The sequence below is a fragment of the Streptomyces lacrimifluminis genome (assembly GCF_014646095.1).
Classification (GTDB): Bacteria; Actinomycetota; Actinomycetes; order Streptomycetales; family Streptomycetaceae; genus Streptomyces; species Streptomyces lacrimifluminis.
The window spans coordinates 55,489-170,831 of the sequence record NZ_BMMU01000009.1 but is presented as its reverse complement, the minus strand read 5'-3'; the positions used below and the strand labels follow the sequence as shown (position 1 = coordinate 170,831).

Annotated in this window: 99 protein-coding genes and 3 pseudogenes (2 of these 102 only partly in view); 44 read left to right on the top strand and 58 right to left on the bottom strand. The window is 70.5% G+C overall.

Annotation, left to right across the window (positions count from 1 at the left end; genetic code table 11):
* Positions 1 to 331 carry the 5' portion of an SH3 domain-containing protein gene (locus IEY89_RS16275; protein ID WP_189148104.1) on the bottom strand. It extends 26 nt beyond the left edge of the window, so the window shows 331 of its 357 coding nt (coding positions 1-331); the start codon lies at positions 329 to 331; its stop codon lies beyond the left edge, outside the window.
* A gap of 297 nt (positions 332 to 628) precedes the next feature.
* On the opposite strand from IEY89_RS16275, the gene IEY89_RS16270 reads away from it, so the two are divergent.
* Complete coding sequence (locus tag IEY89_RS16270; RefSeq protein ID WP_189148103.1) at positions 629 to 2,272, top strand: sensor histidine kinase; 1,644 nt, start codon at positions 629 to 631, stop codon at positions 2,270 to 2,272.
* Positions 2,273 to 2,384: 112 nt separating this feature from the next.
* Here IEY89_RS16270 and IEY89_RS16265 read toward each other — a convergent pair whose 3' ends face one another.
* Positions 2,385 to 3,086 (bottom strand): response regulator transcription factor, encoded by a 702-nt coding sequence (locus tag IEY89_RS16265; protein WP_189148102.1) that lies wholly within the window; start codon positions 3,084 to 3,086, stop codon positions 2,385 to 2,387.
* 430 nt (positions 3,087 to 3,516) lie between these two features.
* Between IEY89_RS16265 and IEY89_RS16260 the strand changes: the two genes are divergently transcribed.
* Positions 3,517 to 7,596 (top strand): nSTAND1 domain-containing NTPase, encoded by a 4,080-nt coding sequence (locus tag IEY89_RS16260; RefSeq protein WP_189148101.1) that lies wholly within the window; start codon positions 3,517 to 3,519, stop codon positions 7,594 to 7,596.
* Between the two features lie 278 nt (positions 7,597 to 7,874).
* Here the strand turns inward: IEY89_RS16260 and IEY89_RS16255 are convergent, their stop codons facing one another.
* Positions 7,875 to 8,162, bottom strand: a complete 288-nt coding sequence (locus IEY89_RS16255; protein ID WP_229695255.1) for a benzoate/H(+) symporter BenE family transporter — start codon at positions 8,160 to 8,162, stop codon at positions 7,875 to 7,877.
* Positions 8,163 to 8,860: 698 nt separating this feature from the next.
* Between IEY89_RS16255 and IEY89_RS16245 the strand changes: the two genes are divergently transcribed.
* The 4 genes from IEY89_RS16245 to IEY89_RS16230 all read left to right on the top strand — a co-directional run bounded on the left by IEY89_RS16245 (position 8,861) and on the right by IEY89_RS16230 (position 11,547).
* Positions 8,861 to 9,796 carry a helix-turn-helix domain-containing protein gene (locus tag IEY89_RS16245; RefSeq protein ID WP_189148100.1) on the top strand — a complete coding sequence of 312 codons (936 nt, stop codon included), beginning with the start codon at positions 8,861 to 8,863 and terminating at the stop codon, positions 9,794 to 9,796.
* A gap of 173 nt (positions 9,797 to 9,969) precedes the next feature.
* Positions 9,970 to 10,317: a hypothetical protein gene (locus IEY89_RS16240; RefSeq protein ID WP_189148099.1), complete on the top strand. Its 348-nt coding sequence runs from the start codon at positions 9,970 to 9,972 to the stop codon at positions 10,315 to 10,317.
* Positions 10,314 to 10,571, top strand: coding sequence for a hypothetical protein (locus IEY89_RS16235; protein WP_189148098.1), 258 nt, complete (start codon positions 10,314 to 10,316; stop codon positions 10,569 to 10,571). Before IEY89_RS16240 ends, IEY89_RS16235 begins: the two co-directional genes overlap by 4 nt.
* A 385-nt stretch (positions 10,572 to 10,956) precedes the next feature.
* Positions 10,957 to 11,547 carry a hypothetical protein gene (locus IEY89_RS16230; protein WP_189148097.1) on the top strand — a complete coding sequence of 197 codons (591 nt, stop codon included), beginning with the start codon at positions 10,957 to 10,959 and terminating at the stop codon, positions 11,545 to 11,547.
* Between the two features lie 25 nt (positions 11,548 to 11,572).
* On the opposite strand, the gene IEY89_RS16225 is transcribed toward IEY89_RS16230, so the two are convergent.
* Positions 11,573 to 12,205, bottom strand: coding sequence for a DinB family protein (locus tag IEY89_RS16225; protein ID WP_189148208.1), 633 nt, complete (start codon positions 12,203 to 12,205; stop codon positions 11,573 to 11,575).
* Between the two features lie 314 nt (positions 12,206 to 12,519).
* Here IEY89_RS16225 and IEY89_RS16220 point away from each other — a divergent pair, with 314 nt between their 5' ends.
* Entirely contained in the window at positions 12,520 to 13,161 is a 642-nt protein-coding gene (locus IEY89_RS16220) for a precorrin-8X methylmutase (RefSeq protein WP_189148096.1), read from the top strand.
* A gap of 34 nt (positions 13,162 to 13,195) precedes the next feature.
* On the opposite strand, the pseudogene IEY89_RS16215 reads toward IEY89_RS16220, so the two are convergent.
* A pseudogene (locus tag IEY89_RS16215) lies at positions 13,196 to 13,516 on the bottom strand (HoxN/HupN/NixA family nickel/cobalt transporter); the annotation flags it as partial.
* Between the two features lie 7 nt (positions 13,517 to 13,523).
* Positions 13,524 to 14,312: a cobalt-precorrin-6A reductase gene (locus tag IEY89_RS16210; protein ID WP_189148094.1), complete on the bottom strand. Its 789-nt coding sequence runs from the start codon at positions 14,310 to 14,312 to the stop codon at positions 13,524 to 13,526.
* A gap of 35 nt (positions 14,313 to 14,347) precedes the next feature.
* Here IEY89_RS16210 and IEY89_RS16205 point away from each other — a divergent pair, with 35 nt between their 5' ends.
* Positions 14,348 to 15,478, top strand: coding sequence for a cobalt-precorrin-5B (C(1))-methyltransferase (locus IEY89_RS16205; RefSeq protein WP_189148093.1), 1,131 nt, complete (start codon positions 14,348 to 14,350; stop codon positions 15,476 to 15,478).
* Positions 15,479 to 15,634: 156 nt separating this feature from the next.
* The gene (locus IEY89_RS16200; RefSeq protein ID WP_189148207.1) at positions 15,635 to 17,584 is read left to right on the top strand and encodes a potassium channel family protein; all 1,950 of its coding nucleotides are present in this window, start codon (positions 15,635 to 15,637) and stop codon (positions 17,582 to 17,584) included.
* Positions 17,585 to 17,686: 102 nt separating this feature from the next.
* Here the strand turns inward: IEY89_RS16200 and IEY89_RS16195 are convergent, their stop codons facing one another.
* Complete coding sequence (locus IEY89_RS16195) at positions 17,687 to 18,004, bottom strand: DUF6415 family natural product biosynthesis protein (protein WP_189148092.1); 318 nt, start codon at positions 18,002 to 18,004, stop codon at positions 17,687 to 17,689.
* A gap of 147 nt (positions 18,005 to 18,151) precedes the next feature.
* Positions 18,152 to 20,002: a S9 family peptidase gene (locus IEY89_RS16190; RefSeq protein WP_189148091.1), complete on the bottom strand. Its 1,851-nt coding sequence runs from the start codon at positions 20,000 to 20,002 to the stop codon at positions 18,152 to 18,154.
* A gap of 129 nt (positions 20,003 to 20,131) precedes the next feature.
* Here IEY89_RS16190 and IEY89_RS16185 point away from each other — a divergent pair, with 129 nt between their 5' ends.
* Positions 20,132 to 20,542 carry a nuclear transport factor 2 family protein gene (locus IEY89_RS16185; protein WP_189148090.1) on the top strand — a complete coding sequence of 137 codons (411 nt, stop codon included), beginning with the start codon at positions 20,132 to 20,134 and terminating at the stop codon, positions 20,540 to 20,542.
* Between the two features lie 57 nt (positions 20,543 to 20,599).
* A complete protein-coding gene (locus IEY89_RS16180; RefSeq protein ID WP_189148089.1) occupies positions 20,600 to 21,406 on the top strand; it encodes an SURF1 family protein in 807 nt (268 codons plus the stop codon).
* A 79-nt stretch (positions 21,407 to 21,485) separates the two neighbouring features.
* Here the strand turns inward: IEY89_RS16180 and IEY89_RS16175 are convergent, their stop codons facing one another.
* The 4 genes from IEY89_RS16175 to IEY89_RS16160 form a co-directional block, all read right to left on the bottom strand.
* Positions 21,486 to 22,544, bottom strand: coding sequence for a hypothetical protein (locus IEY89_RS16175; protein ID WP_189148088.1), 1,059 nt, complete (start codon positions 22,542 to 22,544; stop codon positions 21,486 to 21,488).
* Between the two features lie 311 nt (positions 22,545 to 22,855).
* Positions 22,856 to 23,521 (bottom strand): SigE family RNA polymerase sigma factor, encoded by a 666-nt coding sequence (locus IEY89_RS16170; protein ID WP_189148087.1) that lies wholly within the window; start codon positions 23,519 to 23,521, stop codon positions 22,856 to 22,858.
* A 390-nt stretch (positions 23,522 to 23,911) separates the two neighbouring features.
* Positions 23,912 to 25,000, bottom strand: a complete 1,089-nt coding sequence (locus tag IEY89_RS16165; RefSeq protein ID WP_189148206.1) for an aspartate-semialdehyde dehydrogenase — start codon at positions 24,998 to 25,000, stop codon at positions 23,912 to 23,914.
* A gap of 155 nt (positions 25,001 to 25,155) precedes the next feature.
* A complete protein-coding gene (locus tag IEY89_RS16160) occupies positions 25,156 to 26,436 on the bottom strand; it encodes an aspartate kinase (protein ID WP_189148086.1) in 1,281 nt (426 codons plus the stop codon).
* Between the two features lie 192 nt (positions 26,437 to 26,628).
* On the opposite strand from IEY89_RS16160, the gene IEY89_RS16155 reads away from it, so the two are divergent.
* Positions 26,629 to 27,381 carry a response regulator transcription factor gene (locus tag IEY89_RS16155; RefSeq protein WP_189148085.1) on the top strand — a complete coding sequence of 251 codons (753 nt, stop codon included), beginning with the start codon at positions 26,629 to 26,631 and terminating at the stop codon, positions 27,379 to 27,381.
* Positions 27,378 to 28,739, top strand: coding sequence for a sensor histidine kinase (locus IEY89_RS16150; RefSeq protein WP_189148084.1), 1,362 nt, complete (start codon positions 27,378 to 27,380; stop codon positions 28,737 to 28,739). Before IEY89_RS16155 ends, IEY89_RS16150 begins: the two co-directional genes overlap by 4 nt.
* Positions 28,740 to 28,778: 39 nt before the next feature.
* Here IEY89_RS16150 and IEY89_RS16145 read toward each other — a convergent pair whose 3' ends face one another.
* The gene (locus tag IEY89_RS16145) at positions 28,779 to 29,276 is read right to left on the bottom strand and encodes an SgcJ/EcaC family oxidoreductase (RefSeq protein WP_189148083.1); all 498 of its coding nucleotides are present in this window, start codon (positions 29,274 to 29,276) and stop codon (positions 28,779 to 28,781) included.
* A gap of 274 nt (positions 29,277 to 29,550) precedes the next feature.
* Between IEY89_RS16145 and IEY89_RS16140 the strand changes: the two genes are divergently transcribed.
* Entirely contained in the window at positions 29,551 to 30,540 is a 990-nt protein-coding gene (locus tag IEY89_RS16140) for a DUF8094 domain-containing protein (protein ID WP_189148082.1), read from the top strand.
* A gap of 414 nt (positions 30,541 to 30,954) precedes the next feature.
* Positions 30,955 to 31,110 (top strand): hypothetical protein, encoded by a 156-nt coding sequence (locus tag IEY89_RS41665; protein ID WP_308437440.1) that lies wholly within the window; start codon positions 30,955 to 30,957, stop codon positions 31,108 to 31,110.
* 9 nt (positions 31,111 to 31,119) lie between these two features.
* Here IEY89_RS41665 and IEY89_RS16130 read toward each other — a convergent pair whose 3' ends face one another.
* The 3 genes from IEY89_RS16130 to IEY89_RS16120 form a co-directional block, all read right to left on the bottom strand.
* A complete protein-coding gene (locus tag IEY89_RS16130; protein WP_189148081.1) occupies positions 31,120 to 31,779 on the bottom strand; it encodes a DUF5063 domain-containing protein in 660 nt (219 codons plus the stop codon).
* The gene (gene recR, locus IEY89_RS16125; protein WP_189148080.1) at positions 31,772 to 32,371 is read right to left on the bottom strand and encodes a recombination mediator RecR; all 600 of its coding nucleotides are present in this window, start codon (positions 32,369 to 32,371) and stop codon (positions 31,772 to 31,774) included. The genes IEY89_RS16130 and recR overlap by 8 nt, the downstream gene beginning before the upstream one ends.
* A 138-nt stretch (positions 32,372 to 32,509) precedes the next feature.
* Entirely contained in the window at positions 32,510 to 32,875 is a 366-nt protein-coding gene (locus IEY89_RS16120) for a YbaB/EbfC family nucleoid-associated protein (protein WP_189148079.1), read from the bottom strand.
* 342 nt (positions 32,876 to 33,217) lie between these two features.
* Here IEY89_RS16120 and IEY89_RS16115 point away from each other — a divergent pair, with 342 nt between their 5' ends.
* A complete protein-coding gene (locus IEY89_RS16115) occupies positions 33,218 to 33,991 on the top strand; it encodes an SLATT domain-containing protein (RefSeq protein ID WP_189148078.1) in 774 nt (257 codons plus the stop codon).
* Between the two features lie 101 nt (positions 33,992 to 34,092).
* Here the strand turns inward: IEY89_RS16115 and IEY89_RS16110 are convergent.
* Together IEY89_RS16110 and IEY89_RS16105 are read right to left on the bottom strand one after the other, a co-directional pair.
* Positions 34,093 to 35,653, bottom strand: a pseudogene (locus tag IEY89_RS16110) (PstS family phosphate ABC transporter substrate-binding protein).
* 98 nt (positions 35,654 to 35,751) lie between these two features.
* Complete coding sequence (locus IEY89_RS16105; protein ID WP_189148077.1) at positions 35,752 to 37,485, bottom strand: serine/threonine-protein kinase; 1,734 nt, start codon at positions 37,483 to 37,485, stop codon at positions 35,752 to 35,754.
* 142 nt (positions 37,486 to 37,627) lie between these two features.
* On the opposite strand from IEY89_RS16105, the gene IEY89_RS16100 reads away from it, so the two are divergent.
* The 4 genes from IEY89_RS16100 (at position 37,628) to IEY89_RS16085 (ending at position 43,359) form a co-directional block, all read left to right on the top strand.
* Positions 37,628 to 38,983: an aspartate aminotransferase family protein gene (locus IEY89_RS16100; RefSeq protein ID WP_189148076.1), complete on the top strand. Its 1,356-nt coding sequence runs from the start codon at positions 37,628 to 37,630 to the stop codon at positions 38,981 to 38,983.
* Positions 38,984 to 39,133: 150 nt separating this feature from the next.
* Positions 39,134 to 40,039, top strand: a complete 906-nt coding sequence (locus IEY89_RS16095; RefSeq protein WP_189148075.1) for a GntR family transcriptional regulator — start codon at positions 39,134 to 39,136, stop codon at positions 40,037 to 40,039.
* The gene (locus IEY89_RS16090; protein WP_189148074.1) at positions 40,036 to 42,471 is read left to right on the top strand and encodes a dolichyl-phosphate beta-glucosyltransferase; all 2,436 of its coding nucleotides are present in this window, start codon (positions 40,036 to 40,038) and stop codon (positions 42,469 to 42,471) included. Before IEY89_RS16095 ends, IEY89_RS16090 begins: the two co-directional genes overlap by 4 nt.
* A 237-nt stretch (positions 42,472 to 42,708) precedes the next feature.
* Positions 42,709 to 43,359 (top strand): putative DNA-mimic protein, encoded by a 651-nt coding sequence (locus IEY89_RS16085; protein WP_189148073.1) that lies wholly within the window; start codon positions 42,709 to 42,711, stop codon positions 43,357 to 43,359.
* A 30-nt stretch (positions 43,360 to 43,389) separates the two neighbouring features.
* On the opposite strand, the gene IEY89_RS16080 is transcribed toward IEY89_RS16085, so the two are convergent.
* The 3 genes from IEY89_RS16080 to IEY89_RS16070 all read right to left on the bottom strand — a co-directional run bounded on the left by IEY89_RS16080 (position 43,390) and on the right by IEY89_RS16070 (position 44,581).
* Positions 43,390 to 43,680, bottom strand: a complete 291-nt coding sequence (locus tag IEY89_RS16080; protein WP_189148072.1) for a hypothetical protein — start codon at positions 43,678 to 43,680, stop codon at positions 43,390 to 43,392.
* 149 nt (positions 43,681 to 43,829) lie between these two features.
* Positions 43,830 to 44,273 (bottom strand): PIN domain-containing protein, encoded by a 444-nt coding sequence (locus IEY89_RS16075; RefSeq protein WP_189148071.1) that lies wholly within the window; start codon positions 44,271 to 44,273, stop codon positions 43,830 to 43,832.
* Positions 44,270 to 44,581 carry a hypothetical protein gene (locus IEY89_RS16070; RefSeq protein WP_189148070.1) on the bottom strand — a complete coding sequence of 104 codons (312 nt, stop codon included), beginning with the start codon at positions 44,579 to 44,581 and terminating at the stop codon, positions 44,270 to 44,272. Before IEY89_RS16070 ends, IEY89_RS16075 begins: the two co-directional genes overlap by 4 nt.
* 33 nt (positions 44,582 to 44,614) lie before the next feature.
* On the opposite strand from IEY89_RS16070, the gene IEY89_RS16065 reads away from it, so the two are divergent.
* Positions 44,615 to 44,869, top strand: a complete 255-nt coding sequence (locus IEY89_RS16065; RefSeq protein ID WP_189148069.1) for a DUF397 domain-containing protein — start codon at positions 44,615 to 44,617, stop codon at positions 44,867 to 44,869.
* Between the two features lie 28 nt (positions 44,870 to 44,897).
* Here the strand turns inward: IEY89_RS16065 and IEY89_RS16060 are convergent, their stop codons facing one another.
* Positions 44,898 to 45,587 (bottom strand): hypothetical protein, encoded by a 690-nt coding sequence (locus IEY89_RS16060; protein WP_189148068.1) that lies wholly within the window; start codon positions 45,585 to 45,587, stop codon positions 44,898 to 44,900.
* 258 nt (positions 45,588 to 45,845) lie between these two features.
* On the opposite strand from IEY89_RS16060, the gene IEY89_RS16055 reads away from it, so the two are divergent.
* From IEY89_RS16055 to IEY89_RS16040, 4 genes are all read left to right on the top strand, one after another.
* Complete coding sequence (locus IEY89_RS16055; protein WP_189148067.1) at positions 45,846 to 46,487, top strand: RNA polymerase sigma factor; 642 nt, start codon at positions 45,846 to 45,848, stop codon at positions 46,485 to 46,487.
* Positions 46,484 to 47,416 (top strand): CU044_5270 family protein, encoded by a 933-nt coding sequence (locus IEY89_RS16050; RefSeq protein WP_189148066.1) that lies wholly within the window; start codon positions 46,484 to 46,486, stop codon positions 47,414 to 47,416. The genes IEY89_RS16055 and IEY89_RS16050 overlap by 4 nt, the downstream gene beginning before the upstream one ends.
* Positions 47,417 to 47,633: 217 nt before the next feature.
* Entirely contained in the window at positions 47,634 to 48,437 is an 804-nt protein-coding gene (locus IEY89_RS16045) for a hypothetical protein (RefSeq protein WP_229695254.1), read from the top strand.
* Positions 48,430 to 48,918 carry a GntR family transcriptional regulator gene (locus IEY89_RS16040; protein WP_189148064.1) on the top strand — a complete coding sequence of 163 codons (489 nt, stop codon included), beginning with the start codon at positions 48,430 to 48,432 and terminating at the stop codon, positions 48,916 to 48,918. Before IEY89_RS16045 ends, IEY89_RS16040 begins: the two co-directional genes overlap by 8 nt.
* On the opposite strand, the gene IEY89_RS16035 is transcribed toward IEY89_RS16040, so the two are convergent.
* Positions 48,899 to 49,570: a DUF4097 family beta strand repeat-containing protein gene (locus IEY89_RS16035; RefSeq protein ID WP_189148205.1), complete on the bottom strand. Its 672-nt coding sequence runs from the start codon at positions 49,568 to 49,570 to the stop codon at positions 48,899 to 48,901. The two genes, IEY89_RS16040 and IEY89_RS16035, sit on opposite strands and share 20 nt — an antisense overlap.
* Before the next feature lie 247 nt (positions 49,571 to 49,817).
* Here IEY89_RS16035 and IEY89_RS16030 point away from each other — a divergent pair, with 247 nt between their 5' ends.
* Positions 49,818 to 50,573: a GbsR/MarR family transcriptional regulator gene (locus IEY89_RS16030; protein ID WP_189148063.1), complete on the top strand. Its 756-nt coding sequence runs from the start codon at positions 49,818 to 49,820 to the stop codon at positions 50,571 to 50,573.
* A 10-nt stretch (positions 50,574 to 50,583) separates the two neighbouring features.
* On the opposite strand, the gene IEY89_RS16025 is transcribed toward IEY89_RS16030, so the two are convergent.
* The 3 genes from IEY89_RS16025 to IEY89_RS16015 form a co-directional block, all read right to left on the bottom strand.
* Positions 50,584 to 51,252 (bottom strand): hypothetical protein, encoded by a 669-nt coding sequence (locus tag IEY89_RS16025; RefSeq protein ID WP_189148062.1) that lies wholly within the window; start codon positions 51,250 to 51,252, stop codon positions 50,584 to 50,586.
* Between the two features lie 15 nt (positions 51,253 to 51,267).
* Positions 51,268 to 52,227, bottom strand: a complete 960-nt coding sequence (locus IEY89_RS16020; RefSeq protein WP_189148061.1) for a DMT family protein — start codon at positions 52,225 to 52,227, stop codon at positions 51,268 to 51,270.
* Positions 52,228 to 52,396: 169 nt separating this feature from the next.
* A complete protein-coding gene (locus IEY89_RS16015) occupies positions 52,397 to 54,262 on the bottom strand; it encodes a bifunctional metallophosphatase/5'-nucleotidase (RefSeq protein ID WP_189148060.1) in 1,866 nt (621 codons plus the stop codon).
* 265 nt (positions 54,263 to 54,527) lie between these two features.
* On the opposite strand from IEY89_RS16015, the gene IEY89_RS16010 reads away from it, so the two are divergent.
* Positions 54,528 to 56,519: a WD40 repeat domain-containing protein gene (locus IEY89_RS16010; RefSeq protein WP_189148059.1), complete on the top strand. Its 1,992-nt coding sequence runs from the start codon at positions 54,528 to 54,530 to the stop codon at positions 56,517 to 56,519.
* 70 nt (positions 56,520 to 56,589) lie between these two features.
* On the opposite strand, the gene IEY89_RS16005 is transcribed toward IEY89_RS16010, so the two are convergent.
* Complete coding sequence (locus tag IEY89_RS16005) at positions 56,590 to 57,873, bottom strand: adenylosuccinate synthase (RefSeq protein ID WP_189148058.1); 1,284 nt, start codon at positions 57,871 to 57,873, stop codon at positions 56,590 to 56,592.
* Between the two features lie 195 nt (positions 57,874 to 58,068).
* On the opposite strand from IEY89_RS16005, the gene IEY89_RS16000 reads away from it, so the two are divergent.
* Positions 58,069 to 58,959: a diacylglycerol kinase catalytic domain-containing protein gene (locus tag IEY89_RS16000; protein ID WP_189148057.1), complete on the top strand. Its 891-nt coding sequence runs from the start codon at positions 58,069 to 58,071 to the stop codon at positions 58,957 to 58,959.
* Positions 58,960 to 59,046: 87 nt separating this feature from the next.
* Here the strand turns inward: IEY89_RS16000 and eutC are convergent, their stop codons facing one another.
* Together eutC and IEY89_RS15990 are read right to left on the bottom strand one after the other, a co-directional pair.
* On the bottom strand, positions 59,047 to 59,895 hold the full coding sequence (gene eutC, locus IEY89_RS15995; RefSeq protein ID WP_189148056.1) for an ethanolamine ammonia-lyase subunit EutC: 849 nt from the start codon (positions 59,893 to 59,895) through the stop codon (positions 59,047 to 59,049).
* On the bottom strand, positions 59,892 to 61,286 hold the full coding sequence (locus tag IEY89_RS15990) for an ethanolamine ammonia-lyase subunit EutB (RefSeq protein ID WP_189148055.1): 1,395 nt from the start codon (positions 61,284 to 61,286) through the stop codon (positions 59,892 to 59,894). Before IEY89_RS15990 ends, eutC begins: the two co-directional genes overlap by 4 nt.
* A gap of 144 nt (positions 61,287 to 61,430) precedes the next feature.
* On the opposite strand from IEY89_RS15990, the gene IEY89_RS15985 reads away from it, so the two are divergent.
* Complete coding sequence (locus IEY89_RS15985; protein ID WP_189148054.1) at positions 61,431 to 62,960, top strand: APC family permease; 1,530 nt, start codon at positions 61,431 to 61,433, stop codon at positions 62,958 to 62,960.
* 78 nt (positions 62,961 to 63,038) lie between these two features.
* Here the strand turns inward: IEY89_RS15985 and IEY89_RS15980 are convergent, their stop codons facing one another.
* From IEY89_RS15980 to IEY89_RS15965, 4 genes are all read right to left on the bottom strand, one after another.
* A complete protein-coding gene (locus tag IEY89_RS15980) occupies positions 63,039 to 63,713 on the bottom strand; it encodes a class I SAM-dependent DNA methyltransferase (RefSeq protein ID WP_189148053.1) in 675 nt (224 codons plus the stop codon).
* Positions 63,714 to 63,819: 106 nt separating this feature from the next.
* Positions 63,820 to 64,251, bottom strand: coding sequence for a UCP032817 domain-containing protein (locus IEY89_RS15975; RefSeq protein ID WP_189148052.1), 432 nt, complete (start codon positions 64,249 to 64,251; stop codon positions 63,820 to 63,822).
* Between the two features lie 147 nt (positions 64,252 to 64,398).
* Positions 64,399 to 64,800, bottom strand: coding sequence for an HAD-IA family hydrolase (locus IEY89_RS15970; protein ID WP_229695253.1), 402 nt, complete (start codon positions 64,798 to 64,800; stop codon positions 64,399 to 64,401).
* Between the two features lie 312 nt (positions 64,801 to 65,112).
* Positions 65,113 to 66,330, bottom strand: a complete 1,218-nt coding sequence (locus IEY89_RS15965; protein WP_189148051.1) for a cytochrome P450 — start codon at positions 66,328 to 66,330, stop codon at positions 65,113 to 65,115.
* 242 nt (positions 66,331 to 66,572) lie between these two features.
* On the opposite strand from IEY89_RS15965, the gene IEY89_RS15960 reads away from it, so the two are divergent.
* Entirely contained in the window at positions 66,573 to 67,724 is a 1,152-nt protein-coding gene (locus tag IEY89_RS15960; RefSeq protein ID WP_189148050.1) for a lipid II:glycine glycyltransferase FemX, read from the top strand.
* Positions 67,725 to 67,792: 68 nt separating this feature from the next.
* Here IEY89_RS15960 and IEY89_RS15955 read toward each other — a convergent pair whose 3' ends face one another.
* The 13 genes from IEY89_RS15955 to IEY89_RS15895 all read right to left on the bottom strand — a co-directional run bounded on the left by IEY89_RS15955 (position 67,793) and on the right by IEY89_RS15895 (position 81,765).
* A complete protein-coding gene (locus IEY89_RS15955) occupies positions 67,793 to 68,467 on the bottom strand; it encodes a response regulator (RefSeq protein WP_189148049.1) in 675 nt (224 codons plus the stop codon).
* Positions 68,464 to 69,840: a sensor histidine kinase gene (locus tag IEY89_RS15950; protein ID WP_189148048.1), complete on the bottom strand. Its 1,377-nt coding sequence runs from the start codon at positions 69,838 to 69,840 to the stop codon at positions 68,464 to 68,466. Before IEY89_RS15950 ends, IEY89_RS15955 begins: the two co-directional genes overlap by 4 nt.
* Positions 69,841 to 70,010: 170 nt before the next feature.
* A complete protein-coding gene (locus IEY89_RS15945; RefSeq protein ID WP_189148047.1) occupies positions 70,011 to 70,907 on the bottom strand; it encodes an alpha/beta hydrolase family protein in 897 nt (298 codons plus the stop codon).
* Between the two features lie 298 nt (positions 70,908 to 71,205).
* Positions 71,206 to 72,447, bottom strand: a complete 1,242-nt coding sequence (gene kynU, locus IEY89_RS15940) for a kynureninase (protein WP_189148046.1) — start codon at positions 72,445 to 72,447, stop codon at positions 71,206 to 71,208.
* Positions 72,440 to 73,285: a tryptophan 2,3-dioxygenase family protein gene (locus IEY89_RS15935; protein WP_189148045.1), complete on the bottom strand. Its 846-nt coding sequence runs from the start codon at positions 73,283 to 73,285 to the stop codon at positions 72,440 to 72,442. The genes kynU and IEY89_RS15935 overlap by 8 nt, the downstream gene beginning before the upstream one ends.
* Positions 73,286 to 73,432: 147 nt before the next feature.
* Entirely contained in the window at positions 73,433 to 73,849 is a 417-nt protein-coding gene (locus IEY89_RS15930) for a DUF3151 domain-containing protein (RefSeq protein WP_189148044.1), read from the bottom strand.
* Between the two features lie 205 nt (positions 73,850 to 74,054).
* On the bottom strand, positions 74,055 to 75,530 hold the full coding sequence (locus IEY89_RS15925; RefSeq protein ID WP_189148043.1) for an MFS transporter: 1,476 nt from the start codon (positions 75,528 to 75,530) through the stop codon (positions 74,055 to 74,057).
* A 65-nt stretch (positions 75,531 to 75,595) separates the two neighbouring features.
* The gene (gene fbaA / locus IEY89_RS15920) at positions 75,596 to 76,627 is read right to left on the bottom strand and encodes a class II fructose-bisphosphate aldolase (RefSeq protein WP_189148042.1); all 1,032 of its coding nucleotides are present in this window, start codon (positions 76,625 to 76,627) and stop codon (positions 75,596 to 75,598) included.
* A gap of 206 nt (positions 76,628 to 76,833) precedes the next feature.
* Positions 76,834 to 77,406, bottom strand: a complete 573-nt coding sequence (gene pyrE, locus IEY89_RS15915; protein ID WP_189148041.1) for an orotate phosphoribosyltransferase — start codon at positions 77,404 to 77,406, stop codon at positions 76,834 to 76,836.
* A 23-nt stretch (positions 77,407 to 77,429) separates the two neighbouring features.
* Positions 77,430 to 78,230 (bottom strand): aldose epimerase family protein, encoded by an 801-nt coding sequence (locus tag IEY89_RS15910; protein WP_189148040.1) that lies wholly within the window; start codon positions 78,228 to 78,230, stop codon positions 77,430 to 77,432.
* Between the two features lie 141 nt (positions 78,231 to 78,371).
* A complete protein-coding gene (locus tag IEY89_RS15905) occupies positions 78,372 to 79,265 on the bottom strand; it encodes an SRPBCC family protein (RefSeq protein WP_189148039.1) in 894 nt (297 codons plus the stop codon).
* Positions 79,266 to 79,446: 181 nt separating this feature from the next.
* Positions 79,447 to 81,072, bottom strand: coding sequence for a polyamine aminopropyltransferase (locus IEY89_RS15900; RefSeq protein ID WP_189148038.1), 1,626 nt, complete (start codon positions 81,070 to 81,072; stop codon positions 79,447 to 79,449).
* 174 nt (positions 81,073 to 81,246) lie between these two features.
* On the bottom strand, positions 81,247 to 81,765 hold the full coding sequence (locus IEY89_RS15895; RefSeq protein WP_189148037.1) for a DUF2617 family protein: 519 nt from the start codon (positions 81,763 to 81,765) through the stop codon (positions 81,247 to 81,249).
* An 824-nt stretch (positions 81,766 to 82,589) separates the two neighbouring features.
* Here IEY89_RS15895 and IEY89_RS15890 point away from each other — a divergent pair.
* Positions 82,590 to 83,825, top strand: coding sequence for a pyridoxal phosphate-dependent aminotransferase (locus tag IEY89_RS15890; protein ID WP_189148036.1), 1,236 nt, complete (start codon positions 82,590 to 82,592; stop codon positions 83,823 to 83,825).
* Positions 83,826 to 83,944: 119 nt separating this feature from the next.
* Here IEY89_RS15890 and IEY89_RS15885 read toward each other — a convergent pair whose 3' ends face one another.
* From IEY89_RS15885 to IEY89_RS15875, 3 genes are all read right to left on the bottom strand, one after another.
* The gene (locus IEY89_RS15885; protein ID WP_189148035.1) at positions 83,945 to 84,475 is read right to left on the bottom strand and encodes a YbjN domain-containing protein; all 531 of its coding nucleotides are present in this window, start codon (positions 84,473 to 84,475) and stop codon (positions 83,945 to 83,947) included.
* Positions 84,476 to 84,577: 102 nt separating this feature from the next.
* The gene (gene clpB / locus IEY89_RS15880) at positions 84,578 to 87,199 is read right to left on the bottom strand and encodes an ATP-dependent chaperone ClpB (protein ID WP_189148034.1); all 2,622 of its coding nucleotides are present in this window, start codon (positions 87,197 to 87,199) and stop codon (positions 84,578 to 84,580) included.
* A 320-nt stretch (positions 87,200 to 87,519) separates the two neighbouring features.
* Positions 87,520 to 87,873: a Rieske (2Fe-2S) protein gene (locus IEY89_RS15875; protein WP_189148033.1), complete on the bottom strand. Its 354-nt coding sequence runs from the start codon at positions 87,871 to 87,873 to the stop codon at positions 87,520 to 87,522.
* 325 nt (positions 87,874 to 88,198) lie between these two features.
* Between IEY89_RS15875 and IEY89_RS15870 the strand changes: the two genes are divergently transcribed.
* Together IEY89_RS15870 and IEY89_RS15865 are read left to right on the top strand one after the other, a co-directional pair.
* Positions 88,199 to 89,182, top strand: coding sequence for a helix-turn-helix transcriptional regulator (locus IEY89_RS15870; RefSeq protein ID WP_189148032.1), 984 nt, complete (start codon positions 88,199 to 88,201; stop codon positions 89,180 to 89,182).
* A gap of 65 nt (positions 89,183 to 89,247) precedes the next feature.
* A pseudogene (locus tag IEY89_RS15865) lies at positions 89,248 to 90,188 on the top strand (helix-turn-helix transcriptional regulator).
* Here IEY89_RS15865 and IEY89_RS15860 read toward each other — a convergent pair.
* The gene (locus tag IEY89_RS15860) at positions 90,124 to 91,242 is read right to left on the bottom strand and encodes a helix-turn-helix transcriptional regulator (RefSeq protein ID WP_189148031.1); all 1,119 of its coding nucleotides are present in this window, start codon (positions 91,240 to 91,242) and stop codon (positions 90,124 to 90,126) included. The pseudogene IEY89_RS15865 and the gene IEY89_RS15860 overlap by 65 nt on opposite strands.
* A gap of 405 nt (positions 91,243 to 91,647) precedes the next feature.
* On the opposite strand from IEY89_RS15860, the gene IEY89_RS15855 reads away from it, so the two are divergent.
* The 3 genes from IEY89_RS15855 to IEY89_RS15845 all read left to right on the top strand — a co-directional run bounded on the left by IEY89_RS15855 (position 91,648) and on the right by IEY89_RS15845 (position 95,053).
* Entirely contained in the window at positions 91,648 to 93,192 is a 1,545-nt protein-coding gene (locus tag IEY89_RS15855) for a circularly permuted type 2 ATP-grasp protein (protein WP_189148030.1), read from the top strand.
* Positions 93,189 to 94,130, top strand: a complete 942-nt coding sequence (locus tag IEY89_RS15850) for an alpha-E domain-containing protein (protein ID WP_189148029.1) — start codon at positions 93,189 to 93,191, stop codon at positions 94,128 to 94,130. Before IEY89_RS15855 ends, IEY89_RS15850 begins: the two co-directional genes overlap by 4 nt.
* A gap of 80 nt (positions 94,131 to 94,210) precedes the next feature.
* Positions 94,211 to 95,053, top strand: a complete 843-nt coding sequence (locus tag IEY89_RS15845; RefSeq protein WP_189148203.1) for a transglutaminase family protein — start codon at positions 94,211 to 94,213, stop codon at positions 95,051 to 95,053.
* A gap of 80 nt (positions 95,054 to 95,133) precedes the next feature.
* Here the strand turns inward: IEY89_RS15845 and IEY89_RS15840 are convergent, their stop codons facing one another.
* On the bottom strand, positions 95,134 to 96,252 hold the full coding sequence (locus tag IEY89_RS15840) for a sugar ABC transporter substrate-binding protein (protein ID WP_373287247.1): 1,119 nt from the start codon (positions 96,250 to 96,252) through the stop codon (positions 95,134 to 95,136).
* 412 nt (positions 96,253 to 96,664) lie between these two features.
* Here IEY89_RS15840 and IEY89_RS15835 point away from each other — a divergent pair, with 412 nt between their 5' ends.
* Positions 96,665 to 98,659 carry a fibronectin type III domain-containing protein gene (locus IEY89_RS15835; RefSeq protein ID WP_229695252.1) on the top strand — a complete coding sequence of 665 codons (1,995 nt, stop codon included), beginning with the start codon at positions 96,665 to 96,667 and terminating at the stop codon, positions 98,657 to 98,659.
* Positions 98,660 to 98,840: 181 nt separating this feature from the next.
* Here IEY89_RS15835 and IEY89_RS15830 read toward each other — a convergent pair whose 3' ends face one another.
* Positions 98,841 to 99,029, bottom strand: coding sequence for a hypothetical protein (locus IEY89_RS15830; RefSeq protein WP_229695251.1), 189 nt, complete (start codon positions 99,027 to 99,029; stop codon positions 98,841 to 98,843).
* On the opposite strand from IEY89_RS15830, the gene IEY89_RS15825 reads away from it, so the two are divergent.
* On the top strand, positions 98,992 to 99,360 hold the full coding sequence (locus tag IEY89_RS15825; protein WP_373287249.1) for a DUF5753 domain-containing protein: 369 nt from the start codon (positions 98,992 to 98,994) through the stop codon (positions 99,358 to 99,360). The genes IEY89_RS15830 and IEY89_RS15825 overlap by 38 nt on opposite strands.
* Positions 99,361 to 99,555: 195 nt before the next feature.
* Here the strand turns inward: IEY89_RS15825 and IEY89_RS15820 are convergent, their stop codons facing one another.
* The 5 genes from IEY89_RS15820 to IEY89_RS15800 all read right to left on the bottom strand — a co-directional run bounded on the left by IEY89_RS15820 (position 99,556) and on the right by IEY89_RS15800 (position 104,859).
* Positions 99,556 to 100,002: a heat shock protein transcriptional repressor HspR gene (locus tag IEY89_RS15820; RefSeq protein WP_059072898.1), complete on the bottom strand. Its 447-nt coding sequence runs from the start codon at positions 100,000 to 100,002 to the stop codon at positions 99,556 to 99,558.
* 5 nt (positions 100,003 to 100,007) lie between these two features.
* Positions 100,008 to 101,195: a molecular chaperone DnaJ gene (gene dnaJ / locus IEY89_RS15815; protein WP_189148026.1), complete on the bottom strand. Its 1,188-nt coding sequence runs from the start codon at positions 101,193 to 101,195 to the stop codon at positions 100,008 to 100,010.
* Between the two features lie 36 nt (positions 101,196 to 101,231).
* Positions 101,232 to 101,882 (bottom strand): nucleotide exchange factor GrpE, encoded by a 651-nt coding sequence (gene grpE / locus IEY89_RS15810; protein WP_189148025.1) that lies wholly within the window; start codon positions 101,880 to 101,882, stop codon positions 101,232 to 101,234.
* Complete coding sequence (dnaK, locus tag IEY89_RS15805) at positions 101,879 to 103,732, bottom strand: molecular chaperone DnaK (RefSeq protein ID WP_189148024.1); 1,854 nt, start codon at positions 103,730 to 103,732, stop codon at positions 101,879 to 101,881. The genes grpE and dnaK overlap by 4 nt, the downstream gene beginning before the upstream one ends.
* A gap of 98 nt (positions 103,733 to 103,830) precedes the next feature.
* A complete protein-coding gene (locus IEY89_RS15800) occupies positions 103,831 to 104,859 on the bottom strand; it encodes an MraY family glycosyltransferase (RefSeq protein ID WP_189148023.1) in 1,029 nt (342 codons plus the stop codon).
* Positions 104,860 to 105,115: 256 nt separating this feature from the next.
* Between IEY89_RS15800 and IEY89_RS15795 the strand changes: the two genes are divergently transcribed.
* The 6 genes from IEY89_RS15795 to IEY89_RS15770 all read left to right on the top strand — a co-directional run bounded on the left by IEY89_RS15795 (position 105,116) and on the right by IEY89_RS15770 (position 114,886).
* Positions 105,116 to 107,434 carry a heterodisulfide reductase-related iron-sulfur binding cluster gene (locus IEY89_RS15795; protein ID WP_189148022.1) on the top strand — a complete coding sequence of 773 codons (2,319 nt, stop codon included), beginning with the start codon at positions 105,116 to 105,118 and terminating at the stop codon, positions 107,432 to 107,434.
* A gap of 146 nt (positions 107,435 to 107,580) precedes the next feature.
* Complete coding sequence (locus tag IEY89_RS15790; RefSeq protein WP_189148021.1) at positions 107,581 to 108,993, top strand: FG-GAP and VCBS repeat-containing protein; 1,413 nt, start codon at positions 107,581 to 107,583, stop codon at positions 108,991 to 108,993.
* A 145-nt stretch (positions 108,994 to 109,138) separates the two neighbouring features.
* On the top strand, positions 109,139 to 110,449 hold the full coding sequence (locus IEY89_RS15785; protein ID WP_189148020.1) for an FG-GAP repeat domain-containing protein: 1,311 nt from the start codon (positions 109,139 to 109,141) through the stop codon (positions 110,447 to 110,449).
* A gap of 147 nt (positions 110,450 to 110,596) precedes the next feature.
* Positions 110,597 to 111,985, top strand: a complete 1,389-nt coding sequence (locus IEY89_RS15780; RefSeq protein ID WP_189148019.1) for an FG-GAP and VCBS repeat-containing protein — start codon at positions 110,597 to 110,599, stop codon at positions 111,983 to 111,985.
* 144 nt (positions 111,986 to 112,129) lie between these two features.
* Entirely contained in the window at positions 112,130 to 113,089 is a 960-nt protein-coding gene (locus tag IEY89_RS15775) for a Yip1 family protein (RefSeq protein WP_189148018.1), read from the top strand.
* Between the two features lie 150 nt (positions 113,090 to 113,239).
* A complete protein-coding gene (locus tag IEY89_RS15770; protein ID WP_189148017.1) occupies positions 113,240 to 114,886 on the top strand; it encodes a peptide-N4-asparagine amidase in 1,647 nt (548 codons plus the stop codon).
* 70 nt (positions 114,887 to 114,956) lie between these two features.
* Here IEY89_RS15770 and IEY89_RS15765 read toward each other — a convergent pair whose 3' ends face one another.
* A protein-coding gene (locus IEY89_RS15765; protein WP_189148016.1) for a phosphoribosyltransferase crosses the window boundary here: on the bottom strand, positions 114,957 to 115,343 show its 3' portion. The gene runs 123 nt beyond the window's last position; 387 of the gene's 510 nt are visible here — the last part of the coding sequence; its start codon lies off the right edge, out of view — the gene reads right to left on this strand; it ends in the stop codon at positions 114,957 to 114,959.

Genomic DNA, 115,343 nt, shown 5'->3' with positions numbered 1-115,343 from the left:
CACCGTCACTCAGCAGGTCGTCCCGGACCCAGCCGGTGATACCCGTGGAGTCGTTCCTGAGGTACGTCCAGGTGTAGTCGTCGTTGCCCACGGTCCAGCAGTGGTAGTCGAGCGTCTGGGTGTTGTAGGCGATGCCCTTGACGGTACAGCTGGTGCTGGATCCGCTGCGCTCGTTGGCCCCGTTGGCCCTCTTCCCCCACGAGCCGCTGTCCTTGTCCGAGACCGTGGTGCCGCACGAGGCGTGCGCGGCGGCCGGCGTGGCGATGGACAGCGGAACGGCGATGGCCACGGCCGCGAGTGCCGGAACGAGTGCCGCGATTCGACGCTTCATTTCATACCCCCTGTATGTGATTCGTCGGCGCTGCGAAATGCGAGAGCAGCGGCCCCTGCAACCCCCTGTGACAACTGGGGGCCAGCGACCTAAGCACAATCACCTCGTATGACGACTGAAGAAATGATTCCGCCCACGGCTGTCCATTTCTGATACTCAGGGGGCCGAAAGCGATCAGGGGGGAATCCGCCACTCCTGAGGTTCTTTTGGCCGACACCTCTCTCTCGATCCACAGAGATCAAAAAAGAGCAAGAGAGAACAAGAGATCCAGGGAATCCGCACCGAAAGGGTCACGCGATGAGTTTCCGGCTCCGGGTCCTCGGCCTGCTCATGCTGGTCGCCATGGCCGCGACAGCCGCCACCGGCTGGCTGACCCTGCGCCAGGCGAACCGCCAGGTCCAGGAGACCGTCACGGCCGGGCGGCAGGAGGTCTCCCGGATCACCGGCGAGCTCCGGACGTACGGATTCGTCCATGGCACCTGGGACGGGCTCTCCCCGACGGTCGCCGGACTCGCCCGGGACACCGGCCAGCGCATCCGGGTCACCACGGAGTCCGACGTGCTCCTCACCGACTCCGACGCCCTGGCCGGCCGGACACCCCGCGCGCTGAGCGGCCAGCCCCCGGTGGTGGTGGACCCGCGCCCCGCGCTCAGGGTCCCGGCGGGCCAGGTGCGCCGGATCTCGGTCAAACAGGTCTCCGCGGCGGTCGCCCGCTACCGCACCGAGATCACCTACGCGGCCTGTCTGACCCGGGCCGGAGCCGAGGTGACCGCCCGGCCGGACAAGCTCGGCGTGCCCCGGATCAGCGCCGACCGGCGGCCCGCGCAGTGCGCCGCGCCGACCGGCTCGGCCGATCCGCTGAACCCGGCGGATCTGAGCGCCCTCCGGTCCTGTGAGGCCGAACAGCGCTTCGCCGCCTGTCTACAACGGGTGTTCGACGAGCGGATCGGCTCCGTCGCCCCGCCCCGCCTGGAGGTCCGGCTCGGTGTGCGGAACGAGTCGGCGCCCACCCTGGCCGCCGCGCCCACCATGGCCGTCGCGGCGGGCGTCGCCCTCGCGGTCATCGCCGGCGCACTGCTGCTGAGCAGGGCGGTCCTCCGTCCCGTACGGGCCATGACGGTCGCCGCGAAAGGGCTCGGCGAGGGTGACCTCGGGCGCCGGGTGCCCGTCTCCGGGCGGGACGAGATAGCGCAGCTCGGCGGCGCCTTCAACCGGATGGCCGACTCCATCCAGGCCGGTGAGGAACGGCAGCGCCGGCTCACCGGGGACATCGCGCACGAGCTGCGCACCCCGCTGGCCAATCTGCGCGGCTATCTGGAGGCGCTGCGGGACGGGGTCGTCGAGCCGACCCCCGAATTGCTCGACTCCCTCCACCGGGAGGCGCTGCTCCAACAGCGGATCGTGGACGACCTGCAGGATCTCGCCCTCGCGGAGGCGGGGGCGCTCACATACCACCCCGCCGACGTCGATCTGCGTGACGTTCTGGAGGCCGGCCGCCGGGCCCATCACGCCCAGGCCGAGGCGGCGGGTGTCGCGCTACGGGTGGAGGCGCCCGCTCCGGTCCATGTCACCGCGGACGCGGACCGGCTGCGCCAGGTCGTCGGCAACCTGGTCGGCAACGCGCTGCGGGCCACTCCGGCGGGCGGCTCGGTCACCCTGACCGTGGTTCCCCGGGGTGAGCTGGCCGTCGTGGAGGTCCGGGACACCGGCAAGGGGATAGCGGCGGCGGACCTGCCCCACCTGTTCGACCGCTTCTGGCGCGCGGACGCGTCCCGCGGGCGGGCGACGGGGGGCAGCGGGCTGGGGCTGTCGATCGCCCGCCAGATCGTGACGGATCACCGGGGGACGATCGACGTACGCAGTGCGGTGGGGGTGGGGACGACGTTCACGATCGTGCTGCCGAGGGCGCCCGAGGGGGCGGTGGGGGTGCGGCCCCTTTGACCTCGCCCCCCCGCCGCCCCTACCCGTCCCGTCCTCGGGGGCTGCGCCCCCGAACCCCCCTTCGCGCTGAACGCGCTCGTCCTCAAACGCCGGACGGGCTGGAAATCCGGGCCTAGGTGTCGCTCCCGTCCGCCAGTCGGTACCCCCGGCCGTACACCGTTTCCAGGAGGCGGGGTTTTCCCGGACTCTGCGCCTCCAGTTTCCGGCGTAAGTTCATGACGTGGGCGTCTACCGTGCGCTCCAGTACGTCCCGGTCGTAGCCGAAGACACGTTCGATTATCTGGGCCCGGGTGAAGACGCGGCCGGGTTCGCGCGCCAGGGTCTCCAGGATGTTGAACTCCTTGGAGGTCAGCGCCACCGGCCGGCCGGCCATCCGTACCTCGAAGCGCGCCGTGTCCAGCTCCACCTCGCCGACCCGCAGCACCGACGGCTGCGCGGCCGCGCCCGCCTGCCGGGAGCGGCGCACCAACGCCCGCACCCGTGCGGTCAGCTCGCGGGGGCTGTACGGCTTGGTGAGGTAGTCGTCGGCGCCGAGGTCGAGGCCGAGGAGCATGTCCTCCTCGGTGGTGCGGGCGGTGAGGAGGAGGATCGGTACGTCCGACTCGGCGCGCAGGATGCGGCACACGTCGAGTCCGTCGACCAGGGGCAGCATCACGTCGAGGACGATGAGGTCGGGCCGGGTCGAGCGGGCCCGCTCCAGGGCCGCGCGGCCGTCGGCCACCACCTGCACCGCGTTTCCCTCCCGTTCCAGATAGATCCGGATCAGGCGGGACTGCATCTCGTCGTCTTCGGCGACCAGAATCCGAGCGCTCAACGGTTCTCCCCCAACAACCCCGACAAGGCCCCTGCGCGTACCGGCACCGTACTGCGCCCACCACGACGTTCGGCACCGGTCCCTCCCCACGTGGGGACCGGTGCCGAACGATGGACGGGGACCCGGGAGGCTCCGGACGGTGCCGGTTCCACGGATCTCGGGTCCGCGTGGTGCGACCGACACCCCGGCCGGCGACAACCCACAGAAGCTGGCCGAGAACGTTCGGTTCCCTGGCTGCCCTGGGGATCGCCGCGCTGGTGGTCCGGGTGGACGCCACGTGGCTGGTTCCTTGTTGCGTCATGATCCTGCCATCCAGGGCCTCAGGAGAGGAGGTTCCGGTACAGGACGGACGACTTAACCGCAGGTCAGCCATATAGAATGGGTTTTCCGGTCCGGATGACACCGGATGACCACGCGGGGGAAGTAAGGGGTGGAGACCTTGAGTTCCGACTCAGGGGCACGCACGGCCTTCGCGGAACGGCTCGCGCTGTTGTACAAGGAGGCCGGTAATCCTCCCCTCAAACGGGTGGCCGAAGCCGTCGCCCAGTTGCAGCGGGTCGACGAACGCGGACGCCCCGTGCGGGTCTCCGTCCAGCGGATCAGCGACTGGCGGCGGGCCAGGAACGTGCCCGCGCAGTTCGCCGCCCTCGCCGCCGTACTGAGCGTCCTCGTCCCGCCGGCCCGGCGCGACCGGCCCGTGCCCGTCTCTCCGGGGCTGTACGACATGGTCCAGTGGCAGCGCCTGTGGGAGCGTGCCGTCGCCGACCCGGTGGGCGACCGGATCGCCGGGTCCCTGGACGAGGAGGAACCGCCCGCCGCCGAGATCGCGGCCGTGCCGGGCGGGGTGTGCCCCTACCGGGGCCTCGCCGCGTACCGGCTGGAGGACACCCGGTGGTTCTTCGGCCGGGAGCGGAGCACCGACGCCCTCGTCGCCCAGCTCCACGCCGCGGAGACCCCGGAACCGGGCGCGGGGGGTCTGGTCATGCTCGTGGGCGCCTCCGGGGCCGGCAAGTCCTCCCTGCTGAGCGCCGGGCTGGTGCCCGCGCTGCAGGAGGGGGCGCTGGGCGGCCCGGGGGAGCCGGCCCGCGAGGTCCTCCAGCTCGTGCCGGGCAGTGATCCCCTCGCCGAACTGACCCGCCGTATACCCGGGCTCGCGGAGATCCTGTCCCCCGCCGGGGAGCCGGCGACCGAGCCAGGTACGCCCGGATTCGCCCGTGCGGTACGGGAGACGGTCGCCGCCTGGGCCCGCCGCGACGCCCCGGACTCCCCCGACTCCGCGACCGCCGCTCCCGCCCGCCCTGTCGTCATCGTCGACCAGTTCGAGGAAACGTTCACCCTCTGCGCCGACGAGACGGTCCGCAACACGTTCATCCAGCTCCTGCACGCCGCTTCCTCGCCCCCCGGACCAGGTGAGCGGGCCGGTCCCGGCGAGGCGGCCGGGTCCGGCGAGCCGGCGCCCGCGCTCGTCGTCCTCGGCATCCGCGCCGACTTCTACGACCAGTGCCTGCGCCACCCCGAACTCGCCGACGCGCTCCAGCACCGGCACATGGTCCTCGGGCCGCTGACCACCGCCGAGCTGCGGGATGCGGTGAGCGGCCCCGCCAAGGCCGTCGGCCTGGAGCTCGAACCGGGACTCGCCGAGCTGATCGTGCGGGAGGTGAGCGCCGACGGCCCGCGCGGAACACACGACGCGGGCGTCCTGCCGCTCCTCTCGCACGCCCTTCTCGCCACCTGGCAGCGCCGCAAGGCGGGCCGGCTGACGCTGTCCGGCTACCGTGCGGCCGGCGGTATCCAGGGAGCGGTCGCGGCGACCGCCGAGCACGCCTGGACCGGCCTCGACCCGGCGGCACGCACCGCCGCGAGGCTGTTGCTGCTGCGGCTGGTGCGGCTGGGCGAGGACACCCAGGCCACCCGCAGGCGCGGTACGCGGCGGCAGTTGGCCGCCGAGTCGACGGACCCGGGCAAGACGGAGGAGTCCCTCGAAGCGCTGGTACGCGCCCGGCTGGTGACGCTCGACGCGGAGAGCGTGGAGATCACCCACGAGGCGCTGCTGCACGCCTGGCCGCGCCTGCGCGACTGGATCGACGAGGACCGGGGCGGCAACCTGCTGCGCCAGCGCCTTGAGGACGACAGCAGAGCCTGGGAGGAGTCGAAGCGCGACTCCTCCCTCCTCTACCGGGGCTCACGGCTGGAGCAGGCGCACAGCTGGGCGAAGTCCGCCGGTGACACCAGCCTGACCCGCAGCGCGGTGCAGTTCCTGGCCGCCTCGGTCAGGCTGCGCCGGCGCACCGTCCTGGTCAGCCGCGCCGCCGTCGCCGTGGTGGTCGTACTGGCCCTGCTGGCGGGCGGTGCGGCGCTGATCGCCCGGCAGCAGCGCGACGACGCGGTGTTCGAGAACGTGCTCGCCGAGGCCGACCGCGTCCAGTACACCGACCCGTCGCTGTCGGCGCAGCTCAGTCTGGTCGCCCACGAGCTTCGCCCGGACGACGCGAGCACCCGCAGCCGGCTGATCTCGATCGTGAACACACCGCTGTCCACCCCGCTGATCGGCCACACCGGCGCCGTCTACCTCACCACGTTCAGCCCGGACGGGCGGCTCCTGGCCACCGCCAGCTACGACAGGACCGTACGCCTGTGGAACGTGGCGGACCCGTCGAACCCCAGGCCGCTCGGCAAACCCCTCGCCGGGAACGCGAGTTGGGTGAGCAGCGCGGTCTTCAGCCCCGACGGCCGCACCCTCGTCAGCGCGGGCGACGACGGCACGATCCGCCGGTGGGACCTGTCCGACCCCGCGCGTCCGCGCTCCCTCGGCGCCCCCCTGACCGGCCACGACGGCACGATCTATCTGATCGCCTTCAGCCCGGACGGCCGTACGCTCGCCTCCGCCGGCGAGGACCGCACGGTCCGTCTGTGGAACATGGCCGACCCGGCCCGCCCCAAGTCGATCGGCACCCTCACCGGCGCGGGCGCCGCGGTGCGCGCGATCGCGTTCAGCCCTGACGGACGGAAACTGGCGGCGGGCGGCGACGACCACGCGATCCGGCTGTACGACGTGTCGGAGCCGGGCGACCCGAAGCCGTACGGCACGAGACTGACCGGCCATACGGCCCTGGTGCACTCCGTGGCCTTCAGCCCCGACGGCCGCACCCTGGCCAGCGGCGCCGCCGACGACACGATCCGGCTGTGGGACGTGTCCGACCCCGCGCACGCCGCCCAGCTCGGCGCGCCGCTCACCGGCCACACCGACGCGATCTGGTCGGTGGCCTTCAGCCCGGACGGGTCCACGCTGGCCGCCGCCAGCGCGGACAGCACGGCGAGTCTGTGGAACGTCAGCGATCCGCAGTACCCCTCACAGGTCGGCGAACCCCTCGCGGGCAGCAGCGGCGAGATGTACGCGCTGGGCTTCAGCCCCGACGGCCGTACGCTCGCCACGGGAAGCGGCGACAGCCGGGTCCGGCTGTGGTCGCTGCCGACGTCGGACATGATCGGCCGCCTCGGGGTGTTCCGCCCGGACGGCAAGCTGCTCGCCACGGGTTCGCGCGACGGACGCGTCCGGCTGTGGAACGTGGAACGGCCCGATCATCCCGTGGCGCAGGGCGAGCCGTTCACGCCCGGGGAGGGCGAGGTGCGGACGCCGGTGTTCTCCCCGGACGGCCGCACGCTCGCGATGGCGGCCGGGAACAGCACGGTGCAGCTGTGGAACGTCGGCGACCCGGAGCATCCCGTCGCCTGGGCGGCCCCCGTCAGACTGAAGACCCGGTTCGCGGCCTCGGTGGTGTTCAGCCCGGACGGACGCACGCTGGCCACGGCCTACGAGGACTTCACCATCCAGTTGTGGGACGCGAGCGACCCGGCTCAGCTGCGCCCCCTGGGCCCCCAGCTCACCGGATACAAGGGTTACGTCAGCTCCCTCGTCTTCAGCCGGGACGGGCGCACCCTGGCCGGCGCGAGCGCGGACGGCACGATCCGGCTCTGGAACGTCACCGACCCGGCCAGGGCCACCCTTCTCGGCAAGGTGCTCAAGGGCCACCTCGGCCCGGTCAACGAACTCGCCTACAGTCCGGACGGCCGTACGCTCGCCAGCGGGAGCGACGACGGCACGGTCCGCCTCTGGGACGTCACCGACCCGGCCAGGACGCACGGCCTGGGCTCTCCCCTCACCGGGCACACGGAGGCGGTCGAGTCACTGTCGTTCAGCCCGGGCGGAGAGATCCTGGCGAGCGGCGGCAACGACAACGGGGTCCGGCTCTGGGACGTCGCCGATCCGTCGAGGGCCACGTCCATCGGCCAGTCGATGAGCCCCAACGCCAAGACGGGCAACTTCCTGGCGTTCAGCCCCCGCGGCGGCATCGTCGGAGTGTCGAGCGGCGCGGACACGGTCCGCCTGTGGAACCTCGACGTCGACGCGGCGGTCACCCACATCTGCTCGACGACCCGGGGCGTCCTGACAGCGGAGAGATGGCACGAGTATCTGCCGCGACTGTCGTACGAGCCGCCGTGTGACGCGTAGACGTAGGCGCGTGGGGGACAGGGGGACCGGGCGGGTCCCGACCGCGCCGCCCGCTCGCCGCTTCCCGGAAGCGGTCAGCGTGTCGGTGTGTGGTCCACGGAAACGGTTGTACTGGAACAGGGGTGAATGAGAGTGATCCCAGTCACAACTGGGAGTCAGAGGGGAACACTCGACTCCCACTGAGCATGCAGTCTTGTTACCCTTGGCCAGAGCCCGATCGCTGGTGCATCCCCCGTCGCCAGCGGTCGGGTTCTTTTGTGCCCGAAGGGGCGGAACGGTCATGTCCTTCGACGACGTGGACGAAGTGGCCGGCAGGTGAGCAGTCCGTGTGTCGCCAGGCCCAGGACGAGACCCCAGCAGGCCGAACCGATCCCACCCAGCGTGGTGCCCGACGCCGTGGCCAGGAACGTCACCACGGCCGCGTCTCTGCCGGGCTCGTCGGCGAGGGTCTGCGCGAGGCTCGTGGAGAACGTGCCCAGGAGCGCCACCCCGGCGACGACGGCGACCAGGTCCGTCGGCAGGGTGGTGAACAGCCCTACGAGGGTGGCCCCGCAGACCCCGGTCAACGAACTCGGCGGAGAGCCGCACCAGTTCGCGGCACTTCTCCTCGCTCGTGGTCACCCCGCCGGGGTTCTGGAAGTCCGGGATGACGTAGACGAAGGCGGGCACCTCGGTGCGCAGGCGCTCCTTGAGGATGTCCACGTCGATGCCGTCGTGCCGCAGGGGCACTCCGGACGCCCGGACGGACAAGCTCCGGACAGTCACCGTACGCAACGGCGGAGTCACTGCTCACGGTAGGCGTGTGCGGCCCCTCTGAGTGACGTGAATCAACAAATGGCCGCCCCCGAGGCCCAACCCGCACACGACTTCCGCAACTTCAGCGTGGTGGGGGGCCGGGGCTGCGGCCTCGCAAAACGGTGCCGGCGGAACTCGATGTCGCACCGGAACCCCGCTCTCCGTGTTCCGGTGGGACCAGCGGTCTTCCAAAGGAACTCAGGGAGAAAGAAACCAACCAAACCCCACCCCTCCCGCCCGCCGGAGACGGCGGCCACGGCCGCAGACAGCCGCTCCCGCGCAAACTCACTCGCCCGAGTGAACATCAGCAACTCAGCTGCATTTGTGCCCGGTTGCCTGCCTTACGCTCAGCGCAGCAGCACGACCACGGACAACCACAGACAACCGCCTACAGCGGACATACGACGGCCCTCGCCGGGACTGGCATCCCAATGCGAGGGCCTGACCAACAAGGAAGCACACCTTCCCGATGGATACGAAAAACCCTAGCGCGCCCCCGTGCGCCCAGTCCCGCCCGGCGGGCAAAAATCACCCCCAACGGCGCCCCAAATCCGGCATCTCCGGCGTCATCCACGACAACGCCCGCCACGCCAACCGCTTCACGGTGATCGGCAACCACCTCGCCCAGCACCCCGAGCTGTCGCTGCTCGCCATCGGGCTGAGCGTCCACATCCAGTCGCTGCCCCCCGGTGCCCCCGTCGACATCAAGAGCCTCGCCAAGAGGTTCCCCGAGGGCACGACCCGTATCGCCGCAGCCCTGCGCGAACTCGAAGCCCACGGCTACCTGCGCCGAACCCGCGAACGCACCACCACCGGCCACATCGTCACCCGCACGATCTCCTGCAACCAGCCCGGGCATCACGCGGAGCGCCCTGCCGACGCCGACGCCGACACCGACGCCAACAGCGGGTCCGCCCGGCCGCCCCGACCCGCGCACCCCACCACCGCTGCCCCCGGCCCGCCGAAGAAGCGCACCCCACGCAAGCCCCTCCCCGCCGTACCGCAGCCCGCGTACTCCGGACCGGGCCTCCTCCAGCAGGCCACCGACCTCCTCGCCGGCCTCCGTCGCCTCGACCCCGACCTGCTCCTGTCCGCCTGCGACACAGCCCACCTCGCCCCCGGCGTCGCCACCTGGCTGGAACGCGACGCGAGCCCCACCGCCGTACGGCACGCGCTGATCAGCGACCTCCCACCGGAGGGCATGCGGCGCCCGGCCGCTTTCCTGGCCCACCGACTCATCGCCCGACTGCCACCCCCGGCGCCATTCGGGGGCCTTCCCCCGCCACCGGAGACCGTCCCCGTCCGTCACCCACTCCGGAACTGCGACGGCTGTGACCGGGGTTTCCGTGGGCCAGAAGCCGGTCGCTGCCGCGATTGCCGGGTTGCCGTTCCCATGGCCGCCTGATGCACGCCTGCGCACGTCAGCGGCTCCACCGCACGAAAGCCTCAGGTCCCGCCATGGTCAGCTCGTCACCCCTGGCCAGATTCTCCGCCGACGCGTTTCCCGCTTCCTCCCGAGGCTCGCTCGGCCGCCGACCCGGCTCGGTACCCTGGCGACGGCATCCCCAGGAGGACACGATGAGCACCCAGTCTGACCACGGACGCGAGCTGATCCCCCGTCCCGAACACACCCCTGACGCCCTGCGCGCGGCCCTCGCCGTCGTCGATCCGGGGCGCCTGGAGGAGATGCAGGCCCAGAAGGACGAGGCCTTCGCCCTGGCGGTCGAGTGGCAGTCACTCAGCCCTGTGCAGAGCTGGGTCCTGGCCTGGGCCAGGAACATCGAAATCGCGCGCCGCCCCGATCTGTCCGCCCGTTACGCCGTCGCGCTGAGCCAACTGGAGCACGAAAATCCGGTCATCGCTCAGGAGGCCCTTCGGGAAGTGACCTCTGTCCTGGACGAGGCGATGAAGACAGTCCGCGAGTGAGCTGGAAGTGGGAGTACGCGTTCGGTGCGGAGGAAACTGCTCGAACCGCTCCAGCTCCCTTCCTCGCCGTGGTTGCCCGGAAGGCGGACGAGCTGGTCAGGGCGGCCGAAGCCCTCCACGTCCACGGCCGAGCCCACGAAGGGCTGGACCCGAAGGGCGGCGACATCCTCGTCCCCGGCGGCATGTTCACGTACCAGGTCGTCGTGCGGAGCGAGCGCGTGTACGTCGTCCAGATCACGTACTTGGGTTTCTGAACTGTCGGGTCGGACTGTGGCCTGGAGGTGCGACTGCGACCGGCGACCGCTGGCGTGAGCGCAGGCGCGCGCTCCTGAGGGACGCCACGGGCGCGGCCGAGAATACGGCGCGGCTCCTCAATGAGATGGGTATCGAGGACAGGGACGACGAGGAGATCGAGGCGGACCACCGTGCCGGCCGCCTCGCAGCGGCGCGCGAGTACGCACCGGATGCCCGGCTCGACGAAGAGCTTCGGCTTCGTCTGACCGGTCCGGACACGGAAGGCGGAGCTCTCCGGTTTCCGTGGGGGATGCCCTGCTCAACCCTGTGGAACATGCCATCTCCGTTGCCGCGGGCACCCCGGTACAGCTGGAACTCACGGGAGTCTCGGCAGGTAGCACTGTCGTGCACGCCCGACCGGTGTACCCGTCCGTCTCCCTCGGGCCAGCCGCCCTGAACGCCCAGGATGCTCCGGCCACATCCGCCGCGAGCACGGGCCTGAGCACGCTCACCGAACTGCTGGCCGCCCTGGAGTCGGAGGTTGACATCCGCGAATGGGCGAGGCTCTTCGACGCGGTCGAGGCACTGTCCCGCGCGCTGGGAAAGTACGGGCTCGACCTGGGCGTGACCTGGTACGGCGCCGACGGCAGCATGCGCCGGGCCCGGCCGACGGAACGAGGCCGGGGCTATGTCGAACGGCTCCGCGAGACCAGGAACCGCGATCAGGAGATCACCATCTCCGGCCGTATCACCGAGCTGCGAGAGAGCGGCTGGGTGAAGGTGAAGACCGGCACCGCCAAGAACTCGCCGGCCTACGACGTCCGCTTCGAGGAGCCCGACGATCTGCTGCGTATGCGCCCCGGCCTCGGGGACAACGTCCACTTCCGGGTCCGCTTCCGGCAGGGACTGGACGCCGTGGGCATCGCGAGGTCCACGGAGTACACATACCTGGGACCGGCCGCGGAACAGACGTCGCTTCCGCTCGAACTGCGGTAGGGCCGGCCGCCAGTTGCCGGCTTGGTCAGGGCGTAGTCCCCATTGAGTCGTGTGCGTTGGCGGAGCCAACGTGATCGGCCCTTGCCGCGGCTGCTTTGGCGGCCTGCTCGATCGTCGTGCGCCGGGTCTCCCAGTACGTCGCGTCGGGCTGCGGATCTGCGTACTTGGCCGCTGTTCCTGTGGAGCCGTCGAGCTGTTCGCGCAGGATGTCGGCGTGTCCGGCGTGACGACTCGTCTCGGTGAGCATGTGGACCAGGATGTTGAACAGCTTCACGTCAGGGCGTGGCCACCAGGGCACGTGACCAGGGGAGTTGATGGCGAGGGCGCTGATCGTCGCGTCCGAGTGCTCCCATACGCGACGGTATCGGCCGATGATGTCCTCGCGCGTCTCGTGCTCGGTCACCCATGTGTCGGCGTCTCGCTCGGCAGGGTCGTCCCATCTCGGCAGGAGCTCGGGGAACGGCCGCCCGAAGACCTCGCCGAAGTACCTGGACTCACAGATCGACAGGTGCTTGACCAGGCCGAGAAGATTGGTTCCGGTCGAGGTCAGGGGGCGGCGGATGTCGTATTCGGACAACCCGTCGAGCTTCCACACCATCGTCTCGCGGATCTCACGCAGATCACCGTGGAGGTACTCTTTCGCGAATTCGTCGACCATGGACCATGAGCCTGCCATGCGTCGACGCTGGGGCTCAACCGGGTCCGGCCTCCGCTCAGGCCCTCCGCTGCTTGCGGGGTTTGGTCCAACTGCCGTGCGGTCGGGTTCGCTTACAGCCCGGCACCGCCGTGTCGAACTCCGCATACGCCCCTTGGACTCGATCGTTCAGAAGGGGCCGTCAGCCACGGCCAGTCGACCCGGTGCCTGACTGACGCCATCGGCTCCGGCTACGAAGCAACCGTCCGGGCGTGGCGAGAAAAGGGCTCCTCCATTCGTAGAATCACCGGGCCCGGTCCGCAGCACGAACGTCGACGATGAGTGAGAACCCAGTGTTCGAGTACGAGAAGGACGGCGCCGCGATCTACCGCCAGTCCTTCGCCACCATCCGCGCCGAGGCCGACCTCGCCGACCTGCCCGCCGACGTCGCCCAGGTCGCCGTACGGATGATCCACGCCTGCGGGATGGTCGACCTCGCCGGCGACCTCGGCTACACACCCGACGTCGTCACCCGCGCCCGCGAGGCCCTGCGCGCGGGCGCCCCCGTCCTCTGCGACGTCTCGATGGTGGCCAGCGGCATCACCCGCAAGCGGCTCCCCGCCGGCAACGAGGTCGTCTGCACGCTCACCGACCCGGCGGTACCGGACCTGGCGGCGAGGCTCGGCACCACGCGCAGCGCCGCCGCGCTGGAGCTGTGGCGCGACCGGCTGGAGGGTGCCGTGGTGGCCGTGGGCAACGCGCCCACCGCGCTCTTCCGGCTGCTGGAGATGATCGAGGAGGGCGCTCCCCGCCCCGCCGCCGTGATCGGCGTGCCGGTGGGCTTCGTCGGCGCGGTCGAGTCGAAGGACGCGCTGGCCGGGCACCCGTCCCGGCTGGAGCATCTGGTCGTACGGGGACGCCGGGGCGGGAGCGCCATCGCGGCGGCGGCGGTGAACGCGATCGCCAGCGACGTTGAATGAGCGGAGGTGAGTGACGGGGAGTCCGTGCAGCGGTTTACGCCTTCGACTCCGCCAGTTCCGGCTTCGCCAGCCCCGACGTCCACCTCTCCTCGATCCGGCCGACCTTCCACACCACCGGGGCGACGGCCCAGGTCGCGAGGAACAGCCCGCCGATGACGTAGCCGACGAGGTTGAGGTCCAGGCCGGAGACCCGGTCCCAGAACGGGCCGTGGAGATCCGCCTGGTCGGCGATCAGGCCCAGCAGCTCGACCGTGCCGATGATGAGCGCGACGGCGACCGACAGTCCGGTGATCGTGAGGTTGTCGGCCGCGGAGAGGACGGGCAGGCGGAGGATCGCGTACCAGGGCAGCCCCGACAAGGATTCAGGAGTGCAGGCGCGTTGGGTGGGACATCAGCCACTGCAGGGCCTGCTCCGGGCTGTCGGCCACCGGCACGCCCTCCGGTACCGCCGGGCGCCGTACGACGACCACCGGCAGCCCCGCCTCCCTCGCCGCCGTCAGCTTCGGGGCGGTGGCCGGGCCGCCGCTGTCCTTCGTGACGACGACGTCGATGCGGTGGCGGCGCAGCAGCTCGCGTTCGCCAGGTTTGCCGTCTTCGCCGTCGAGGGTGAAGGGGCCGCGGTCGAGCAGCACCTCCATGCGGGCCGGGTGCGGGGGCTCGGGCGCGTCAACGGAACGGACGAGGAACCACAGCTCGTCCAGCGCGGCGACGGCGAAGGCGGCCAGTCCCAGGCGCCCGGTGGTGAGGAACACCCGTCGGCCCAGCGCGGGCAGCAGCGCGGCGGCCTCCGCGAGGGAGCCGGCCCAGTGCCAGTCATCACCCTCGACCGGCACCCAGCCGGGGCGCCGGAGCGCGAGCAGGGGAACATGGGCTGCGGCGGCGGCCCGTGCCGCGTGGAAACTGATCGTCTCGGCGAAGGGGTGGGTGGCGTCGATGAGCACGTCCACCCGGTGTGCGCGCAGCCACTCGGCGAGCCCCTCGGCCCCGCCGAAACCGCCGACACGCACCTCGCCGGGCGGCAGCCGGGGCGCGGAGACCCGTCCGGCCAGGGAGTTCGTCACCCGGAGCGAGGGCAACCGCGTACCGGCCGCCAGGAGCTCGGCGAGGCTGCGGGCCTCGGCGGTTCCGCCCAGGATCAGTACGTGCGGCACGAGGACCGGATTCCCTTCATGAGCGGCAAGTGGCGATGAGCGGCAGCGAGGCGAGCGGGGCCAGGGGTGGACGCGGCGCCCAACTCAAGCACACCGGCCTGCGCCCCGGCTGGACCACCGGCGCCTGTGCGACCGCCGCCACGACAGCGGCGTACACCGCCCTGCTGACCGGGGACTTCCCCGACCCGGTGACGATCACGCTGCCCAGGGGCCAGACACCGGCGTTCGCGCTGGCCACCGAGGAGCTGACCGGCTCGTACGCCATGGCGGGCATCGTGAAGGACGCGGGTGACGATCCGGACGTCACCCACGGCGCACTGGTCCGGGCGACCGTACGTCTGCTGCCCGCCGGGTCGGGCGTCGTCTTCCGGGCCGGTCCGGGCGTCGGCACGGTCACCCGCCCGGGGCTTCCGCTGGCGGTCGGCGAACCGGCGGTCAACCCGGTCCCCCGGCAGCTGATGCGCGACCATGTCGCCCGGGTCGCGGCCGAACACAGGGGCGGGGGTGATGTCGAGATCACCGTCTCCATCGACGACGGCGAGGAGATCGCCCGGTCCACCTGGAACCCCCGGCTCGGCATTCTCGGCGGGCTCTCCGTCCTCGGGACCACCGGGATCGTGGTCCCCTACTCCTGCTCGGCGTGGATCGACTCGATCCGGCGGGGCGTGGACGTGGCCCGGGCGGCGGGACACACCCACGTCGCCGGGTGCACCGGTTCGACCTCGGAGAGGACGGTCGTGGCCACGTACGGGCTCCCCGAGGAAGCCCTGCTCGACATGGGCGACTTCGCGGGGGCGGTACTGAAGTACGTACGACGGCATCCCGTCGAACGGCTCACGATCTGCGGCGGGTTCGCGAAACTGTCGAAGCTGGCGTCCGGTCATCTGGACCTGCACTCCGCCCGTTCCCAGGTCGACAAGGGCCTCCTCGCCGAGCTGGCCCGGCGCGGCGGCGCGAGCGAGGCACTGGCCACCGAGGTCGCGGACGCCAACACCGGCCTCGCGGCACTCCAGTTGTGCGCAGCGGCCGGCGTTCCGCTCGGAGACCTGGTGGCGGTGGCCGCACGCGACGAGGCCCTCGCGGTACTGCGCGGGGCGCCCGTCGCGGTCGACGTGATCTGTATCGACCGGGCGGGGCTGGTGGTGGGGCGCAGCGGCGTGGTCTGACGGTTTGTCGGTCTGACGGTCTATCGGTGGCCCCGGCCTGCAACCACGCGTCCCGGTGAGGCAGTCTTTCCCCTCGTGGCGATCCTGGGGAACCTTCCGAGTCAGAGCGGGCCGAACGGTCCGAACGGTCCGAGTACGGGTGATCCGGCCGCGCACATGATCGTGTGCGGCGACGACGGGCTCGCGCACCGGCTGGCCCACGAACTCCGCAACGTGTACGGCGAGGAGGTCACCCTCGTCGTCCCGCCCTCGGAGCGCAACGTCCGGCCCCCGGTGGTCGTCCGGGCCGCCGGAACCGCTTCGGCGCTGCTCGACCGGATGACCGCGGCCGTCAACCGGGCAGCGGGAAACGGGACCACCGGCGGGAGCAGTGGCGGTGAACCCGGGCCGCACGAAGGGGTGTTAGAGGCTGTCGAGCTGACCGAGGCCGTGCTCGCCGCGGCGGGTGCGGAGCGGGCCGCCGCCCTGGCGCTCGTGTACGACGACGACGAGACCAACATCCGCGCCGCACTCACCGCCCGCCGCCTCAACCCACGACTGCAGCTCGTACTCCGGCTCTACAACCGGCGGTTGGGCCAGCACATCGGGGAACTCCTCGACCAGGCCTCGGCGTTGGCGGCAGCGGCCGACAGCACTGGTGACGGCAGCGACGGCAGCGACGGCGGCAGCGGCTATCCGGACAGCCGCTCCGACGCGTCCACCACCGTCCTGTCCGACACTGACACGGCCGCCCCGGCACTCGCCGCCACCGCGATCACCGGTACCAGCAAGGTCGTTCAGACCGCCGGGCTGCTGCTGCGCGCGGTGGAACGACTGCCACCGGCGCCGGGTGAGGTCGCCGACCCCGGCCTGTACACCCTCGCCCTGCTCTCCGCCACGAGCAGCGACCCGGCCGGCGCGGACGGCTCCGACAGCAGCGGCGACCAGGGCCCCCGGCTGCTCCCCGACGAGGCGGCGGTGGCGGCGGCGACCGGGCGCGCGACGGTCGTGCTCCAGCAGGTGTCGTACGCGTACTCCGGGACGTCGATGTCGGGCGGGCGGGGGTGGGGCGTGGTGTCGCCGTTCGCCTCGCTCTTCTCGCGGCGACTGCGGTGGTCGCTGGCCGGGATGCTCGGCTGCGTGATCGCCCTCGCCGTCGCGCTGTCGATCGCGACGGGCGACCACCCCCTCCGCGCGACCTACGTGACCCTGCTCGACCTCTTCGCGATCAACGATCCGGCACGGGGGGACTCCGTGGCCCGCCAGATCCTCCAACTCCTGTCCGGGCTGGTCGGGTTGCTGCTGCTGCCGGTGCTGCTGGCCGCCGTCCTTGAGGCGCTCGGTACGTTCCGCAGCGGATCCGCGGTACGGAAGCCGCCGCGTGGGCTGAGCGGGCATGTGGTGCTGCTCGGGCTCGGCAAGATCGGTACCCGGGTGCTGACCCGGCTGCGCGAACTGAACATCCCGGTGGTGTGCGTCGAGGCGGATCCGGAGGCACGCGGGCTCGCCACGGCGCGGCGGCTGCGGGTGCCTGTGGTGCTGGGCGATGTGACCCAGGAGGGCGTCCTGGAGGCGGCGAAGATCAACAGGGCGGAGGCCCTCCTCGCCCTCACCAGCGCCGACACGACGAACCTGGAGGCGGTGCTGTACGGGCGTTCCGTACGGCCCGACCTGCGTGTCGTCCTGCGTCTGTACGACGACGACTTCGCCACCGCCGTGTACCGCACCCTGCGGGCGGCGCACCCCGGCGCGACCACCCGCAGCCGGAGCGTGTCGCACCTGGCGGCGCCCGCGTTCGCCGGGGCGATGATGGGGCGTCAGACGCAGATCCTGGGCACGATTCCCGTCGAGCGGCGGGTGCTGCTGTTCGCGGCGATGCGGGTGAGCGGGCATGCGCAGTTGGAAGGGCGGACGGTCGGGGAGGCGTTTCGGGCGGGGGCCTGGCGGGTGCTGGCGCTGGACACGGGGGCAGGTGCCGTCGGTGCGGACGGACGTCCGTCGGGGCTGGTGTGGGACCTGCCGGCGACGTACGTTCTGCGGGCGGAGGACCGGGTGGTCCTGGCCGCGACCCGGCGGGGGCTGGCGGAGCTGCTGGGGAGGCGACGGGGGGAACGGGCGGGGGTGTAGGTTCCTCGGGCCTGGCGGCGCCTGCCGTGCCTGTCGATGGGGTCCGGATGTTTCGCGACCGGGCACTCGGCGGACAGCTCGGATCGTCTGCGAATCTTGCGCTCATCGGCCGGACTCCGGATGGGTGCCGCACAGCTTCTCGTAGTGATCGCACAACGCGTTCAGAGAACGGGACAGACGGCGCGCGTACGCGAGGTGCGCACTCAGGCCAGCGCTCGGCTCGATACGCAGCTTCCTGCACGTCTCGGAGATGGCCATCCGAGCGTCCGCGCGGGTGAGGGTGTCGTCACGGCGCCGTGCTGAGGCAGCCCGCCCTACCTCGGGGATGACGAGCGCCAGGTGCCCCTTCAGCATGAGCGTCAGCGTCTGAAGTTCCTCCACGGAGGGCACCCACCGCTTCGTCAAGGTCGTCGTCAGCACAGAGCGGGACCTGCTCGACTTCTTCGACTCGCCGCAGCCCCGCCTCGCGGAAAGCAGTTGGAAAGCAGTTGGAAAGCAGTTTTCGAGGGCTCCAGGCAAACGGACGGAGACGGGGGGCGGGCGGGCAGCACCCGCCCCAGACCGCTCTCACACCCCCAAATGCCGCTCCACGAACTCCAGTTCCAGCCGCACCTGCTTGATCCGCTCGTCCACCACCAGGGATCCGTGGCCCGCGTCGTAGCGGTACACCTCGTGCACCGCGCCCCGCGCCTCCAGCCGCTTCACGTAGTTGTCGATCTGGCGGATCGGACAGCGCGGGTCGTTCACCCCGGCCGAGATGTACACCGGCGCTCTCACCGCGTCGACGTACGTCAGCGGCGACGACGCCTCGAACCGTTCCGGAACCTCCTCCGGCGTACCGCCCAGCAGTGTGCGGTCCATCGCCTTCAGCGCTTCCATCTCGTCGTGGTACGCCGTGACGTAGTCCGCGACCGGCACCGCCGCGAGGCCCAGTGCCCACGCGTCGGGCTGGACGCCGAGGCCGAGAAGCGTCAGGTAGCCGCCCCAGGAACCGCCGGTCAGGATCAGCCGGTCGGGGTCCGCGAGGCCCGAACCCACCGCCCATTCCCGTACCGCCGCGATGTCCTCCAGCTCGATCAGACCCACCCGGTGCTTGAGGGCGTCCGTCCACTCACGCCCGTACCCGGTGGAACCCCGGTAGTTGACCCGCACCACCGCGTACCCGTGGTCGACCCAGGCCGCCGGTCCCGCAGCGAACGCGTCGCTGTCGTGCCAGGTGGGCCCACCGTGGATGTCGAAGACCGTCGGGAGCGGGCCCTCCACCCCCGCCGGCCGCTGGACCAGGGCGTGGATACGGCCCCCCGGCCCCTCCACCCACACGTCCTCCACCGGTACCGAACCCGGTGACCTCAGCCCGGGCGGGTCCAGGACCACCGCTCCCGTCGTCGAGCGCACCGACGACGGCTGCGCCGACGACGACCACAGGTACTCCACGCTGCCGTCGGGCCGGGCCGTCGCGCCCGAGACCGTACCGGCGGGCGTGGGCACCTTCACCAGCTCGCGCGACCCCAGGTCGTAGCGGAACAGCTCACTGCGCGCCTCGAAGCCGTGGGCGATCAGGAGTCCCGAACCGTCCGGATACCACTCCGCGCTCACGTCACCCGGCAGGCCGAGGCCGAGGTCCGACTCCTCCCCGCTCACCACGTCCCACACCAGCGGCTCCCACCGGCCCCGGCGCTGATGCCCGACAAGCAGCCGCGTGTCCCCCGCGACGGGCGCGAAGCCCAGCACCTCCAGACCGAGTTCCTGCGCGCCGCCCTTGGTGTCGTCGAGTTCGGCGACCGTCGTACCGTCCGGGCGCAGGACGCGCAGCGCCGAGTGCATCGCGTCGCCGTGCTCCGTGTGCTCGATCGCGATCAGCGAACCGTCGTGCGAGAGGTCACCGACGCCCGCCGACTCGCGGTGCCGGTAGATCACCACCGGGGGCCCGCCGGCCACCGCCAGGTGGATCGTCGTACCCTCCTCGTCCGTCGAACGCCCCACGACCGCCGTACGACCGTCCCGGCCCAGCGCCAGCCCCGCCGGGTAGGAGGCCTCCAGACCAGGAGTCGCGAACTCGTCCTCGGTCCCGTCCTCCCCGCCCGCGAACGGCTGCCGGCGCCACACGCCGAACTCGTCGCCGTCCTTGTCGTCGAACCACCAGATCCACTCGCCGTCGGGCGACAGCACGCCGTCCGTCGTGCCGTTCGGCCGGTTCGTCACCTGGCGCTGCTCGCCCGAGGCACGGTCCCAGGCGTACAGCTCGTACGTCCCCGTCGCGTTGGACACGAACAGGGACCGGTCGGGGGCGTCCTCCGCCCAGTCGGGGAGGGAGACGCGCGGCGCCCGGAAGCGCTTCTCCCAGTCCGGCGTGGTCGTGTCCGCCGTGGTCGTGTCCGGCGTATTCGTGTTCGGCGTGGACCCGTTGCTCTCAGTCATGGCCCCATACTGCCCGCCCACGACGACAATGCGCCGCCGAGGTCCCCAGCCTGTGGAAAACTTCGCGAGAGATCGGGCGTATCCACAGGTCAGAGCCGATTGTCAGTGGCCGGGTGGAGACTCTGCCCCATGACCGACACCACCCGTACGACCGATCTGCGCGAGACCGTCGAGCGGTTCTGGGCCACCGCCGAGGCCCGGGACTGGGACGCGTTCGCCGACACCCTCGCCGACGACGTCGTCTACACGCTGCCCCAGACCCGGGAGCGGATCAGCGGCAAGGAGCGGTTCGTCCGGTTCAACCGGGAGTATCCGAGCGACTGGCATCTGCGCATGGAGCGCGTGGTCGCCGAACCGGGGCAGGTCGTCACCTGGCTCCGCTTCAGCGTGGGGTTCGAGGGGGCGGAGGAGATGCACGCCCTTTCCTTCTTCACCGGGGACGAGAAGGGGAACATAGCCACGATGACCGACTTCTGGCCCGAGCCCTACGAGCCCCCGGCGAGCCGGAACCACCTGAGAGAGCTGACGGAACGGTACTGACCGACCCGGCCGACCCCGCGAACCCGGCACCGAGGGCCGCACCGTACCGTTGAAGGCGTGTACCGGTTTCTGCTGACGCCCCGTTGGTGGGGGATCAACGTCTTCGTGCTGCTCGCCATCCCCTTCTGCGTGTTCATGGGGTCGTGGCAGCTGAGCCGGTTCGAGGACCGGGTGCAGGACCACCAGGCCGCCACCGAGGAGGTCTCCGCCGAGAAGGGGGAGGCCGCCCGACCGCTCGCCGAGCTGCTGCCCGTCGACAAGAAGACCTCCGGGGACCGCGTCACCGTCACCGGGAGGTACGGCAAGCAGTTGCTCGTCCCGGACCGGCAGCTCGACGACCGCGACGGCTACTACGTCCTGACCCTGCTGCGGACCGACGCGGGCAAGGCACTGCCCGTGGTGCGCGGCTGGCTGCCCGGTACCGCCGACCCCGCGAAGGCCCCCGCCCCGCCCGCCGGGGAGGTCACCGTCACCGGTGCGCTCCAGGCGTCCGAGACCCCGGGGTCCAACGGCGTGAGCGCGGCGGGTGGTCTCCCGGCCGGGCAGACCGGCGCGATCAGCGCGGCCTCGCTGGTGAACCTCGTGCCGTACGACCTGTACGACGCCTGGGTCACCCTCGACAAGGGCGACTCCGGGATGAAGGCCGTACCGGCGACCGCGCCCGCGAACACCGGGCTCGATCTGAAGGCGTTCCAGAATCTCGGCTACACCGGCGAGTGGTTCGTCTTCGCGGGATTCGTCGTCTTCATGTGGTTCAGGCTGGTGCGCCGCGAGGCGGAGTTCGCGCGGGACGCGGAGCTGGGGCTCACGCCGCCCGAGGAAACACCCACGGCGGAACCCTCCCGGGAAGGCGCCACCGCCTGACCACCGGCTGAGTGAGTCCTGCCGTTTCTGCCGGCCTCCGGTACTTCCCGTCCTGGCCGTACTCCCTGCACCGCCTGTACTACGTCGTCTCCGCCATGACCCCGGTCCTGTACACCGTGCCCGCGCACGCGTTCGCCACCGTCGTCGTCACCGTGGGCGAGCCGGCCTCCGCCGTGTAGGACACCGCCACGCTGCCGTCGGCCGGCGTGCCGTCCTCCGTGACCAGCTGGGGCGTGGTGCCCGTTTCGCCGCCGGCGGAGGTGGTCCCTGCCGAGTCGGGGCTCGCGCTCGGTGTGGGCGTCGGCGACTCCGTGGAACCGCCCGTGGTGCCGCCGTCGGTGGTGCCGCCGGTCGTGGGGCACGTCTCCGAGGGCACCCAGGCGAACTGCACCGTGTACGCCGCACCCGGCGCCAGCACCAGTCCGCTGACCGAGGCGGACGGGTCGGGCAGGCCTCCGGCCGCGTCCCCCGCCGCATGGTCGGCGACGCCCACCTTCGACGGGTCCGCCGCGCCCTGCGCGAGCGGTGACACGGAGCCGCTGCCGCCGACCGCACAACTGGCGCTGGAGACGTTGACGACCCGGAACGTGCCGTAGACCGTGCCGCTGGCGTCGGGGTCGCCGACCGAACCGGTGGCCGAGCCCAGCTGGGTCGCGTCGCAGGCGGGCGCCATCGCGGGGCTGTACGTCGGATCGGCGCCGCCGGTCGTGCCGCCGCTGCCGCTGCCCTTGTCCGGGTTGGTCGTACCGCCCGTGGGGCTGCTCGACGGCTTGTCCTTGACCGTGTCCGAGCCGCCCCCGGAGGTGCTCTCGCCGCCGTCCGGGCCCTTGCCGTTGTCCTTGTCCCCGCCGGTCTGCGAGCCGTGACCCGCGATGACGGAGGGATCGGCCTCGGAGCCGGTGACATTGGAGACGTGCAGCAGGGCCGGGACGGCCGTGCCGATGAAGAGCGCCGCGGCGGCCATGCCGATGGCCGCGTGCCGCTTGCGGGCCCGTCGGGCGGGCACCGCGCGCCGAAGATGTTCCAGCACGGCGTCGGTTGGCTGGATTCCGCCCACTGCCTCGTGCAGCATCGTGCGCAGTGCCAGCTCTTCCGCGCCGAGCCCGTCCAGGCTCTCGTCGTCGGGGCCGTGATTCACAGTTCCGTTCCCAGCGTGCGATTGCTTGTGCTCTTGCTCGTGGCGGCCTGGTCCGTGGACTCCGGCCGGCCAACTCCCGTTGGTTCGGGCCCCTTTGACAGGAAGCCTACCGGCCTGGAACTCCTCGGTCCGGAAACCGGCGCTCCCTGAGCCGACGCCCTCGTGCCCTTCACGCCCGGCGTCCTCCGAGCCCGGTACCCCGGGTCCCGTCCCCCCGGCCTCGGGCCCTTCATGCCCCTCGGGCCCCTGCGGCTGGTCCTTCTCCCGGTCTTTTCCCTGGCCCTGGCCCTGTCCCTGACCCTGATCGCCGCTCATGCCGGTTCCTCCATGGCGATGCGCAGCGCGGCGATCCCCCGCGAGCCGTACGCCTTCACCGAGCCGAGCGATATGCCCAGCGTCTCGGCGACCTGGGCCTCCGTCATGTCCGAGAAGTAGCGCAGGACGAGGACCTCGCGCTGGCGGCGCTGCAGGCCCTTCATCGCCTTGATGAGGGAGTCGCGCTCCAGCAGGTCGTACGCCCCCTCCTCCGCGCTCGCCATGTCCGGCATCGGCTTGGAGAGGAGCTTGAGGCCGAGGATGCGGCGGCGCAGCGCGGAGCGGGAGAGGTTCACCACCGTCTGGCGCAGATAGGCGAGCGTCTTCTCCGGGTCACGGACGCGCTTGCGGGCCGAGTGGACCCGTATGAACGCCTCCTGGACGACGTCCTCGCAGGACGCGGTGTCGTCGAGGAGCAGCGCGGCGAGGCCGAGGAGTGAGCGGTAGTGGGCACGGTACGTCTCGGTCAGGTGATCGACCGTCGTCCCGGCCACCGCGCTCTCGTCAACGCCCTCGCGCTGGTTGGGTATGCGGGCCGGCCGCGCTGCGGGCATCGGCGCGATCACCGGCATGCCACCGGACGCACCGGGCACGCGGGGTCGGCGGGGCGGACGCAGGGCTGTGCCGCGCGTCGCCGCTCTGAAGTCCAGTACCTCTGCCACGCATGTTGGACACGCCTCCCCCCGTCAAGGTTGTACGCATCCGGCATCACTTTTGCGTCATCCGACACAGCCACCCTCATGCGTCCCGCTCTTCCCCTAAATCCATGGTCACCGCGCGTCCCGCGCATGGTCACGGCGTCCCACGCCCCGGAAGGGCGACCGCAAAGACGCTCCCCGCCGTCCGCGTGGTTGCGGAGGGCGGGGAGCAAAATCCTCTGTTCACGCCGAACTTGCCGAACTCACGTGAATCCTACAAACGTTTTCTGTCATCACCGGAGTGATTTCCGACAAGATCGGCAGATCGCGACGACTCGGAACAGAGGGTCACCCGCAGGTCAGGCCAGGGTCAGGGCACGGCCAGGGTGTGGTCAGGGAAGGGTCAGGACACCGTCAGGCCCGCTCGGCCGCCACCAGCTCGGCGATCTGCGCCGTGTTGAGCGCGGCGCCCTTGCGCAGGTTGTCCCCGCACACGAACAGCTCCAGCGCGGTCGGGTCGTCCAGCGACCGCCGGACCCTGCCGACCCAGGTCGGGTCGGTACCGACCACGTCCACCGGGGTCGGGAACTCGCCCGCCTCGGGGTTGTCGAACAGCACGACTCCGGGCGCGGTGGCGATGATCTCCCGGGCTCCGGCGACGGTGACCTCCCCCTGGAAGCGGGCGTGGACGGTCAGCGCGTGCGCGGTGACGACCGGCACGCGTACGCAGGTCACGGCCACGGGGAGCTTGGCCAGCCCGAGGATCTTGCGGGTCTCGTCCCGCAGTTGCATCTCGTCCGACGACCAGCCGTCCGCCCGGACCGAACCGGCCCACGGTACGACGTTCAGCGCGACCGGCTCCGGGAACGGCCCCGTCCCCTCGCCCACGGCCCGCCGTACGTCTCCGGGGTTGGTCCCCAGTTCCGTACCGGCGACCAGGGACAGCTGCCGGCGCAGGGTGTCCACGCCGGCCCGGCCCGCCCCGCTCACCGCCTGGTACGTGGAGACCACCAGCTCGCGCAGGCCGTACTCGGCGTGCAGCGCGCCCAGGGCGACGATCATCGACAGGGTCGTGCAGTGCGGGCTGGCGATGATCCCGCGAGGGCGCTGCCGTACCGCGTGCGCATTGACCTCGGGGACGACGAGGGGCACCTCCGGGTCCAGCCGGAAGGCGCCCGAGTTGTCGATCACGACGACGCCCTTGGCGGCGGCGATCGGCGCCCACCGCTCGGCGATGTCGTCGGGTACGTCGAACATGGCGACGTCGACGCCGTCGAAGGCCTCCTCCGACAGCGCCACCACCTCGACCTCTTCCCCGCGCACGGCCAGCTTGCGGCCGGCCGAACGCGGCGAGGCGACGAGACGGATCTCGCCCCAGACGTCCGCACGGTGGGACAGGATCCGCAGCATGACGGCACCGACGGCACCGGTCGCCCCCACCACCGCGAGCGTGGGCCGCGCACCGGACCGGGACACGGCCGGCCGAGGACCCGCCGACCCCATCGCGGCGGCCGATCGGGGCACGGGGGTCGACCCGGTGACGGTCGACCCGGCCACAGCCGACTGTGACACCGCCGATCCCGACGCTGCGACCCTCCGGGGCACGGCGGTCAATGCGGCCTCGGTCGACCCGGCCGCCCTCGATCCGGGCGGAGCCATCAGCGGCCGGTGCCTCCGTAGACGACGGCTTCGTCGCTGTCGGAGTCGAGGCCGAAGGCCGTGTGCACGGCGCGGACCGCCTCGGGGACGTCGTCCTGGCGGGTGACGACCGAGATGCGGATCTCGGAGGTCGAGATGAGCTCGATGTTCACGCCCGCGTCGGACAGCGCCTGGAAGAAGGACGCGGTCACCCCGGGGTTGGTCTTCATCCCCGCGCCGACCAGCGAGATCTTGCCGATCTGGTCGTCGTAGCGCAGCGATTCGAAGCCGATCGCGCCCCTCGACTTCTCCAGGGCGTCGATGGCCTTGCGGCCCTCGGACTTGGGGAGCGTGAAGGAGATGTCCGTGAGGCCGGTCGCCGCCGCCGACACGTTCTGCACGATCATGTCGATGTTGATCTCCGCGTCCGCGATCGCGCGGAAGATCACCGCGGCCTCGCCCGGCTTGTCCGGGACGCCGACGACCGTGATCTTGGCTTCGGAGACGTCGTGGGCGACTCCGGAGATGATGGCGTGCTCCACCTGCTGGTCCCCTTGCGACTCGGGCTTCTCGTTGCTGACCCAGGTGCCCGGCAGTCCGGAGAAGGACGAGCGCACGTGGATCGGGATGTCATAGCGACGGGCGTACTCCACACACCGGTGGAGCAGCACCTTGGAGCCGGACGCGGCCAGCTCCAGCATGTCCTCGGAGGAGATCCAGTCGATCTTCCGGGCCTTCTTCACCACGCGCGGGTCGGCGGTGAACACACCGTCGACGTCGGTGTAGATCTCGCACACCTCGGCGTCGAGGGCGGCGGCCAGTGCGACGGCGGTGGTGTCCGACCCGCCGCGCCCCAGCGTGGTGATGTCCTTCTTGTCCTGGCTGACGCCCTGGAACCCGGCGACGATGGCGATGTTGCCCTCGTCCAGCGCGGTCCGGATGCGCCCCGGAGTGACGTCGATGATCCGGGCTTTGTTGTGGACCGAGTCGGTGATGACGCCTGCCTGGCTGCCGGTGAACGACTGGGCCTCGTGACCCAGGTTCTTGATCGCCATGGCCAGCAGGGCCATGGAGATCCGCTCTCCGGCGGTCAGCAGCATGTCGAACTCACGCCCGGCAGGCATCGGAGACACCTGTTCGGCGAGATCGATCAGCTCGTCCGTCGTGTCGCCCATCGCGGAAACGACGACGACCACCTGGTGGCCGTTCTTCTTCGCTTCCACGATTCGCTTGGCGACGCGCTTGATGCCCTCGGCATCGGCTACGGATGAGCCTCCGTACTTCTGCACGACAAGGCCCACGTGCGCTCCTCGCTCAGTCCGTCTGCGGTCGGCTCAGTCTAACGAGCGGCCGAATTCCCCCTTCGGGGTATCGCATGGTGAGATGTCCCGCCCACCGCAACGATCTTCGGCCGCTCCGGACGGCACATGCCCACCTCACCGTGGAATACGCGTGACCAGCGTGAATTAAGTTTCAAGGACTAAGGTTCGGCTGTGCGCGTACTCCTGGTGGAAGACGATGAACCGGTGGCCCAGTCACTCCGTCGCGGCCTGCTGCGCTACGGCTTCGAGGTGGCGTGGGTGTCCACGGGCGGGGCGGCGCTCAGCCACACCGAGCCGTACGACGTCGTCCTGCTCGACCTCGGCCTGCCCGACACCGACGGCCTGGACGTCTGCAGGGCGCTGCGCGAACGCGGTGACGTCCCGATCATCGTCATCAGCGCCCGCAGCGACGAGACGGACCGGGTGGTCGGCCTGGAACTCGGCGCGGACGACTACGTCTCCAAGCCCTTCGGCGTACGAGAGGTCATCGCGCGCATAAGAGCGGTGATGAGGCGCGTCCAGCCGCGCGACCGGGCCGCCGAGGCCGGCCCCGACCGGTACGGCACCCGCCTGACGATCGACCGCAAGGCCGCCCGCGTCCGCCTGGACGGCGAGGAGATCGCCCTCGCCCCCAAGGAGTACGACCTGCTGGCCTTCCTGACCGAGGAGCCGGGCGCGCTGATGTCGCGCGAGCAGATCATGGAGGCGGTCTGGGACGCCAACTGGTTCGGGCCGACGAAGACGCTCGACGTTCATGTGGCGGCGCTGCGGCGGAAGTTGACGGGCGCGATCGCGATCGAGGCGGTACGGGGCGTCGGCTTCCGGCTGGAGATCGTCAAGGACGAGCTCGTCAAGGACGCCGAACACGACAGGAACGGCAAGGGTGAGGACGAGGGCGGCGACGAGGGCTCGGGCGCCTCATGAACCGTCAGCTCATCCGGAGCTACATCCTGCTCGTCGCGGTCGCCATCCTGCTGTTCACGGTGCCGGTGGCGTTCACGCTCACCGACCAACTGCGGGACGACACCAGGGACTCCGTCCTGCGCGAGGCCAGAACCATGGCGCTGCTGCTGGGCAACGGCGACAGCACGTCGTGCGAGGCCCTGACCAAGGTGGCCAGGGCGTACGACGCCAAGACCCCCGACACCGTCCAGGTGACATCGACCAGCCGCTGCGACCCCGACCTGCCGGAGCCCGTCGCGGACCCGGCACTGACACGGGCCGTGCGGGACAACCGGGAGACGACCGACTGGGGTTCGCACTTCGTCTGGGGCAAGCACCTCACGGTCACCGTCCCCGCCGAGGACGACGCGGCCGTACGGATCGTCTACTCGACCTCGGACATGACGAAGCGGCTGTGGCAGATCTGGGGCTTCCGCGCCGGGCTCGCCGTACTGGTGCTGGCGGCGGCAGCCGCGATCGGCGCGTACGCCGCCCGCCGTATCACCGCTCCGCTCCGCGAACTCAACGGTATGGCAAGCAAGTTCAGCGACGGCGACCTGACCGCCCGCTCGCCGGTGACGGGCCCGCCGGAGACCCAGACGCTGGCCCGCACCCTCAACCAGGGTGCGGAACGCCTGGACACGTTGGTCGCCTCGCAGCGGATCTTCGTGGCGGACGCCTCGCACCAACTCCGTACCCCTCTCACGGCGTTGCGCCTGTCGCTGGACAACATCGCGGACGGCACCGACGACGAGTTCGTACGGGAGGACGTGGAACAGGCGACCGCCGAGGTGGTCCGGATGAGCCGTCTGGTCAACGGGCTGCTGGTGCTGGCCCGGGCCGAGGCGAAGGTCACGGCGGTGGAGCCGCTGTCCCTCAGGGACATCGTCGACGAACGCCTGTCGGTGTGGAGGCCGGCCGCCGACGAGCGCGGAGTCACCATCGCGCTCAGGGGGAGTGTGGGTGCCGACGGCCGGCTGCTTGTGCTGGCCAGCCCCGGTCATCTGGACCAGGTGCTGGACAACGTGCTGTCGAACGCCCTGGAGGTCTCACCGGACGGCGGGACGATCACCGTACGGGCACAACCCCGGGGCGACGAGATGGAGTTGACGGTCGCGGACGGGGGTCCGGGTATGTCGGACGCCGAGAAGTCCCGCGCCTTCGACCGCTTCTGGCGCGGCCAGGGCCTCACCGGGCGCTCCGGCTCGGGTCTCGGCCTCGCCGTCGTCAAACAGCTGGTGACGGACGACGGCGGGACGGTGACCCTGGCGGACGCGCCCGGGGGCGGGTTGAGCGTGGTGATCAGCCTGCGGGCGGCGACTCAGAAGAGCACCGGCTGACCTGGCCGACCGGGGCCGGTCCGGTAGGGTCCGGGCCGATCAGCCCTCGGGCATCATCGAGGAGTGGTGGTTGACGATCAGCCACTTGCCGCCCCGCTTCTCGTACTCGTACGTGTAGCGGGCGTCGACCCTCTTCTTCTCGCCGGTCTTCGGGTCGGTCAGGATGAAGTAGTAGGAGCCGGCGTCGATCGCGGAGTCGGCGTCCAGGATGTTGATGTACGACTTGATCTTCTTGCCGACCGGCTTGTTCAGCAGGAAGTGGTCGAAGTAGTCCTCGATCTCGGCGTGATTCGTGCGGACCTTGTTGGAGACGGTCGGCAGCAGCACCGCGTCGTCCGCATACCGGTCGGTGACCTTCTCCGGGGCGCCGGTCCGCAGGGTCTTGTTCCAGCCGTCGAAGAGGGCGGCGATCTCCTTCTTCGTGGGCTTCTTCGACTGCTCGGCACCCGCCGCACTGACCCCGACCGTCACCGTGGCTGCGGTGACAAGGGCGGTGGCGGTGACGAGGGCGGCGCGTATGCGGGTCTTGCGGGTCATCGCAACTCCTGTACGGGTGAGGGGGGTTCACCTCCTCCGCAGCTCCTGCGGTGGAAGTGACTCCAGCTTCGCTTTCCGCTGGTTAGCGCCCATGCAAGGGACGTACAGGGGCCGGGAAGGAAGACTCCAACTCACGTACGGCGATGGCTCGATCACGTGCCGAAGCGGTGCGGGTTGCACCATCGGTACGCCGGTCCTCCCCAGGACACGCACAGTTGCCCCAGTACGGTGAGCCCGGTCCGCAAGCCCCGCCCCGCAGAGGAGAAGCATCCGCATGACGTCCCGGCAGAAGCTGTTCACGCTCGGCATGACGACGGCGGTGGCCACCGCACTGGCGCTCACCGGATGCGGCGCGGGCACGACGGGCAGTGCCGACGGCTCCTCCGTGAGCCCCGCGGCGAAGGGTGCCGTCACCGAGGCGCAGGCGGCGAAGATCCTCGACACCTACGAGTCCGTCAACAACCAGGCCAACGCCCAGCAGGACTCGGCCCTGTTGGGCACCGTCGAGGGCGGGCAGCTGTACGAGCAGAGCAAGGCCGACTACCGCCTCTTCGAGACCGAGTCGAAGGAGGACCAGGCCTCCTACCGGAAGCCGTTCCACTACACCGGCCGGAAGTACTGGATCCCGGCCGGCAAGGACTGGTTCGCGGTGACGACCACGTCCAGCGCCTCGAAGGACGAGGCGCTGCTGGTCTTCGGCAAGGAGTACGACGACTGGAAGCTGATGTCGGCGGTCCACTCGGACGTCCCGCTCCCGGCGATCGCCACCGACGACTCGGGCCTCGCCACCGCCGTGGACGCCGCCACCCGCGTCGGCACGCTCGCCCCGAACCAGATCCCGGCGGCGTACGAGGACCTGTACACGACCGGCGGCAAGAAGGCCGGGGCGGGCATCTCGCACACCACCGAGGCCGCGAAGGACGCGATCGAGACCCACGCCGGGCGCGACAGCGGCAAGAACGCGAAGTACGCGACCAAGGTGTTCGTCACCACACCCACCGAGTTCGACACGGTGTACGCCCTGCGCCTCAAGGACGGCGGTGCCCTGGCCGTGCTGCCGACCGCGCACGCCTCGCAGTACGCGCTGAAGGCGGCGTACCGCGAGAACTACAGCATCACCCCGACCGAGGTGGAGTCGGTCTTCAACGGCCGAGAGCGCGACACCGTGGTGAACACCTACCAGGGCATGGCCCTGGCCACCCTGCCGAAGTCAGGGAAGCCGTCGGTGACGGCCAGTGAGTACCGGATCGTGGACTCGCAGTAGCGGCGATGAGGATCGATGAAGGATTGATGAAGGATCTGCGGGTGGTGCTGATCGGCGGCACGTCGAACGCCGGGAAGTCGGCCGTCGCCCAAGTCGTGTCGGAGCGGCTGGAGTTCGCGTAGCGGTCGGCCGACAGACCGGCCCGGCATCCGGGACGGCCGTGTGCGCACGCCGGGGTGGAAGGTGCCGGAGCATGTCGCCGAGCACTACCGCGGATCGAGGGGCCGATCGCCCAACACGCGGACGGGCGGGGCGGCTTGGCCCTTGAGGGGTCGGCCCTCCGGCCCGCCCGCGTCGGGCCCTGACCGTCCCCCGCACGGCCGCCGTATGGCTCACCGCCGAGGACACCGTCGTACGCGAGCGGGCGCACAGGGCCGGCAACTACGCGCGGGCGACGGGCGAGGAGCGGCACCGATGGACAAGTTCCTTGCCCGCAGCGCCCGTTACCAGTCCCTCATGCGCGCCGAGCCGACCTCTCTGGACCTGGCCCCGGCTCGCGTCGTGGACGCGGGTGCGGGGCGGTCGGTGGAGGCGGTGGCCGAAGCGGTGCTGAACGTCCTCAACAGGTGACGGGACGCGCTACTTGACCGTCCGCAGTCCCAGCGGCTCCGCGATCTCCTCCGCCATCACCTTGCCGGCCTCCTCGGCCAGGATCTCGTCGCCGAGCTCCTGGTCGGTGTCCAGGCCGTCCAGTTCCGCCAGGGGCTGGTTCAGTCGGACATGGGCGACCAGGGACTGCAGTGCGCGCAGGGTCGCCGACGCCGTCGAGCCCCAGTTGGAGAAGTACGAGAACTGCCACCACCACAGGGCCTCCGTGGTGCGGCCCGCGCGGTAGTGGATCATGCCGTGACGGAGGTCGGCGATGACGTCGGCCAGGTCGTCGGAGATACGGGCCGGGACCGGAGCCTTGCGGGGCTCGTACGGGTCGAAGACCTCCGAGTAGACGTCCACCGGGTCCAGCATCAGCGCCAGCCGTTCGCGGATGTCGTCCACGTCCGGCTCCGGGCCCATGTCGGGCTCGTAGCGCTCGTCCGGGAGGATGTCCTCGTGCGCGCCGAGACGGCCTCCGGCGAGCAGCAGCTGGGAGACCTCCAGGAGGAGGAAGGGCACCGCCGAGTCCGGCTCGTCGCCCTTCGCCACCTCCGTGACGGCCACCAGGAAGCTCTCGACCTGGTCGGCGATCTGGACCGCGAAGTCGTCAGGGTCCTGTGTCGTGTTGTGCAGCGTGGCGTCAGACATCTAGAAGTCGTCTCCCCTCGAAGGCGCGGCCAAGGGTCACCTCGTCCGCGTATTCCAGGTCGCCACCCACAGGGAGGCCGCTGGCCAGGCGGGTGACCTTGAGGCCCATGGGTTTGATCATGCGGGCGAGGTAGGTCGCTGTGGCCTCGCCCTCCAGGTTCGGGTCCGTCGCCAGGATCAGTTCCGTGATCGCGCCGTCCGCGAGCCGGGTCAGCAGTTCCCTTATACGGAGGTCGTCCGGGCCCACCCCCTCGATCGGGCTGATCGCGCCGCCCAGCACGTGGTACTTGCCCCGGAACTCACGCGTCCGCTCGATCGCCACGACGTCCTTGGGCTCCTCGACGACACAGATGACCGTCGTGTCCCGGCGCGGGTCGCGGCAGATGTTGCACAGCTCCTCCTGCGCCACGTTCCCGCAGGTCGCACAGAAGCGGACCTTCGCCTTCACTTCCAGGAGGGTGTGCGCGAGGCGCCGTACGTCCGTCGGCTCCGCCTGGAGGATGTGGAAGGCGATCCGCTGCGCGCTCTTGGGACCGACGCCGGGGAGTCGCCCCAGTTCGTCGATGAGGTCCTGGACCACGCCTTCGTACAACGGACTGCCTTTCCTGGGTGCTGCGGTGCTTCGCTGCTTCGGTGCTTCCTTATCCGGTTCCGCCCGGCCTGCTGTACGTACCGTAGTTGGCCGCCGCCCACCTGAGGAAGACGGGACGGGGGGCGCGTGGCGCGAACGTCAGAACGGCAGGCCCGGGATGCCGCTTCCGCCGCCGCCCAGACCCTGGGCCAGCGGGCCCAGCTTCTGCTGCTGAAGCTGCTGCGCGTTCTCGTTCGCCGCCTGTACGGCCGCCACGACCAGGTCGGCGAGGGTCTCCACCGTCTCTTCGACAGATGCGGATTCCAGGTCGACCGCCTTCGGGTCGATCTTGAGGGCCCGCAGTTCGCCGGCGCCCGTCACGGTCGCCTTCACCAGACCACCGCCCGCCTGCCCGTCGACCTCGGTCCGCGCCAGCTCCTCCTGCGCGTTCGCCAGATCCTGCTGCATCTTCTGGGCCTGCTGGAGCAGCTGCTGCATGTTGGGCTGGCCACCACCGGGGATCACGATCAGCTCCTCGTTGTTCGTACGTGTCGTCCGCCTGCGAACACCTACCGATTGGGCGTTCAGCACGAGCCTACGTGGTCGGCTCTGCCGTCGCTCCAGCACTCTTTCGAGTGAGCCGGTCCTTTGGCCTATACCTGATCACGGCGTTCTTCCGAGCGGAAAAGAAACGAAAGCCCGGTCACCGCCACCCATTGGGCGGTAGGAATGAGGCGGCGCGACAGCTTTACACCAGCATCAGACGTCACGCGGGCGCCTTACGGTGTCACACACTGTGATGGATTGTGCTCAGTCTGCTCAGTTGCTCAGCTATGTGGTCAGTCTGTTCAGCTTAGGGAGTGCCGGGTGAGCCAGCCGGAGATGCAGCCCGAGGGGCCGCCGCAGAGACCGCCCCACGACGGGCGGAGCGAAGGTCCCCCCGAGCTGGGTTTTGCCGGGCTGCGGCCCGGCGACCTCACCGGCCGGCCCTTCCCCCTCGGCGACTGGGGCGAGCCCGCGCCGCGCCTCGACGAGCTGTACCGGTGGGTGGAGCAGGGGGCTCTGGAGACGGCGGCCTGGTACCTCGCCGACCGCGTCTGGAAACGGCGGGGGGCCCGGGCACTGCGTACGGGCGCCGCGCTCGGGGCGGTCGCCGGGGCGGCGCTGCCGCTGCTCGATCTCACCGGGGTGATGGGCGGGGTCGCACCCTGGGGCTATCTGGCGATGCTGGTCGCGGTGGCGTGCGTGGCCGCCGACCGGTTCTTCGGGGTCACCTCGGGCTGGATAAGGGACGTCGCCACCGCACAGGCCGTGCAGCGACGGCTTCAGGTGCTGCAGTTCGACTGGGCGTCGGAGAGCGTGCGAGAGGTCCTGGGCCCGACCGAGGGAACGGCGGGCGAGGCCGCCGACCGGTGTCTCGGGGTGCTGCGGAGGTTCTCGGAGGACGTGACGGAGCTGGTCCGGGCGGAGACGGCGGACTGGATGGTGGAGTTCCGGACGGGGTCCGCACCGCTGGGCATCCAGTCGGCGGGGATGGGAGTGCCCCGCCAGGACGCGACGGTGCATCAGGGCCGGTTCGGGGTCGCCGCACCGGGAGCACGGCCGAACATGCCCCGGCAGAGGCCGCCGGAGGCGCGGTGAGGTAGGTGGCTCCGGCCGCGGCCGGAGCCACCCCGCCAGGGATTGCCTGACGGGGTTTCGACATCACCGGCCTGTCGACCAGAAGTCACCTACGTCGCCTCTCAGGCGCCGGGAGAGAAGTCGTCACACAGCCGCTCCCCCGAGGTCGCCGTGCACGGGATGTGGCCGTTGTTGCGGATCGCGCCCTGGCCGTGGTTCCGCACGTAGTTGAGGAAGCTGCCGGCGAGTGAGCCGGTCGGTAGGTCGGCGTAGGTGTAGGCGTACTCCACGCCCCGGTAGGGGTAGTGGCTGCCGTCGTACTCGATGGCGTCGACTCCGGCGGTGGCGCCGTCGAGGGCCACCCGGTTCACGGTCCGCCGACGGACCGCCTGGCCGAGTTCGCTGTAGCCGATGGCACCCCGAGTCGCGGCGACCCTCTTCAACACGTCCTCCGTGGAGTCGAGTTCGCAGCGCACGGGGGCGGATGGGTCCTCCTGGAGGTCGCAGCCCAGCGAGGTGCTGGGCACGCCCTCCCACTTCCCGTCGAGCACCCGGTCCTGGAAGACCTGCCGGGTGCCGGAGTCGGCGTCCCTGCTGACCAGGACGACGCGCCAGTGCGGCAGCGCCGGGTCGAGCTCGTCCCAGTACCCGACCGCCCCGGAGTAGACGCGCCGCACCTGCGCCAGGGTCAGGCCCCGCTGGAGGTCGAGCCCCCCTGTTGGCGACCAGGGTGAAGACCGACAGGGCGACGGGCTCGCCCCGCAGCGCGGAGCCGGCGCCCTTGTTCCGGCCGTCGGAGAACGCGATCACCGAGGCCCGGTTACTCCTCGACTCGCCCTCCATGGCGGCGAGTTCACCCACCCCGGCGGTACTGCCACGCGCCTCGACCTTGATGTCGGAGCCCTCGCAGTCCTTCTCGTACTCCTTGGCCAGTCCCTCCGCCACGAGCGCGAAGGCGGTCGAGCCGACGACGGTCAGGGTGCCCTTCTCGCAGCCGAGCGGCGGCGGGGCGTCGTCGCGCACGACGACGATGCTCGCGAGGATGAGGACGGAGGTCGTGAGAATGACCGTGATCAGCCGGGCCGCCCGGCTGAACAGGGGCGGCTTGTCGTCCGGCGTCGCACTGCGGTTGGGGTGCACCTGGCCGTCCCGGATACCGCCGACGAGCCGGATGCCGCAGCCCACGTCACCACCCGACAGCAGCACGAGCATCTTGAAGTGCTCACCCCGGTTGAGGGGAACGCGCGGAATGCGCAGGGTGTTGCCACCGACGTCGTAGCCGAAGCCCGCGTGCGGCGTGAAGTGGCTCATGAGGTGGTCGATGCCGGGCGGCTGGGTGACCGACACACCGTGAATGACGCGGTCGGTGAACTCCACGGTGAGACCGTGCAGTTCACGGCTCGTGTAGTCCTCGTTGCCGATGCCCTGCGAGCCGTCGTTCTCGATGCGCAGCAGCACGAGGGTGGCCCGGTGCATCCCGGGCGCCTCGTCGAACAGCCCGAGCCGGACGTTCGCCTGGCCGGACTGCGCCCCGTCGCCTATCGGGTTGTCCATCTGTACGCGGTACCCGACCCTTTTGCGGCGCGGCACCCGGCGCTCGTACCAGACCATGACCGCCGAAGCGGCGATACCGACGACCGCGGTCGCCACGGCCACGGCGTTCTCTGCGCTCAGCCACTCCATGTGGGTGCCCCCGCAAACCCCGGAGCCGGACAGTTGCGGTCACCCTACGATCACCTCCGCCCCAAATCCCTTATCTGGTACGGAAGTTCGCCGGACGTTCAGCTCTTCTTCCCGTACGTCAGCCTCCCGCCGCTGCCCGTCGTCGCCCGTTCCAACGTGCCGTCCTCGCGCAGGGTGAGCGTGGAAGCGGCGCCCGGGGAGCAGGCGGAGGGCGGTTCGCCGACGGTGACCCGGGATGGGGCGATCCTCAACAGGGTGCCGTTGGCGGGTTGTTCGGCCAGGGTGGCGACGAACACGCAGTGGTAGGTGCCCGTGTCCGTGGGGCCGTCGGCGACCAGGGTCAGCACCCGGTCGCCCACCTCGCCCTGCGTGATGGTCAGCCGACGGGTGTTGTGGCCCGTGGAGTTGTCGATCGAGGCGGTCCAGGTGCCCAGGAAGCCGGACGGTACGGCTCCGGCAGGCGACGCGGTCGGCGTGGGGCTCGCGGGCGTGGCCGGGGAGTCGTCGTCGCCGTTCAGCTGGGTGACGATGGACGCGCCGGCCCCGAGGGCGACGACCAGCGCGGCGGCGCCGAGCGCCACCGACAGGCGGGACCTGCCGGGGCGATGCGCGAGTTGTGCGCGCCCGGCGGCGTAGACATGGGCCGTACCGGGGGGCGACATGCTCCACGCCGCCGGCACGACAGGCTCTTCGAGATCGGGATCCCCGGGCCAGACCGGGAGCCGCTGACTGTCACCGGGCGTGACGGCGAAGGGCTGCGGGTGGTGCTGCGGGTGGCCGTGGGCGGGATGGGCGGGCGGTACAGCGGACGGTGCGTGCTCGGGCGTGACGCCCGGCTCTTCCGGGTCCCGCTCTCTCGGCTCCCGCTCTTCCGGGTCCGGCTCTTCGGGGTCCAGCCCTTCTGCAGTGGCCTCCGCCTCCGCCTCAAGCAACTGCACCGTGTGTCGCCCCAGTTGGGCGACCAGTGTGCCCGGTAGCCAGGTGTCCCGCTCGGGTCCGTCCGGGACAGGGTCGGCCGACACCCCCGTACGCTCCACGATCTGTCGCGGTGTGGGCCGCCGGGCCGGATCCTTGTGCAGGCAGTCGCGGACGAGGCCGGCCAGGCTCGCCGGGACCCCCGTCAGGTCGGGTTCCTCCTGGGCGATGCGGAACATCATGGCGTGGGCCCCGCTGCCGGCCGCGCCGAACGGAAGGGCGCCCGTGACCGCGTACACGAGGACGGAACCGAGGCAGAAGACGTCGGCGGCGGCGGTGACCCGGTCGCCCCGTACCTGCTCGGGCGCCATGAACCCGGGTGAGCCGACGAGCGCGCCCGCGCGCGTGAGGCCGCCCTCCGCGACGGTCTCCAGGGCACGGGCGATACCGAAGTCGATGACGCGGGGCCCGTCGATGGCGACCAGGATGTTGGACGGCTTGAGGTCGCGGTGGACGATCCCGGCGGTGTGGATGTCCTGGAGGGCGTGCGCCAGCCCGGCGGCGAGGACACGCACCGAGCGTTCGGGCAGCGGCCCGTGGTCGTGCCCGACAACCTGCGCCAGGCTCGGCCCGGCGACGTACCCGGTGGCGACCCAGGGGACAGCGGCCTCGGTGTCGGCGTCCAGCACGGGCGCCGTCCAGCGACCCCCGACGCGCCGCGCGGCGGCGACCTCGTGCCGGAAGCGGTCCCGGAACTCGTCCTGCTCGGCCAGCTCCCGCCGGACCAGCTTGACGGCGACGGTACGCCCCCGCTCGGACCGCGCCACATACACATGGCCCATCCCGCCCGCACCGAGCCGGGCGACCAGCCGGTACGCCCCGATCCGCACCGGATCCCCGTCCCGGAGCTTCTCCATGCCCGCGCCGCCTCCCCCGTTTCCCCTCCCCCGCACCCCCCTATTTTCCCCTCAGGACACGCGACAACCTGTCGCGGAAACCGCCGGACCGCAGACAGGACGCCGATATCCCGCTGTCACCCCCGCCGCCTACGCTCGCCGCATGACCCCTCAGCCCAACCCCCAGGCCGGTGCGGCCGTGAAGGCCGCCGATCGCGCGCACGTGTTCCACTCCTGGTCCGCGCAGGAGCTCATCGACCCACTCGCCGTCGCCGGTGCCGAGGGGGCGTACTTCTGGGACTACGACGGCAGGCGGTACCTGGACTTCACCAGCGGGCTGGTCTTCACGAACATCGGGTACCAGCACCCGAAGGTCGTCGCGGCCATCCAGGAGCAGGCCGGGCGGATGACGACGTTCGCGCCCGCGTTCGCCGTCGAGGCGCGGTCGGAGGCGGCCCGGCTCATCGCGGAGCGGACACCGGGCGACCTGGACAAGATCTTCTTCACCAACGGTGGCGCCGACGCCGTCGAGCACGCCGTGCGCATGGCCCGGCTGCACACCGGGCGGCCCAAGGTGCTGTCCGCCTACCGCTCCTACCACGGCGGCACCCAGCAGGCCGTGAACCTCACCGGCGACCCCCGGCGCTGGCCCTCCGACAACGGCACCGCCGGTGTCGTGCACTTCTGGGCCCCGTTCCTCTACCGGTCCAGGTTCTACGCCGAGACCGAGGAGCAGGAGTGTGCGCGGGCGCTTCAGCACCTTGAGGACACCATCGTCTTCGAGGGGTCCGGCACCATCGCCGCGATCATCCTGGAGACCATTCCCGGCACCGCCGGCATCATGATCCCGCCGCCCGGCTATCTCGCCGGGGTGCGCGCGCTCTGCGACCAGTACGGGATCGTCTTCGTGCTGGACGAGGTCATGGCCGGGTTCGGGCGCACCGGCGAGTGGTTCGCCGCGGACCTGTTCGACGTCGTGCCCGACCTGATGACCTTCGCCAAGGGCGTCAACTCCGGCTATGTGCCCCTGGGTGGCGTGGCCATCTCGGGCGCCATCGCCGAGACGTTCGCCACCCGTCCCTACCCCGGCGGTCTCACCTACTCCGGGCACCCCCTCGCCTGTGCCGCCGCCGTCGCCACGCTCACCGTGATGGCGGAGGAGGACATCGTCGGGCAGGCCGCCCGCACCGGCGAGAGCATCATCGGACCGGCGCTCACGGAACTGGCCGCCCGGCATCCGAGCGTCGGCGAAGTGCGCGGCACCGGTGTCTTCTGGGCCCTGGACCTCGTACGGGACAAGGAGACCCGGGAGCCTCTGGTGCCGTACAACGCCGCCGGGGAGGCCAACGCCCCGATGGCCGCGTTCGGCGCCGCCGCGAAGGCGAACGGGCTGTGGCCGTTCGTCAACATGAACCGCACCCATGTCGTCCCGCCCTGCAACGTCACGGAGGCCGAGGTCAAGGAGGGACTCGCCGCGCTGGACGCGGCGCTGACGGTCGCCGACGAGTACACCGAGTAGGAGCGGAGGAGCGGTGAGGAGGAGCGACCGCGCCGCTTGAGGAGAGGAAGCGCACGGGAAAGTTCGCCGGGAACCCGAACGCGTAAGGTGACGTGCTCGTAGACATATGCGAGTAGTCATCCACACGCGCGAAGGGGGAGGGCCCCGACCATGCCCGCCAGCAGCGGCAACGGCGCCGTGACCCGCAGCACCCTGCGTCAGCAGATCGCGTCCGCGCTCCGCGACGAGGTGCTGGCCGGCCGTCTCCAGCCGGGTCAGGAGTTCACGGTCAAGGAGATCGCCGAGCAGTACGGCGTCTCCGCGACGCCCGTCCGCGAGGCCCTGGTCGATCTGTCGGCCCAGGGCCTGCTGGAGGCGGACCAGCACCGCGGCTTCCGCGTGCACGAGTACTCGCCGGCCGACTTCCGGGGCATGATCGAGGCCCGCGGGCTGGTCACCGACGGCATGTTCCACGGCCTGGCCAAAGGTCTGGCGACCGGTGCGGCCGGTGGGGCGGCCGGCGGTCGGGTGAGTGGCTTCGCCGTTGACAGCCCGGGTCCGCGCGGCTTCTTCGTCCGCGTCGGCGACCCCCGTGCCGCCGCGGCCCTCGCCGGTGTCCGCCGCCGGGGCGAGGAGGCGCGGCGCGCCGCCACCGCCGGTGAGCTGAACATCCTCATCGGCTACGACCTGCGCTTCTGGCGCGAGCTGGGTGCCCTGTTCGGCAACGAGTACCTCACCGACTTCCTGCACCGGCTGCGCGTCCAGTGCTGGGTGTGCGCGGTGCAGCACCTGCGCCGCGTCGGCGACCTGCGCGGTCACCTGTGGTCCGGGTACACCGAGGTCATCGACGCGCTGACCCTCCGCGACCTCGCCGAGGCGCACCGGATGGTCGACGACTACGACCTGCACTCCCTCGCCCTCATAGAGGGTCTGACCGACACCCGCTCCGCCGGCCCCGTCCTCGCCTCCGACGGAGGCGAGGACAAGGAGCAGAAGAAGGAGCAGGAGCAGGGGAAGGAGCACGGGAAGGACGACGGCGTCACGGAACCAGGTGGCAACGGGGGCCCCCTCGGATGAGCGCTCCCACCCGTACCACCGGCACCCTGGACCTGACCGTCGTCGTCCCCGCCTACAACGAGGAAGAGCGGCTCGGCCCCACCCTCGCCGCCATCACCGGTCACCTCCAGGAGAACGAGGGCCGCTGGGGCGACTGGGAGGTGGTGGTCGTCGACGACGGTTCCACCGACGGCACCCGCGACCTGGTCACCGGCCTCGCCGACCCCCGCGTCCAGCTCGTCACCAGCCCCCGCAACCGGGGCAAGGGCCACGCCCTGCGCCTCGGTGTCGCCGCCTCGCGCGGCGCCCGCGTCCTGGTGACGGATGCCGACCTGGCCGCGCCCATCGAGGAACTGGACGTACTGGACAAGGCGCTCACCGAGGGGCACGCGGCGGCCATCGGCTCCCGTTCCGTCCCCGGCTCGACGATCGAGCACCACCAACACCGGGTACGTGAACTCCTCGGCCGGGCCGGCAACGTCCTGATACGCCGGGTCGCGGTCCCCGGCATACGGGACACCCAGTGCGGCTTCAAGCTGTTCGACGGCGACCGTGCCCGTACGGCGTTCGCGGCGTCCCGGCTCAACGGCTGGGGCATCGACGTCGAGGTCCTCCAGCACTTCCGCCGCGCGGACTGGCCGGTCGCCGAGATCCCGGTCCGCTGGGCCCACCAGTCCGGCTCGAAGGTACGCCCGCTGGACTACGCCCGTGTCCTCGCCGAGCTGGCGGCCCTCAAGACACGCGCGCTCCGCCCGGCCGACCTCCTCGCGGTCGCCCTCTTCCTCCTCATGGCGGTCGCCCTGTACGCGGGCCGCTGGCTCGACCCGGCGGGCCGCTATCTCCCCGACTCCCTCCAGGACCAGAACCAGTGGGAGTGGTTCTTCGCGGTCACGGCCGACAACGTCGTCCACCTCCGCAACCCGCTCTTCACCGACCTCCAGGGCTTCCCCGACGGCGTGAACCTCATGGCCAACACGGTCATGCTCGGACTCTCCGTCCCCTTCACTCCGCTCACGCTCCTCGCCGGCCCGGCGCTCTCCCTCGCCCTGGTGATGACCCTGGGCCTCGCCGCGACGGCCACGGCCTGGTACTGGCTGATCGTGAAAAGGGTCGTACGGCAGCGGGGTGCGGCCTTCGCCGGCGCCGCCCTGGCGACCTTCGCGCCCCCGATGGTCAGCCACGCCAACGCGCACCCGAACTTCGTCATCCTCTTCATGATGCCGCTGATCATCGACCGCGCCCTGCGGCTGTGCGAGGGCGAGCGGGTTCGCCGCAACGGCGTGGTCCTGGGCCTGATGGCGGCGTACCAGATCTTCCTCGGCGAGGAGCCGCTGCTGCTCGCGGCCATGGGGATGGCGTTGTTCGCCCTCGCCTACGCCGTCGCACGCCGGGACGTGGCGAAGGCCACCTGGCGTCCGCTGCTGCGCGGCCTGCTGATCGGTGTCGCGGTCTGCCTCCCGATCGTCGCCTTCCCCCTCTACTGGCAGTTCTTCGGGCCGCAGAGCTACAAGAGCGTCCTGCACGGCGACAACGCCGGCAACAGCCCGCTCGCGCTGCTCTCCTTCGCCGAGCGCTCCCTCGTCGCGGGCGACGCGGACAGGGCGAACGCCCTCTCCCTCAACCCCACCGAGCAGAACGCCTTCTACGGCTGGCCCCTGGTCCTGCTGGCCTTCGCGATCGTCGTACGGCTGTGGGAGCGCACGGTGGTGAAGGCGCTGGCCTGCACGGCGGTCGCCGCGGCCCTCCTGTCCCTGGGCCCCGAGTTCCGTGTCCCGCTCAGCGACACCGTGCTGCCGGGCCCCTGGGCGCTCCTCGCGAAGAAGCCGCTGTTCGAGTCGGTCATCGAGGGCCGGGTCGCGATGATCTGCGCTCCCGCGCTGGGCCTGCTCCTGGCCGTCGCGCTGGAACGGCTGGCGGCCACCCGCAACCTGACCACGCAGTACTTCGGCACGCTGGCCGTCCTCCTCGCCGTGCTGCCGATCGTCCCGGCCCCGCTGAAGACGGTGGAACGCGTGGACGTGCCCCCCTTCATCGCGGACGGCATGTGGAAGTCGTACGTCGGGAAGGGCGAGTCGCTCGTCCCGGTGCCGCTGCCCGACCCGGGCAACGCGGAGGCACTGCACTGGCAGACGGCGGCCGACCTCGGGTTCAAGCTGCCGGGCGGCTACTTCAACGGGCCGTACGGCGACGAGCGCGTCGGCATCTACGGCGCCGCGCCCCGCTTCACCTCCAACATGCTGCGGGACGTGCGCTACAACGGCGTCGCCCCGACGATCGGCGACAACTGGCGGGCCCAGGCCAGGAAGGACTTCGCGTACTGGAAGGCGGGCGTGCTGGTGCTGGCCCCGCAGGGCAACGACGGGGTGCTGCGCGAGACGCTGGAACAGTTGACGGGCGAGCCGGGTAAGTGGACGGGCGGGGTGTGGGTATGGGACCTGCACGACGGGTCGTGAGCCCCCGGAGCGTCCGGGGAGAGCGGCCGGCCGTGATCAGTCCCTGACCGTCCCCGACCCGGCCCAACCCCGTCCCGCCCCGCCCCGCCGGGCTGCTCCTGACCTGTTCCTGACCTGTTCCTTTCGGTGTCTGGCCCGTCACACGGGGGTCCGACCCTCCCGCCACCCACTACGCTTCCCTGACTGCTCTGCCCACGGTGCCTGACCACCGCCTGCGACGATGCGAGGAGTTCTCCTTTGGCCTGTGACCTGTGGCTGGTCCCACTCGTCGACGTGCTGTGTCACACCCCCGACAATCCCTTCGCCGAGGAACTCGCTCTGTACGACAGGGTGCTGGGCGAGGCGGGACTGCCTCCGGTGCCGGTGTACGCGTACATGCCGGGGCTGTCCGGCGACGTGGCCCCGATCGCGGGCTTCGACTACGACGCGCTGCACTTCCTGCGCCGCGCGTATCTCCTCCAGGTGTGCGGTCTGCCGGTGACGCCGGTGGACGAACTGGGCGGTGACTACGAGCAGTTGCTGGAGATGTTCGAGGCGACCGCCCAGCAGTCGCACCTGGTCTGGCACTACGACCACGCGGGCGCCTACGTCCCGGTGGACTTCCCGCACCCTCTCTCCAGCGACGAACTCCTCGCGGGGGGCGGCCCGTTGGGCTCGTCCCAGACCCTGCTGAGGGAGCTGGAGTTCGTGGCCCCCTCGATCGGCATCGACCCGGGGAACCCCCCGGTGGCCCCGGCCCCGCCGCCCACCCCCACGTCACTGGAGGAACCGGCGGCACCCGCGCCGTTCGACTCAAGCCCGTTCGCCCGGGAACGGCACGTGTGGCTGGGGCTGAACGCGGCGGCGACGCGGAGCCTGGCCCAGGGGTCGATGATCGTCTTCAGCTGAGCGCGGGCATGGGCGCACGCGGCGGCACGCTCAGCGGATCTGGGAGAGACCCTTCTGCAGGTCGTCGGCGTTCATGATGGGGGTGAAGGAGACCTTGGCGCCCAATTGGGTGAAGAACGGCTCCGCGATGGGCGGGATCTGGGAGGAGTCCTCCAGGTCGATGAACAACCAGCAGGTCCGGCAACCGTCCTCGGGTCCGAAGTACGCCGCCTCCGGCTTGAGGTGCTCCAGGGTCTCCTTCAACAGCTCCGGCAGCTTGCCGCTGCGGATGCCCTCGTTGCCCTTCTCCGTGTCGAACTGCGCCTTGAGCAGAACGCGCATGGCACTCACCTTCTCCTGATCGACGCGCACGGGGTACGCACTCACCTGTACACACCCGCACATACTCGTACCAAAACAGGATATGCCCGGCATTGCCGCTTGGCGTGCCCGCGCTCCTTTCGGGGCGCGGGCACACTACCCTGCCGGGACTACCGCTGACGCGGCAGCCTGAGGGTCCGTACGAGGGGCATGTCCGCGTACGGATCGGGGTCGACGGTCAGTACGCGCCGGCCGTTCGGCCAGTCCGCAGTCGGCCGGGACAGGTGGACCGCGTGACCGAGCCGCCACTCCACCCCGTCACGCAGCAGCGCACCCACAGTGGACGCGCCCGCGAAGTCCAGCTCGACGATCTCCACGGCGGGCAGGGCGCCGATGTGCTCGGCCAGCCCCTTGCGCATGCCGTCGGCGGCGGCGAGGCAGAGCGCGGGCACGTACACGTGCCGGGTGGGCCCGTGCTCGGTGTTGGACACGAACTGCGAGGCGAGCGAGTTGCCCGACCCGAGCGCCAGTAGCGCCGACTCGTCGAAGACGACCCCGGTCGATCCACCGGGTCCGGCGGGTCCGGGCCTTCCGCCTCCCTTTGCGGCGCTCACAGGCTCTCCACCTCCCGCCCGGCCTCCAGGTCCTGCCACACCTTCTCGACCCTGTCGTGGTCCTCGTCGGTGAGGGTGACGCCGAAGTGCGTCTCGCAGTACGCCTTCGTCTCCTCGTACCGCTTCCGCAGCTCCTCCTGCGTGGGCGTGGCCCCCGCCAGCTCGGCGATCAGATCGCGCATGGTCATCCCGCGCTCGCGGGCGAGCACCATGAGGCGGTCACGGACCAGCGGGTCGACCTTGACGGTGGTGTCAGCCTCGAAGATCCGATCACAGGCTCTGAGTCCCGACGACTCACTCAGTCTCATCGAGCAGTTGGCGGAATCGGCAGGAGAGGAACCATGAGCGACACCGGTGCACTTCGGTGGTTCAAGTCCAGCTACAGCGACGGCGGTGGCGGGGACTGCGTCGAAGTCGCCTACGCCTGGCGCAAGTCGACGTACAGCGACGACGGCGGCGGCAACTGCGTGGAGATCGCCCCCTGCCCCCACACCCCCACCGCCGCCATCCACATCCGCGACTCCAAGAACCCGACCGGCCCCAACCTCACGGTCACCGGCGAGGCCTGGGCCGCGTTTCTCGCCCGTACCGCCTGAACTACGGCAGTTTTGCTGGGCGTTCGCCTCAGCAGTGACACAGCACGTCGAGGACGACGGCCTCGGCGTCGAGGTCGTCGAGGTAGCGGTTGGCCTGTTCCAGGTGGTCGGCTGTGTCCACGAACGTCCATGAGCCGTCAAGGGCGATCAGGGCGAAGCCGGGTACAGCGCTCCGGACCGCCAGCAGCCGGGCCTCCTCGTGGTCCTGCGCGAAGTATTCGACCGGGTCGTTGAGCAGCAACGACGTGCTGAAGTGCGGGTCTCCCGCGACGGCTCGCCGGGCCACCTCCTGCACCAGCGGCTGAGCCAGGTGATCCCTCCTGGCGTCTGCCTGGGAGTAGATTTCAGGATCGGCTTCATGGCGGGCGAGGAAGTCGGTGCGCGGGGCGGTCGGCGGATGTATCACGGTCAGCTCGGTCCAAGCGGCGAGCCGGTCGTCGTACGCGCGCGCCGCCCGGTTCCGCATACCGTCGAAGTCGAGCAGACCGCGAGGCCCGCCGTAGCACTCCAGCGGCCCGAGGGCATCGAGCTGGGCCTTCCTGCGCGGCACGGTTGACGCCGTGACGAGCCTGCGGTCACCGTCGTACGGCGGCAGCACGAGGTAGGCGTTGCCCGCGCTGGAGCGGATGGTCCACCAGTCCCAGTGGCCGACCGGATTCTGTCCCTCGGCGAGGCCCATGTTGTAGGGCGCCAGGGCGGCAGCGAGCGCCTTCGGCACCTTCCGAGGCGCGGTCGGCGGCAGGCACACGGTGGCGTAGAACTTGGGTCATGCCCGGGAGCGTAAGCCCTGGGATTCGTCCGTCCGTACGACCGCCAAGGGCCGCCCAGTGGCGCATGCGTCGTCCCGTGCTGCCGCAAGAGCTTTCTCCCGCTCGGGCCCGCGTGGTCAGACGTGGGGAACCGGATTCCCGCGAACGGCGAAGTACTGGTGAAAGCACAGGACTTCAGCGCGATCGAACCGACGAAAGGAGCCCCGATGACCGTCGAGCCAGACGTCAGAGTGGGGCAGGAGAGTGACGCCTCGGTGGTCGAACGGTCGTGGCACGAGCCCGAGGTGTTCGCCGTGCTCTTCGACCGCCATGCCGACTCGGTGCATGGCTACGCGGCGCGCCGGCTCGGTGCGGAGGCGGCCGAGGACGTGATGGCGGAGACCTTCACCACCGCGTTCCAGCAGCGCTTCCGGTACGACACGGAGCAGGCCGGCGCCCGTCCGTGGCTGTTCGGCATCGCGACCAACCTCATCAGCCGCCACAGGCGTGCCGAGGCCCGGCGTCTGAAGGCGCTCGGACGGCTGCCTCCGGACGGCACCGGCGGCGGCCGGGCCGAGGAGACAGTCGCGGACCGGGTGGCGGCGCGGGTCAGCGCGCAGGCGGTAGGGCGCGAACTCGCCGGTGCGCTGGCCCGGTTGCCCGCCCGTCATCGGGACGTCCTGCTGCTGGTCGCCTGGGCCGACCTCGGCTACGAGGAGGTCGCACGCGCCCTGGGCGTGCCGGTGGGGACGGTCCGGTCGCGGCTGCACAGGGCCCGCAGAAAGCTTCGCGAGGCATTGGGCGGATCCGATCCCACCGCTCTCCATGAGGAATCCGGGCAATCAGACGATGGAGGTTTCCGGCGATGAATGAACTCAAGCTCCTCAGGGAGTGGGACGCGGACGCGCCTGCTCTCACGGACGCCGCCCGTACCCGTGCACGCTTCCGCCTGTACCAGGCGATGCGGGAACCCGCCGCCCCCATGACCGTCGGCCGCCGTCCGCTGCTGCGGGTCGCGGTGGCCGCCGTAGCCGCTGCGACGGTCACCACGACCGTGGTGGTCGCCGAGAACACGGGGACCTCTCCTCGCACCCAGACAGTGAGCGCGGCCACCGTGCTGCGAGGGGCGGCGGCCGAGGCACGCAGTCTCGAAAAGTCGATCGCGCCGCGCGACGACCAGTTCATCTACTCCAAGGAGATCATCAAGGAAACCCCGGTCGGAGGCGGCCGCACCAAGACATACGTCGACGAGAGCTGGAGCTCGGTCGACGGCTCCAAGAAGTCCTACCTCAGCGAGCTGGGCAATGCCCAGTGGGTCCCGCCGTTCCAGCCGGGGGAGAGTATTTGGCCGCCGACCAGGTGGTCGGAGCTGAAGCAACTGCCCACCGACCCTGTCAAGCTGCCGATCGCGCTGCGCGGCCTCCTCAGGAAGCCGGACCCCGACCGGCCTGTGAGGGCCGACGAGTGGCCGCTGGTCCAGTTCGGCCTCTCCGGCCTGCTCCGCAAGGCCGTTCTGCCGAAGGGACTGCGCCCCGCGGCGTTCGAGGCACTCGCCACCGTCCCCGGCATCAAGTTGCTGCCGGGCCGGACGGACGCGGAGGGCCGCCCGGGCCTCGGCATCCAGTACGTCGACCCCGGCACGCCCTGGGGGGACGGCGCACAGGTGCTGGTCTTCGACGCGAAGACGTATCAGTACCTCGGTATGCGCAACCAGCGCAGGGAGGGAGGGACGACGTACGAGCAGTGGTCCCACCTGGCCGCCGACGGCGTCGTGGACCGAGTGCTGCAACGCCCCTGACGCCCCTGACGCCTCTGCCTCCTCTGCCGCCCCCGAGCGGTCACTCCGACGCTCTGCCGCGACCGCTCGACGCCCGGAAACCTCACCGCGGCGTCGGGCGGTCTCGTCGTGCCCACCCAGCCGAAGTCCCCTTTTGTATCGAGCATTTGACACAAGATCCCGGCCGAGGCATCTTGTACCCACCACTTGATACAAGATGATCTGGGGGGATCTCCACATGCTCGACATGCTCGACACCGCCCCGCTCCGGTCCCGGTTCCTCGACCACGCCGAGTACTTCGCCCGCTGGTCAGGTCTGGCCATCGGCATCGTGGTCGCGCAGGCCCTGTCCACGCTGGGGGACGTCGAGTTCGAGCAGCGCGTCGTGTTCTGCATCACGGCCTTCGGCCTGTGCGCGGTGGCCGGTGTCCTGCTCGCCGACGCGCTGACCCTGCGCCCCCAGGAGGCGGTACGCACCGCGAGTCTCGCCCCGCGCCTGGTCAGAGACCATGTGCCGCCGCGCATGGGCCCCCTGGTCGCCCTCCAGGGCGTCTCCCTTGTCGCCCTGCTGGTGATCACGGCCGCCACGGCCTCCGTCGACCCCGACCGCATATTGAGCACGGGCAAGGTCGTCCACGTCACCTGCAACGGAATGCGCGCGCCCCTCGGCCCCTGGCCCGGCCTGTACTACAGCCTCCCGATGTTCGGCGCGCTCGCCGTCGCCACCCCCACCTGCTTCTGGGCCCTGCGCCGCATCGCGCACGGCCCGGGCGAGGAACAGCAGCGCCGCGACCGCGCGTGGGCTGTCACCGGGGCCTGGGGCCTCCTGGTGTCGAGCCAGCAGCTGTACGCCGTACTGATGGTCACCGTCTCGCTGACGGAGACGGGCTGCGCCGGCGTACTGGGCGCCCTCACCTTCTGGATGTTCTACCCCCTGGCCCTGCTGAACCTGTTCACGGTCGCCTGGTCCCTGGTCACCGTGGTCGCCCCCCGCGCGGTCGAGGACGAGACGGCCAAGGCCGGGACCTCCGACGATGAGTGACCCCGCCGTCCGCGTCGACACCACCAGCCAGGTACCGCCGTACGAGCAGATCCGCGCCCAACTGGCCGCGCTGATCCGCACCGGCCGACTGGTCGCGGGAGAGCGCCTGCCGACCGTGCGCCAGCTCGCCACCGACCTCGATCTGGCGCCGGGCACCGTGGCCCGCGCCTACCGCGAGCTGGAGGCCGCCGAGCTGATCCGCACCCGCCGTGGCGCGGGCACCAGGGTCGCGGCGCTCCCGTCCGGGCCGCACGCCCACGACGCCGACCAACTCACCACCCTGGCCCGGGACTTCACCTCCGCCGCCCGAGCCCTCGGCGCCGACACCGAGGACATCCTGACCGCCGTCCGCGACGCCCTGGACCTGGGACCCGCCTCCTCACCGGCCACCGCAGGCAGCGGAACGGGCGGCCCCAGGACGGCCGGCGTCGGCGCGAGTCGCCAAACACCATCCCACCAGGTCAGAGGCTCCGCGCGCTGATGCTGCCGTAGCTGGTCGTGGCGTGGATGGTGAGCTGGGCGGTGGCGCCGTCGGTGTTCTGTAGGGCGTTGTCGATGCGGCCGTAGGCGGTGCCGGCGTCCAGGGTCGCGGAGGCTCCACGGGTGGCGCCGACCGTGATGTCGCCGGACTGGGTGTGCAGGGTGACCGTGCCGCGTACGGCCTCGGTGATGCGCAAGTCGCCCTTGAGCGTGCGGAGTTCGCCGGGGCCGCCCAGGCGGCCGACGGTGATGTCGCCGGACTGGAGGGTGAGGCGGGCGCTGGCGGTCTCGTCGAGCTTGACCGTGCCCCGCGCGCACTCGCAGGTGACGTCGCCGAGGCGTCCCACGCCCCGGAGTTCGGCGTCGGCCGCCTTCGCCTGGACGCGGGAGCCGACGGGCAGCTGGACGGTCACCTCGACGGACCCCGACTGACCGAGGACGCGGTTCTTCGCCGGTGCGGCCCCGATCCGCAGGACACCGTCCCCGTACTCGACAGTGGCCCGCTCGGCCGCTTTCACGTCGCGCCCCTTGGAGGCGTCCGCGGGCAGGACCTCGACGGTGGTGTCGGCGCGGTCGGCGGCGATGAACCGGATGCGTCCCGCGGGGATGTCGAGGACGGCCAGGACCGGGGCGGGGGTGTCGAACTTCTGCATCATGCTCTCCCGAGGCTTCGAATCCGTTTCGAACAATGGAAAAGCTACGTTGCATTCACTGTTCTCGCAACAAATTCGTTGCGCGTATCCATCATAAGTGCAGGTCAATGCAGAAAATCATTGCACTGATTCAGAATCTAACGCAATATCGGAGTCTGCGCATGTTGCAATGAATTGAAAGCGAACGCTACACTCGCGACCCCAAGCACCAGCAAGGACCAGCAAGGACCAGCAAGAGGAGACCGCGATGCCGGGAGGCAGGCTCACCCAGCCCGAACGTCAGCAGATCGCGCTGGGGCTGGCCGACGGCCTCGCCTACGCGGAGATCGCCCGGCGCCTGGAGCGTCCGACCTCCACCGTCACGCGTGAGGTGATGCGCAACGGCGGCCCCACCGCCTACCGCGCAGAGGCGGCCCACCGCGCCACCGAACGCCGCGCCCACCGGCGCAGGACCACCACACCCCGGGGGCCACAGGCGCCGGCGCCCGCCTACGGACGTGACGCCGAGGCCGTACGCGAGTACGAGGAAATGTTCACCACCGTCATCACGGCGTCCGGCATGCCCACGATGATGTCCCGGGTGATGGCCTGCCTCACCCTCACCGACTCCGGCAGCCTCACCGCGGCCGAACTCGTCCAGCGCCTCGACGTCAGCCCGGCGTCCGTGTCCAAGGCGATCACGTTCCTCGAAAGCCAGGGCATGGTCCGCCGGGAACCGGGCGAACGCCGCCGCGAGCGCTACGTCGTCGACGACGACGTCTGGTACGAGTCGATGCTGGCCAGCGCCCGCGCCATCGCCCAGGTCGTCGGGATCGCGCAGCAGGGCGTCGGCGTCCTCGGCTCCGGCACCCCGGCCGGCGCCCGCCTGGAGAACATCGCCCGCTTCCTCGACTTCGTCTCCGAGAGCACCGTCCGCGCCGCGGAACAGGCCCGCGAAGTCCTCCACACGAAACCCGGAACACCCTCGGGAGGCGGCGCCGAGCCACCGCGAGAAGACGGGTGACGAGCCTCCGTCAGGCGCTCAACCGGCTTGCCCCGCGCACCGGGTGACGAGTCGCCAGCCATCCGCTCGCACCCGGCCCGAGGCGGGTCTCGTGCGGGCCGCGGAACCCGAGGGACCGCAGCTGGTCCCCGTGGCGTGGAGACATCGTGATCGCTACGGCGGTCGCCGCCTCGTCGTCGACGGCGCGCAGGCCCGGGGTCAGCAGGTCGGCGGCCACGGTGTGGTCCCAGGCGCTCGTGTCGTCCAGCGCGCCGACGATGAACACCTTCCAGTGCGACAGGTCGGGCCCCACGTCCTTCAGCCACCTGGGCAGGACCGGCAGAGCCGGGCAGTCCGCCGGGCCGGTGGCCAGCTCACGGGTGAGCAGGCTGCTGAAGCGGGTGTCGGGAGGTTCGGACCCGACGCCGGGCGGCAGCCACACGGCAGCCGCGAGGAGCCCGCCGTCCGGCCGCTCGGCCACCCATATCCGGCCCTCTTCGAGCGCGTAGTGGGCCAGCACCAGCCGCATGGCGCTCTGCGTCCGCGCCCAGTCCGGAGCGACGGAGTCGCCCGAGGGCGCGGGCTGCGGCGACGCGATCATGCGCACCACCGCGGGCACGTCCACCAGTTCCGCCGCGCGGACGGCTGTCGGAGGGCGCAGCTGAACCGTCGTCATGGGCGCCAGGGTCGTCGTCGTCATCTTCGTGTGCTCCATTCAGGCCGCCCGGCTCGTGCCGGTGAGGATCGGGGCCGGTCGCAGGTGAGGTACGCGCACGTCGTGGCGGGCGGGACGATCGTGCCGCGGCCCGGGCTGGGAGCAGGACTCGGACGCGGGCCCGGACCGAGGCCGGGGCTGGAGCTCGGGCTGGGGCCGGCTGAGCAGGACCACACCCCGGGCGGCCGTCACCGCGCCCGCGAGGGCGAGGAGGATGCCGGTCCCGCCGTACTGGAAGCCCTCGCCGAGCAGGGTGACGCCGATGGCGGACGCGGCGACCGGGTTGACGAGGGTGAGGAGCGCGAGGGGGCCGCCGAGGCCGCTGCAGTACGCCTTCTGCGCGAGCAGCAGCCCACCCGCGGCGAACCCGACGGTGAGGACCGCGACCAGCGCCGCGCTCCACGACAGCGTCGCGCCGACGGCGAGCTTCTGGGCCAGTGTCGAGCCGACTCCGGAGGCGATGCCCGAGGCCGCCGCGAAAGCGAGGCCGCCCGGAGCGGAACGGCCGGCGGCCGGGCGTACGAGCACCGCGATGACGGTGGCGGCGGCGAGCGCGACCACCAGAACCCCGGTCGTGCTCAGGGTGGCGTCCGGCCCGCTCCCCGAGGCGGTGACCGTCAGCAGCGCCGTCAGCCCGAAGAGGGTGAGGGCCATTCCGCGCCACTGCGTGCCCGAGGTCCGGCGGCGGGTGACCAGCGAGCCCAGGGGCACCGCCACCACGAGGGTCAGCACACCCAGCGGTTGTACGAGGCTCAGCGGCCCGTACCGCAGGGCGACCACGTGCAGCAGCGCGCCCCCGGCGTTGAGGAGGACCGCTCCCCACCACGAGCCCCGGGCGAGCGCCCCGCGCAGATCCGCCGTTCCGGCCGCGGTCCGCTCCTGGACCACGGCGGCCGTGGCGTAGCAGAGCGCGGAAACGAGGGAGAGAGCGACGGCCAGGAGCACCGGAGAGCTCGTCATCACATACTCCCATCGATACGAAACGGTTTCGTACCGACAAGCTACGGGGGTCCGTAACGAAACGCAAGCGTTTCCCTACCCCCCTCCCCGCGAGATCCACCCCGGCGGACTCCCGGGGCGGCGCGGTTCCGGCGGCCCTGATGACGGCCGCCGGAACTGCCCCGACCCGTCAGGCCGGGAACACCGCCGTACCGCCCTGCGTCAGCTTCCAGTTGGTGGCCGCGAAGTCGGCGGGGTCCAGGGTCCCCTTCGTCGTCACGTAGTCGATCATCAGCTGGCGGATCTCGTTCGTCGAGCTGTACGCGATGTCGGCAGCGGCGATGTGCGGGTACCCGGAGCCTCCGTTGGCGCGGTAGTTGTTCACCGCCACGACGAAGACCTGGTCGTCCGTGACCGGAGTGCCCTTGTAGGCGAGGTTCTTGATTCTCGAACCCTCCGCCTGCGCGATGTCGATCTCGTACTCGACGCCCGCGGCCGTGTCGTACATGTAGTCCCAGAAGCTGTTGGCGTTCGTCAGCGTCGCGGTGTCGACGGCCGTGCCCACCGGCACCTGGTGGTAGTACTTCGCCGCGAACTCCAGGTAGTCCCTGAGCTGCGCGCCCGTCAGCTTCTTGCCGTACAGGGTGTTGTCGTAGATGTAGAGCCCGGCGACATCGCGGATGGTGACGTCACCCTTGGGGATGTCCGCGCTGCGGCTGAAGGGCGCGGCGACCGAGAGCAGCGGGAGGGCGGCGTCCGCGCTCGACAGACCGGTGGCCAGGGTGGCCATCTGGACCTGGTGGATGAAGTCCATGACGGGCACGTCCTTCCAGCACGCCTCCGCCGCCGACAGGTCCGCCGTACAGGTGCCGACAGCCGTGTTGACGTACTTCACGACGAGTTCGTGGTCGGCCTTGAGCAGCCTGGTGATGTGCTCGTCCTCCTCGACACCCTTGGGGTCGAGGGTCTTCGCCTTCGTGCCGGTCACCTTCCACTGGCCGCGCTCGAGTTCGAGGTCGAAGTCGAAGACCGTCAGGCGCATGCCGTAGCAGTACGGCTCGGAGAGGACCACGTCCTTGCCGGTCGCCTTGTTCGTCACCGTGTAGGACGACACCTCGGTGTGCGTGTGCCCGACGAGGATCGCGTCGATCCCGGGCACCTGCTCCGCGACCAGGTTCGACGCGTTCTCGACGTAGGGCAGCTCGTTCCCGTACGACGAACTTCCGTCCAGGCCCGAGTGATCCGTGAGGAAGACGACGTCACAGCCGAGGGCGCGCATGCGCGGGACGTACTTCTTCGCCTGCTCGACGAGCCCCGTGAACGTCATCTTCCCGGCGACGTTGTCCTTGTCCCAGAGAGCGATTCCGGGGTTCGTGAGGCCGAGGATGCCGACCTTGATGTCCGGAGCGCCGGGGACCCGGATGCGCTTGACGGTGTACGGCTGGAAGGCGGGCCGGAGCGTCTTCGCGTCGAGCGCGTTGGCGCCGAGGAGCGGGAAACGGCACTGGCTCTCGAACTTGCGGAGGGTGTCGATGCCGTAGTTGAACTCGTGGTTGCCGAGGGCGGCGGCGTCGTAGCGCATGGCGTTCATGGCGATGGCCATGGGGTGTTCGGGTGCCCGCCTGCCCTTGGTGCCGGTGCCGGTGCCCGTGCCCGTGCCCGTGCCCAGAATGGGGTCCACGCGCGCGTAGTAGTACGCCAGTGACGTGCCCTGGATGATGTCGCCCGCGTCGACGAGCAGGACGCGGTCCTCGCCCTTCTCCGCGCGCTGCTGCTTGATGAGGGTGGCCACGCGGGCGACGCCGACCGAGTTGCCGGCCTTGTCGGTGTAGGCGGCGTCGGTGTAGTAGTCCCAGTCGAAGACGTGGCTGTGCAGGTCGGTGGTGCCCAGGATGGAGAAGGACCAGGTGCGGGGCGGCTTGCGGTGCGCGGCACCGCCGACGGGCCCGGCGGCCTGCGCGGGGGTTGTCGCGACGGTTCCGGCGGCGGCCACGGCGGCACCGGTGACGGCCGACTTGTGCATGAACTGACGTCGGTTCATGGGCGAGATGGGCATGGGGAACTCCTGAGCGGTCGGTGGCTACACGCGGTGGCTACACGCGTAGATCGTGGCGGCACAGGAGCCGGCCAGGAACCAAGAGCAGGCCATGACAGGCCATGTCCCGGTCAATTTCGGCGAAACGTGAAGATCCCACCCGTCTCGTTAACCCCTTGTGAACCTTGTGTCAGTGGTGTGACCTAAGGTCTTCTCCACTGGCTCCATTCAGAAGCCAAGTGGCCCCACAACGGGGCACTTTCGTACCGGGGGGTTCGAAACAATCGTGCACAGACGCACACTCTCGACCGCGCTCGCGGTCGCACTCACTTTCGGTTCCGTCGCGCTCACGACCGGCGTCGCGGGCACCGCCATGGCGGACGACCAGCGGGACCTGGGCATCGTCTCGTTCGGTGACATCGTCGTGGACGGCGTCCACAAGCGGGTCTTCGTCAGCGATCCGGTCAGCGACCGGGTCGTCGCCACCGACTACCGGGGCAACTTCGTCGCGGAGGTGTCCAACCTGCGCGGCGTCAAGGGCCTGGAGCTGTCCGCCGACTCCAGGACGCTGTACGCGGCGGTGCCCGACGACCTGGGCGACACCTCCGACGCCATCGCCGTCATCGACGCGGCCACGGTCACGGTGTCCGCGCAGTACCCGACGGGGGACGTGAACCCCCAGTCCGTGGCCCTGGCGGGCGGCAGACTGTGGTTCGGGTACGGCACCCCGGGCACCGGCAACATCGGCTCGGTCGACCTCACCGACCCGGAGCACAAGGTCACCCTGGACGGCGACGCGGCCAAGCCCTGGAGCGCCGCTCCCCTGCTGGACGCCGCGCCGGGCTCGGGCAGCCTGGTCGCGGGCCTGCCCGGCCTGGCCTGGACCGAGTTGGGCGTGTACGACGTCTCGTCGGGCACCGCGACCGCCACCGCGCGCAAGACCGTCGCGGGCAGCGAACTGCGCGACCTCTCGGTCACGCCGGACGGCGGGCAGGTCGTCGTGGCCGCCCAGGCCCCGTCCCACCACGTGACGTACAAGACCTCCGACCTCACGGCGGACCGCACGTACACCAGCGCCCAGGGGTCCGCCAACGCGGTGGCCTTCGCCCCCGACGGCACGGTCGCCGCGGGCAACGACACGTACTTCGGCCAGGGCCTGCACGTCTACAGGCCGGGCCGCACGGCCTCGGTCCGGGACTACGACCTCGTCAACGGGGGCAGCACCGGCAGGCTCGCCGCGGCGGGCCTCGGCTGGGCACCGGACAGGTCCCGGCTCTTCGCGGTGACGGCCGGCCAGGACAACAGCTACGACCTGCGCGTCCTGAACAACCCGACGAAGGCCGTCACCAGCGTCTCCGTCACCGCCCCGGCCAAGGGCGACCGTACGAAGAAGCTCACGGTCAAGGGCAAGGTCACCAGCAGGGTGGCCCTCCCGGCGGGCACCAAGCTGACCATCACCCGCAAGGACCTGGACAACCCGGGCGGCCGGAAGATCGGCACGGCGACGGTCGCGGCGAACGGCACGTTCTCCTTCACCAACAGCCCGCCGGCCGGCGGCAAGGTGACGTACGTGCTGGCGTACGCGGGTGACGCCGACCACCTGGCGTCCTCCGGCTCGGACACGGTCGACGTCTCGCGCTCGGCGACCTCGATCCGGCTCTCCAACAACAAGAAGACGTACGACTACGCGAAGAGCGTCAAGTTCACGGCGCACCTCGGCAAGACGTACAAGAACCGCAAGGTCGAGATCTGGGCCGACCCGTACGGCTCCGACCGGCCCAACAAGCTGGTCAAGTCGGGCACGGTCAACCGGAACGGCGACTTCTCGGCCACGTACAAGCTCACCCGCGACACCCGCCTGACGGCACGCTTCACGGGTGACGCGCGCTACGCGCCCAAGACGGTGGCGAGCACGATCTACACCAAGGTCAAGGTGTCGACGTCGATCAGCCGCCAGTACAAGAACAAGAACGTGTACGGCCAGACGTACGCCTACTTCCACCAGGCCACGGTCCCGCTGTTCACCACGTCGATGACGGCGTACCCGCACCGCGAGCAGCGCCTCCAGATCGAGTACTTCTACGAGGGCACCTGGTACGACGGCGGCTCCCAGTACTTCGGCCTGGACTCGTCCGGCATCTCCCGCGTGGAACTGGGCGGCACCCACGACATCGGCTACCGCTTCCGCATCCGCTCGTCGTACCTCGACGGAGCGTCGGGCGACAACGTGAACACGACGACCCACGGGGCGTGGAAGTACTTCATCTTCACGAGGTGACACGCGAAGGGGCATGAGAGGAGGGGCACCCCCGTGGGGGGGGTGCCCCTCCTCCGTGCTAGATGAACTACTAGATGAACGAGTTGATCTCGATCGTCTCCGTGCGGCCAGGGCCGACGCCGATCGCCGAGATCGGGGCGCCGGACATCTCCTCCAGCGCCTTCACGTACGCCTGGGCGTTCTTCGGGAGGTCGGCGAAGGTCTTGGCCTTCGTGATGTCCTCCGACCAGCCGGGCAGGGTCTCGTAGATCGGCTTCGCGTGGTGGAAGTCGGTCTGGGAGTACGGGAGTTCCTCGACGCGCTTGCCGTCGATCTCGTACGCCACGCAGACCGGGATCTCCTCCCAGCCGGTGAGGACGTCGAGCTTGGTGAGGAAGAAGTCGGTCAGGCCGTTCACGCGGGTCGCGTAGCGGGCGATGACCGCGTCGAACCAGCCACAGCGCCGGTCACGGCCGGTGGTGACACCCCGCTCGTGGCCGATACGGCGCAGCGCGTCGCCGTCGTCGTCGAAGAGCTCGGTGGGGAAGGGACCGGCGCCGACGCGGGTCGTGTACGCCTTGAGGATGCCGATGACCCGGCTGATCTTCGTCGGGCCGACGCCCGAGCCCGTGCAGGCACCACCGGCGGTCGGGTTCGACGACGTCACGAAGGGATAGGTCCCGTGGTCGATGTCCAGGAGCGTGCCCTGGCCGCCCTCGAAGAGGACCACCTTGTCGTCGTCGAGCGCCTTGTTGAGGACCAGGACGGTGTCGGCGACGTACGGCTTGAGCCGGTCCGCGTAGGTGAGGAGTTCCTCGACGACCTGGGCGGCCTCGATCGCCCGGCGGTTGAAGACCTTGGTGAGGAGCTGGTTCTTGCCGTCCAGCGCCGCCTCGACCTTCTGCGTCAGGATCGACTCGTCGTACAGGTCCTGGACCCGGATGCCGACGCGGTTGATCTTGTCGGCGTAGGTCGGGCCGATACCGCGCCCCGTCGTACCGATCTTCCGCTTCCCGAGGAAGCGTTCCGTCACCTTGTCGACGGTCACGTTGTACGGGGTGATGATGTGAGCGTTACCGCTGATCAGGAGCTTGGACGTGTCGACGCCTCGCTCGTTCAGCCCGTTCAGCTCGGAGAACAGGACCGACGGGTCGACGACGACGCCGTTGCCGATGACGGGTGTGCATTCAGGTGTGAGGATTCCGGAAGGGAGGAGGTGCAGGGCGTACTTCTGGTCGCCCACGACTACCGTGTGGCCGGCGTTGTTGCCGCCCTGGTAGCGCACCACATAGTCCACAGACCCACCGAGCAGGTCCGTAGCCTTCCCCTTACCTTCGTCACCCCACTGAGCACCGAGCAGCACAAGTGCGGGCACGCGCGTACACCCCTTCCGGGCGGGGCATGTCCAAGGCCAGGGGCGTACGCGTCTGAGCTCACGGCTCATGCCTCGTACACCGGCGACCATCGTCGGTCGCAACCCGTCGGACCCGGATGCCCCGGAATAGACCAAGCCCCTGGCGCAATAGCGCAAGGGGCTCTTGCACAAAGATGCTACCCGAGGAAGCGAGGCATGACCGAGGTGGCGACTTCCGACCAGCTCTTCGTGGTCATCGACCCGGTCGCCCGGCGGACGGACGGCGAGTCTGTACGAATTGCGAAAGACGTGCTCAGCGCGGGTGCGAGAACAAAGGTGTGCCTCCCGGACTCGCCCGAGGAATTCGCTCGGGCACTGGCCAGGAGGGGTTCCCGGAGGCCGGTGGTGATCGGCGACGACCGGGCCCTGCTGCGTACGGTGGCTCTGCTGCACCGGCAGCGGGAGCTGGCCGGATGTGTGCTGTCGATCGTCCCGGTGGGCGCGATCGGCGTGCTCTCCCTCGCCCGCTCCCTCGGCGTCCCGACGGGCGCGGTGGCCGCGGCCCGGGCCGTCCTGGAGGGCACCGAACGCCGCCTGGACCTCCTCGTCGACGACAGCGACGGAGTGGTGGTGGGCGCGGTACGGATTCCGGCGCAACGGGAGCCGGCCGACGCCGACGGCTACGGCGAGGCCGACACGGAGACGGGGGCCGCGGCTCACCCCTGGCTGCGGACCTGCCAGTCCCTGGTACGGACACTGGCGGCACGGCCCGTCCGAGGGGCGCGGGGAGCCCGGGTGGCCCCGCTGCCGGGCGGCCCCGGGCCCTCGCGGCTGCGCGTCGAGGTGGACGGGGTGACCCTCGTGGACCTCGACCAGCCGGTGGAGGCGGTGACCCTGACCCCGGGGGTGCCCGGGGGCGCCCGGGTGGAGGTCCGGCCACTGTCGGTGGGCGCGGAGGCGTCTCCGCTGGGGGTGGTGGGGCGGCGGGTGACGGTCTCCGGGGCGGATTTCCGGTACCGGGCGGACGCGGGGTCGGTGAGCGGGCCGGTGCGGAGGCGGACGTGGGTGGTGCGGGAGGGGGCCTGGGGGCTGACGCTGCCGGCCTAGAGGATTTCGCCCCCGCCGCCCTACCCGTCCCGTACTTGAGGGCTGCGCCCCCGGACCCCCGCTCTCGGCCCTGAAGGGGCCTCGTCCTCACCCGCCGGACGGGCTGAAAGATCCAGCCCCTCCGGCGTCTGAGGAGCGGGGGTTCGGGGGCAGCGCCCCCGAGGAGGGGACGGGTAGGGGCGGCGGGGGCGAATCCGACTCGTCCTTCAGGCCCACCCCCGTCAGACCCATCTCCCGCGCCCTCCCCATCAGCGCCGCCAGCTTCGCCGCCGCCGTCTCGTAGGTCAGGCCCAGCGGAGGCCGGATGTTGGACAGACAGTTCCGGTCCGCGTCCGTGGTCGTGCCCGGCCGCGGGGCGTACGTCAGATACGCCCCCAGCGAGTCCGCCGCCGACATCCCGGGCCGTTCGCCGATCAGGACGACCACCATCGCGGCGCCCATCGCGTGGGCAACGTCGTCGCCGAGGGCCACCCGCGCCTGCTCGGCCAGGATCACCGGCGCCACCCGCAGACCCGGGTCCAGCAGCGCCGTCGTCGCCCGCACCACCGGCGCCGCGTGCTCGTGCACCGCCCGGCTGGACAGACCGTCGGCCACGACGAACACCAGGTCCCAGTCACCGCCGGGGAGGTGGGCACGGTCGATGTCGTCGAGGCGGCGCCCCAGGTCGGGGCGCTGGAGGTAGGTGAGCCGGCCGCCGGCCGCGCTGCGTACCCGTACCGTCGGTTCGCCCGTCAGGCCGGCCGCGACGACCTCCGGGGCGAAGGGCGAGTGCACCGCGTCCCGGGCGGCGGCATGCGCGGCCTGCAACTCCAGACGGTGGCGGGTGGGCAGGGCCGAACCCGCACGGCCGAGGCCGATACGGGCCTGTGTGTGTCGCCGTAGCGCCGACCACATCAGCAAGTCGTCTTCCCCAGAAGACAGTTGACGATGCGTCATGCCGCCAGTTCCTTTCCGATCGCCGTCAGCGGATGTGCCGTACCGGAGACGTCCCGGATCGCTCCTCGCTCGTCGAGCAGGCCGATGCCGTCCAGCCATGCCTCGAACTCCGGTGCCGGGCGCAGCCCGAGGACCTCGCGGAGGTACAACGCGTCGTGGTACGAGGCGGACTGGTAGTTGAGCATGATGTCGTCGCCGCCCGGCGTGCAGATCACGAAGGACGCCCCCGCGACTCCGAGCATCGTGAGCATCGTCGCCACGTCGTCGTCATCGGCGTCGGCGTGGTTCGTGTAGCAGATGTCCAGGCCCATGGGCAGGCCGAGCAGCTTGCCGCAGAAGTGGTCCTCCAGGGCGGCGCGGAGGATCTGGCGGCCGTCGTAGAGGTATTCCGGGCCGATGAAGCCGACCACCGTGTTCACGAGCAGGGGGTCGTAGCGCCTGGCCACCGCGTAGGCCCGCGCCTCCACCGTCTGCTGGTCCACCCCGTGGTGCGCGTCTGCGGACAGCGCGCTGCCCTGCCCGGTCTCGAAGTACAGCGCGTTGTGCCCGACCGTTCCCCTGCCCAACTCCCCCACCGCCGCGTACGCCTCGTCCAGCAGCCCCAGGGTCACCCCGAACGAGGCGTTCGCGGCCTGCGTACCCGCGATGGACTGGAAGACGAGGTCGACCGGCGCCCCGCGCTCCATCAGGTCCACGCTGGTCGTGACGTGGCAGAGCACGCAGGACTGGGTGGGGATCCGGTACCGCTGGATGACCCCGTCCAGCAACTCCAGCAGATCCCTCACCGCCCTCGGGCTGTCCGTCGCCGGGTTGATGCCGATGACCGCGTCGCCCGAGCCGAGCAGCAGCCCGTCCAGCAGGGCCGCCGCGACGCCCGCCGGGTCGTCGGTCGGGTGGTTGGGCTGGAGGCGGGTGGCCAGCCGTCCCGGCAGCCCGATCGTCGACCGGAAGGCGGTCACGACCCGCGCCTTCCGCGCCACCGCGACCAGATCGGCGTTCCCCATCAGCTTGGACACCGCCGCCACCATCTCGGGCGTCAGCCCGGGCGACACGGCGGCCAGCGCCTCCGCGTCCGCCGCCTCCGACAGCAGCCACTCCCGGAACCCGCCCACGGTCAGCGCGGCCACCGGCGCGAAGGCGACCACATCGTGCGTGTCCACGATCAGCCGGGTCACGTCGTCGTCCTCGTACGGAATCACCGGCTCGGCGAGGAACTGAGCCAGCGGCACCTCCGCCAGCGCCCAGCGCGCCGCGACCCGCTGCCGCGCCGAGTCCGCGGCGAGGCCGGCCAGCCGGTCGCCGGAGCGCTCGGGGCTCGCGGCGGCGAGCAGGCGCGCGAGGGAGTCGAAGCGGTAGCGGTGGCCGCCGAGGGTGGAGGAGTACGTGCTCATGGCGACGACCGTACGAGCCAGGTGTTGCCGTCAGATTTCTAAAGGTCTGGTTGACAAACATTTAACGCGCCGACACCCTTGAGCGACTTATTCGGGCTACAGAGTTCCACTCCACCGGCAGCACAACCAGGAAGGGGCCACCCGATGGCAGTGGACGAGGGCATAGCCCCGGCGGCAGACAGCGGCACGGGGCCGGGTACCGGCGACGACGGTACGGTTCACCGGCTGAAGCCGAACGCCATCGGGCTGCTGGGCGTGGTCTTCATGGCCGTCGCCACGGCCGCGCCGATCACCGCGATGACGGGCAACGTGCCCTTCATGGTGTCGTCCGGCAACGGCATCGGCGCCCCGGCGAGCTATCTGGTCGCAATGGTCGTCCTGGCAATCTTTGCTGTCGGCTTCACCTCGATGGCGAAGCACATCACGTCCACCGGCGCCTTCTACGGCTTCATCTCCTACGGCCTCGGCCGCACGGTCGGCCTCGCCTCCGGGCTGCTCGCCACCTTCGCGTACGTCGTCTTCGAGCCCGCCCTGATCGGGATCTTCTCGGTCTTCGCGACCACCACCGTGGAGGACCAGACGGGCGTCCACGTCTCCTGGTGGGTGTTCGCGATCGTCATGCTCGCGATCAACGCCACGGGTACGTGGTTCGGGGTGTCGGTGGCCGAGAAGCTACTGGTCGTCCTCCTCGGCACCGAGGTGACGATCCTCGCCGCGATGGCCGTCTCGGTCGCCCTGCACGGCGGCGGCCCGGACGGCTTCACCTTCGGCCCGGTCAACCCGGTCAACGCCTTCCAGGGCACCAGCGCCGGCCTCGGCCTCTTCTTCGCCTTCTGGTCCTGGGTCGGCTTCGAGTCGACGGCGATGTACGGCGAGGAGTCCCGCGACCCGAAGAAGATCATCCCCAAGGCGACGATGATCAGCGTCCTGGGCGTCGGCGTCTTCTACGTCTTCGTCTCCTGGATGGCGATCACGGGCAACGGCGAGAAGGAAGCCGTCGCGGCGGCCTCGTCCGCGAACCCCCTCGCCCTGTTCTTCAACCCCACCGAGCAGTACGTCGGCCACTGGGCGGTCGTCGTCATGCAGTGGCTGATGATCACCGGCTCGCTGGCCTGCGGCATGGCCTTCCACAACTGCGCCGCCCGCTACACGTACGCCCTGGGCCGCGAGGGCGTACTCCCCTCCCTCAAGCGGACCATCGGCCGCACCCACGCCGACCACGGCTCCCCGCACATCGCGGGCCTGGTCCAGACCGTCGTCAGCGGCGTCCTGCTCGCCGCGTTCTGGCTGGCGGGCAAGGACCCGTACACGGGTACGTACGTCCTGCTGGCCATCCTCGGCACCATGGCGATCCTCGTCGTCCAGGCCGTCTGCTCCTTCGCGGTCCTGGCCTACTTCCGCAAGAACCACCCGGAGAGCCGCCACTGGTTCCGGACGTTCACGGCCCCGCTCGTCGGCGGCCTGGCGATGCTCGCGGTGGTGGTGCTCCTGGTGTCCAACATGGGCGTCGCGGCGGGCCCGGAGTCGGATTCCCTGGTCCTCAGATCCACACCGTGGCTGGTCGCCCTGATCGCGGCGGCCGGCATCGGCTACGCCACCTACCTCAAGCGCCGGGCCCCCGAGCGGTACGCGCTGCTGGGACGGACGGTACTGGAGGAGACCAAGGAGCGTTAGCCGTAAGCGAGTTGACGGCGCGAGCCGAGGCCGGGAACCGAGCACCCCCTCGGCCGGGGCCGACGCACCGCACTTGCGTCAGCCCCGATCACCTGAGCAACGGGCGGCGCGCACCAGGAGTGTTCCGGTCCTGCGGTCTCCCTCGGGGGCCGGGACCACTTCTGCGGTCACGTCGGTGAACCCGTTTGCCCTCAGCCTCTCGGCCCACGTCTCCGGGGTGTGGTCCCAGCGCTTGACGACGAGCGGTTCGGGGTCGTCGTGCCGATTGATGTACGACGCCTGGCAGCCGTAACAACCCTCGATCGGGGGCCGCTGGGAGAACGCGAAGATCCCGCCCGGGGAGAGCCGGTCCCGAACCGCGGGCAACAGGGCGTCGGGGTCGGTGAACCACACCGCGCCGAAGACCGAGTACACCGCGTCGAACCGCTCGCCGCACCCGGCCAGGTAGTCGATGGCTTCACGCTGGTGAAGCTCCGGACCGTCCCACCGCTCGCGGGCCGCGTCGAGCTGGGCGGCCGAGAGATCCACACCGACAGCCCGTGCGCCGAGCGCGGCCACATGCGCCAGGTTCCCGCCCTTGCCACACCCCAGCTCCAGGACCGAGACACCCGGTCCCGCGCCGATCACTTCGGCGCCCGGGCCATGGTCGGGGTACTGCGTCCAGTTGAACCAGGTCGTCTCGCCCGCCGCGTTCGTCTCGCGCCGGGCCGGCTTCTTCTGCGAGTAGGTGTCCCAAGCCATCGTGTCGGTCATCGTGCCGTGCTCCTCGCGGTGGGGTGGTCAGGGGCGGTCAGGGCCGTACGCCCGGCCACCGGGGAAAGGTGCCGGGCATACGCGGGTCCAACGAACGGGCCGAAGGTCAGGCCGACTTGGGGCTGTCGTGGCAACCAGCGTGGCACTGGTTGCAGTCGGCGACGTCGAGCTCCGGCCAGAAGCCGAGGTCGACGGCGAAGCCCGCCGCCGCGATGGCGTCGATCGTGCGCTGCCGGACTGCCTTCGCACCGCCGTGTTCGGAGCGCTCCAGCAGTTCCGGCCGGTGGTGGATCATGCACCCGGCGACCCGCTGGGAGAACTCCCCGTAAGCCTCGGTCCGAAGGATGAACGCGTGCCAGAACGTGTCCACCAGCTCGGACGGGCTCAGCGGTAGGTGGGTTCGGCTGCCGGCAACCAGGAAGGCCGCCATCTGTCCGACGCCCCGGGCCGCGATGTCAGCGGTGACGGTGGGGTCGGCTTTGCGGACATCGGCTGCGAGCAGGTTCCTCAGCTCGGGGGTGAGCAGGGTTTCCCGCATCGGTCACGGGGCGTTCCTGAACGATCGTCACGGCTGTACCTCCTGTGGTGGGTGGCGCTCGGTGACGTGCTGACAGGGAGTGAACCGCGTGGACCGCGTGGTGATGCGCAGTGGTGCTGCGAGGTCGCAGCGCCACTGCGGGTGGGTCTAGACCTGCTCGCGCAGGGTGAGGCCGAGGAACGCCTCGACCTGCTGGATCGGGTCGGCCGGAGTGGTGGCGAGGACGGTGGTGATACCGAGTGCTTCCGCAGGCGGGAGGTTGCGGGCGGTGTCGTCCACGAACACGCAGTCCTCGGCCGACAGCCCCATCAGGCCGAGCATGATCGAGTAGATCTCCGGGTCCGGCTTACGCGTCCCGTAGTGCTCGGAGATCAGCACCTCGTCGTACAACTCGTCGAACCGGTAGCCCGCGTACGGGTCGTAGGGGCTGCTGCCGAGACTGTTGGAGAGGATCCCCACTCTCACCCCGGCATGCCGGGCTGCCTGGGCGGCGTCGATCATCATGGGCTCGGGGTGCAGGCCGGCCAGCACCCGGCCACCCCCGCGCACACCGGACCCGTACGTGCGGAGAGTTGGTGACCGGAACCTCCGGCACCGCAGGCGCGTCCCTCGCAGGCATGGGACAACGTGCGCAGGCCGCCGCAGGATGTCAGACCGCCGCCCTCGGGGCGATGGCCGGACTGACGATGTGAGACGTCAGGGCCCAGGGCCGGATCCACCGCTTCGTGCAGGGCCCCGACTGGAGCGTCCTCTACGCCGAACTGCCGCTGCTGGCCCTCGCCGGGACCGCCGGCGGCCTGGCCGTCTGGGCGGTCCTGCGGGGCGTCGGATCCCGACTCGGATCCCGACTTGGATCCCGGCTCAGATCTCGACCCGCAGCCCCTCCAGCCCCCTGATCACGAAGTTCGGCTTGCGCACCGGCTCCGCCGCCAGGCTCAGCGTTGGCGCCCCCTCCAGCAGCGCACCCATCGACGCCGCCAGTTCGATCCTCGCCAGCGGAGCCCCGATGCAGTAGTGGATGCCCGCGCTGAACGAGATGTGCGGGTTCTCCACCCGTGTCAGGTCCAGCGTGCCGGGGTCGGTGAAGACCTCCGGGTCGTGGTTGGCCGCGCCGAAGAGCAAGGCCACCTCGCTCCCCCTCGGGATCACCGTCCCGTCGATCTCGATGTCGTCCAGTACCCAGCGTTCGAAGAGCTGGAGCGGGGTGTCGTAGCGCATCAGCTCCTCCACGGCGGAGGGGATCAGGGAGGGGTCCGCACGCAGCGCCGCCAGCTGGGCCGGGTTGCGGAACAGGGCCCACCAGCCGTTCACCGTGGCGTTGACCGTCGCCTCGTGGCCCGCGTTGAGCAGGAGCACGCACGTCGAGATCATTTCCTGTTCCGTCAGACGGTCGCCCTCGTCGTACGCGGCGATCAGGCCGGAGATCAGGTCCTCGCCGGGCTCCTCGCGACGGGCCGCGATCAGCTCCCGCAGGTACTGCGTGAACTCCTCCGACGCGCGTACCGCCTTCGCCGCCGTGTCCTCGGACGGGCTCAGCTCGTACATGCCGCAGATGTCCGCCGACCAGGGGCGGAGCGGGGCCCGGTCGCTCTCCGGGATGCCCAGCATCTCCGCGATCACCGCCACCGGCAGCGGCTCCGCCACGTCCGTGAGCAGGTCGCCGCCGCCCGCCTTCACCAGGTCGGCCACGAGCTTCGCCGCCAGCTGCTCCACGTACGGCTTCAGGCCCTCCACCGTGCGCGGTGTGAACGCCTTCGACACCAGACGGCGGATGCGCGTGTGGTCCGGCGGCTCCAGGTCCAGCATGCCGTGGTCGTTGAGGGTGTGGAACGGCTCGTGCTCCGGCGGGGGCGCCGTGCGGCCGAAGTCCTCGTGGGTGAACCGGTGTTGGTACGTCCGGCCCAGGCGGCGGTCGCGCAGCAGCGCCGAGACGTCCGCGTGGTGCGGGACCAGCCACTGGTTGGTGGGTTCGTAGTACACGACCCGGCCCCGGGCGCGCAGCTGCGCGTACGCGGGGTACGGGTCCGCGACGAACGTCGGGTCCCACGGGTCGAAAGCCAGGTCGGAAGCAGCTGCCATGCAGGGACGCTAGCCCGAGCCACCCCCATCTGACCAGGGACGTCTCACCGTACGGCGCCACGGGCCGCCGGTAGACGGGAAGCAGGCGGCGGGCGGAGTTCGGGTTCCCGTCGGCGGACCTTCGCCTGTCCTGCCCGTCCGGTACACCGGGCCCGACTGGGATACGGAGAACCCGTGAACTCTTGACCCGTCCGGTGATCCCCGGCTTAGGGTGGCCGCCCCCGAACAGGAGTACCCCACCCATGACCAGCCTGTACGTGCGGGAGATCACGCGCGAGGAGCATCTGGCCCATCTGCGGCGGTCTCCCGACGCGAGTCATCTCCAGATCCCCGAGTGGGGCGGCGTGAAGCCCGACTGGCTGCCGGAGAGCATCGGCTGGTTCGAGGGCGAGGCCACGAAGCAAGGGGCGGGCAGGGCGATGGTCGCGGCGGCGCTCGTCCTGTACCGGCCGCTGCCCGGGACGCGGCGCTACCTCGCGTACCTTCCCGACGGGCCCGCGATCGACTGGCGGACCCCTCGGCTGGAACGCTGGCTGGACCCGCTCGTCGCCCACCTGGAGCGGATCGGGGCGTTCTCGGTACGGATAGGGCCGCCCCTGGTCGTACGCCACTGGGACCCGGCCACCGTGGTGGCGGGCCTCGCCGACCCCGGTGTACGTCATCTGCGCGAGCTGCCCGCCGCCGACATCGACGGATACGCGCTCGACGCCGCGGAACGGCTGCGGCGGCTCGGGTGGCGGCCGTGCGAGGAGGACGACGGCAACGGTTTCGGCCTCGGCCAGCCGCGCTACGGCTGCCACATCCCGTTGGCGGGCCGCTCGGAGGCCGACCTGCGCGCCGCCCTCGCCCCGCACTGGGAACAGTCTTTGCGCACCGCCGAGTCGGCGGACGTCCGGGTCTCGTGGGTGTCGGACGACGACCTGCCCGAGTTCCACCGCCTGTACACCGCGACTGCCGCCCACGACGGCTTCAAGGCACGTCCGTTGGACTACTTCCGACGCATGTGGCAGGCCCTGAACGCCGAGGACGACGACCGGCTCCGCCTCTACGTCGCCGAGTACGAGGGCGAGGTTCTCTCCGGCGCCCTCATGATCAACGTCGGCTCCCGGGTCTGGCACTCGTACCCCGCATCCGGCCGCCGGGGACGCCAACTCCGGCCCAGCAGCGCGCTGTTGTGGCGCATGTTGTGCGACGCGCGGTCGTCGGGCGCCGAGACCTACGACCTGCGCTCCATCACTCCCGCCCTCACCGAGGACCGCCTCCTCGGCCGGCTCCACTTCAAGACGGGCGCCGGCGGCCGGCCCGTGGAGTACCTCGGGGAGTGGGAACTACCGGTGGGCAGCCAGGGGAAGATGCTGCAACGGGCGTTGCGGGTGTATCTCGGCCGCAGATGACCCTGCCCGGGAGCCCTCCGCCGGGTAGCTCGCCGCCCCTCACCCGCCCTCCCGCGCCCCAGCGCCCCTCACCCCGGCGTCACCAGCCGCGCCTCGTACGCGAACACCGCCGCCTGGGTACGGTCCCGCAGGCCCAGTTTCACCAGGATGCGGCTGACGTGCGTCTTGATCGTCGACTCGGCGACCACCAGCCGCCCCGCGATCTCCACGTTCGACAGGCCCTGCGCGATGAGCACCAGCACCTCGGTCTCCCGGTCGGTCAGATCGCCGTACGCCGACTGCGCGCCCGGCATGGGACGCGGCGCCTCGGAGAGTTTCGAGAACTCCGTGATCAGGCGCCGGGTGACCGAGGGGGCGAGCAGCGCCTCCCCGGCCGCCACCACCTTTACGGCGTCGGCCAGTTGGCGTGCCGACGCGTCCTTCAGCAGGAAGCCCGACGCACCCGCCCGCAGCGCCTGGTACACGTACTCGTCGAGGTCGAACGTCGTCAGCACCAGCACCTTCGCCGTGGCGTCCGCCGCGACGATCTCCCGGGTCGCCTCGATACCGTTCAGTTCGGGCATCCGGATGTCCATCAGGACGACGTCCGGGGCGAGTTCACGCACCCGCTCCACCGCCTCGCGGCCGTTCACCGCCTCGCCGACGACCTCGATGTCCGGCATCGCGTTCAGCAGCACGGAGAAGCCCTCGCGGACCATCATCTGGTCGTCCGCGATCAGTACGCGGATCGTACGGGCGCTCATGCCTCTCCCGCTCCGTTCTCGTCCGTGGCGCTCGCGACCGGGAGGAAGACCGTGACCTCGTAACCTCCGTCGGCCGCCGGGACCGCCGTCATCTCGCCGCCGAGCATGGCGACCCGCTCGCGCATCCCCGTCAGTCCCTGGCCCGCGCCCTGGGTCGGCGTCTGCTTCACGAACGACACCTCCCCCGCCGGGCCGTTGACGATCCGCAGGCCCAGCCCGCCCAGCACGTAGCCGATTTCGACCCGCGCGCTCGCACCCGGCGCGTGCCGGAGCGTGTTGCTCAGCGCCTCCTGCACGATCCGGTACGCCGACAGCTCGACACCCTGCGGGAGTTCACGTACCGCGCCCGTCACCACCTTCTCCACGCCCAGACCCGCCTCGCGCACGTTGGCGAGCAGACCGTCGAGGTCGGCCAGGGTGGGCTGCGGGGCGTCGGGAGCCTCGTAGTCCTTCGCGCGTACGACGCCCAGGACCCGGCGCAGTTCGGTGAGCGCGGCCACCGCGTTCTCGCGGATCGTCGCGAAGGCCTTCGTCAGCTCCTCGGGCGGGTCCTCCACCCGGTAGGGCGCCGCTTCCGCCTGGATGGCGACGACCATCATGTGGTGCGCGACGACGTCGTGCAGCTCACGCGCGATGGTCGTCCGCTCCTCCAGCAGCGTGCGCTGGGAACGCTCGTGCGCGGTCACCGTCAGCTGGGCGGTCACCTCCTCCTCGGCGGCCCGGCGCACCAGCAGCACGGTCACCACGAGCAGCGCCAGCGCGGAGACGAAGAGGAAGGGCAGGGCGTTGCTGTTGTAGTAGCGGTTGCCGAAGAGGCCCTCCGCGATCACGCCGTACGCCGCCGTCAGCACCCACATCCAGGCGGCCGTACGCGGCCGGGTCCGGGCGGCCACGACCGTCAGCACCACCAGATGGGCGACGAAGCTCGCGGGCAGCCAGGGCCAGTCGCCGCTCCCGGCCTGGCCGATCACGGCGACGACCGGGATCGAGGCCAGGGAGAACCAGAAGGCCCCGACCGGCCGGACCAGCGTCAGGAGGATCGGCCCCAGCGAGAAGAAGGTCATCGCCAGCGACACCAGCATCTCCCCCTCGCTGTCGGCGAAGGAGACGAGCACGGCCAGCATCCCGGCCGCGCCCACCAGGGCGTGCCGCGTCCAGACCGCGTACGGGCGCAGCCGCCGGGGCAGCACCCGGGCGATCCCGCCGGGCTTGTTCCTCGGGGGCAGCGGGCGGTAGGCGAAGGGGTCGTCCAACAGGTCCGCGCGCAGCCCTGCCAGAGCGTCCATGGCCAGCCGGACCTCGGGGCTGCTCGACAGACCGTCGCCCGCCGGCCTCGGCTCGGGATTCGTCTGCGTGTGGGTCGTCTCAGTCACATACAGCACGGTAGGCGCCGGGCGGGCCGCGGTCGTCAGCAGTAAGAGGGGTTCTCCGCCGTCCGTCTCAGGTACTACAGCGCCCGCGACGGGACGACCACGCGTACGAGCCCGCGACGAGCACGGCTACGACCAGCACGTTTCCACCACGCACTCACGCGCTCCCGCACTCACCACGCCAGCTGGGCGATCTCCTCCGCGACCACCGCGCACGCGTCCGCCACGGGGTCGATCAGCGGGAAGTGACCGACGTCCGCCAGCAGCGTCACGCCGACCACCTCACCGCCCTTCGCCGCCGCGTCCGCGTACGACTCGGCGACGATCTCCGGTACGTCGGTGTCGGCGCGCCCCTGTACGAGGGTGGTCGCGATACCCGTGGGGACCAGCAGCGCCGGGTCGGCGTAGGCCTGACGCTCGGCGAACTGCCCTTCCCCACCCAGGAGTTGACGCACAGCGTCGGAGCAGACGGCCAGCTTCGCGGCGACGGTGAAGTCCGCGATCGGGGCGAGCGCGACCACACCGCGCAGCGGGGCGGGACGGGCCAGGAACCAGGGCGCGTCGGCGGGGAGGAGGTGCCGGGCGGAGGCCCACAGGGCCAGGTGCCCGCCCGCCGAGTGTCCGGTGACGACCATGCGGCGCGGGTCGGCCTGCGGGAGGTGGGCAGCCGCGAGCGCGGGCAGGGCGTCCAGCGCCGCCGCGACATCGTCGAAGGTGTCGGGCCAGCGGCCGGCGACGGTGGGGTCGTCCCCGCCCCGCCGGTACTCCACGTTGGCCACGGCGAACCCGCGCCGGGCCAGGAACCCGGCGAACGGCGTGATGTGCCGACGGTCGTACGGCGCCCGCCAGGCACCCCCGTGCAGCACGACGACCAGCGGCACGCTCGCGTCGACCGGCAGGGGCGCGGGACCACGCGGGACGTAGAAGTCGATCACCTGGTCGGGGTGGTCGCCGTACGCGGCGGTGGCGTCGGGGTCAACGGGCGGGTGCGAGAAGGCCGACTCCTCTTCCGCGGCGCGCGCCGCGGCCCCCGCAGCGCCGTGCTCCCGTGCTACGGCATCGTCCGGCATGCTCCAACCTCTCAGCGACGTAAAGGATTTGGCGGACCTGGCGAGAATTCGGCCGTTGCCGGGACGCTATCAGGCCCCGTGACGTGCGCCGACACTCGGAAGTGACGCTCGGTGAGCGTACTGCGCTTCCCCGGCCCATATGTCCGCCGGATCCGACTTCCCGCGCCGAACAGGCAGTACGGCGGGGCGAGTTGCCCCCGGATCCGACCGCCGCGCAGGCGGCCCACACGGCGGTGACGGCCGGCGCATATGTCACGCCGACCGCCACCGCACAGGTCCGGGCCGTCACCGCACAGGCTCAGCCGGCCACGACCTCGCCCAGCACCCGGGCCGCCCGCTCCACGTCCGCGAAACCGACGTACAGCGGGGTGAACCCGAACCGCAGCACATCGGGCCGCCGGAAGTCACCGACAACGCCCCGCTCGATGAGGCGGCGCATGACCTCCCCCGCGTCCTCGCACCGCAGGGCGACCTGGCTCCCGCGCTCGGCATGCGCGACCGGCGTCACGGACTCGACGCGCCCCTCCGGGACGTACTCGTCGACACACTCCAGGAAGAAGTCGGTCAGGGCGAGGGACTTGGCCCGTACGGCGTCGATGCCGACCCCCTCCCACACCTCCAGAGCCGCCTCCAGGGCGAGCATCGAGAGGATGTCCGGCGTACCGACCCGCCCGCGCGTCGCACCCGGGGCGGGGGCGTACTCGGGCCGCATGCCGAAGGGGTCGGCGTGCGAGGTCCAGCCGGGAAGCGGGGAGTCGAACCGCTCCTGGTGTGCGTGGTTCACGTACAGGTAGGCGGGCGAACCGGGCCCACCGTTCAGGTACTTGTAGGTGCAGCCGACGGCGAGATCCACCCCGTGCTCGTCCAGCCCGACCGGCAGGGCGCCCGCGCTGTGGCACAGGTCCCAGACGGCCAGGGCGCCGGACGCGTGGATCGCGGCCGTGAGCGCGGGCAGGTCGTGCAGCCGGCCGGTGCGGTAGTCGACGTGGTTGAGCAGCACTGCGGCGGTACGGTCGCTCAACTCCCCCGGTACGGCGCCCGGTTCGAGCGCACGCAGGGTGCAGCCGGTCACCCGGGCGGCGGACTCGGCGATGTAGCCGTCGGTGGGGAAGGTGGTGGCGTCGACAAGGATCTCGTCCCGACCGCTGCCCTTTCCGTTCCCCTCGCCGCCCCCCGCCAGCCGCACAGCTCCCACAAGTGCCTTGAAAACATTGACACTTGTCGAGTCGCCGACGACGATCTGCCCGGCCGCCGCACCCACCAGCGGAGCGATACGGTCACCGATCCGCTCGGGCGCGGTCCACCACCCGCTCTCGTCCCAGGACCGGATGCGCAGCTCGCCCCACTCCCGGCGCACGACGTCGTCGAGCCGCCCGGGGACGGACGCGGGCAGCGCGCCGAGCGAGTTCCCGTCCAGATAGGTGACCCCGAAGTCGAGCACGAACCGCGCGCGCACCTTGGCGAGTTCGTCGCGCGAGTCCAGCTGTTCGGCGATCTCCGTCTTGGACGGCAGCAGGCTGGGGGAAGAGGACTCAGACATGGGACCTCGCCGTCCACAGCTCGGGGAAGACGTTCTTCTGCGCCCGCTTCTCCAGCCAGGCGACCCCGGCGGAGCCGCCGGTACCCGCCTTGGCGCCCATGGCCCGCCGGGTGGCGACGAGATGGTCGTTGCGCCAACGCCACACCAGCTCGGCGACATTCGTCAACGCCTCGCCGAGGCGGGCGAGTTGATCCTCGGAGTCACCGGAGTACAGGAGGGTCCAGACGGCCTCGACCTCGGCCGAGGGCTCGTACCGCTGGGACACGTCCCGGGCGAGGACGGCGTCCGGGACGGCGTACCCGCGCCGCGCGAGCAGCCTCAACACCTCGTCGTACAGGCTCGGTTCGTGCAGCGCCTTCTCCAGCTCGGCGTACACGCGCGGTGCGGCCCGATGGGGCACGAGCATCGACGCGGACTTCTCACCGAGCAGGAACTCCATCCGCCGGTACATCGCGGACTGGAACCCGGAACCCTCACCGAGGGCGGCGCGGTACGAGTTGAACTGGGCCGGGGTGAGCTGGGCGAGGGGGCGCCACGAGGCGTTGAGCGCGTCCAGCTCACGCACGGAACGCTTGAGCGCGGCGACGGCGGTGGGCACGTCATCGCCGCGCAGAGCCTTCGCGGCGGTCTCCCACTCGTGCACGATGACCGTGAACCACAACTCCATGACCTGGGTGGTCACCAGGAAGACCATCTCTCCGGGGTCGTCGGAGAGGGTGTGCTGGAGGTGGGTGAGGACGTCGGCCTGGACGTAGTCCTCGTACGGGGTGGTGCCGGCGAAGTCGAGATGCGGGGTCTCGGGCTCCGAAGCCTCGGGGGGCTGAGCCTGGAGGGACATCGCTGTCTCCTGTTGTACTCCGGGTAGCGGTCCGCCCCTGCCGAATTCCGACACGGGGGCCCCGGTCCCCGGGGCATTCAACACAATCGTCCCCCGAATCCGCAAGGCCCGCCTGTTCACAGACGGGCCTTGTGTACAGACGGAGGACTACTGACCGAGCGTCTGAGCCGCGGTCGGGGAGGAGTCCTTCAGGAACTGGGTGCAGCGCTCGTACTCCTCCTGCTCACCGATCGAACCGGCGGCACGGGCGAGGGCGTGCAGGGCCCGCAGGAAGCCACGGTTCGGCTCGTGCTCCCACGGCACGGGTCCGTGCCCCTTCCAGCCTGCGCGACGCAGGGAGTCGAGGCCGCGGTGGTATCCGGTACGGGCGTACGCGTACGACTCCACGACGCTGCCCCGCTCGAACGCGTCGTCGGCGAGCTGCGCCCAGGCGAGGGAGGAGGTGGGGTACTTCGCGGCGACGTCGGCGGGGGCGGTGCCGTTCGCGAGGAGCTCGCGGGGCTCGGGATAGTCGGGGAGATGGGTGGGAGCCGGACCACCGAGCAGGTTTTCGTGAAGGGTCATGCCTCCAGTCTGCTGCATCGCCCCCGCCGCCCTTACCCGTCCCGTCTCTGGGGGCTGCTGCCCCAGACCCCCGCTTCGGCCCTGAAGGGGCCTCGTCCTCAATCGCCGGACAGGCTGGGTGCGTCAGCCCCTCCGGCGTTTGAGGAGCGGGGGTTCGGGGGCGGAGCCCCCGAGGACGGGACGGGTAGGGGCGGCGGGGGCGAGATCAAGGACGGTCGCCCTCCCCCGCGCCCGCCCCCTCCAGCGGCGGAGCGGTCACACACCCATGCGTCCGGCACTCCGGGGTCGCACACCCCGCCCCCGGCTTGCGCACGGTCAAGAACGCCAGCACCGACCCCGCCACCAACACCCCCGCACACACCACCATCGCCCGCCGAAACGCCTCGTCGAACACCGCCCCCGACCGATACGCCTCCGCCCCCATCCCCGTCACCAGCGGCAACGCCGCCACCGCGACCAACCCCGCCGCCCGCGCCGCCGCGTTGTTCACCCCGCTCGCCAGCCCCGCCCGGGCAACGTCCACCGACGCCAGCACGCTCGACGTGAGCGGCGCGACCAGCGTCACCATGCCCAGCCCGAGCACCAGTACGGCGGGCAGCACATCGGCGGCGTACGACGCCCCGGCCCCCACCCGCAGCATCAGCAGCATCCCCGCCGCACACAGCAACGGCCCGACCGTCAGCGGCACGCGCGGCCCGATCCGCTCCGCCAGCTCCCCCGAGCGCGCCGACAGCAGCAGCATCAGGGCGGTGGTCGGCAGCAGGGCCGTGCCGGCGCCCAGGGCCGAGTAGCCGACGACCACCTGGAGCTGGAGCGCGGAGAGGAAGAAGAAGCCGCCGAAGGCGGCGTACACGCACAGGGTGACCAGGTTGACGGCCGTGAACTGGCGCGAGCCGAAGATGTCCAGCGGCATCATCGCGTCCTCGGCCCGCCGCCGCTCGACGTACACGAAGGCCACCCCCGCCGCGACACCCGCCACCGCCGAAACCACGACGGTGACGGAACCGGACCTGGCCTCGATCAGCGCGTACGTCACCAGGGCGAGCGCCAGGGCGCCCAGGGCGGCGCCGAGGACGTCGAAGCGCCCGTGGCGCGTACGGCCGTCACCGGACTCGGGGACATGGCGTACGGCGATGGGGGCGCAGAACAGCGCCACCGGAACGTTCAGCAGGAACACCCACCGCCAGCCCGGACCGTCCACCAGCCAGCCGCCCAGGAAGGGGCCCACGGCAGCGCCGACGCCCCCGAAGCCGGACCACAGCCCGACCGCCCGCCCCCGGTCGTCGGGGTGGAAGGAGGCCTGGATGATCGCGAGGGAGCCGGGGGTGAGGAGCGCGCCGCCGATGCCCTGCAGGGCGCGGGCGGCGACGAGCACGTCGGCGTTCGGGGCGAGGCCGCAGAGCAGCGAGGCGACGGCGAACCACACCACCCCGACCACGAAGACCTTGCGGCGGCCGTACCGGTCCCCGAGCGAACCGCCCAGCAGGATCAGGCCGGCCAGCGTCAGCATGTACGCGTTGACCGTCCACTGGAGGGCGGCCAGATCGGCGTCGAGGTCACGGCCGATGCGCGGCAGCGCGACGTTCACGACGGTCGAGTCCAGCAGGGCCATGCTGGAGCCGAGGATCGTGGTGAGAAGGATCCACCGGCCCTGGGGCGAGGCGAGGCGCACGTCCGACATGCCCCAGGTATACAGCGAGCCCGGCGCCGTAGACAGACGCCGGGCTCGCTGAGAACCGTACGGAACTACTTGATCTTCGTACCCGCCGAGCGCAGGTCCTGCGTGGCCACGACGACACGCGCGGCCATGCTCGCCTCGGCCAGCTTGCCCCACGTACGCGGGTCGTAGGTCGACTTGGAGCCGACCTCGCCGTCGACCTTCAGGACGCCGTCGTAGTTGCGGAACATGTGGTCGGCGACGGGACGCGTGAAGGCGTACTGGGTGTCGGTGTCGAGGTTCATCTTCACTACGCCGTTCTCCAGCGCGGTGGCGATCTCCTCCGCCGAGGAGCCGGAGCCGCCGTGGAAGACGAAGTCGAACGGCTGTGAGCCGGCCGGCTGACCGTACTTCGCGGCGACGCCCTCGTTCAGCTCCTTGAGGAGGTCGGGGCGCAGGACGACGTTGCCGGGCTTGTACACGCCGTGGACGTTGCCGAAGGACGCGGCGAGCAGGTAACGCCCCTTCTCACCCAGCCCCAGCGCCTCGACCGTACGCAGCGCGTCGTCGACGGTCGTGTAGAGGGAGTCGTTGATCTCGTGCGAGACACCGTCCTCCTCACCACCGGTCGGCGTGATCTCGACCTCAAGGATGATCTTCGCGGCGACGGCGCGGGCCAGCAGCTCCTGCGCGATGGCGAGGTTGTCCGCGAGGGTCTCGGCGGAGCCGTCCCACATGTGGGACTGGAACAGCGGGTTGCGACCGGCCTTCACCCGCTCCTCGGAAACGGCGAGCAGCGGTCGCACATACCCGTCGAGCTTGTCCTTCGGGCAGTGGTCCGTGTGCAGGGCGACCGTGACCGGGTACTTCTCGGCGACGATGTGCGCGAACTCGGCCAGGGCGACGGAACCGGTGACCATGTCCTTGCTGTACTGGCCGCCGAGGAACTCCGCACCACCCGTCGAGATCTGGATGATGCCGTCGCTCTCCGCCTCCGCGAAGCCGCGCAGGGCAGCGTGCAGGGTCTGGGTCGAGGTCACGTTGATGGCCGGGTAGGCGAACTTGCCTGCCTTTGCCCGGTCAAGCATTTCGCTGTAGACCTCAGGGGTTGCGATGGGCATGTGTCCGCTCCTCGTGATGTGCGGGTTGGCGATCTGTAGATCTGCAGATCTGGCGTACTGCGTTACCTGCGGCCCTGACCTAGACCCGGTTGCGAGACCTGGGAAGCGACGTCATCGTCGGCCCCATCTTTCCAGACGTTTCGCCCAGTACGGAGTCCGGTACGGAGTCCGGTGTTCGTCAGGTCGGACGCCCGGTACTCAGTCACTCAGTCCAGGCCCAGGTCGCTCTTCGAGTACGCGAAGAGGTACGGCACCCCGGCGCCCTGCTCGATCTTCTCGGCGGCGCCCGTCGCCCGGTCGACGATGGTCGCCACGCCCACCACCTCGGCGCCTGCCTCGCGCACGGCCGCCACGGCGGTGAGCGGCGAGTCGCCCGTCGTCGACGTGTCCTCGACGACCAGCACGCGCCGCCCCTCGATGCCCGGCCCCTCGACGCGCTTCTGCATTCCGTGCGCCTTGGCCGCCTTGCGCACGACGAACGCGTCGAGGCGCTGTCCGCGGGCCGCGGCGGCGTGCATCATGGCCGTGCCGACGGGGTCGGCCCCCATGGTCAGCCCGCCCACGGCGTCGAACTCCAGCCCGGCCTCGGCCGCCAGATCGAGCAGCACCTGCCCGACCAGCGGCGCGGCCTCCCCGTCGAGGGTGACGAGGCGGAGGTCGATGTAGTAGTCGGCCTCAAGACCCGACGACAGGGTCACCTTGCCGTGCACGACGGCCTTGTCCTTGATCTGCCGCAGCAGCGCGCCGCGTACGTCTACGTCATCAATGCCTGCACTCATGCCCGCCAGCCTAGACGGGGTCGTCATAGGGCTCGCCAACTCCACGTCATGGTGGCTTCCAGGGGCTCGATGGGCGTGACGAGACGCGGCAGGGTGTTGAGCCCGTTGGGCGGGCCGGTCTGCGGCTCCACACACACGGCGGCGTCCTGCTCGTCGTACACGACGACCCATTCCTCGGGGCTGGTCACCTTCAGCTCCAGCCGCTGCGGCCAGGTGAGGGTGACATCGACGCCGCCGGGCATACCGAAGCAGTCGTCCCAGGGCCCGGGGCTCGGTTCGATCCGCTCCCCGGTGGGCAGGTGGTCGTCGCCGCGCTCCTCCTGCCAGGCGGGCGTGAAGGCGACCTGGACCTCCGCCGGTGCGTCGGCCCCGCCGAGGTTCCGGTTGAACCAGGGGTGCCAGCCGATCTGCGCCGGGAAGGAATCGGCGTACGTCTCCACGGACATGGTGAGCGTGAGGGAGTCCGGGGTCAGCGCGACGAGTTGGGTGACGCGCCCGGCGTAGGGCCACGGCTCCACGAGGTCGTACGTGATCACGGCCTCGTCGGCGGTGGTGCGGGCGACGCGCCAGGCGCCGTCGCGGACGGTGCCGTGGATGGCGTGCGGCGGGGAGTTGAGGGGGAGTTGGCGTACGGTGCCGCCGTCGAGGAAGCGGCCGTCCCGGGTACGCCCGCACCAGGGGACCATCGGAAAACAGCCGAACCGCTCCCCTTGCCGCAGCAGTTCGACTCCGTCGACGCGCAGCCCTCCGACCCGGCCGCCGTTCCCCGGCTGCACGGTCACCTCCGCGTCACCCGCGGCCAGCGTGATCTCATCGTCACTCACACGCCGACCCTACCGGGCCTTTCAGCCCGTCCGGCGCTTGAGGACGAGGCCGTTCAGTCCGAAGGGGGGTCTGGGGGCGCAGCCTTCAGGGACAGGATGGGACGGGTAGGGGCGGCGGGGGCGAAACAACCCCGCACCACCTCACCGCCGCTTCCTCAGCACCCGTCCCACCACGATCGCCGACGCCACCACCAACGCCGCGGCCGGCGCAGCCCACCGCAGCGTCACGTTCCCCGACACCTGCTCCGGAGGCGGCACAGGGGCGTACCGCCCCCGGGGCGGCGCGTGGTCCACTTCCTCCGCACTGCGCCCGATCATCGTCCGACGCGCGTGCGCGGCCTCGGCAGGCGGCTCACCGGCAGCCACGAACCGCTCGGAGACCCGGTCGGAGACCTGCTCACCCTCGTCGAGGTCACCGTCGTCGAGCGCACCGGGATCCTCGGGAACCTCGGCGCCGGGAACCGGGATCTCCGCGACCGGGCCCACCGGAGACTCCCCGAACGCCCCGGCCGGCTCACCCTCCTTCGACCCCTCCGAACCTTCCAGGCCCTCCAGCCCGTCCAGCTCCCCGGCGACCTCCCCCAAGCCCTCCCCGAACCGCCGCAACAACCGCGCCCCCGCCGCGGCGACGGCGTCCGCGGGAAGGTCGGCCACTCGCCCGTCGGCGGTCACCGCGCCCCCGAACACCAACGCGGACCCGCTCCCGTCCTCGATCCCCCGCACCCGCACCCGCAACGTCAACGCCACCTTCACCGACCCACCGCCGCGCACCTCGACGGCGTCGCCCTCCAAGAGGTAGACCCACTCCCCGCCGTCCTGGCTGCCGTCCGGGCCGTCCGCGACCCGCAAGGACCCGCGATACGTGATCGTGTGCCCTCCGATACGCACCTTCAGCCGCCCGGCGACCCCGGCGGCGGCAGGCTCGGTGCCCGCGTCCTGCTGGAGTCCGGGGACCGCCCGGGCGATGCGCGCGGGGTCGGCGAGCACGTCCCTCAGCCGCTCCGCCGGAACCGGAACGAACACCTCATGGTCCATGGAACCCGAGGGTACCCAGCACGACCCGCACCGCACCCGCGCATCCCGGGATTCCCACGGGATCCCCCAGGATCCACACCCACGCGGCCCACCCGGCACCCACCCGGCGCACCCCCCGCATCCCCGCAGGACCCCCGGCCCCGCCACCGCCACCGGCACCGGCACCGGCACCGGCACCGGCTCAGTAACGCGGATGCACCAGCGTCGAAGCCCGCAACCCCGCCACCCGCATACGCGCCGCGGCCCGCGCGTCCGCCTCAAGGCCCGCCTGGGTGAGCGTCCCCAGCCGAGGGGCGGTGGGCCCGTCCACCCGCAGCCGGGGAACGGACCCCCCGGCCGTGGCCAGCACGAACCCCCAGTCCTGCGGGGCCCGCGCCGCCCCCGGCCCCAGCCCCGTCCGATCCGGGCCGGCCACGCGATACGGCACCGTCCGCAGCCCGGCGGCCCGGATGGTCGTCTCGACGGTCCAGAACACGTGCGGCCGGGCGGAGACCGGCCCGCCGTGCACGACCAGCCGGCCGCCGTCGGTCAGCACCTGCCGCGTCAGCCCGTAGAACTCCTGCGAGTACAGCTTCGTACTCGCAGTGATGCCCGGATCCGGCAGATCCGAGACGACCACGTCATAGGCGGCCCGCGCACCGCGCAGCAGCTGGAAGGCGTCCGCCGTCGTGAGATGGACGCGCGGGTCGTCGAACGCGTGCGCGTTCAGCGCGGCGAGGGCCGGGTCCTGGCGCGCCAGCCGCACCACGCCCGCGTCGAGCGCGACGACGTCCACCCGCCGTACGCCCGGATGGCGCAGCACCTCCCGCGCGGCGAGCCCGTCCGCGCCGCCGAGGACGAGCACGCGCGCGTGCGGGCCGTCCATCGCGGGGTGAACGAGCGCCTCGTGGTAGCGCCCCTCGTCCACCCCGCCGACCCGCAGCCGGCCGTCCAGGAACAGGTTCAGCGGCCGGCCGGGCGTGCCGCCCGTGAGAACGACCTCCTGTACGCCGGTCCGCAGCGCTACGCGTACGTCGTCGCCGTACATCGCGTGCCGGGCCGCGCGTTCGAAGTCGTCGACGAGTACGGCCGCGGCGGCCAGGACTCCGATCACGGTCACGTTGGCCACCACGAGCAGCCAGCGGGCGCGCCGGGTGAGGTCCCGCCGGAACAGGCCGAGGACGAGGGCGCCGCCGACCAGCGCGTTGACCGTGCCGGTGAGCAGGGCGCCGGTGAGCTGGCCGAGCCAGGGCAGCAGGAGGAAGGGGAAGGCCAGGCCGCCCACCAGGGCGCCCACATAGTCCGCGGCGAACAGGTCGGCGACCGCGCCGCCGGCGTCCTGGCGGCGGATGCGCTGGATCAGCTCCATGAGCAGCGGCACCTCGGTGCCGATCAGCAGACCGATGATCAGGGAGAAGGTGACGAGGAGGACGCGCGGGCCGTTCGCCCAGAGGCCGCCCCAGTCTCCGGTCCACGCGAACACCGCGTACAGGGCCATCGCGCTGCATCCGCCGACCAGCGCGAGTGCCGCCTCGACCGCGGCGAAGCCGGCCGCGGCGCGGCAGCTCAGGCGTTTCGCGGCGAGCGAGCCGATACCCATCGCGAACACCATCACGGAGAGCACGACGGACGCCTGGGTGACCGAGTCGCCGATCAGGTACGAGGCGAGCGCGACGAGTTCCAGCTCGTACACCAGTCCGCAGGCCGCACAGACGAAGGCGCCGGCGAGGACCAGGAACCGGCCGGCGCCGGGCCGGACGGGCAGCCGCGCGGGGCTGCCCCAGGACGGGGGACTGCCCGGCGGGGCCGGCACGTGCGGTTCGATCACTCTGGGAACGCTACGTCACACTCCGGGTACGCTTCGTCACCCACACGTGTGGTCTCTGTTTACGCGGAGGCAGTCGGCGTGAAGGTCGGGATGCGCCGCCGACGCTCCCTCGGAGGGCCGCCGCCACCGATGGCCGCCACTCGCCCGGAGGGCCGCCGGTCATGCCGCCGTCACTCAGAGGGCCGCCGCCACCCGTACCCCCACCCGCGTTCTGGTCGCCACCAGCTGCCCGTCCTGCGGATAGGCGTGCCAGGTCCGCCAGTGGACCTGACCCTCATGCCGCTGGGCCAGCATCGCGGTGAAGGCGTGCGGGCTGCCGGGGAAGACGCCGGCCAGGCCGTGGGGATGGTCGGCGACCAGGGCCAGCAACTCCTGGGCGCGCCCCGCGAACGATTCCGGCGACAGGATCTCGACTCTCGCCGCGAACTCGTACTCCCAGTCGTCGACCCGTTTGGCCACGCCGAGGGGGAGGGGGGTGCTGGAACCCGGGATGCACGCGACCGTCTCCGAACAGATGCCCTGTCGCTCCTCCAGGAGCACCTGATGGGAGGCGCCGAGGAGTCTCAACTGGAGTTTGGCGTCCGCCAGTTCGAGGTCGAGGGTGGCGAGGGCGGGCAACGGCTCCCGGCCCAGGGCCCAGGCGAGGTCGGCCGCGCGCGTGTCGGTGTAGGCGGTGTTCAGGTTCGTGAGCATGGATCGGCTCCGCTAGCACGCAAAGGGGAGGGGGGGAGGTCTGGGCAAGCAAGGTGTGGACAAGCGAGGTGGGGGTCCGGCGCGCTCCGGTCGACACGGGTCGACGCCGGGAGATCAGCCCAGTCATGAGGAACGTCCAGGGGCAGGGGACGTCCGAGGGGCTGTGTTGGTGATGTAGAGGGAATCATGAACGGTGGCGCCGCCACAGCGTTTTTACCCAACTTCGTGGGGTTTCCATCCCTCAGGGGGCTTCACAGCTCAATTGTTCAACCGTGGCGTACGCCCGAGCGTGCGAAGGAAGCCCGTGAGCGGGCGTACGAACGCCCGCCGGGGCGACGTGTACGCACGTCGTCCCGGCGGGCGCTCACCCCGCGGTCCGGATACGGTTCCCCCTTCCGGAGCTCAGCTGCCCCGTGTCAGCTGCCTCCACCGCATCCGCCCCCGCCTCCCCCACCGCAGGACGATCCGCCGCCACAGGACGAGCTGCCTCCGCAGGAGGAACTCGAACCGCACGACGAGCTGCTCCCGGAGTCACCGGCACTGCCGGCCCCCGCCGTTCCCCCGGCCCACCAGCTGTCGCGTCCCCGGCTCCCCCGCCGCCGGCTTCCCCGGGAAGCCCGGACCGCCGAGACCACAACAATCACCGGGATGAACAGGACCGCCAGAATGACAAGGGCGATGATGGCTACGACCATGACGTCACCCTCCTTTCGTTCCCCCGAGGCGGCCCCCCGTGGGCACCTCGCCGTCTTGCGTGACGAGGGGATGCCCGCCTGTCTCACCTGCCAAAGCAGAGTTGAGGAAGTCCAGAGCTTCGGCGCAGGATGACGACCATGACCAGCAGCGCACGCCCCTTCCTCAACCGCCGGCTCGCCGAGTTCGGGACGACGATCTTCGCCGAGATGTCGGCGCTCGCCGTCGCCACCGGCTCGATCAACCTCGGCCAGGGTTTCCCGGACACCGACGGCCCCGAGGCGATCCGCGAGGCCGCCGTACGGGCGCTGCGCGACGGCCGCGGCAACCAGTACCCGCCGGGTCCGGGCGTCCCCGAGCTGCGTACGGCGATCGCCGCGCACCAGGAGCGCCGGTACGGGCTGTCGTACGACCCCGACCGCGAGGTCCTGGTGACGGCGGGCGCGACCGAGGCCATCGCGGCGACCCTGCTGGCCCTGGTGGAGCCCGGCGACGAGGTGATCGCCCTGGAGCCCTACTACGACTCCTACGCGGCGTGCATCGCGATGGCGGGCGGCACGCGCGTACCGGTCACACTGCGCCCGCACGAAGGCTCGTTCCGCCTGGACCTGGAGGAGCTGCGGGCGGCGGTGACACCCCGCACCCGTCTCCTCCTGGTCAACACCCCGCACAACCCGACCGGCACGGTCCTGACCCGGGAGGAGCTGACCGCCGTCGCACGGCTCGCCGTGGAGCGCGACCTGCTGGTGGTCACCGACGAGGTGTACGAGCACCTGGTCTTCGACGACGCCGAACATCTGCCGCTGGCCTCCTTCCCGGGGATGCGCGAACGGACGGTCTCTATCGGGAGCGCCGGGAAGACGTTTTCGTTCACCGGTTGGAAAGTGGGCTGGGTCACATCTACGCCGGACCTGGTCACGGCCGTCCGTTCGGCGAAGCAGTTCCTGACCTACGTGGCGTCCGGCCCGTTCCAGTACGCGGTGGCGGAGGCACTGAGCCTCCCGGACACGTACTTCGAGGCGTTCCGCGAGGACATGAGGGTCAAGCGGGACCTCTTGTCGGCCGGCCTCACGGAGGCGGGCTTCAAGGTGTTCCGGCCCTCGGGCACGTACTTCGTCACCACCGACATCCGCCCCCTCGGCGCTGTGCTGTCCGAAGGCGGCGACGGCTTCGCCTTCTGCCGCGCCCTGCCGGAACGGGCCGGTGTGGTCGCCATCCCGAACGCGGTCTTCTACGACCACCGCGAGGAGGGCGCCCCCTTCGTACGGTTCGCCTTCTGCAAGCGGACGTCGGTACTGGAGGAAGCCGCGGCCCGGCTCAAGTCACTGGGGAGCCAGCGGACGGTGGCGCACGGGGCAGGCCGGTGATGTCGCGGGGTACGGGCACGTATCCGTAACCCTCCTACCTGGCCCGGAAACGGCGAGAGCCCGGCCTCCCCGGCCGGGCTCCTCCATACACAGGCGTACAGACAGACGTGCGGGCAGGACTACGCCTCGTCGTCCCCAGGCTTCTCCGCCTCTTCGGCGTCCGGCTCCAGGCCGAGCTGCTCGACGAGCCACTTGTCGAACTCGATCGCGGCGCGCACCCAGCTCACCGTCGAGGACACGAAGTGCTCCAGGCTGACGCCCGTCCCGATCAGCATCTGCGCCTCGCCGATGAGGCGAACGGTGCCGTCGTCGTGCGTGTGGCTGTACACCTTGGGCCACAGGGTCCGCCGGTTCCAGTCGTCGATCGACTCGAGAAGCGCGGGCTTCTCCTCGATCGGGTGGGACCGGTCGTAGAACGTCCGCACCGAGAAGACCTGCTGGTCACCCTCGCCACGGAACATGAAGTACGTACGGAACTGCTCCCACGGCGCCGCGAGGTCACCCTCGTCGTCGACGACGTACTTCAGCTCCATCTGTTCCAGGAGCTGCTTCACAAGGTCCTGGTCCGGGACGACGGGGCCTGCCGGTCCTTGCTGCTGCGGCTCGGGCTGGCCCCCGAAGTTCGGAATCGAGGACGGGTCGATGGTCACCGTGAATTTCCCTTCGTACGGATCCCGCCATCCTCTCCCATGCGGGGCGGGGCGTGGCAACCCCCGCCCCCGACGGTTCACCGATGGTTGGCGTAATTCAGCTCAGAGCGTTTTTTCGCCCGCCCCGGTGCTCGTATCGCCGGCCGCCGGCCCGACGATCAGGCCCTCCCCGAACGCGTCCACCCGTACCGTGTCGCCGTCCTTGACCTCGCCCGCCAGGATCTCCTTGGCGAGGCGGTCGCCGATCGCCGTCTGGATGAGGCGGCGCAGGGGCCGGGCGCCGTACGCCGGGTCGTTGCCCTCGGCGGCCAGCCAGGCCAGGGCGGCCGGGGTGACGTCCAGGGTCAGACGGCGCTCGGCCAGGCGCTTGGCGAGGCGGCCGATCTGGAGGCCCGCGATGCGCTCCAGCTCCTGCCCGTTCAGCGCGGAGAAGACGACCATGTCGTCCAGGCGGTTCAGGAACTCCGGTTTGAAGGAGGCGCGGACCACCTCCAGCACCTGCTGCTTCTTCACCTCCGCGGATGTCAGCGGCTCGACCAGGTACTGGCTGCCGAGGTTCGACGTCAGGATGAGGATCGCGTTGCGGAAGTCGACGGTCCGGCCCTGGCCGTCCGTGAGCCGGCCGTCGTCCAGGACCTGGAGGAGGACGTCGAAGACCTCCGGGTGGGCCTTCTCGACCTCGTCCAGGAGCACCACGCTGTACGGGCGCCGCCGCACCGCTTCCGTCAGCTGACCGCCCTCCTCGTAGCCGACGTAGCCGGGCGGGGCGCCGACGAGGCGGGCGACGCTGTGCTTCTCTCCGTACTCCGACATGTCGATGCGGACCATCGCCCGCTCGTCGTCGAAGAGGAAGTCGGCCAGCGCCTTCGCGAGCTCGGTCTTGCCGACGCCCGTCGGGCCGAGGAAGAGGAAGGAGCCGGTCGGGCGGTCGGGGTCCGCGATACCGGCCCTGGTCCGCCGTACCGCGTCCGACACCGCCTGGACCGCCTCGGACTGGCCGATCAGACGGCGGCCCAACTCCTCCTCCATGCGCAGGAGTTTCTGGGTCTCGCCCTGCAGGAGACGGCCGGCGGGGATGCCGGTCCAGGCGCCGACCACGTCCGCGATGTCGTCGGGGCCGACCTCCTCCTTGACCATGGTGTCCCTGGAGGCCTCCACCTCGGCTTCGGAGGCTGCCTCCAAGTCCCTTTCCAGGGCGGGAATCTCGCCGTAGAGGAGCTTGGAGGCGGTGTCGAAGTCGCCGTCGCGCTGGGCCCGTTCGGCCTGGCCGCGAAGTTCGTCGAGCTTCTCCTTCAGCTCGCCGACCCGGTTGAGGGACTGCTTCTCCTTCTCCCAACGGGCCGTCAGACCGCGCAACTCCTCCTCCTTGTCGGCGAGATCACGGCGCAGCCGCTCCAGACGCTCGCGCGAGGCCGGGTCGGTCTCCTTCTCCAGCGCGAGTTCCTCCATCTTCAACCGGTCCACGGCGCGCTGGAGTTCGTCGATTTCGAGAGGGGAACTGTCGATCTCCATCCGCAGCCTCGACGCCGCCTCGTCGACCAGGTCGATCGCCTTGTCGGGGAGGAAACGGGAGGTGATGTAACGGTCGGAGAGGGTCGCCGCCGCGACCAGCGCGCTGTCGGCGATGACGACCTTGTGGTGGGCCTCGTACCGGCCCTTGAGTCCGCGCAGGATCGCGATCGTGTCCTCGACGGAGGGTTCCGCGACCAGGACCTGCTGGAAGCGGCGCTCCAGGGCGGGGTCCTTCTCGATCCGCTCGCGGTACTCGTCGAGGGTCGTCGCGCCGACCATGCGCAGTTCGCCGCGCGCCAGCATCGGCTTCAGCATGTTGCCGGCGTCCATCGAGGAGTCGCCGCCGGCGCCCGCGCCGACGACCGTGTGGAGTTCGTCGATGAAGGTGATGATCTGGCCGTCGGAACCCTTGATCTCCGCGAGGACCGTCTTCAGCCGCTCCTCGAACTCGCCCCGGTATTTCGCCCCGGCGACCATCGCGCCCAGGTCCAGGGACACCAGCCGCTTGTTCTTCAGGGACTCCGGTACGTCGCCCTTGACGATGCGCTGGGCGAGGCCCTCGACGACGGCCGTCTTGCCGACGCCGGGTTCACCGATGAGGACGGGATTGTTCTTCGTACGACGGCTGAGCACCTGGACGACCCGGCGGATCTCCTGGTCACGGCCGATGACCGGGTCGAGCTTGCCCTCCCGGGCGGCGGCCGTGAAATCCGTACCGAACTTCTCCAGGGCCTTGTACTGACCCTCGGGGTCGGCTGTGGTCACGCGACGCCCTCCCCTGCTCTTCTGGAACGCGTCCAGCAGCTTCTTCGCGCCGGCGCCCTGCTGGGAGAGTACGTCCCCGGCGGGGCCGCCCTTCGCGGCGATGCCGATGAGGAGGTGCTCGGTGGAGAGGTACTCGTCGCCGAGCTCCTTCGCCCGTTCGGCCGCGTCGGCGATGACCGAAAGAAGCTCCCGGTTGGGCTGCGGGGGTGCGACGGTCGAGCCGGTCACGCTGGGCAGGCTCGCGAGGACGCGCTCGGCGCCCGCGCGTACGGCCGCCTGGTCGGCGTCGGCGGCGGCCAGCAGGTCGGTGATGTTCTCGTTGTCCTCCCCCGCGAGCAACGCCAGCAGCAGGTGCGCGGGGGTCAGGTCCGCGTGCCCCCCGGACACGGCCCTGCCGGTGGCCGCGTTGATCGCGTCCCTGCTCCTGTTGGTCAGCTCGGCGTCCACGGTCGCTGTCTCCCTTCCCTGTCCCGGTCGTGACAACTGACACGGCCAACGTACACAAAGTTGAGTCTATTCCACTCAAGGCAGGAACGGGGCGGCAGGGCAGACCAAAAACCGCCCCTCCTCCATGACGGACGGGCGGTGAAGAAGGAGACGGCGAGCGGCTGCTTTCAGCCAAGCGAGCGAGCGCCGCACCCATCTCAGAATGCACTCGAACCACAATATTTCGCCAGAAACAGCAGCGGCGTCACCGTGTTCAGGTCACGGTGACGCCGCTACTGGGGGGAAGCACCTGAGCGATCTACTGCGACGGGGGAATCGCGTCAGGCACTGCGGGGGGTGGCTGAGATGGTCTGCACGTCCTGGATGTCGGGGACATCCGGGATGTCGGGGTGGTCCAGCCGGTGGTCGCGCTGGTCCAGGTTCACAAAGATCATTCCGTACCGAATCGCACACCGTACGGGCTGCGGCGCCCCCCGAGGCCGCCGCAGACACCGGTATGCCCTTACATCCTCTTCGTCGTCCCGCGTCACGACGACCGGCTCTCCGAACACGGTCACCATCAGCGAGTCACCGCTGTGGGGGATGGCGGTGACCAGATCGATGAAGTGCCAGCCGGAGCGGTAGGCTGACGCCATTTCTCGACGGAAAGAACGATCATCCGGGGGGGTGGTCATACGTCCACATCCACCGGAGCGGAGTCCCAGCCACTGTCAGCCGGAAACACCGGATCTGCGGCCTGTACGGAGTCCCAGCCACTGTCAGGCGGAGGGACCGCCGGATCAGCCAGCCCCGAACCCCCAAGAACGCCAACAGCGACTGCGACGGAGAAGACGGTGGCAAGTACTGAACCAAGCAATCTCACGCGCATAGTCGGCTTCGTCCTTACTCGATCGAATCTTCTCCCCCGTCGCAACAAGACGATGGCTCATTCAGGCACGTCAATGCCACAGGAGCGATGCATCATGTTCCTGCACGTTCAGGACCCTGGGGGGTGGAGAAATGGCAACAAGAGATACTAAACCGGCACATCCCCACGCCGTCACTGAGTTGTGCGACGAAGGGACGCGGATCTACGCCAGTGCTCTGCGCTCAGGAAAAATCAGCCGCGGAGAGGTGGAGCCCGCTCCGTGCCTGCTTGAGTTCGCGCTCCTCCATCCTGATCCGGATGACGCGAACTGGCTGCGTCCGGTCCCGCCGGCCGTCGCCCTCGCGCAGCGACTGCATCCACTGGAGCGCGAGATCCAGGAGACCCGGCGGCATACGGTCGAGCTGACCGATGCCTTCGACCCGTTCATCGCGATCAGTACCCAGAGCCAGGCGAGTATCCACGCCATCACCGTGCTGGAAGGCTTCGACCGGATCAATACGGCGCTGGACTATGCCACCGCTGAGTGCCATACCGAGATGCTCACCATCCAGCCCGGCGGTGGCCGCCACGCCGACACCCTGATGCAGGCCCTGGAGCGCGACAGACCACTCACCGACCGCGGGGTCAGAATGCGCACCCTTTATCAGCACACCGCCCGGCACAGCCAGAGCACGCTGGCCTACATCGAGCACATATCCGACGGCAAGATCCAGGTCCGCACGCTGGAAGAGCTCATCGAACGCCTGATCATCTTCGACCGCACAGTCGCCTTCATCCCCGCGAGCGACGACCGGCGTGTCGCTCTCGAACTCCGGCACCCCGGACTCGTCATATACCTCAGCAAGGTCTTCGAGCAGCTCTGGCAGCGCGCGGTCCCCCTGACTGAAAACATCCCGAACGATGTCGGCCCCAACGGCATCACCCCGGTCCAGCACTCCATCGCCAAGCTCCTCATCGAAGGCCACGTCGACGAGGCCATCGCCCGGCGCCTCGGCATGAACGTCCGCACCTGCCGCGCCCACATCGCCAAACTGGCCACCTCGCTGGGCAGCGGCAGCCGCGCCCAGCTCGGGTTCCTGATCGCGCAGTCGGGGATTCTCGACCAGGAACAGTGAGCGCAAGGGAGTCACCCGTGGCCGAACGGCACCCGCATGGGGCAGAGAAACTGTGCGAGGCAGGCATGAGCCTGTACGTTCGCGCGCTGCGCGAGGGCCACGTGCCGGACGACGAGGCGAGCGACGCTCCCTGCCTGATCGACTTCGGCTTGCTTCGGCCCTACCTCGAGAACCCGCGCCACCTGCGTCCCCTGGCCCCCGCAGTGGCCCTCTCCCGGCTTCTGCAGGAGAGTGCGGAGGACACGGCCAGGAAGCGGCAACAAGAGTCGCTGCTGGCCGAAGCGTTCGAGCCGCTCATGCGCATCGATGTCCCGGACACAGCGGCCGACACACCCATGATCAGTGTCCTCAGCGGCTTTGACCGGATCAACCTGGCCATTTCCCGAGCCTTGGCTGACGCTTCCAGCGAAATACTCACGATCCAGCCCTACGTGGGCCGCCCCCGACCCTGGCCATCCTGGCACGCGACCAGGCCGTCCTCGACCGGGGCGCCCGCATCCGCGCCCTTTACCAACACGCTGTCCGCCACTCTCCCGCCGTCCGCGCCCGCTACGAACAGCTGAGGGGCGATGTCGAGGCCCGCTCCCTGGACGAGGTCACCGACCGCCTCATCGTCATCGACCGGACCGTGGCCTTCATCCCCGCCAGCAAGGACCGTTCCCTCGCGCTGGAGATCCGCCACCCGGTCCTCGTGCACCACTTCGTTACGACCTTGGACCGCCTGTGGCGCCTGGCCACCCCGATGCACCCCCAGGCCATTCAGCCCCCGTCCGACAACGGCGTCACGCCCCGGCAGCAAGCCATCGCCGCCCTCCTCGTCGAGGGCCACACCGACGCCGTCATAGCGACCCGCCTCGGCTTGAACATCCGTACCGCCCGCGTCCACATCGCCAAGCTCGCCAGCACCCTCGGCAGCGAGAGCCGCGCCCAACTCGGTTACCTCATCGGGCAGTCGGGGATTCTGGAGGCCGAGCCCGAGTCGGGGCCGCCGGCGCCGGAAGGCTGAGCGGCGCGCGGCCGGCCGGGGCGGCGACTGCCGGCGGGCCGTCCAGTCCCGCCTGGGCGATCCGCACGCCCAGCTGCGTCCGGCTCGCCGCCCCCAGCGTCTCCGAGAGCCGCGCGATGTGTGCCCGGCAGGTACGGACGCTGATGCCCAGGCGTTCCGCGATGACGGCGTCCTGGTGGCCCTCCGCGAGCAGCGCGGCGATCGACCGCTCCCGGTGCGAGATGCCCTCGATGCCCGTGTCGGGGAGCGGGGCCGTCAGCGGGACGGCCAGGCGCCACAGGCGGTCGAAGACCGTGACGAGGTACTCCACGAGGGCCGGCTGGCGGATCTCCAGCGCGACCGTCCGCTCCGCGTTCGCCGGAATGAATGCCACCGTGCGGTCGAAGAGGATCAGCCGCTCGACCACCTCGTCGAGGGTGCGCGCCTCGGCGGCTCCACCCACCAGTTCGAGGTAGTTGAGCAGCCCCTGCCCGTGCCGGGCCACATGGTTGTACAGGCCGCGCATCCGCACGCCGCGTCCGCGCAGTTCGAGCGCCCGGTGCAGACCCTCGGAGAGTTCGTACTCGCGACGGATGCCACCGGGCTGGACGGTGAGCACCTCGGTCGTGCACGCCTGTGTCGCCTCGTCCATCGCGGTCTGGATCCGTGCGAGACCGTCCAGGACACGCAGGGCGGTGCCCTCACCGAGGCCGGTGCCACCGCCGGTACCAGCACCGGCGCCAGCACCGGACCCGGCGTACGGGCTCTCCTCGCCGAGGGTGGTGTACCGCTCGAAAGCCGCGACCGCCGAGCCCACCCGGCCCTGGCTCGCGCTGACCTCGTCGTAGACGCCGCGCAGCAGCCGGGTCATGACCTCCTGCGGGGAGGTCGGCACCAGCCAGGCCATGTCGTCGGGGTCGGGGTGCAGCAGGGCGAGTTCGAGGAGGCACGGCACCGGCTCGGCGTCGCGGCGCGGCACACGGCCCCGCCGTACGGCCCGGGAATACACGCGATCCCCGGCCCCGCACAGTCGGTCAGCACCGTGTGGATGCTCGTCCGTCCCGTGCCCGGCCATCGCCCCATCCCACTACTGGTTCCAGCACTTTGCAGCGCCACTATGCGCGGCCCGGACGTGGTCCGCAACATGGCCGGGGCCGTCGCGCACCCCCAATCCCCTTACTATGTCCGACTTTCGCCCCTCCTCCGCCGGTGGCCCTGCAACAAGCTGACGGTGGTGGCGCGGTGCTCCTGAGGGCAGAGTGGAAGGCGCTTCCCAAGGGCGTAACGGGGGCGCCGCGAGGCGCGAACGGGGGAACGCCCGAAGCGGCCCCGGCAGGATGTCCACCGTCCGGCCGGGGCCATCGGCCTGCCCCGCGCAGCGCGAGTCAACCGGAGTGAAAGCGCGTGCCACGACTTTCGCGCAAGCTCCCGGAAACCACTCGGAGATCGTCCCGTTACGTCCCGCCCCTACCGTCAGGCCATGGCGGACATATTTGACGCATACGCGTTGGCCGACGCGTGGGACGAGATGTTTGTGCGGCCGGGTGAGGTCAGGACCGCCTATGAGCCGGTACTGGCGGCACTCCAGCCCATCGAGCCGACCGAGCTGCGCTTCAGGGCCGACCAGATGGCCAGGGCGTTCACCGACCGCGGGGTGACCTACGCCTTCGCTGGCGAGGAGCGGCCCTGGCCGCTGGACCTCGTGCCGAGGATCCTGGACGCGCTGGAGTGGGATCTCATCCAGCGCGGGGTCGCCCAGCGGGTGCGGGCCCTGGAGGCCTACCTCGCGGACGCCTACGGGCCCTGCCGGGCCTTCGAGGACGGCGTCGTGCCGTGGCGGCTGCTGCTCAGCTCGCCGCACTTCCACCGGGCCGCCCAGGGCATCGAGCCACCCGGCGGAGTACGCATCCATGTCGCCGGCATCGACCTCGTCCGCGACGAGGCCGGGGACTTCCGGGTGCTGGAGGACAACGTCCGGGTGCCGTCCGGGGTGTCCTACGTCATCGAGAACCGGCGGGCGATGACCCGCGTCTTCCCGTCCCTCTTCGCCGAGCAGCACGTCGTCCCCGTCGACGGCTACGCGCAACGCCTGCTGGCCGCGCTGCGCGCCGCCGCGCCCGCCGGGGTCGTCGATCCGCGGGTCGTGGTCCTGACCCCCGGTCCGAGCAACGCCGCCTACTTCGAACACGCCCTGCTGGCCCGGCTGATGGGCGTGCAACTGGTCGAGGGGCACGATCTGGTGTGCCGTAAGAACCGGGTGTGGATGCGGACCACGCGCGGTGAGGTGCCCGTCCATGTCGTATACCGACGGCTGGACGACGACTTCCTCGACCCGCTCCATTTCCGGTCCGACTCGGTGATCGGCTGCCCGGGCATCCTGAGCGCCGCCCAGTCGGGCACCGTCACCCTCGCCAACGCGGTCGGCAACGGCATCGCCGATGACAAGCTGCTCTACACGTACGTACCCGATCTGATCCAGTACTACCTCTCCGAGGAACCGATTCTTCCGAACGTGGAGTCGTTCCGACCGGATGAGCCCGGGCAGTTGGACGCCGTGCTCGACCAGATCGACCAGCTGGTCATCAAGCCCGTCGACGGCGCGGGCGGGCAAGGAATCGTCATCGGTCCGAAGGCCGACCGGGAGACCCTGGAGCGGTGCCGGGAGGCGGTGGCCGCCGATCCCCGGGGCTGGATCGCCCAGCGCCCCGTCGCGCTCTCCACCTCCCCCACCCTGGCCGGCGAGCGGATGGCGCCGCGCCACATCGACCTGCGGCCGTTCGCCGTCAACGACGGCAACGAGGTCTGGGTCCTGCCGGGCGGGCTGACCCGTGTCGCGCTCCAGGAGGGCAACCTCATCGTCAACTCCAGCCAGGGCGGCGGCTCCAAGGACACCTGGGTGCTCGCCGAGGGACCCGCCGAGACCCCGAGCCCCGTACCACCGGCCGGCGCACCGCCCGAGGTCGCCCCGCGCCAGCACGGACCCGACGGCAACCTCACCCTCGTACAGGAAGGGGCGCAGCAGTGAACGACGTGATCCTCTCCCGGATAGCCGAGGCCCTGACGTGGACGGGCCGTTACGTGGAGCGGGCCGACGCCACGAGCCGCATCCTGGACGCCTATCTGCACCGTCTGCTGGAGGACCCCTGGCGCGACGAGGACGCGGCCTGCCGCTCCCTGTACGCCATCCTGGGCTGCGACGCGGGCGGCCAACCCGTGGACATGCAACAGGTGTTGGACCAGCTCGCCTTCGACGCCCGTTCGACGTGCGCCATCGAGGGCGCGCTCGGGGCGGCCCGGTTGAACGCCAGAAGCGCCCGGGAAGCCGTCTCCTCGGAGATGTGGGAGTGCCTCAACTCGACCTGGCACGCCCTGGCCGACCAGCGGCTCGCGGCCCGACGCACGGGCCCGTACGCCTACTTGGAGCTGGTACGGCGCAGGTCCGCGCTCTTCTTCGGCCTCGCGGACTCCACGATGAGCCGGGACGACAGCTGGCGCTTCGTGGTCCTGGGGCGCAGCCTGGAGCGGGTGGACATGACCGTACGGCTGCTGTCGGTACGGGTGTTGGACGCCGCCCACGCCCCGGACTGGCCGACGCTGCTGAGCGCGAGCGGCGCGGACGAGGCGTACGCGCGCATCTACAGCGGTTTCGGGGACACCCCGAGAGTGGCCGAATTCCTGCTCCTGGACCGGGACTTCCCCCGCTCGGCGTTGCACGCGCTGACCACGGCGGAGGAGTGCCTCGCGGCCCTGGGCCGCCCGCGCCAGGACCCGGCCCGGCGCCCGATCGGCCGGCTGCGCACCCGCCTGGAGTATCTGGACTCACAGGCCATGGAGGACCAGCTCCCGGTGCTTCTGCAGGACTTGCAGGCCGCCTGCATGGCCTCGGCGGAGGCGGTCGCGGAGAAGTTCTTCCCGTACCAGGGGCCCGTGGAATGGGCCCAGGAAGGATCGCGAGCAGTATGAGCAGCAATGGGACGGGCGGCCATGGGACAGGCCGTAATGAAGCGGGCAGCATGACGAGCATCATGTCGACGAACGCGCCGATGACGCGTCGGCTGCGTATCCGGCACATCACCCATGTCGCGTACGCGCAGGCCGTGATCTCCTCGCACAACGAGGTCCGGATGACCCCGCTGACGCTCCCCGGCCAGACGACGCTGGACGCCCGGGTGACCGTGAACCCGACGACGCCGACCTGGTCGTACTGGGACTACTGGGGCACGCAGGTCACCGGGTTCGACCTGATGGACCCGCACGCCGACCTCACGATCACCGCCCAGAGCCTGGTGGAGACGGCCCCACCGGGCCCCCTGGAACCCGCGCCGAGCTGGGCCGAGGTGGCCGACCGGACGGCCAACTCCCGTCTGCTGGAGTACGCGACGGCGACGGGACGGACGACGGTGCCGCCCGAGCTGGTGGCGCGGGCGCGGGAGGCGGCCGTGGGTCTCGACCCGCACGAGACGGCGACCGCGGTGTCGTCGCTGGTCGCGGACCGGGTGTCGTACCTGCCCGGCACGACGGGCGTGAACACCTCGGCGGCGGAGGCGTGGGAGCAGGGCGCGGGCGTCTGCCAGGACATCGCCCATGTGACGATCGCGCTGCTGCGGGGCCTGGGCCTGCCCACCCGCTATGTCTCCGGCTACCTCCACCCCGAGCGGGAGGCGGAACTGCACCGCCCGGTGGAGGGACAGTCCCACGCCTGGGTCGAGTACTGGGCGGGCGACTGGTGCGGCTACGACCCGACGAACCGGACGCGCGCCGACGAGTCCCACGTGGTGGTCGGCCGGGGGCGCGACTACGACGACGTGACGCCGCACAAGGGCGTGTACCGGGGGGTGGCCGGGGGGCCGCCGGAGGTGACGGTGGAGTTCACGCGGGTGGCCTGAAATCTCCCGTACGACACGCGCGTACCCCGGGGCGGGTCGGTGCCCCGGGGTACGCGCCCTCGTCTGCGGGCTGCCTGCGGCTACTTCAGGCCGAGGGCCTCGCACTCGTCCTCGAACTTCGGCGTGCAGATGTCGGCCAGCTTGTAGATGCCGTCCTCGATGACCGTGCTCTTGATGTTGGCCGTCGTCAGGGCGACGACGCTCACCAGCTGGGAGGGGACGTCCTTGGTCGTGGGGCTGTCGACCTTGTCCCGGGTGAGGGCGTCGAACTGGATGTCGCGGCCCTGGACGCGGGCGACTGCCATCTCGGCCGCCGTCTGGGCCTCCTGCGGGTACGACTTGTAGACGCTCATGTACTGCTCGCCGGCGATGATGCGCTGCACGGCGGCCAGTTCGGCGTCCTGCCCGGTGATCGGCGGCAGCTTGGTGACGCCCGCGGCCTCCAGGGCGTCGATGATGCCGCCCGCCATGCCGTCGTTGGCGGAGTAGACGCCGGCGATGTTGTCCTTGCCGATGGCGGCGATCGCCTTCGTCATGTTCGCCTCGGCGTTCTCCGGCTTCCAGTCCTTGGTGTCGAAGGACTGCGCGATCGTCACCTTGCCGTTCAGCTCGGAGAGGGCACCCTCCTTGAACTGCGCGGCGTTCGGGTCGGTCACCGACCCGTTCATCATGACGATCTTCTCCGACTCGTTGATGTCACCGCCGAGGGCCTCCAGGAGGGAACGTCCCTGCACCTCGCCGACGAGTTCGTTGTCGAAGGAGATGTACGCGTCGATGGGGCCCTCGGCCAGCCTGTCGTACGCGATGACCGGAATCCCTGCGTCCTTGGCCTTCTGGACCCCGCTCGCGATGGCGTGCGCGTCCACGGCGTCGAGGAGCAGGACGTCGACCTTGTCGTCGATCATCTGCTGCAACTGCCTGGCCTGCTTGGCGGCGTCCGCACCGGCGTTGGCGTAGTCGACCTTGCCCTGTCCGTTGGTGAGCGACTCGACCTTGCTCTTGATGATCGGGTAGTCGAACTTGTCGTAGCGGGTGTTCGCCGTCTCCGGAAGCAGCAGCCCCACCGTGATGTCGTTGCCCTTGGCCGGGGTCGCCTCGCTGGCTGCCTCACTGGCGTCGAGTACGCCGCAGCCCGCGGCGAGGGAGACCGCGACCGCGGAGGCGGCGACGGCTGTGGCGGTACGACGCAAACGAGCCATGCGACTCATGTGAACCGGACGAGTCAGACGAAACATTCGGGTGCTCACTTCGGGTGCTTTTAGGACGTGGACGCAGCAGTGCGGCCCATGTGTCTGAAAAGACAACGCGGACGAACCCACAGGCGTCAAGCGGAACTACTCATCCGGAGTGCAACATCACACTCCGCTGTGGGCGTGAAGAAGTGGCGGAAGCCCGCACAGACGGTCTTCGCGCACCCTCCATACGCATGCCGATCATCGATGGCTCAATTTCTCCGCCCCCATCGCCTCGCCCATCCCACCCGCGCCACGTGCCCCTCGCCCACCTCTCGAACAAAATCGCATCATCCGTACAACCAATCCCCATCGTCGCGGGTCCTGATCGTCAACGGCCCACTTCACGCCGTTGACGATCAGGACCCGAAGGACCGCTGTGAACCCAGCCAGACGCACGACGCAGGCAGCCACCACCGCCCTCGTGCTCGCCACCGCCGGCACCCTGCTCAGCAGCGCAGCCCCGGCCGCCTCCGCCGCGACGACGTGTGTCTCTCCCGTCTACAAGCGGCAGTTCTTCGCGAACACCACCTTCTCCGGCACCCCGAAACGGACGGACTGCGACGCCACCATCGCCGAGAACTGGGGCACGAAGGCCCCGGCCACCGGCCTTGCGAAGGACAACTTCGGCGTCCGCTGGACCGTGACACGGGACTTCGGCTCGGGCGGCCCCTTCGCTCTGCCTGTCGCCGCGCAGGACGGGGTACGCGTGTACCTCGACGGCAAACGCAAGGTCGACGTATGGAAGAACGTGTCGTCGACAGTACGGAAGACCGTCAACGTCACCATCCCCTCCGGCAAGCACACCCTGCGCGTCGACTACGTCAACTGGACGGGCTCCGCCAACGTCAGCTTCGCCTACGCGCCTCGGACCGCCGCGAGCATCGACAAGGTCAAGCCCCTCGCCCCGACCGGCGCCTCTGTCGCATACGACACGACCACCGGCAAGGCCAAGCTCACCTGGTCCAAGAACACGGAGATGGACCTCGCGGAGTATCGGGTCTACCGCCGTTACGCGAGCGGCAACAGCTGGATGAAGGTGGGCAGTACAAAGTCCACCGTGCACACTGATGTTCCGCCGGCCACCGGAGCGGGCTACGCCTACGAGGTACGCGCCGTCGACAAGGCCGGCAACATCTCGGCGGGCGGCGCGGACCAGGCCGTCACCAGTGTCCGGCTGACCACGCCCACCGGTCTCGCAGCCACGGGCACCGACAAGGGAATCCAGCTGACCTGGAAACCCGTCCCCGGCGCGGTGACCTACATCGTGCGGCGCTCGGACGAGTCCGCCTATACGGTCACCGGACCGTCCTTCACCGACAACACCGTGAAGCGATCGGTCTACTGGAGTTACCAGGTGATGGCGATGGGCTCCAACGGCACCTCTTCAGGGATGGCCGAGACAGCCGAGATACGCCGCCTCGTGGCCGCGCCGACCGAGCTGAAGACACCACCGGGCAAGACGATCCTCACCTGGATCGTGCCCAAGGACCCCGGCGACTACTGGGGCTACCACGTCTACCGCTCGACGACGCTCCCCGTGGACACCAGCGTCGAGCCGATCAGCTGTGACACCAGTTGGAAAATCCTCGCTGACGGCCGCGGGCAGTACACCTGCACCGACTGGTCCACAGCCCCAGGCGCGACGTATCACTACGTCGTGAAGGCGTTCGACGGCACATACGACGAGTCCGTCGCCAGCGCGACCGTCACCGTCACCAAGGAGACCGAGGATCTGACTCCGCCCGCACCCATCACGGGTCTGACCGCCAAGGCGACGGAATACGGCACCATCCTGGACTGGAACGACAGCGACGCGCCGGACCTGATGCGGTACATCCTCTACCGGGGCAAGATCACCAGTGACGGGCAAGGCAGCCAGGTCTGCTCGGCCGTCCAATACGCGCGTCTCGACACCAACACCTCTCAGTACAGAGACGTGCCCATGCCGAACGGCGATCGGTTCTGCTATTTCGTGGACGCCGTCGACACCTCGGACAACTCCGGTTACCTGCAGACCGGCAAGGCGAACACGGTCGTCGTGGCCACGCTGGATCTGATGCCGTCCGTCGCCACTCCTGAGGACTCGCCCGTAACTCTGAACGCAATACCCTCGGTATTCGATGAGGAGGTCGACCTGCGGTGGGACGAAGTGCCCGGCGCAACCGGGTACCGGGTGTACCGCTGGAACCCGGGTGCGAGCGCGTACGAACAGCTGGGCGCCGTCCCGGCCTCCTACTCCTCGTACGATGACTTTCCAGTCAAGGGGGGCACAACCTACTTTTACTGGGTAACCGCCATATACGCCGACGGAACCGAATCCGCGCCCGGCGGCGACTTTGTAGCCATGGCACCGGAAGAGGAACGGGACTGACAGGCACGAACCCGGAATGCACGGGCGGGCCGGGAGGCTTTCCGCTTCCGGGCCCGCCCGTCGCTGGGGAGTCATTCCGACGAACCCATAGGTCGTCGAACCATCAGCACTCCCATGCTGAGTCTCCTGCCGCAGCACACCAGCTCCCACGGAACGGAGTGTGAGCCGGCCGGGACGCTCCTCAGCTTCGCTTCGGCCCCGTGAGCGCCTCACCGATGACGAATCCCTCGGCGGACCCCTCCGGGACGAGCGGGAGCCGGTACCAGATGCCTCCGCGGGCGTCCCGGTGGTCCCCGGGGTGCCCTGACTCCCGTACGCAGGCGCCCACTTCGCTGAGGATCGGGGCACCGTGGAACAGGGAGGCGCGCACGGTCCCGCACCTGTCGTCCGGGGTCCGGGAGACGATGCGCAAACAGTTGGAGCACCTGGAGACCATGGCAGGCCATCCGTCCGTGGAGGTCCAGGTCATCCCCCACCGCGCGGGCCCACATGCCGGACTGGCCGGATCGTTCGTCCTCTTCGGGTTCCCCGACGGGACGTTCTCGGATGTCGTGTGTGTCGAGCATCGCACGGGGACCCTCTACATGGAGACCCCGAAGGAGACCGAGGAATATACGCTGATCTTCGATTCGCTACGGTCGATCGCCTTGAGCCCTGGGGACAGCCTCGACCTGATCGCCCAGGTACGGCGGGAGTTGTAGCCGCACGGAAGGGGAGGGGCAACGAGGGATGAACACACCCAGGCCTGGACCTCGTTCATGACGGCGTTGAAGGCTGACGAACTCCCCTCGGCCTGAGCAGCAGCGTCCCTCGCCTTGCTGGAACAACGGGACACGAAGAGGGCCCGGAGGTTCGAACCGAACCTCCGGGCCCCTTCACATGCTCGGCGCGCCCGCCTAGTCCTTGGCCTTCTTAGGCCGCCAGACCACCAACGCACTCGTCTGCTGCACTTCCTGGTACGGCACCAGATCCCGCCGGTACGAGGCGTGAACCGCCGCCTCCCGCTGCTGCATGGCAGCCGCGGCCCCGTCCAGCGCCGACTCCATCTCCGCCACCCGTGACTGCAACGCGGCGACCTGGTTCTCCAGTTCGATGATCCGCTTGATGCCGGCCAGGTTGATGCCCTCGTCCTGCGACAGTGCCTGCACCGTGCGGAGCAGTTCGATGTCGCGGGCCGAGTAGCGGCGGCCCCGGCCGGCGGTGCGGTCGGGGGAGACCAGGCCCAGGCGGTCGTACTGGCGCAGGGTCTGCGGGTGCAGGCCCGAGAGCTGGGCCGCCACCGAGATGACGTAGACCGGGGTCTCCTGCGTCAGTTCATACGGATTGCGTCGACGACCGTCCATCTCGGTCAAGCTCCCTTCGCTGCCTCGAACAGCTCCGCCCGCGGATCCTCGTCCGCGGTCGCCTCGCGATACGCCTCCAGTGCGTCACGAGCCTTCCCCGTCAGCTCCGTCGGGACACTCACCTCGACGGTGACCAGCAGATCGCCCCGGGTGCCGTCCTTGCGGACCGCGCCCTTGCCCCGCGCGCGCATCGTGCGCCCGTTGGGCGTGCCCGGGGGCAGCTTCAGGGTGACCGGCGGGCCGGCCAGGGTCGGGACCCTGACCTCGCCGCCGAGTGCCGCCTCGGCGAACGTCACCGGCACCGTCACCGTCAGGTTGTCTTCCTTGCGGCCGAAGACCGGGTGGCTGTCGACATGGACGGTGACGTAGAGGTCTCCGGCCGGGCCGCCGCGCTCGCCAGGCGCACCCTTGCCGCGCAGCCGGATGCGCTGGTTGTCCGCCACGCCCGCCGGGATGCGCACCTGCATCGTCCGGGACGACTTGGCGCGCCCGGAGCCGCTGCACACCAGGCAGGCGTGCTCCGCGATCAGGCCCCGGCCCTTGCAGTCAGGGCAGGGGTCCGTGAGCGAGAAGCCGCCGCCCGAGCCGCGAGCGACCTGGCCGGTCCCCACGCAGGTCGGGCACACGCGCGGCGTGCCGTTCTTGTCACCGGTGCCCGAGCACGCCTTGCACGGCGACTGGGACGTCATGCGCAACGGGACCGTCGCGCCGTCGACCGCCTCCGTGAAGCTCAGCGTGACCTCGGTGTCGATGTCCTGACCGCGCCGGGGCTGGGTACGCGTGGTCCCGCCGCCGCCCCGGTTGAACAGACCTCCGAAGACGTCTCCGATGCCACCGCCGAAGCCGCCCGCACCGGAACCGCCGGGGGCCCCGCCCGGGGCGCCGCCGAAGAGGTCACCCAGGTCGAAGTTGAAGGAGCCGCTGCCCGCACCCGGCCCGGGGCGGAAGCCGCCGTTGCCGAAGAGAGCGCGGGCCTCGTCGTACTCCTTGCGCTTTTTGGGGTCGCCGAGGATGTCGTTGGCCTCGGAGATCTCCTTGAAGCGCTCCTCGGCCTTGGCGTTGCCCTTGTTGGCGTCCGGGTGGAACTCGCGGGCGAGTTTCCGGTACGCCTTCTTGATCTCGGCCTCGGTGGCGTCCTTGGGGACGCCGAGGACCTTGTAGAAGTCCTTCTCGATGAAGTCCTTGGTGCTCATCCCCGACGTCCCTCCCTTCCCGCGTCAATGCTCACGTCAGCCCTCTTCCGGGCCACCGCTCTCCTTGCCGTCCGCCGCGTCCCCCGACTCCGGGGTGGCCTGCGCCCCGGGCTGGGGCTCGGCCACCGCGACCCGCGCGGGACGCAGGTTGCGCTCGCCGAACTTGTAGCCCGGCTGCAGGATCGCCACACAGGTCGTCTCCGTGACGTCCGGCGCGTACGAGTGCATCAGGGCCTCGTGGATCGTCGGGTCGAAGGGCTCGCCCTCCTTGCCGAACTGTTGCAGGCCCATCTTGGCGGCGACGGTCTCCAGCGACTCGGCGACGGACTTGAACCCGCCGACCAGTTCGCCGTGTTCCCTCGCGCGGCCGATGTCGTCGAGCACGGGCAGGAGTTCGGTCAGGAGGCTCGCGATGGCGATCTCCTTGACCACGACCCGGTCCCGCTCGACCCTGCGGCGGTAGTTCTGATACTCGGCCTGGAGCCGCTGGAGGTCCGCGGTGCGCTCACCGAGCGCCGTGCGTACCTGGTCCAGCTGTGCCGTCAGACCGGCGACCTGTGCTGCTGCTGCGTCCCCGGCCGGGGACGCCCCCTCCGAAGAGGGGGCGTCCTTCGGCTCGGCGTCGTCGGGGGTGGCGCCGGAAGGGACGTCGGGCTTCTCGTCGAAGCCCGGAGTCTCCTCCGTCACGCGGCACCGTCCTTGCGGTCGTTGCGCTCGTCGTCGACGATCTCGGCGTCCACCACGTCGTCGTCGGCCTTCGGGGCCTCGGCGCCGGGCACGTCGTCACCGGCGGCCTGACCGGCCTGGGCGTCGGCGTACATCGCCTGGCCCAGCTTCTGCGAGACGGCGGCGACCTTCTCCGTGGAGGTGCGGATCTCGGCGACGTCCTCGCCCTTGAGCGCGGCCTTCAGCTCCTCGATCGAGGCCTCGACCTCGGTCTTGATGTCGCCGGGGACCTTGTCCTCGTTGTCCTTGAGGAACTTCTCCGTCTGGTAGACGAGCTGCTCGCCCTGGTTGCGGGTCTCGGCGGCCTCGCGGCGACGGTGGTCCTCGTCCGCGTACTGCTCGGCCTCCTGGCGCATCCGGTCGACCTCGTCCTTCGGCAGCGAGGAGCCGCCGGTGACGGTCATCTTCTGCTCCTTGCCCGTGCCGAGGTCCTTCGCGGTCACGTGCATGATGCCGTTGGCGTCGATGTCGAAGGCGACCTCGATCTGCGGCACGCCGCGCGGGGCCGGCGGCAGGCCCGTCAGCTCGAACATCCCGAGCTTCTTGTTGTACGCCGCGATCTCGCGCTCGCCCTGGTAGACCTGGATCTGGACGGACGGCTGGTTGTCCTCGGCCGTCGTGAAGATCTCGGAACGCTTGGTCGGGATCGTGGTGTTGCGCTCGATGAGCTTCGTCATGATCCCTCCCTTGGTCTCGATACCGAGGGACAGCGGCGTCACGTCGAGGAGCAGGACGTCCTTGACCTCGCCCTTGAGGACACCGGCCTGGAGCGCGGCGCCGATGGCGACGACCTCGTCCGGGTTCACGCCCTTGTTGGCGTCCTGACCGCCGGTCAGCTCCCTGACGAGCTCGGCGACCGCGGGCATACGGGTGGAGCCACCGACGAGAACGACGTGGTCGATCTCGGAGAGGTTGATCCCCGCGTCCTTGATGACGTTGTGGAACGGCGTCTTGCAGCGCTCCAGCAGGTCGGCCGTCAGCTGCTGGAACTGGGCGCGCGTGAGCTTCTCGTCCAGGTGCAGCGGGCCCTCGGCGGAGGCCGTGATGTAGGGCAGGTTGATCGAGGTCTCGGTGGACGAGGACAGCTCGATCTTGGCCTTCTCGGCGGCCTCGCGGAGGCGCTGGAGGGCCATCTTGTCCTTGCCCAGGTCCACACCGTGGCCGGCCCGGAACTGCTGGACCAGGTAGTCCATGACGCGCTGGTCCCAGTCGTCACCACCGAGGTGGTTGTCACCGTTGGTGGCCTTCACCTCGACGACGCCGTCACCGATCTCCAGGAGGGACACGTCGAAGGTGCCGCCACCGAGGTCGAAGACGAGGATCGTCTGGTCGTCCTTGTCGAGGCCGTACGCGAGAGCGGCGGCCGTCGGCTCGTTCACGATGCGCAGGACGTTCAGGCCCGCGATCTCGCCGGCCTCCTTCGTCGCCTGACGCTCGGAGTCGTTGAAGTAGGCCGGGACGGTGATGACCGCGTCCGTGACCTTCTCGCCCAGGTAGGCCTCGGCGTCGCGCTTCAGCTTCTGCAGGATGAACGCGCTCATCTGCTGCGGGTTGAAGTTCTTCCCGTCGAGCTCGATCTTCCAGTCGGTGCCCATGTGGCGCTTGACCGACCGGATGGTCCTGTCGACGTTGGTGACCGCCTGGCGCTTGGCGACCTCGCCGACCAGCACTTCACCGTTCTTCGCGAAGGCGACGACGGACGGCGTGGTCCTGGCACCCTCGGCGTTGGTGATGACGGTGGGCTCGCCGCCCTCCAGAACGCTGACGACGGAGTTAGTCGTGCCCAGGTCGATGCCGACCGCACGTGCCATGTCAATTCCTCCAGCAGCAATGACTTGAGTGGAACAGGCTCAAGTGTGCATCACTCCCGGCGTGTGGTCAACAGAGCTGAGTCGACCGCACTCAACTCTTATCCGTTCCTTACGCGCAATTCCGCTCTGACCTGCGCCGATTGCTCGGCGGGTGGCCGCCGAACCCCGTACACGGGAACTCTCAACAGCCCCAGCACGACCACCCCTGCCACCCCCGCCACCCACCACAGCCCCGACTCCCCGGCCCATCCGCCGTGCGCGAGGACCCCTACCAGCACCGCCCCGAAGGCGCCCGCGCCGAGCAGCACGGCCGCCCCGCGCGGGGTGAGCCCCAGCCGCCGCAGCCGGTGCGCGAGATGATCGGGGCCGCCACGCAGCAGGGGCCGTCCGGCCAGCCGCCGCGACACCACGACGAGCACCACGTCCGCGCCGGCCACGGCCGTGAGCGCGAACAGCACCCCCGCACTGGACGCCGGTTCGTGCCCGGCCCGCACGACCACCGCCGCCGAGGCCAGCACGAACCCGGTGAACAGGGACCCGCACGCGCCGAGGGCGATCCGCGCGGGATGCCAGTTGTGCATGAGGAACCCGGTGAGCGCGGCGGCCAGCACGCTCAGCAGCACGGCGAGCCCGTCGAGCACCTCGACGGCGGCACACGCGGCCACCCCGAAGGCGGTCAGCACCCCGACCGTCCCCACCAGCCCGTCGGCATGGTCGAGGGCCCGGAACGCGAGGGCGACGAACACGATCCAGAGGACCGCGAGCGGCCCGCCCCCGAACCCCAGCTCCCCGTACGGCACCACGAACGCGGCGGCCACGGCCGTACCGACGACGAGGAAGCGCGCCTTCACCCGCCGTACGTCGGCCACGAGCCCGAGCGCGCCGACGCCCGCCCCGGCGACGAGCAGCCGACCGATCCCGTCCCCGAGCGGGGCGTGCCCGGTCCACTCCCCCACCCCCGCGACCAGCCCCGTCGCGAGCACGACGGCAAGCCCGCCGAGCAGTGGCAGGGGGCGCGCCCGGCGCCGGTCGAGTACGCCGAGGCGCAGGGCGGGTGTCCGCAGGAGGGCGGCTAGGACGGCGGCGAGGAGAAGGGCGGCGGTGGCGGCGAGGATCCCGTAGAGCACGGGCTCACGGTAGGCGGAAACGTAACAATTCTGTACGAATAACACGACTTAACATCGTCTGATCCGATCGGCTTCGATCTACGACTCAGGTAAGCCTCAGCGATCCAGATCACTCCGCCCCTGACTACAGTGCGGGCCAGGATGTTGGGTAGTCTCTGACAGACTGCCTAAGTTACCGCTTAGTAATAGTCTTGACAGGTATCTCCGTCAGTCATCTCCATCAGTCATTACGTGCGCAGGCCTGAGGAGCCCCGACATGCAACTCGCCGCGATCATCGTGTCGCTCGTCCTGACCGTGATCGGCGTCGCGCTGCTCGCACGCGCCATCGGTCAGTTCGTCCGGTACTTCAAACTCGGCCAGCCGGTCCCGGCCGGCCTTCGGACGGACAACCCCTACCAGCGCAGTGTGACGCTGGTGAAGGAGTTCCTCGGCCACACGCGCATGAACCGGTGGGGCATCGTCGGCTTCGCCCACTGGTTCGTGGCGGTCGGCTTCCTGACGCTGCCGCCGACCCTCGCCCAGGCCTTCGGCCAGCTCTTCTCGGCCGACTGGACGCTGCCGGTCATCGGCGGCTTCCTGCCGTTCGAGCTGTACATCGAGTTCATCGGTGTGATGACGATCCTCGGCATCGCCGTGCTGATCGTGATCCGCCTGCTGAACCTGCCCTCGCGCCCCGGCCGCAAGTCCCGCTTCGCGGGCTCCAAGGCGGGCCAGGCGTACTTCGTCGAGTACGTCATCCTCACCATCGGCCTCGCGATCTACGTGCTGCGGGGCCTTGAGGGCGCGATCCACCACGTCGAGCACTACGAGGCCGCGTACTTCGCCTCGTACCCGCTCGTCCTCGCCTTCAAGGGCCTGAGCGTCGGCACGCTCCAGAACCTCATCTACCTCACCGCGATGGTGAAGATCAGCACCTCGTTCGTCTGGATGATCGTCGTCTCGCTGAACACCAACATGGGTGTCGCCTGGCACCGCTTCCTCGCCTTCCCGAACATCTGGTTCAAGCGCGAGGCGACCGGCGGCACCGCCCTGGGCGCCCTCCAGCCGATGACGTCCGGCGGCAAGCCGATCGACTTCACCGACCCGGGCGAGGACGACGTCTTCGGCGTCAGCCAGGTCGAACAGTTCTCCTGGAAGGGCCTGCTCGACTTCTCCACCTGCACGGAGTGCGGTCGCTGCCAGTCCCAGTGCCCGGCCTGGAACACCGGCAAGCCGCTCTCCCCCAAGCTGCTGATCATGTCGCTGCGGGACCACGCCCACGCCAAGGCCCCGTACCTGCTGGCGGGCGGCGGCAAGACGGTGGAGGGCGAGGAGAAGGCGAGCGCCGAGCAGCTGGCAGGCGTACCGGCCGCCGCCCTCGCGGAGGCCGAGCGCCCGCTGATCGGCACCCTCGAAGAGAACGGCGTCATCGACCCGGACGTCCTGTGGTCCTGCACCACCTGCGGCGCCTGCGTCGAGCAGTGCCCGGTGGACATCGAGCACGTCGACCACATCGTCGACATGCGCCGCTACCAGGTGATGATCGAGAGCGCCTTCCCCTCCGAGGCGGGCACGATGCTCAAGAACCTGGAGAAGAAGGGCAACCCCTGGGGCCTGGCGAAGAAGCAGCGCCTGGAGTGGCTCAAGGAGCTCGACTTCGAGGTGCCGGTCGTCGGCCAGGACATCGAGGACCTGACCGAGGTCGAGTACCTGTACTGGGTCGGCTGCGCGGGCGCGCTGGAAGACCGCGCCAAGAAGACCACGAAGGCGTTCGCCGAACTCCTCCACATCGCGGGCGTCAAGTTCGCGATCATGGGCGGCGACGAGAAGTGCACCGGTGACTCGGCGCGGCGGCTCGGCAACGAGCCGCTGTTCCAGGAGCTGGGCATGGAGAACGTCATGGCGCTGAACATGGCGTTCGGCGAGGAGATGGACGACGACGGCAAGGTGACCGAGGAGTCCCGCAAGCCGAAGTCCGCCAAGAAGATCGTCGCGACCTGCCCGCACTGCCTGAACACCATCGGCAACGAGTACCCACAGCTCGGCGGCGACTACGAGGTCATCCACCACACCCAGCTGCTCCAGCACCTCATCGACGAGGGCAAGCTGCTCCCGGTCACCCCGGTCGAGGGCCTCATCACCTACCACGACCCCTGCTACCTGGGCCGGCACAACAAGATCTACACGCCCCCGCGCGAGATCATGTCGGCCGTCCCGGGCCTGCGCCAGCAGGAGATGCACCGCCACAAGGAACGCGGCTTCTGCTGCGGCGCGGGTGGCGCGCGGATGTGGATGGAGGAGCGGATCGGCAAGCGCATCAACAACGAGCGCGTCGACGAGGCCCTGTCCCTGAACCCGGACATCGTGTCGACGGCCTGCCCGTTCTGCCTGGTCATGCTCACCGACTCGGTCAACGGCAAGAAGGCTGCAGCCGATAGTGGCTCCGCCACGGGCGCCAAGGCGAAGGAGTCCATCACGGTGGTGGACGTCGCCCAACTGCTCCTGGAGTCCGTGAAGACCCCGGTGGACGACGAGGAGCCCCCGGCGGGCGAGCCGGAGTCGGAGAGCGCGCCGGAGCCGCAGCCGGTGAAGTAAGCCTGGAACGGGTACGAAGGGGGTCGACGCCGGGGGCGTCGACCCCCTTCTCGATTCACCGAACTCCCGTACAACCATTGCCACTTGCCGCAGGTCTCCTGATCGCCCAGTACCTCGCCCGTGATCGCCGCGTCCCTGGAGACCCCTTGCGCCCCAGACCCACCGCCCGCGCCGCCCTGCTGACCACCGCCGTCCTCGCCGCCACCGTCAGTCCCGTGGCCCTCGGCGCCCCGGCGTCGGCCGCGCCGGCGAAGCACGTGGACGACTTCAACGGTGACGGCCACCGCGACCTGCTCCTCGGCGACCGGACCGCCACCGTGGCCGGAAAGCGGGACGCGGGCGCCGTCGTCGTCATCTGGGGGTCGGCGACCGGGCTGAACACCGCCAAGCGCTCGGTGATCACGCAGAACAGCCCCGGCATCGCGGGCGTGGCCGAGGCGAAGGACGGCTTCGGCGCGAAGGTCACCTCGGCCGACCTGGACAAGGACGGCTACGCGGACGTCGTCGCCACCTCCCCCGGCGAACTGCACGCCGACCGCCACGGCACGGTCACCGTCCTGTGGGGCTCCAGGTCGGGGCTGACCAAGGGCAGTACGTACGCGTCCCCGGGCAGCAAGAAGGAGATCTTCGGCCTGGACGTCGCCATCGGCGACTTCAACGCGGACGGCAGGCTGGACCTCGTGTCCGTGGACGGCGAGTTCGTCTGGTTCCTGCGCGGCCCGTTCACCAAGTCAGGCGGGCGCGGCACGGCCACCAACCTCGACCCGCAGGACGGCGAGAACATCAAGGCGGAGATGGTGGTGGCCGGCAAGGTCACCAAGGACGCCACCGCCGACTTCGCGCTCATCGGGTACGACGTGGACACCAACAGCAAGAGGGTCTGGTTCTACCGGGGCGGCAGGAACGGCCCCGCCAAGCCCTGGAAGAGAAGCCTGCCCGCCGCCTCCGACGAGCTCACCGGATCGAGCGCCGTGATCGCCGACTTCGACCGCAACGGCTACGGCGACCTCGCGATCGGCGTCTCCCGCTCGGGCAGGGGCGGCGCGGTCCACGTCATGCCCGGCACGGCCACCGGCCCCGCCGGCAGGCTCACCACGCTGACCCAGAACACCGCGGGCGTCCCCGGCAGCGTGGAGGACAACGACTTCTTCGGGTACGACGTCTCGGCCGCCGACACCAACGGCGACGGCTACCCCGACCTGGCCGTCGGCGCCCCCTACGAGGCGATCGGCACCAGCTACTGGGCCGACGGCTCCATCACCGTCCTGCGCGGCGGTTCCACCGGCCTCACCGGCAGGAACGCCCGCCAGTACGACCGCACCACCCCCGGCCTGACCAACGTCTCCCCGGACAACGCCTGGCTCGGCGCGTCGCTCCTCCTGCGCGACCACAACGGCGACGGCCGCGCCGAGCTGATCGCCACGGCCCACGAGGGGGGCCGCCTCCACATGTTCCCCGGCACCTCGTCCGGCCCGACGGGCACTGGCTCCCGGACGCTCACCGTCCCGCAGCTCGGTCTGGGCGCACGGGCGTTCATGGGGGCGAGGCTGGCGGACTGAGGACACCCTCCGCCATCTACCGCCGGACACCCCCGTGGTGTGGTGTTCCGCACCGCCACGGGGGTGTCCCCGCAACTCGAACACGTGCATCATTACTGAGTCGTTGTCAATGGGGCCAATGATCCGGACGAGGTGCAGGGTGCCGATGCTGGTGCGAAGAGGCGGTCGGGGTACGGCGGCCACCAGCGGGTTGGTGGCCCTCGGCGCCCTGGTGGCACTCACCGCCTGCGGCCCACCGCCCGGCGACGACCGGGCAGCCGCCGACCGGACCCCCGTCCAGGTCGCCAAGGCCCCCGCCCAGCGCCCGATACCGCAGGGCGACGGCAGCGAGGTGGCCGACGACTTCAACGGTGACGGACACCGCGACCTGGTCCTCAACGACCTGGTCAAGGACCAGCTCCACACGGACGACGCCGGTATCGGCATCGTCTACGGCTCCCCGGGCGGACTCGTCCCGGGCACCCGGCAGTTGCTGAGCCCGGCGCGCCAAGCCGCCCGTACGAAGGGCCAGTTGCCGGCGGTCTTCGACGCGGAGGACACCTGCGACCTCGACGGGGACGGCTTCACCGACCTGATCGTTTCGACGGATCCCCCGTACAACGGCCAGGGGCAGCCCCCGGTGCCCCTCCAGTTCCTCTTCGGCTCCCCGGACGGCCTCACCGGCCGCGCGGTCGCCCTCACGATCCCGGCACGGGCCCGGGCCGGCAACGACTGGCCCGACCAGCCGGTGTGCGGCGACTTCGACGGCGACGGCGCCCAGGACCTCGTCGTCCACGCCTCGAACGTCCAACTCAGCTATCTGCGCGGCCCGTTCACCCGCAAGGGCGTCCCGAGCAAGGCCGGTGCGCCGATCACCGCCCCCGGCAACGTCCCCACGGGCCCGGCGGCCGACGTGAACCACGACGGATACGACGACCTGATCGTCCGTACGGCGGACGGCACCGCGAAGTCGGCGGTCGTCCTCGGCGGCCCGGACGGCCCGACACGCACGGGGACCGTGCTCCCCGAGGGCATCGACGTCGCCCTCGGCCGCTTCGGCAAGGGGCGCGACCTGGACGCGGCGGTGGGCGCGATGGGCGAAACGTCTCTGCGCTACGACCTCCCCGACGCCGCCACCGGCACCCTCGCCTCCCCCGGCTCGATGCTCGACACCGGCGACTTCGACGGCGACGGCCGCGACGAACTCGTCTCCAGCGGCTCCCGGTTGAGGGTGTTCCGCGCGCCGACAGCGGCGGCCGGGCTCTCGACGGCGGGCCTGGTGACCGTCGCACCGCCAGCCCGGGGCACGACCCGGGTCCTCACCGTCGGGGACTTCGACGGCGACGGACGGGCCGACCTGGCGGTGCGGACGTACCGGGGCGAGACCTGGGACGAGGTTGCCGTCTATTCCGGGACAAAGGGTGGAACAGTGGCGGCCGAGCCGTCGGTGACGTTCTCCAGCTCGGAGTTCCGGTAGGAGCGTGCGGGGAATCACGGAAATCCGCCGGCTCCCGTACAACCCTTGACCGTTGCCGACGGTCTCCCACGTACTCGCGGACCGACCACCGCGCCGACCCACGCACACGTACATGTACACGCACGCGCACAAACGGGGAGACCACTCATGCGACGCGACCGCACCACCACGACGGCCCTGGCCGCTGTCCTGCTCGCCACCGGCCTGGCACCACTGGCCCTCACCACGCCCGCCGCAGCCGCCGCCGCCAAGTTCGCCGACGACTTCAACGGCGACGGCTACCGCGACTACGCCGCGTACTCCTACGGCGCCGACGACGCCCTCCCTGGCGGCGCCGTCAAGGTCACCTTCGGTACGGCGAACGGGCCGGGCACGAGGGTCCAGTACGTCAGCCAGAACAGCCCCGGCGTCCCCGGTTCCGACGAGGCGGACGACCAGTTCGGCGAGGTCAGGGTCGCCGCCGACTTCAACGCCGACGGGTACGGCGACCTGGCCGTCGCCGCCACCGGCGAGGACCTGGCCGGGCGGGTGAACCAGGGCTCGGTCACCGTCCTGTGGGGCAGCAGGACCGGCCTGTCCGGCGGTACCAGCATCCCGGCGCGGTCGAACACCTCGTACGGCCGCATGGGCGCGGACCTCGCGGTCGGCGACTTCAACGGGGACGGCAAGAGGGACCTGGCCGTCGTCGCGGGCGGCAAGGCATGGGTCTACCGGGGCACCATCTCCCGCTCGGGCGTCGCCGGTTCGGTCACCTCCTTCGACAAGGACGGGATCCACTTCGAGGTCACCGCGCTGGTCGCGGGCAACGTGACCGGTGACAACAAGACCGACCTCGTCGCCATCGGTGACGTCGTGGGTGAGAACTTCATCGCCTCGGACGCCTGGTTCATCAAGGGCGGCAGCAGCAAGCTGGTCCCCGGCCGCACGCTCCGGCTGGAGAGCAAGAACAGCGCCGGCGGCGAGAGCGAACGCGGCGGGGACGGAGTCATCGCCGACTTCAACAAGGACGGCAAGGGCGACATCGCCATCGGCACCCCCCTCTTCTCCTCCTACCGCGGCGAGGTGAGCGTCTGGTACGGCGCCGCCGCCGGCCCGGCCAAGTCCGCCCGCTTCACCCAGAACACGGCGGGCATCGCGGACACCGCGGAGACGTACGACTCCTTCGGCGGGAGCATCGCCGCCGGCGACATCAACGGCGACGGCTACCGCGACCTCGCGATCGGCGCGGAGGGCGAGCGGATCGGCAACAAGCCCTACGCCGGTGCGGTCCACGTCCTGTACGGCCGGGCCGGCGGTCTCACGACAGCGGGCTCGCAGTTCTTCGCCCGCAACTCGGCCGGCATCCCCGGCGACGTCACCGACGGCGACGGGTTCGGCATGAGGCTGAGCCTGCGCGACGGCAACCGCGACGGCAGGGCCGACCTGTACATCCGCAGCCTCTCGGGCTCGCTGCGGCTGCTCGGCTCGCCGACGGGGATCAGGACGGCCGGGGCGACGTCTGTGCCGGAGGGCCTGGTCGACGGGATGCTTCCGTAACGGAGAGAAGCGGGATACTCCCCTGATGCTTACCTAGGGGAAATCTGAGGGCCCCCTTAAGGGATGTAACAGCTGGGCAGCAAAGCGGGGTCCGAGAGCCCCGGCCCCACCCGTCACTCTCCGGGACCCGGTACGTTCGATGACGTGGCTGGATTCAGGATCGGACGGGGCAGCCGGGACAACCGGGCCCCGCAAGCGCGACCGCAACAACAACCGCGGCAGCAGCCGTACGGCCAGCAGCCCCCGCAGGGCGGCCCGTCGTACGGCTACCCGTCCGCGCCGCAGCAGCAGCCGTACGGCGGCTCGGGCGGCGCCGGACGGCCGTGGCCCCCGCAGGCGACCGCCGGCGGCGGTTACGGCGCACACGGCTCGCACGGCGGGCACGGCGAGCCGGAGTACTTCGGCGACGACAGACAGGGCCACGGGCCCGGCCACCCGAACGCCCCCGTGGACCCGTACGCGGCCAACAACCCTGGTCACACACAGGCGTTCACGGTCGACGACGACCCGTACAACCAGGGCGACACCTACCGCGCCGGCTCCGCCTCTGCTCCGCCGGCCGGTCCGCGGCTGCGCTGGAAGGAACTGCTGCGGGGCGTCGTGACCTCCCCCAACCGCACGTTCCTCCAGATGCGCGACTACTCGGTGTGGGCGACCGCCCTCGTCGTCACGTTCCTGTACGGCCTGATCGCCGTCTTCGGGTTCGACGACACCCGCGAGACAACGATCAACGCGACGCTCAACAACGCGATCCCGATCGTGCTGACGACGGGCGTGGCGATGGTCCTGAGCGCCTTCGTCCTGGGTGTGGTCACCCACACCCTCGCCCGCCAGCTCGGCGGCGACGGCGCCTGGCAGCCGACGGTCGGCCTCTCCATGCTGATCATGTCCATCACGGACGCCCCCCGTCTGCTCGTCGCGATGTTCGTGGGCGGCGACGCCCCCTTCGTACAGATCCTGGGCTGGGCGACCTGGGTCGCGGCAGGCGTCCTGCTGACCATCATGGTCCGCCGCTCCCACGACCTCCCGTGGCCGAAGGCCCTGGGTGCGTCGGCGATCCAGCTGATCGCCCTGCTGTCGATCGTGAAACTGGGGACGTTCTAGGGACGACCTGGACACACACGACGGGAGGGCCCCCGGCCGCGCGCCGGGGGCCCTCCCGTTTCGTCAGCCTCTGTGATCTCCGACCTCCTTGGTCAAATTAGCCCCAAGAGGTCTAGGCCATCCCATACCTGCCGGTGTTCACTGCGCCGCATGACGATTCCCCACCGCGCCCGGAGAGCGGGACGGACGATCACCCTCGTCTCCGCCGCCCTCGGCCTCTCCCTCGCAGCCGTCACGACGGCCGCCGGAGCCACCACCACCGTCCCGTCGGAGTTCGGCACCGACTACCACGACCCGGTGACGGCCGCCCCGCCCATCTCCACGCCCCACACCAGGTCCTGCGAAGTGACCGTCGCCCAGGCGAAGTTCAAGGACTTCACGCCCTACACCGGCACCTACACCCCGCCCACCGCCTGCGGCACCCCGGGCCGCTGGTCGAAGGTGGTGCTCCGCCTCGACGGCAGCGTCGCCGGCCGTCAGTTCGACCGCCTCGGCTACCTCGACATCGGCGGCGTCCAGATGCTCCGCACCTCGACCCCCGAGCCGTCGCAGGACGGCATCAAGTGGTCGGTGGAGAAGGACGTCACACGGTACGAGAAGACGCTGAGCAGGGCCCGGTCCGTGGACATGCTCATCGGCAACGTTGTCGACGACACCTACACCGGAGTCCTGGACGTCAAGGTCACCCTGACGTTCTACGCCCCCGAGCCCCACCCGGGACCCGGTCCCGCCAAGACCTCCGCCCCCGACCAGGTCATCCCGCTGAGCGACGGCAACAGCGTCACCACGGGCGCGAAGCTCACCACCCCGCGCAACTCCGAGCGCATCCTGGCCGAGGTGTACGCGACCGGCTCGGGCGGCGGCTGCGAGGAGTTCTGGTACTCGGCGGTCACCCCGTCGGCGTCCTACTCCTGCAAGGGCGGCGACGACGGCCCGTACCGCGAGGTCCAGGTCACGATCGACGGAAAGCTCGCCGGAATCGCCTCCCCCTACCCCAACATCTGGACGGGCGGCTGGTCCCCGTACCTGTGGAGCGTGATCCCCTCCCCCACCGCCTTCGACGTACGTCCCCTGGAGTTCGACCTCACCCCCTTCGCCGCCCTCCTGAACGACGGCAGGGCACACACGGTCGACGTGACGGTGGCCGGCGTCCCCGCGGGCCAGACCGGCTGGAGCGCGCCGACCGACATCCTGGTCTGGCAGGACGCCCACAAGTCGGTGGTGACGGGCGCCCTGACCTCGCACAAGGCGACCGCCCCGGCCGTCACGAACACGTACGCGGACGGCTCGACACGCACCCTGGACACCACCGGCAGCCGCCACTTCACGGCCACCGGCTACCTGAACACCTCGCACGGCCGCGTGACGACGACGGTCGACCGCCGCCTGACGACGGCCATCACGCACACCTGGACCCCGGACGAGACCACGGACAACCAGAAGGGCCGCTGGACGGACGACCAGACGGTCCGCACGACCGGCGGCGCGGGCGGCGGCCGGCACCCGGTGACGTCCCACACCGACCGGACGTACACCCTCGACGGCCGCTCCACCATCGACGCGGCCAACCGCCTCCGCGTGATCATGTCCTTCGGCGACCACGCCCGCATCGACGGCGTCCGCCTGGACGACACGTACAACGGCGACGCGACCTTCACCCTCGGCGTGCCCCGCGACCAGCGCCACGCGATCGCGACGACCACCGAGCACTACCGCCTCCGCGGCCCGGGCCTGTGCTACGACCGCACACTGGGCACGGAACAGGGGGTGCTGACGAAGGACGGGCGGGGCTGCTAGCGAGCCTGGAGCGACGCCGGGCGGCTCTCGTACAACGGGTACGAGGGCCGCCCTGCGTGCGTCTCAGCGCTCAGAGCGCGTCCTTGGACGGAGTGACCGGCTCCCCCGACTTACGTACTACAGGCAAGACACTCCACGGGAAGTTGATCCACTCATCGGTCCGCTTCCACACGTATTCGCACTTCACGAGGGACTGCGTCTTCTCGTAGATCACCGCGGAACGCACCTCGGCCACGGCGTCCAGGCAGAAGTCGCGCACCAGTTTGAGCGTCTTGCCGGTGTCGGCGACGTCGTCGGTGATGAGGACCTTCTTGTCGGAGAAGTCGATGACGTTGGGGACGGGCGCGAGCATGACGGGCATGGGAAGCGTGGTACCGACGCCGGTGTAGAACTCCACATTCACCAGGTGGATGTTCTTGCAGTCGAGGGCGTACGCCAGCCCGCCGGCCACGAACAC

Coding starts and splice junctions, on each gene's coding strand:
- IEY89_RS16270 (WP_189148103.1), top strand. CDS start 629: ATGAGTTTCCGGCTCCGGGTCCTCGGCCTGCTCATGCTGGTCGCCATG.
- IEY89_RS16245 (WP_189148100.1), top strand. CDS start 8,861: ATGGATACGAAAAACCCTAGCGCGCCCCCGTGCGCCCAGTCCCGCCCG.
- IEY89_RS16240 (WP_189148099.1), top strand. CDS start 9,970: ATGAGCACCCAGTCTGACCACGGACGCGAGCTGATCCCCCGTCCCGAA.
- IEY89_RS16225 (WP_189148208.1), bottom strand. CDS start 12,205: ATGGTCGACGAATTCGCGAAAGAGTACCTCCACGGTGATCTGCGTGAG.
- IEY89_RS16220 (WP_189148096.1), top strand. CDS start 12,520: ATGAGTGAGAACCCAGTGTTCGAGTACGAGAAGGACGGCGCCGCGATC.
- IEY89_RS16205 (WP_189148093.1), top strand. CDS start 14,348: ATGAGCGGCAGCGAGGCGAGCGGGGCCAGGGGTGGACGCGGCGCCCAA.
- IEY89_RS16200 (WP_189148207.1), top strand. CDS start 15,635: ATGATCGTGTGCGGCGACGACGGGCTCGCGCACCGGCTGGCCCACGAA.
- IEY89_RS16190 (WP_189148091.1), bottom strand. CDS start 20,002: ATGACTGAGAGCAACGGGTCCACGCCGAACACGAATACGCCGGACACG.
- IEY89_RS16185 (WP_189148090.1), top strand. CDS start 20,132: ATGACCGACACCACCCGTACGACCGATCTGCGCGAGACCGTCGAGCGG.
- IEY89_RS16165 (WP_189148206.1), bottom strand. CDS start 25,000: ATGGGGTCGGCGGGTCCTCGGCCGGCCGTGTCCCGGTCCGGTGCGCGG.
- IEY89_RS16150 (WP_189148084.1), top strand. CDS start 27,378: ATGAACCGTCAGCTCATCCGGAGCTACATCCTGCTCGTCGCGGTCGCC.
- IEY89_RS16145 (WP_189148083.1), bottom strand. CDS start 29,276: ATGACCCGCAAGACCCGCATACGCGCCGCCCTCGTCACCGCCACCGCC.
- IEY89_RS16140 (WP_189148082.1), top strand. CDS start 29,551: ATGACGTCCCGGCAGAAGCTGTTCACGCTCGGCATGACGACGGCGGTG.
- IEY89_RS41665 (WP_308437440.1), top strand. CDS start 30,955: ATGGACAAGTTCCTTGCCCGCAGCGCCCGTTACCAGTCCCTCATGCGC.
- IEY89_RS16130 (WP_189148081.1), bottom strand. CDS start 31,779: ATGTCTGACGCCACGCTGCACAACACGACACAGGACCCTGACGACTTC.
- IEY89_RS16105 (WP_189148077.1), bottom strand. CDS start 37,485: ATGGAGAAGCTCCGGGACGGGGATCCGGTGCGGATCGGGGCGTACCGG.
- IEY89_RS16100 (WP_189148076.1), top strand. CDS start 37,628: ATGACCCCTCAGCCCAACCCCCAGGCCGGTGCGGCCGTGAAGGCCGCC.
- IEY89_RS16095 (WP_189148075.1), top strand. CDS start 39,134: ATGCCCGCCAGCAGCGGCAACGGCGCCGTGACCCGCAGCACCCTGCGT.
- IEY89_RS16090 (WP_189148074.1), top strand. CDS start 40,036: ATGAGCGCTCCCACCCGTACCACCGGCACCCTGGACCTGACCGTCGTC.
- IEY89_RS16080 (WP_189148072.1), bottom strand. CDS start 43,680: ATGCGCGTTCTGCTCAAGGCGCAGTTCGACACGGAGAAGGGCAACGAG.
- IEY89_RS16070 (WP_189148070.1), bottom strand. CDS start 44,581: ATGAGACTGAGTGAGTCGTCGGGACTCAGAGCCTGTGATCGGATCTTC.
- IEY89_RS16065 (WP_189148069.1), top strand. CDS start 44,615: ATGAGCGACACCGGTGCACTTCGGTGGTTCAAGTCCAGCTACAGCGAC.
- IEY89_RS16055 (WP_189148067.1), top strand. CDS start 45,846: ATGACCGTCGAGCCAGACGTCAGAGTGGGGCAGGAGAGTGACGCCTCG.
- IEY89_RS16050 (WP_189148066.1), top strand. CDS start 46,484: ATGAATGAACTCAAGCTCCTCAGGGAGTGGGACGCGGACGCGCCTGCT.
- IEY89_RS16045 (WP_229695254.1), top strand. CDS start 47,634: ATGCTCGACATGCTCGACACCGCCCCGCTCCGGTCCCGGTTCCTCGAC.
- IEY89_RS16040 (WP_189148064.1), top strand. CDS start 48,430: ATGAGTGACCCCGCCGTCCGCGTCGACACCACCAGCCAGGTACCGCCG.
- IEY89_RS16035 (WP_189148205.1), bottom strand. CDS start 49,570: ATGCAGAAGTTCGACACCCCCGCCCCGGTCCTGGCCGTCCTCGACATC.
- IEY89_RS16030 (WP_189148063.1), top strand. CDS start 49,818: ATGCCGGGAGGCAGGCTCACCCAGCCCGAACGTCAGCAGATCGCGCTG.
- IEY89_RS16025 (WP_189148062.1), bottom strand. CDS start 51,252: ATGACGACGACGACCCTGGCGCCCATGACGACGGTTCAGCTGCGCCCT.
- IEY89_RS16020 (WP_189148061.1), bottom strand. CDS start 52,227: ATGACGAGCTCTCCGGTGCTCCTGGCCGTCGCTCTCTCCCTCGTTTCC.
- IEY89_RS16015 (WP_189148060.1), bottom strand. CDS start 54,262: ATGCCCATCTCGCCCATGAACCGACGTCAGTTCATGCACAAGTCGGCC.
- IEY89_RS16000 (WP_189148057.1), top strand. CDS start 58,069: ATGACCGAGGTGGCGACTTCCGACCAGCTCTTCGTGGTCATCGACCCG.
- eutC (WP_189148056.1), bottom strand. CDS start 59,895: ATGACGCATCGTCAACTGTCTTCTGGGGAAGACGACTTGCTGATGTGG.
- IEY89_RS15990 (WP_189148055.1), bottom strand. CDS start 61,286: ATGAGCACGTACTCCTCCACCCTCGGCGGCCACCGCTACCGCTTCGAC.
- IEY89_RS15985 (WP_189148054.1), top strand. CDS start 61,431: ATGGCAGTGGACGAGGGCATAGCCCCGGCGGCAGACAGCGGCACGGGG.
- IEY89_RS15980 (WP_189148053.1), bottom strand. CDS start 63,713: ATGACCGACACGATGGCTTGGGACACCTACTCGCAGAAGAAGCCGGCC.
- IEY89_RS15975 (WP_189148052.1), bottom strand. CDS start 64,251: ATGCGGGAAACCCTGCTCACCCCCGAGCTGAGGAACCTGCTCGCAGCC.
- IEY89_RS15965 (WP_189148051.1), bottom strand. CDS start 66,330: ATGGCAGCTGCTTCCGACCTGGCTTTCGACCCGTGGGACCCGACGTTC.
- IEY89_RS15960 (WP_189148050.1), top strand. CDS start 66,573: ATGACCAGCCTGTACGTGCGGGAGATCACGCGCGAGGAGCATCTGGCC.
- IEY89_RS15955 (WP_189148049.1), bottom strand. CDS start 68,467: ATGAGCGCCCGTACGATCCGCGTACTGATCGCGGACGACCAGATGATG.
- IEY89_RS15945 (WP_189148047.1), bottom strand. CDS start 70,907: ATGCCGGACGATGCCGTAGCACGGGAGCACGGCGCTGCGGGGGCCGCG.
- kynU (WP_189148046.1), bottom strand. CDS start 72,447: ATGTCTGAGTCCTCTTCCCCCAGCCTGCTGCCGTCCAAGACGGAGATC.
- IEY89_RS15935 (WP_189148045.1), bottom strand. CDS start 73,285: ATGTCCCTCCAGGCTCAGCCCCCCGAGGCTTCGGAGCCCGAGACCCCG.
- IEY89_RS15930 (WP_189148044.1), bottom strand. CDS start 73,849: ATGACCCTTCACGAAAACCTGCTCGGTGGTCCGGCTCCCACCCATCTC.
- IEY89_RS15925 (WP_189148043.1), bottom strand. CDS start 75,530: ATGTCGGACGTGCGCCTCGCCTCGCCCCAGGGCCGGTGGATCCTTCTC.
- fbaA (WP_189148042.1), bottom strand. CDS start 76,627: ATGCCCATCGCAACCCCTGAGGTCTACAGCGAAATGCTTGACCGGGCA.
- pyrE (WP_189148041.1), bottom strand. CDS start 77,406: ATGAGTGCAGGCATTGATGACGTAGACGTACGCGGCGCGCTGCTGCGG.
- IEY89_RS15905 (WP_189148039.1), bottom strand. CDS start 79,265: ATGGACCATGAGGTGTTCGTTCCGGTTCCGGCGGAGCGGCTGAGGGAC.
- IEY89_RS15895 (WP_189148037.1), bottom strand. CDS start 81,765: ATGCTCACGAACCTGAACACCGCCTACACCGACACGCGCGCGGCCGAC.
- IEY89_RS15890 (WP_189148036.1), top strand. CDS start 82,590: ATGACGACCATGACCAGCAGCGCACGCCCCTTCCTCAACCGCCGGCTC.
- IEY89_RS15875 (WP_189148033.1), bottom strand. CDS start 87,873: ATGACCACCCCCCCGGATGATCGTTCTTTCCGTCGAGAAATGGCGTCA.
- IEY89_RS15870 (WP_189148032.1), top strand. CDS start 88,199: ATGGCAACAAGAGATACTAAACCGGCACATCCCCACGCCGTCACTGAG.
- IEY89_RS15860 (WP_189148031.1), bottom strand. CDS start 91,242: ATGGCCGGGCACGGGACGGACGAGCATCCACACGGTGCTGACCGACTG.
- IEY89_RS15855 (WP_189148030.1), top strand. CDS start 91,648: ATGGCGGACATATTTGACGCATACGCGTTGGCCGACGCGTGGGACGAG.
- IEY89_RS15845 (WP_189148203.1), top strand. CDS start 94,211: ATGACGCGTCGGCTGCGTATCCGGCACATCACCCATGTCGCGTACGCG.
- IEY89_RS15840 (WP_373287247.1), bottom strand. CDS start 96,252: ATGGCTCGTTTGCGTCGTACCGCCACAGCCGTCGCCGCCTCCGCGGTC.
- IEY89_RS15820 (WP_059072898.1), bottom strand. CDS start 100,002: ATGGACGGTCGTCGACGCAATCCGTATGAACTGACGCAGGAGACCCCG.
- dnaJ (WP_189148026.1), bottom strand. CDS start 101,195: ATGAGCACCAAGGACTTCATCGAGAAGGACTTCTACAAGGTCCTCGGC.
- dnaK (WP_189148024.1), bottom strand. CDS start 103,732: ATGGCACGTGCGGTCGGCATCGACCTGGGCACGACTAACTCCGTCGTC.
- IEY89_RS15795 (WP_189148022.1), top strand. CDS start 105,116: ATGCAACTCGCCGCGATCATCGTGTCGCTCGTCCTGACCGTGATCGGC.
- IEY89_RS15785 (WP_189148020.1), top strand. CDS start 109,139: ATGCTGGTGCGAAGAGGCGGTCGGGGTACGGCGGCCACCAGCGGGTTG.
- IEY89_RS15780 (WP_189148019.1), top strand. CDS start 110,597: ATGCGACGCGACCGCACCACCACGACGGCCCTGGCCGCTGTCCTGCTC.
- IEY89_RS15770 (WP_189148017.1), top strand. CDS start 113,240: ATGACGATTCCCCACCGCGCCCGGAGAGCGGGACGGACGATCACCCTC.